The 115,343-nt window shown below is 50.3% G+C and carries 114 protein-coding genes, 5 tRNA genes and 4 pseudogenes (1 of these 123 only partly in view); 51 read left to right on the top strand and 72 right to left on the bottom strand.

Annotated elements, in window-relative coordinates:
* Window positions 1-542 precede the first annotated feature (542 nt).
* Entirely contained in the window at window positions 543-1,514 is a 972-nt protein-coding gene (locus SBG_RS12395; protein WP_000177796.1) for a VirK family antimicrobial peptide resistance protein, read from the top strand.
* Window positions 1,515-2,413: 899 nt separating this feature from the next.
* On the opposite strand, the gene SBG_RS12405 is transcribed toward SBG_RS12395, so the two are convergent.
* From SBG_RS12405 to tctD, 3 genes are all read right to left on the bottom strand, one after another.
* A complete protein-coding gene (locus SBG_RS12405) occupies window positions 2,414-3,427 on the bottom strand; it encodes a HoxN/HupN/NixA family nickel/cobalt transporter (RefSeq protein ID WP_001015468.1) in 1,014 nt (337 codons plus the stop codon).
* A gap of 132 nt (window positions 3,428-3,559) precedes the next feature.
* Window positions 3,560-4,978 carry a sensor histidine kinase gene (locus tag SBG_RS12410; protein WP_000872350.1) on the bottom strand — a complete coding sequence of 473 codons (1,419 nt, stop codon included), beginning with the start codon at window positions 4,976-4,978 and terminating at the stop codon, window positions 3,560-3,562.
* Entirely contained in the window at window positions 4,965-5,639 is a 675-nt protein-coding gene (gene tctD / locus SBG_RS12415; RefSeq protein ID WP_001237928.1) for a transcriptional regulator TctD, read from the bottom strand. Before tctD ends, SBG_RS12410 begins: the two co-directional genes overlap by 14 nt.
* Window positions 5,640-5,793: 154 nt before the next feature.
* Here tctD and SBG_RS12425 point away from each other — a divergent pair, with 154 nt between their 5' ends.
* The 9 genes from SBG_RS12425 (at window position 5,794) to csiR (ending at window position 16,362) form a co-directional block, all read left to right on the top strand.
* Window positions 5,794-6,771, top strand: coding sequence for a Bug family tripartite tricarboxylate transporter substrate binding protein (locus SBG_RS12425; protein ID WP_000744419.1), 978 nt, complete (start codon window positions 5,794-5,796; stop codon window positions 6,769-6,771).
* 14 nt (window positions 6,772-6,785) lie between these two features.
* Entirely contained in the window at window positions 6,786-7,217 is a 432-nt protein-coding gene (locus SBG_RS12430; RefSeq protein ID WP_001283753.1) for a tripartite tricarboxylate transporter TctB family protein, read from the top strand.
* Window positions 7,218-7,227: 10 nt separating this feature from the next.
* On the top strand, window positions 7,228-8,742 hold the full coding sequence (locus SBG_RS12435) for a tripartite tricarboxylate transporter permease (RefSeq protein ID WP_000382026.1): 1,515 nt from the start codon (window positions 7,228-7,230) through the stop codon (window positions 8,740-8,742).
* 331 nt (window positions 8,743-9,073) lie between these two features.
* Window positions 9,074-10,051, top strand: coding sequence for a glutarate dioxygenase GlaH (gene glaH / locus SBG_RS12440; RefSeq protein WP_000993088.1), 978 nt, complete (start codon window positions 9,074-9,076; stop codon window positions 10,049-10,051).
* 26 nt (window positions 10,052-10,077) lie between these two features.
* Window positions 10,078-11,346 (top strand): L-2-hydroxyglutarate oxidase, encoded by a 1,269-nt coding sequence (gene lhgO / locus SBG_RS12445; protein WP_000271911.1) that lies wholly within the window; start codon window positions 10,078-10,080, stop codon window positions 11,344-11,346.
* A gap of 21 nt (window positions 11,347-11,367) precedes the next feature.
* Window positions 11,368-12,816, top strand: coding sequence for an NADP-dependent succinate-semialdehyde dehydrogenase (gene gabD, locus SBG_RS12450; protein WP_001176539.1), 1,449 nt, complete (start codon window positions 11,368-11,370; stop codon window positions 12,814-12,816).
* A 14-nt stretch (window positions 12,817-12,830) separates the two neighbouring features.
* On the top strand, window positions 12,831-14,114 hold the full coding sequence (gene gabT, locus SBG_RS12455) for a 4-aminobutyrate--2-oxoglutarate transaminase (RefSeq protein WP_001095410.1): 1,284 nt from the start codon (window positions 12,831-12,833) through the stop codon (window positions 14,112-14,114).
* A 112-nt stretch (window positions 14,115-14,226) separates the two neighbouring features.
* Window positions 14,227-15,627: a GABA permease gene (gene gabP / locus SBG_RS12460; RefSeq protein ID WP_000531293.1), complete on the top strand. Its 1,401-nt coding sequence runs from the start codon at window positions 14,227-14,229 to the stop codon at window positions 15,625-15,627.
* 42 nt (window positions 15,628-15,669) lie between these two features.
* A complete protein-coding gene (csiR, locus tag SBG_RS12465) occupies window positions 15,670-16,362 on the top strand; it encodes a DNA-binding transcriptional regulator CsiR (RefSeq protein WP_000126158.1) in 693 nt (230 codons plus the stop codon).
* Window positions 16,363-16,368: 6 nt separating this feature from the next.
* Here csiR and lysM read toward each other — a convergent pair whose 3' ends face one another.
* Window positions 16,369-16,818: a peptidoglycan-binding protein LysM gene (gene lysM, locus SBG_RS12470; protein ID WP_015702978.1), complete on the bottom strand. Its 450-nt coding sequence runs from the start codon at window positions 16,816-16,818 to the stop codon at window positions 16,369-16,371.
* 95 nt (window positions 16,819-16,913) lie between these two features.
* Window positions 16,914-17,072, bottom strand: coding sequence for a YqaE/Pmp3 family membrane protein (locus SBG_RS12475; RefSeq protein ID WP_000508175.1), 159 nt, complete (start codon window positions 17,070-17,072; stop codon window positions 16,914-16,916).
* 182 nt (window positions 17,073-17,254) lie between these two features.
* Here SBG_RS12475 and SBG_RS12480 point away from each other — a divergent pair, with 182 nt between their 5' ends.
* The 3 genes from SBG_RS12480 to SBG_RS12490 all read left to right on the top strand — a co-directional run bounded on the left by SBG_RS12480 (window position 17,255) and on the right by SBG_RS12490 (window position 18,401).
* Complete coding sequence (locus SBG_RS12480) at window positions 17,255-17,554, top strand: ArsR/SmtB family transcription factor (RefSeq protein WP_000137435.1); 300 nt, start codon at window positions 17,255-17,257, stop codon at window positions 17,552-17,554.
* Between the two features lie 9 nt (window positions 17,555-17,563).
* Window positions 17,564-18,091: a rhodanese family protein gene (locus tag SBG_RS12485; protein ID WP_000022001.1), complete on the top strand. Its 528-nt coding sequence runs from the start codon at window positions 17,564-17,566 to the stop codon at window positions 18,089-18,091.
* Window positions 18,092-18,221: 130 nt separating this feature from the next.
* A complete protein-coding gene (locus SBG_RS12490) occupies window positions 18,222-18,401 on the top strand; it encodes a hypothetical protein (protein ID WP_000457914.1) in 180 nt (59 codons plus the stop codon).
* Between the two features lie 103 nt (window positions 18,402-18,504).
* On the opposite strand, the gene stpA is transcribed toward SBG_RS12490, so the two are convergent.
* On the bottom strand, window positions 18,505-18,906 hold the full coding sequence (stpA, locus tag SBG_RS12495; protein WP_001051102.1) for a DNA-binding protein StpA: 402 nt from the start codon (window positions 18,904-18,906) through the stop codon (window positions 18,505-18,507).
* Window positions 18,907-19,603: 697 nt separating this feature from the next.
* Between stpA and alaE the strand changes: the two genes are divergently transcribed.
* Complete coding sequence (gene alaE / locus SBG_RS12500; RefSeq protein WP_000492672.1) at window positions 19,604-20,053, top strand: L-alanine exporter AlaE; 450 nt, start codon at window positions 19,604-19,606, stop codon at window positions 20,051-20,053.
* Window positions 20,054-20,087: 34 nt separating this feature from the next.
* Here alaE and SBG_RS12505 read toward each other — a convergent pair whose 3' ends face one another.
* Window positions 20,088-20,438 (bottom strand): DUF2002 family protein, encoded by a 351-nt coding sequence (locus SBG_RS12505; protein ID WP_000281301.1) that lies wholly within the window; start codon window positions 20,436-20,438, stop codon window positions 20,088-20,090.
* A gap of 161 nt (window positions 20,439-20,599) precedes the next feature.
* Here SBG_RS12505 and SBG_RS12510 point away from each other — a divergent pair, with 161 nt between their 5' ends.
* On the top strand, window positions 20,600-20,926 hold the full coding sequence (locus tag SBG_RS12510) for a DUF883 domain-containing protein (RefSeq protein ID WP_015702979.1): 327 nt from the start codon (window positions 20,600-20,602) through the stop codon (window positions 20,924-20,926).
* 124 nt (window positions 20,927-21,050) lie between these two features.
* On the opposite strand, the pseudogene SBG_RS12515 reads toward SBG_RS12510, so the two are convergent.
* Window positions 21,051-21,371, bottom strand: a pseudogene (locus tag SBG_RS12515) (PLP-dependent aminotransferase family protein); the annotation flags it as partial.
* On the opposite strand from SBG_RS12515, the pseudogene SBG_RS12520 reads away from it, so the two are divergent.
* From SBG_RS12520 to emrB, 12 genes and pseudogenes are all read left to right on the top strand, one after another.
* Window positions 21,368-21,626, top strand: a pseudogene (locus tag SBG_RS12520) (carboxymuconolactone decarboxylase family protein); the annotation flags it as partial. The pseudogenes SBG_RS12515 and SBG_RS12520 sit on opposite strands and share 4 nt — an antisense overlap.
* Window positions 21,627-21,893: 267 nt before the next feature.
* Entirely contained in the window at window positions 21,894-22,139 is a 246-nt protein-coding gene (gene nrdH / locus SBG_RS12525; RefSeq protein ID WP_000028866.1) for a glutaredoxin-like protein NrdH, read from the top strand.
* A complete protein-coding gene (nrdI, locus tag SBG_RS12530; RefSeq protein WP_000993175.1) occupies window positions 22,136-22,546 on the top strand; it encodes a class Ib ribonucleoside-diphosphate reductase assembly flavoprotein NrdI in 411 nt (136 codons plus the stop codon). Before nrdH ends, nrdI begins: the two co-directional genes overlap by 4 nt.
* Window positions 22,519-24,663 carry a class 1b ribonucleoside-diphosphate reductase subunit alpha gene (gene nrdE, locus SBG_RS12535; protein WP_000246187.1) on the top strand — a complete coding sequence of 715 codons (2,145 nt, stop codon included), beginning with the start codon at window positions 22,519-22,521 and terminating at the stop codon, window positions 24,661-24,663. Before nrdI ends, nrdE begins: the two co-directional genes overlap by 28 nt.
* Before the next feature lie 10 nt (window positions 24,664-24,673).
* Window positions 24,674-25,633 carry a class 1b ribonucleoside-diphosphate reductase subunit beta gene (gene nrdF / locus SBG_RS12540; protein ID WP_000777988.1) on the top strand — a complete coding sequence of 320 codons (960 nt, stop codon included), beginning with the start codon at window positions 24,674-24,676 and terminating at the stop codon, window positions 25,631-25,633.
* 355 nt (window positions 25,634-25,988) lie between these two features.
* The gene (gene proV / locus SBG_RS12545; RefSeq protein WP_000985533.1) at window positions 25,989-27,191 is read left to right on the top strand and encodes a glycine betaine/L-proline ABC transporter ATP-binding protein ProV; all 1,203 of its coding nucleotides are present in this window, start codon (window positions 25,989-25,991) and stop codon (window positions 27,189-27,191) included.
* Entirely contained in the window at window positions 27,184-28,248 is a 1,065-nt protein-coding gene (gene proW, locus SBG_RS12550) for a glycine betaine/L-proline ABC transporter permease ProW (RefSeq protein WP_000132087.1), read from the top strand. Before proV ends, proW begins: the two co-directional genes overlap by 8 nt.
* A gap of 64 nt (window positions 28,249-28,312) precedes the next feature.
* Window positions 28,313-29,308: a glycine betaine/L-proline ABC transporter substrate-binding protein ProX gene (gene proX / locus SBG_RS12555; protein WP_001216623.1), complete on the top strand. Its 996-nt coding sequence runs from the start codon at window positions 28,313-28,315 to the stop codon at window positions 29,306-29,308.
* Window positions 29,309-29,465: 157 nt separating this feature from the next.
* The gene (locus SBG_RS12560) at window positions 29,466-30,650 is read left to right on the top strand and encodes an MFS transporter (protein WP_000165781.1); all 1,185 of its coding nucleotides are present in this window, start codon (window positions 29,466-29,468) and stop codon (window positions 30,648-30,650) included.
* 496 nt (window positions 30,651-31,146) lie between these two features.
* Window positions 31,147-31,677: a transcriptional repressor MprA gene (mprA, locus tag SBG_RS12565; protein ID WP_000378431.1), complete on the top strand. Its 531-nt coding sequence runs from the start codon at window positions 31,147-31,149 to the stop codon at window positions 31,675-31,677.
* Window positions 31,678-31,803: 126 nt separating this feature from the next.
* On the top strand, window positions 31,804-32,976 hold the full coding sequence (emrA, locus tag SBG_RS12570) for a multidrug efflux MFS transporter periplasmic adaptor subunit EmrA (protein ID WP_001275608.1): 1,173 nt from the start codon (window positions 31,804-31,806) through the stop codon (window positions 32,974-32,976).
* A gap of 16 nt (window positions 32,977-32,992) precedes the next feature.
* The gene (emrB, locus tag SBG_RS12575) at window positions 32,993-34,531 is read left to right on the top strand and encodes a multidrug efflux MFS transporter permease subunit EmrB (protein ID WP_001187293.1); all 1,539 of its coding nucleotides are present in this window, start codon (window positions 32,993-32,995) and stop codon (window positions 34,529-34,531) included.
* Window positions 34,532-34,680: 149 nt separating this feature from the next.
* On the opposite strand, the gene luxS is transcribed toward emrB, so the two are convergent.
* The 15 genes from luxS to mltB all read right to left on the bottom strand — a co-directional run bounded on the left by luxS (window position 34,681) and on the right by mltB (window position 46,061).
* Window positions 34,681-35,196, bottom strand: coding sequence for an S-ribosylhomocysteine lyase (luxS, locus tag SBG_RS12580; protein WP_001130200.1), 516 nt, complete (start codon window positions 35,194-35,196; stop codon window positions 34,681-34,683).
* A gap of 149 nt (window positions 35,197-35,345) precedes the next feature.
* The gene (gshA, locus tag SBG_RS12585) at window positions 35,346-36,902 is read right to left on the bottom strand and encodes a glutamate--cysteine ligase (protein ID WP_000611824.1); all 1,557 of its coding nucleotides are present in this window, start codon (window positions 36,900-36,902) and stop codon (window positions 35,346-35,348) included.
* Between the two features lie 76 nt (window positions 36,903-36,978).
* Window positions 36,979-37,404 carry a YqaA family protein gene (locus SBG_RS12590; RefSeq protein ID WP_001279497.1) on the bottom strand — a complete coding sequence of 142 codons (426 nt, stop codon included), beginning with the start codon at window positions 37,402-37,404 and terminating at the stop codon, window positions 36,979-36,981.
* The gene (yqaB, locus tag SBG_RS12595; protein ID WP_000271299.1) at window positions 37,401-37,967 is read right to left on the bottom strand and encodes a fructose-1-phosphate/6-phosphogluconate phosphatase; all 567 of its coding nucleotides are present in this window, start codon (window positions 37,965-37,967) and stop codon (window positions 37,401-37,403) included. The genes SBG_RS12590 and yqaB overlap by 4 nt, the downstream gene beginning before the upstream one ends.
* 235 nt (window positions 37,968-38,202) lie before the next feature.
* A tRNA-Arg gene (locus SBG_RS12600) sits at window positions 38,203-38,279 on the bottom strand.
* Between the two features lie 197 nt (window positions 38,280-38,476).
* Window positions 38,477-38,553 (bottom strand) — tRNA-Arg (locus SBG_RS12605).
* Between the two features lie 61 nt (window positions 38,554-38,614).
* Window positions 38,615-38,691 (bottom strand) — tRNA-Arg (locus SBG_RS12610).
* A 62-nt stretch (window positions 38,692-38,753) separates the two neighbouring features.
* Window positions 38,754-38,830, bottom strand: a tRNA-Arg gene (locus tag SBG_RS12615).
* A gap of 3 nt (window positions 38,831-38,833) precedes the next feature.
* Window positions 38,834-38,926 (bottom strand) — tRNA-Ser (locus SBG_RS12620).
* 316 nt (window positions 38,927-39,242) lie between these two features.
* Window positions 39,243-39,428 carry a carbon storage regulator CsrA gene (csrA, locus tag SBG_RS12625; RefSeq protein WP_000906486.1) on the bottom strand — a complete coding sequence of 62 codons (186 nt, stop codon included), beginning with the start codon at window positions 39,426-39,428 and terminating at the stop codon, window positions 39,243-39,245.
* A 233-nt stretch (window positions 39,429-39,661) separates the two neighbouring features.
* The gene (gene alaS / locus SBG_RS12630; RefSeq protein ID WP_000047239.1) at window positions 39,662-42,292 is read right to left on the bottom strand and encodes an alanine--tRNA ligase; all 2,631 of its coding nucleotides are present in this window, start codon (window positions 42,290-42,292) and stop codon (window positions 39,662-39,664) included.
* A 244-nt stretch (window positions 42,293-42,536) separates the two neighbouring features.
* A complete protein-coding gene (recX, locus tag SBG_RS12635; RefSeq protein ID WP_001283161.1) occupies window positions 42,537-43,037 on the bottom strand; it encodes a recombination regulator RecX in 501 nt (166 codons plus the stop codon).
* Window positions 43,038-43,152: 115 nt separating this feature from the next.
* The gene (recA, locus tag SBG_RS12640; protein ID WP_000963140.1) at window positions 43,153-44,214 is read right to left on the bottom strand and encodes a recombinase RecA; all 1,062 of its coding nucleotides are present in this window, start codon (window positions 44,212-44,214) and stop codon (window positions 43,153-43,155) included.
* Between the two features lie 88 nt (window positions 44,215-44,302).
* Window positions 44,303-44,800, bottom strand: a complete 498-nt coding sequence (gene pncC / locus SBG_RS12645; RefSeq protein WP_015702980.1) for a nicotinamide-nucleotide amidase — start codon at window positions 44,798-44,800, stop codon at window positions 44,303-44,305.
* A 184-nt stretch (window positions 44,801-44,984) separates the two neighbouring features.
* Window positions 44,985-46,061 (bottom strand): lytic murein transglycosylase B, encoded by a 1,077-nt coding sequence (gene mltB, locus SBG_RS12650; protein ID WP_015702981.1) that lies wholly within the window; start codon window positions 46,059-46,061, stop codon window positions 44,985-44,987.
* Between the two features lie 265 nt (window positions 46,062-46,326).
* Here mltB and srlA point away from each other — a divergent pair, with 265 nt between their 5' ends.
* The 7 genes from srlA (at window position 46,327) to gutQ (ending at window position 51,410) form a co-directional block, all read left to right on the top strand.
* The gene (gene srlA, locus SBG_RS12655) at window positions 46,327-46,890 is read left to right on the top strand and encodes a PTS glucitol/sorbitol transporter subunit IIC (RefSeq protein WP_000573340.1); all 564 of its coding nucleotides are present in this window, start codon (window positions 46,327-46,329) and stop codon (window positions 46,888-46,890) included.
* A complete protein-coding gene (gene srlE / locus SBG_RS12660; protein ID WP_000199046.1) occupies window positions 46,887-47,858 on the top strand; it encodes a PTS glucitol/sorbitol transporter subunit IIB in 972 nt (323 codons plus the stop codon). Before srlA ends, srlE begins: the two co-directional genes overlap by 4 nt.
* An 11-nt stretch (window positions 47,859-47,869) precedes the next feature.
* Window positions 47,870-48,232: a PTS glucitol/sorbitol transporter subunit IIA gene (gene srlB / locus SBG_RS12665; protein ID WP_000111558.1), complete on the top strand. Its 363-nt coding sequence runs from the start codon at window positions 47,870-47,872 to the stop codon at window positions 48,230-48,232.
* Between the two features lie 11 nt (window positions 48,233-48,243).
* On the top strand, window positions 48,244-49,023 hold the full coding sequence (gene srlD / locus SBG_RS12670; protein WP_001017014.1) for a sorbitol-6-phosphate dehydrogenase: 780 nt from the start codon (window positions 48,244-48,246) through the stop codon (window positions 49,021-49,023).
* A 97-nt stretch (window positions 49,024-49,120) separates the two neighbouring features.
* Window positions 49,121-49,480: a transcriptional regulator GutM gene (gene gutM, locus SBG_RS12675; protein WP_000258919.1), complete on the top strand. Its 360-nt coding sequence runs from the start codon at window positions 49,121-49,123 to the stop codon at window positions 49,478-49,480.
* 198 nt (window positions 49,481-49,678) lie between these two features.
* On the top strand, window positions 49,679-50,452 hold the full coding sequence (srlR, locus tag SBG_RS12685) for a glucitol operon DNA-binding transcriptional repressor SrlR (protein ID WP_000804539.1): 774 nt from the start codon (window positions 49,679-49,681) through the stop codon (window positions 50,450-50,452).
* Window positions 50,445-51,410 carry an arabinose-5-phosphate isomerase GutQ gene (gene gutQ / locus SBG_RS12690; protein ID WP_001287407.1) on the top strand — a complete coding sequence of 322 codons (966 nt, stop codon included), beginning with the start codon at window positions 50,445-50,447 and terminating at the stop codon, window positions 51,408-51,410. The genes srlR and gutQ overlap by 8 nt, the downstream gene beginning before the upstream one ends.
* On the opposite strand, the gene norR is transcribed toward gutQ, so the two are convergent.
* Window positions 51,407-52,927: a nitric oxide reductase transcriptional regulator NorR gene (gene norR / locus SBG_RS12695; RefSeq protein ID WP_000010823.1), complete on the bottom strand. Its 1,521-nt coding sequence runs from the start codon at window positions 52,925-52,927 to the stop codon at window positions 51,407-51,409. The genes gutQ and norR overlap by 4 nt on opposite strands.
* Window positions 52,928-53,114: 187 nt before the next feature.
* Here norR and norV point away from each other — a divergent pair, with 187 nt between their 5' ends.
* Together norV and norW are read left to right on the top strand one after the other, a co-directional pair.
* Window positions 53,115-54,563 (top strand): anaerobic nitric oxide reductase flavorubredoxin, encoded by a 1,449-nt coding sequence (gene norV / locus SBG_RS12700; RefSeq protein ID WP_000026020.1) that lies wholly within the window; start codon window positions 53,115-53,117, stop codon window positions 54,561-54,563.
* A complete protein-coding gene (gene norW, locus SBG_RS12705; protein WP_001079323.1) occupies window positions 54,560-55,693 on the top strand; it encodes an NADH:flavorubredoxin reductase NorW in 1,134 nt (377 codons plus the stop codon). The genes norV and norW overlap by 4 nt, the downstream gene beginning before the upstream one ends.
* 111 nt (window positions 55,694-55,804) lie before the next feature.
* On the opposite strand, the gene hypF is transcribed toward norW, so the two are convergent.
* The 13 genes and pseudogenes from hypF to hycA all read right to left on the bottom strand — a co-directional run bounded on the left by hypF (window position 55,805) and on the right by hycA (window position 66,909).
* Window positions 55,805-58,042, bottom strand: coding sequence for a carbamoyltransferase HypF (gene hypF / locus SBG_RS12710; RefSeq protein ID WP_000154578.1), 2,238 nt, complete (start codon window positions 58,040-58,042; stop codon window positions 55,805-55,807).
* Window positions 58,043-58,079: 37 nt separating this feature from the next.
* Window positions 58,080-58,157, bottom strand: a pseudogene (locus SBG_RS23490) (hypothetical protein); the annotation flags it as partial.
* A gap of 24 nt (window positions 58,158-58,181) precedes the next feature.
* The gene (gene hydN, locus SBG_RS12715) at window positions 58,182-58,727 is read right to left on the bottom strand and encodes an electron transport protein HydN (RefSeq protein WP_001078767.1); all 546 of its coding nucleotides are present in this window, start codon (window positions 58,725-58,727) and stop codon (window positions 58,182-58,184) included.
* Window positions 58,728-58,809: 82 nt separating this feature from the next.
* The gene (locus tag SBG_RS22655) at window positions 58,810-59,022 is read right to left on the bottom strand and encodes a hypothetical protein (RefSeq protein WP_020845054.1); all 213 of its coding nucleotides are present in this window, start codon (window positions 59,020-59,022) and stop codon (window positions 58,810-58,812) included.
* Between the two features lie 18 nt (window positions 59,023-59,040).
* A complete protein-coding gene (gene hycI, locus SBG_RS12720) occupies window positions 59,041-59,496 on the bottom strand; it encodes a hydrogenase maturation peptidase HycI (protein ID WP_000132977.1) in 456 nt (151 codons plus the stop codon).
* Window positions 59,489-59,899 (bottom strand): formate hydrogenlyase maturation HycH family protein, encoded by a 411-nt coding sequence (locus SBG_RS12725; RefSeq protein ID WP_000005491.1) that lies wholly within the window; start codon window positions 59,897-59,899, stop codon window positions 59,489-59,491. The genes hycI and SBG_RS12725 overlap by 8 nt, the downstream gene beginning before the upstream one ends.
* Complete coding sequence (gene hycG, locus SBG_RS12730; protein WP_000067416.1) at window positions 59,896-60,663, bottom strand: formate hydrogenlyase subunit HycG; 768 nt, start codon at window positions 60,661-60,663, stop codon at window positions 59,896-59,898. The genes SBG_RS12725 and hycG overlap by 4 nt, the downstream gene beginning before the upstream one ends.
* On the bottom strand, window positions 60,663-61,205 hold the full coding sequence (locus SBG_RS12735) for a formate hydrogenlyase complex iron-sulfur subunit (protein ID WP_000493760.1): 543 nt from the start codon (window positions 61,203-61,205) through the stop codon (window positions 60,663-60,665). Before SBG_RS12735 ends, hycG begins: the two co-directional genes overlap by 1 nt.
* Before the next feature lie 9 nt (window positions 61,206-61,214).
* On the bottom strand, window positions 61,215-62,924 hold the full coding sequence (gene hycE, locus SBG_RS12740; protein WP_001288107.1) for a formate hydrogenlyase subunit HycE: 1,710 nt from the start codon (window positions 62,922-62,924) through the stop codon (window positions 61,215-61,217).
* A 17-nt stretch (window positions 62,925-62,941) separates the two neighbouring features.
* Complete coding sequence (locus SBG_RS12745; protein ID WP_000110567.1) at window positions 62,942-63,865, bottom strand: respiratory chain complex I subunit 1 family protein; 924 nt, start codon at window positions 63,863-63,865, stop codon at window positions 62,942-62,944.
* Window positions 63,866-63,867: 2 nt separating this feature from the next.
* Window positions 63,868-65,694: a formate hydrogenlyase subunit 3 gene (hycC, locus tag SBG_RS12750; RefSeq protein ID WP_001274450.1), complete on the bottom strand. Its 1,827-nt coding sequence runs from the start codon at window positions 65,692-65,694 to the stop codon at window positions 63,868-63,870.
* Window positions 65,691-66,302: a formate hydrogenlyase subunit HycB gene (hycB, locus tag SBG_RS12755; protein ID WP_001079160.1), complete on the bottom strand. Its 612-nt coding sequence runs from the start codon at window positions 66,300-66,302 to the stop codon at window positions 65,691-65,693. Before hycB ends, hycC begins: the two co-directional genes overlap by 4 nt.
* Before the next feature lie 145 nt (window positions 66,303-66,447).
* A complete protein-coding gene (gene hycA, locus SBG_RS12760; RefSeq protein WP_000158069.1) occupies window positions 66,448-66,909 on the bottom strand; it encodes a formate hydrogenlyase regulator HycA in 462 nt (153 codons plus the stop codon).
* A 209-nt stretch (window positions 66,910-67,118) separates the two neighbouring features.
* On the opposite strand from hycA, the gene hypA reads away from it, so the two are divergent.
* The 6 genes from hypA (at window position 67,119) to flhA (ending at window position 73,097) form a co-directional block, all read left to right on the top strand.
* A complete protein-coding gene (hypA, locus tag SBG_RS12765) occupies window positions 67,119-67,475 on the top strand; it encodes a hydrogenase maturation nickel metallochaperone HypA (RefSeq protein ID WP_000544462.1) in 357 nt (118 codons plus the stop codon).
* Between the two features lie 122 nt (window positions 67,476-67,597).
* Window positions 67,598-68,470 (top strand): hydrogenase nickel incorporation protein HypB, encoded by an 873-nt coding sequence (gene hypB / locus SBG_RS12770; RefSeq protein WP_000337649.1) that lies wholly within the window; start codon window positions 67,598-67,600, stop codon window positions 68,468-68,470.
* A complete protein-coding gene (hypC, locus tag SBG_RS12775; protein ID WP_000334870.1) occupies window positions 68,461-68,733 on the top strand; it encodes a hydrogenase 3 maturation protein HypC in 273 nt (90 codons plus the stop codon). Before hypB ends, hypC begins: the two co-directional genes overlap by 10 nt.
* Entirely contained in the window at window positions 68,733-69,854 is a 1,122-nt protein-coding gene (gene hypD, locus SBG_RS12780; RefSeq protein ID WP_001212952.1) for a hydrogenase formation protein HypD, read from the top strand. The genes hypC and hypD overlap by 1 nt, the downstream gene beginning before the upstream one ends.
* Entirely contained in the window at window positions 69,851-70,861 is a 1,011-nt protein-coding gene (gene hypE, locus SBG_RS12785) for a hydrogenase maturation carbamoyl dehydratase HypE (protein ID WP_001059940.1), read from the top strand. Before hypD ends, hypE begins: the two co-directional genes overlap by 4 nt.
* 157 nt (window positions 70,862-71,018) lie before the next feature.
* A complete protein-coding gene (gene flhA, locus SBG_RS12790; protein WP_000122685.1) occupies window positions 71,019-73,097 on the top strand; it encodes a formate hydrogenlyase transcriptional activator FlhA in 2,079 nt (692 codons plus the stop codon).
* Between the two features lie 91 nt (window positions 73,098-73,188).
* On the opposite strand, the gene SBG_RS12795 is transcribed toward flhA, so the two are convergent.
* Window positions 73,189-73,533 carry a nitrous oxide-stimulated promoter family protein gene (locus tag SBG_RS12795; protein ID WP_000015476.1) on the bottom strand — a complete coding sequence of 115 codons (345 nt, stop codon included), beginning with the start codon at window positions 73,531-73,533 and terminating at the stop codon, window positions 73,189-73,191.
* 179 nt (window positions 73,534-73,712) lie between these two features.
* Here SBG_RS12795 and sitA point away from each other — a divergent pair, with 179 nt between their 5' ends.
* From sitA to sitD, 4 genes are read left to right on the top strand one after another with little or no spacing between them, the layout of a single operon-like run.
* On the top strand, window positions 73,713-74,630 hold the full coding sequence (gene sitA, locus SBG_RS12800; protein ID WP_000183427.1) for an iron/manganese ABC transporter substrate-binding protein SitA: 918 nt from the start codon (window positions 73,713-73,715) through the stop codon (window positions 74,628-74,630).
* A complete protein-coding gene (gene sitB / locus SBG_RS12805) occupies window positions 74,627-75,448 on the top strand; it encodes an iron/manganese ABC transporter ATP-binding protein SitB (protein WP_000083161.1) in 822 nt (273 codons plus the stop codon). The genes sitA and sitB overlap by 4 nt, the downstream gene beginning before the upstream one ends.
* A complete protein-coding gene (gene sitC / locus SBG_RS12810) occupies window positions 75,445-76,305 on the top strand; it encodes an iron/manganese ABC transporter permease subunit SitC (RefSeq protein WP_001104337.1) in 861 nt (286 codons plus the stop codon). Before sitB ends, sitC begins: the two co-directional genes overlap by 4 nt.
* Window positions 76,296-77,144 carry an iron/manganese ABC transporter permease subunit SitD gene (sitD, locus tag SBG_RS12815; RefSeq protein ID WP_000480203.1) on the top strand — a complete coding sequence of 283 codons (849 nt, stop codon included), beginning with the start codon at window positions 76,296-76,298 and terminating at the stop codon, window positions 77,142-77,144. The genes sitC and sitD overlap by 10 nt, the downstream gene beginning before the upstream one ends.
* A 100-nt stretch (window positions 77,145-77,244) precedes the next feature.
* Here sitD and SBG_RS12820 read toward each other — a convergent pair whose 3' ends face one another.
* The 10 genes from SBG_RS12820 to SBG_RS12865 all read right to left on the bottom strand — a co-directional run bounded on the left by SBG_RS12820 (window position 77,245) and on the right by SBG_RS12865 (window position 84,859).
* Window positions 77,245-78,117, bottom strand: coding sequence for a YopJ/AvrA family T3SS effector serine/threonine acetyltransferase (locus tag SBG_RS12820; protein ID WP_000951024.1), 873 nt, complete (start codon window positions 78,115-78,117; stop codon window positions 77,245-77,247).
* 206 nt (window positions 78,118-78,323) lie between these two features.
* Window positions 78,324-79,079: a transcriptional regulator gene (locus SBG_RS12825; RefSeq protein ID WP_000789460.1), complete on the bottom strand. Its 756-nt coding sequence runs from the start codon at window positions 79,077-79,079 to the stop codon at window positions 78,324-78,326.
* A 358-nt stretch (window positions 79,080-79,437) separates the two neighbouring features.
* A complete protein-coding gene (gene hilC, locus SBG_RS12830; protein WP_000243993.1) occupies window positions 79,438-80,325 on the bottom strand; it encodes an invasion transcriptional regulator HilC in 888 nt (295 codons plus the stop codon).
* A 343-nt stretch (window positions 80,326-80,668) separates the two neighbouring features.
* Entirely contained in the window at window positions 80,669-81,121 is a 453-nt protein-coding gene (locus tag SBG_RS12835; protein ID WP_000627001.1) for a type III secretion system effector protein OrgC, read from the bottom strand.
* A 14-nt stretch (window positions 81,122-81,135) separates the two neighbouring features.
* Complete coding sequence (gene orgB / locus SBG_RS12840; RefSeq protein ID WP_000916660.1) at window positions 81,136-81,807, bottom strand: type III secretion system linker protein OrgB; 672 nt, start codon at window positions 81,805-81,807, stop codon at window positions 81,136-81,138.
* Window positions 81,764-82,363, bottom strand: coding sequence for an oxygen-regulated invasion protein OrgA (orgA, locus tag SBG_RS12845; protein ID WP_015702984.1), 600 nt, complete (start codon window positions 82,361-82,363; stop codon window positions 81,764-81,766). The genes orgB and orgA overlap by 44 nt, the downstream gene beginning before the upstream one ends.
* Window positions 82,335-83,093, bottom strand: coding sequence for a type III secretion system inner membrane ring lipoprotein PrgK (gene prgK, locus SBG_RS12850; protein WP_000621242.1), 759 nt, complete (start codon window positions 83,091-83,093; stop codon window positions 82,335-82,337). Before prgK ends, orgA begins: the two co-directional genes overlap by 29 nt.
* Window positions 83,090-83,395, bottom strand: a complete 306-nt coding sequence (gene prgJ, locus SBG_RS12855; RefSeq protein ID WP_000020433.1) for a type III secretion system inner rod protein PrgJ — start codon at window positions 83,393-83,395, stop codon at window positions 83,090-83,092. The genes prgK and prgJ overlap by 4 nt, the downstream gene beginning before the upstream one ends.
* Window positions 83,396-83,413: 18 nt before the next feature.
* Entirely contained in the window at window positions 83,414-83,656 is a 243-nt protein-coding gene (locus tag SBG_RS12860) for a type III secretion system needle complex protein (protein WP_001143443.1), read from the bottom strand.
* A 24-nt stretch (window positions 83,657-83,680) separates the two neighbouring features.
* The gene (locus SBG_RS12865) at window positions 83,681-84,859 is read right to left on the bottom strand and encodes a PrgH/EprH family type III secretion inner membrane ring protein (protein ID WP_000450203.1); all 1,179 of its coding nucleotides are present in this window, start codon (window positions 84,857-84,859) and stop codon (window positions 83,681-83,683) included.
* Between the two features lie 316 nt (window positions 84,860-85,175).
* On the opposite strand from SBG_RS12865, the gene hilD reads away from it, so the two are divergent.
* From hilD to iagB, 3 genes are all read left to right on the top strand, one after another.
* Window positions 85,176-86,105 (top strand): transcriptional regulator HilD, encoded by a 930-nt coding sequence (gene hilD, locus SBG_RS12870; protein ID WP_000432692.1) that lies wholly within the window; start codon window positions 85,176-85,178, stop codon window positions 86,103-86,105.
* 1,113 nt (window positions 86,106-87,218) lie between these two features.
* Window positions 87,219-88,880, top strand: coding sequence for a transcriptional regulator HilA (gene hilA, locus SBG_RS12875; RefSeq protein WP_001135505.1), 1,662 nt, complete (start codon window positions 87,219-87,221; stop codon window positions 88,878-88,880).
* Window positions 88,881-88,897: 17 nt separating this feature from the next.
* Window positions 88,898-89,380 carry a type III secretion system invasion protein IagB gene (iagB, locus tag SBG_RS12880; protein ID WP_001268383.1) on the top strand — a complete coding sequence of 161 codons (483 nt, stop codon included), beginning with the start codon at window positions 88,898-88,900 and terminating at the stop codon, window positions 89,378-89,380.
* Between the two features lie 58 nt (window positions 89,381-89,438).
* On the opposite strand, the gene SBG_RS12885 is transcribed toward iagB, so the two are convergent.
* The 22 genes from SBG_RS12885 to invF all read right to left on the bottom strand — a co-directional run bounded on the left by SBG_RS12885 (window position 89,439) and on the right by invF (window position 110,635).
* Window positions 89,439-90,338, bottom strand: coding sequence for a type III secretion system effector BopA family protein (locus SBG_RS12885; RefSeq protein WP_024135099.1), 900 nt, complete (start codon window positions 90,336-90,338; stop codon window positions 89,439-89,441).
* 10 nt (window positions 90,339-90,348) lie between these two features.
* Window positions 90,349-90,741 (bottom strand): chaperone SicP, encoded by a 393-nt coding sequence (sicP, locus tag SBG_RS12890; RefSeq protein WP_001195994.1) that lies wholly within the window; start codon window positions 90,739-90,741, stop codon window positions 90,349-90,351.
* 34 nt (window positions 90,742-90,775) lie between these two features.
* Window positions 90,776-91,033: a hypothetical protein gene (locus tag SBG_RS12895; protein WP_000692256.1), complete on the bottom strand. Its 258-nt coding sequence runs from the start codon at window positions 91,031-91,033 to the stop codon at window positions 90,776-90,778.
* 40 nt (window positions 91,034-91,073) lie between these two features.
* Window positions 91,074-91,322, bottom strand: coding sequence for an acyl carrier protein (locus SBG_RS12900; RefSeq protein WP_001055583.1), 249 nt, complete (start codon window positions 91,320-91,322; stop codon window positions 91,074-91,076).
* 14 nt (window positions 91,323-91,336) lie between these two features.
* Entirely contained in the window at window positions 91,337-93,391 is a 2,055-nt protein-coding gene (locus tag SBG_RS12905; RefSeq protein WP_269453443.1) for a pathogenicity island 1 effector protein SipA, read from the bottom strand.
* Between the two features lie 81 nt (window positions 93,392-93,472).
* Window positions 93,473-94,495 (bottom strand): SPI-1 type III secretion system needle tip complex protein SipD, encoded by a 1,023-nt coding sequence (sipD, locus tag SBG_RS12910; protein ID WP_000932258.1) that lies wholly within the window; start codon window positions 94,493-94,495, stop codon window positions 93,473-93,475.
* Between the two features lie 70 nt (window positions 94,496-94,565).
* Window positions 94,566-95,795, bottom strand: coding sequence for an IpaC/SipC family type III secretion system needle tip complex protein (locus tag SBG_RS12915; protein ID WP_000961387.1), 1,230 nt, complete (start codon window positions 95,793-95,795; stop codon window positions 94,566-94,568).
* A gap of 27 nt (window positions 95,796-95,822) precedes the next feature.
* The gene (gene sipB, locus SBG_RS12920) at window positions 95,823-97,604 is read right to left on the bottom strand and encodes an SPI-1 type III secretion system needle tip complex protein SipB (protein WP_000245792.1); all 1,782 of its coding nucleotides are present in this window, start codon (window positions 97,602-97,604) and stop codon (window positions 95,823-95,825) included.
* A 2-nt stretch (window positions 97,605-97,606) separates the two neighbouring features.
* On the bottom strand, window positions 97,607-98,104 hold the full coding sequence (gene sicA / locus SBG_RS12925; RefSeq protein WP_000386309.1) for a SycD/LcrH family type III secretion system chaperone SicA: 498 nt from the start codon (window positions 98,102-98,104) through the stop codon (window positions 97,607-97,609).
* Window positions 98,105-98,241: 137 nt separating this feature from the next.
* Window positions 98,242-99,312: an SPI-1 type III secretion system export apparatus protein SpaS gene (gene spaS / locus SBG_RS12930; protein WP_000097726.1), complete on the bottom strand. Its 1,071-nt coding sequence runs from the start codon at window positions 99,310-99,312 to the stop codon at window positions 98,242-98,244.
* Window positions 99,299-100,090 carry an SPI-1 type III secretion system export apparatus protein SpaR gene (gene spaR, locus SBG_RS12935; RefSeq protein ID WP_000498970.1) on the bottom strand — a complete coding sequence of 264 codons (792 nt, stop codon included), beginning with the start codon at window positions 100,088-100,090 and terminating at the stop codon, window positions 99,299-99,301. The genes spaS and spaR overlap by 14 nt, the downstream gene beginning before the upstream one ends.
* Window positions 100,091-100,093: 3 nt before the next feature.
* Window positions 100,094-100,354 (bottom strand): SPI-1 type III secretion system export apparatus protein SpaQ, encoded by a 261-nt coding sequence (spaQ, locus tag SBG_RS12940; RefSeq protein ID WP_000342504.1) that lies wholly within the window; start codon window positions 100,352-100,354, stop codon window positions 100,094-100,096.
* Between the two features lie 25 nt (window positions 100,355-100,379).
* The gene (gene spaP, locus SBG_RS12945; RefSeq protein ID WP_000526018.1) at window positions 100,380-101,054 is read right to left on the bottom strand and encodes an SPI-1 type III secretion system export apparatus protein SpaP; all 675 of its coding nucleotides are present in this window, start codon (window positions 101,052-101,054) and stop codon (window positions 100,380-100,382) included.
* Window positions 101,044-101,955 carry a YscQ/HrcQ family type III secretion apparatus protein gene (locus SBG_RS12950; RefSeq protein ID WP_000058743.1) on the bottom strand — a complete coding sequence of 304 codons (912 nt, stop codon included), beginning with the start codon at window positions 101,953-101,955 and terminating at the stop codon, window positions 101,044-101,046. Before SBG_RS12950 ends, spaP begins: the two co-directional genes overlap by 11 nt.
* Window positions 101,955-102,956, bottom strand: a complete 1,002-nt coding sequence (locus tag SBG_RS12955) for a SpaN/EivJ family type III secretion system needle length determinant (protein ID WP_000503130.1) — start codon at window positions 102,954-102,956, stop codon at window positions 101,955-101,957. Before SBG_RS12955 ends, SBG_RS12950 begins: the two co-directional genes overlap by 1 nt.
* A complete protein-coding gene (spaM, locus tag SBG_RS12960) occupies window positions 102,956-103,399 on the bottom strand; it encodes an SPI-1 type III secretion system protein SpaM (protein WP_000555888.1) in 444 nt (147 codons plus the stop codon). Before spaM ends, SBG_RS12955 begins: the two co-directional genes overlap by 1 nt.
* A complete protein-coding gene (gene invC / locus SBG_RS12965) occupies window positions 103,377-104,672 on the bottom strand; it encodes a SctN family type III secretion system ATPase InvC (protein WP_000856768.1) in 1,296 nt (431 codons plus the stop codon). The genes spaM and invC overlap by 23 nt, the downstream gene beginning before the upstream one ends.
* Entirely contained in the window at window positions 104,669-105,076 is a 408-nt protein-coding gene (gene spaK, locus SBG_RS12970; protein ID WP_001164074.1) for an SPI-1 type III secretion system chaperone SpaK, read from the bottom strand. Before spaK ends, invC begins: the two co-directional genes overlap by 4 nt.
* Window positions 105,077-105,099: 23 nt before the next feature.
* Complete coding sequence (invA, locus tag SBG_RS12975) at window positions 105,100-107,157, bottom strand: type III secretion system export apparatus protein InvA (RefSeq protein WP_000927211.1); 2,058 nt, start codon at window positions 107,155-107,157, stop codon at window positions 105,100-105,102.
* Window positions 107,158-107,181: 24 nt separating this feature from the next.
* On the bottom strand, window positions 107,182-108,300 hold the full coding sequence (invE, locus tag SBG_RS12980) for a type III secretion system gatekeeper InvE (protein ID WP_000612165.1): 1,119 nt from the start codon (window positions 108,298-108,300) through the stop codon (window positions 107,182-107,184).
* Window positions 108,297-109,988 (bottom strand): type III secretion system outer membrane ring protein InvG, encoded by a 1,692-nt coding sequence (invG, locus tag SBG_RS12985; protein WP_000848096.1) that lies wholly within the window; start codon window positions 109,986-109,988, stop codon window positions 108,297-108,299. The genes invE and invG overlap by 4 nt, the downstream gene beginning before the upstream one ends.
* Window positions 109,985-110,635: an AraC family transcriptional regulator InvF gene (gene invF, locus SBG_RS12990; protein ID WP_015702985.1), complete on the bottom strand. Its 651-nt coding sequence runs from the start codon at window positions 110,633-110,635 to the stop codon at window positions 109,985-109,987. The genes invG and invF overlap by 4 nt, the downstream gene beginning before the upstream one ends.
* Window positions 110,636-111,091: 456 nt before the next feature.
* Here invF and SBG_RS12995 point away from each other — a divergent pair, with 456 nt between their 5' ends.
* On the top strand, window positions 111,092-111,535 hold the full coding sequence (locus tag SBG_RS12995) for an invasion protein (protein ID WP_000715087.1): 444 nt from the start codon (window positions 111,092-111,094) through the stop codon (window positions 111,533-111,535).
* A gap of 427 nt (window positions 111,536-111,962) precedes the next feature.
* On the opposite strand, the pseudogene SBG_RS13000 reads toward SBG_RS12995, so the two are convergent.
* Window positions 111,963-112,247: pseudogene (locus SBG_RS13000) on the bottom strand (integrase); the annotation flags it as partial.
* A 145-nt stretch (window positions 112,248-112,392) separates the two neighbouring features.
* Between SBG_RS13000 and mutS the strand changes: the two are divergent.
* Entirely contained in the window at window positions 112,393-114,960 is a 2,568-nt protein-coding gene (gene mutS / locus SBG_RS13005; protein ID WP_001158200.1) for a DNA mismatch repair protein MutS, read from the top strand.
* Window positions 114,961-115,025: 65 nt separating this feature from the next.
* Here the strand turns inward: mutS and SBG_RS13010 are convergent, their stop codons facing one another.
* Window positions 115,026-115,343: the 3' portion of a DUF4440 domain-containing protein gene (locus SBG_RS13010; protein WP_000061108.1), read on the bottom strand. The gene runs 63 nt beyond the window's last position; the window shows 318 of its 381 coding nt (coding positions 64-381); its start codon lies off the right edge, out of view — the gene reads right to left on this strand; it ends in the stop codon at window positions 115,026-115,028.

The raw sequence follows: 115,343 nt of genomic DNA on the forward strand, positions 1-115,343 counted from the left end.
CGCATTGCCTGAATGCGCAAACAGAATATAAGATCAGCGCGCCTTCAACACGGCACGCCAGATTATTACCATCCTGGGTTCTGATGCCTGTTTTTCATTCCCGGTAGAATTTTCATCCGCATCATAACCAGAACACATTTTCTTAAAACGACTCAGACTTCCATCATTACGAACAAGTTGCCCATTCAATCTGTGATACGAGACGCCACCTTTAGCGCCTGAGCAAAAGGCCTACTCCTCCGGGCATCGACATATGTCGATGCCCGTAATGTGTAGTTATTCTTTATATGGTTTTTTATTTTTAAATATCCTCAACTCTCAAAATTTCTCTTTCCGTTTTATGAACCTTTCCGTTGGAAATAAATAATTTTATGCATACCAGACGCCGCCATTTAGATACTTCCATCTTTAATCCGTTTTGTTACTTTTATTGAGGCACCGTTTAACAAAATCACCTGTACGGTTCTTCTCTGTTGCCTTTACGTTTAACCCAATCAGGATACCGTCTCAGCAATGAGTCTGTTGAGTAATAGGGCCGTAATATGACGATGCATCAAGGTGATATAGAAAGTTACAACCCATTATTAATGCTAAAGGAGGTTATGGCGCAGACGCCTTATCGGCATAAGCGCTGGGGAGAACGTAAGTTTCGTTATAAATTTGTATTACGTTGCCTTATTAATCCTATAACGACAATTAAATACTTCAATGAGCTATGCAATCTGCATCAGCCCAGGACGCTTATAACGCATCATCCACTGTTGCCTGCAAAAATCCAGCGGCCTTATTTGTATACCGGACTTAGCGTACGTTGCCGGGCAAGAGCGATTCTGGAACACTACCAGTTTGTTCAATCCTTTACGGAGAGTGAGATTAAAAAAATCCTGCTGTCGGACGAACAAACCTTGCTCGCTCATCTGGAGGTAAAAAATGGTGCTCTGGTTGATATCTACTGTGGTCCCTGCGGTTATGACCGGGAAGGCGAATTAACATTAACATTTTGCTTTAATAGCACCCCGCTGGCACGTTTATCGTTTTCCTTTATTCATCATAAAGGAAAGCAAATAGCACTGGTTGCCGGGTTACAGGGGCCCAGCAAAGATGTTGGCCCGCAAGTTATACGTAATGCCACTAAAGATTGCTATGGGCTATTTCCTAAAAGGATGCTGTATGAGGCATTTGCAACATTTATTCAGGCCTGTAATGTGGCGGAAATTTATGCGGTAAGTGAAAACAACCATGTTTACCGTCAACTCAGATACTTATTCCAGAAGAAAAAAACGTTTGTGGCCAGCTATAGCGAATTTTGGGAGTCATTAAATGGCGTGAAGGAAGGTGCCTTATACCATCTGCCATCGCAGGTAATACGTAAAACACCTGAATGTATCCCCAGCAAAAAACGCGCAGAGTACCGGAATCGGTATCATATTCTCGATACAATAGTGCGGGAGGTTAACGTACAGCTGTATAAAAACGCCGACACTATATCAGCATCCTTACCTGAAAACCTGTAATTAAACATTTTTACAGTCCGCGAAGGGGACTATAGCCAGATCTGTGAGTGGGAAGCATGACATTAAACGTCGCTTTCACTCATTTTTTACTATAAAGAATGTAACACGATTAAAGCCCCTTTCGCACAGGAGCAAAAAACCAGTTATCGCCTTCCTATTTTACCGAAAAACCCATTTGGTAAAAATACAAATCAGGGCATAAGTATATTTTTTATGTCCTGATTTTTCATAAAATCTAATGAAAAAATAAACCAAAAAGAAAATCACATCATAATTTAAAAAACACGTTAATCACCATATAATCATAATGACAACTACTCGAAATTCACTTACAATGCATTCGATTTTATGGAGTTGATTAACATAGTATGTTACAGATAACGTGCTAAAAAAGGTACAGCGGTTATACACTTTCATCTGGGTAGCATTAACCGGGTAATCCTTTAATCAACTGGCGGTGCGGCAGGCCAGTAAAGATAAAATGGTGGCTGTAACCATCTTCCGCGCCTATTAGTCTTACTTTATGGCATTACAAGAAATGCAGGTGAGGACTATGCCCGACACGTTATTTGTAAGTCGTTCTTGTGCATATCAATATTCTACCGTCAACAGGGCTAACGTTTTACCGCATTCTTGCTGACAGCAGACTAAAAACGCACTTTAACTCGGGATATCTGATAAGTGGATTATATTATGACACATGCAGACTGGCTGATTCTGGGGTACACTGCCATTATTATTCTATTTGGCATCGCATGTTATATCGGACTGGTTAAACTGATAATGAAAGGCAAACATGAAAAATAACAGGCTTACCGTGAGAAATACCTTCTCCGGGGATAAGATATTGCGGCAATGATGTTCCACCATTGCCGCAATATCATTCTTGTGGAGAGCAATTAGGTATTGAGCGTTATCTTATCGTAGCCGCGCCAGCGATAATTCAACAATGAGAGCAACCAGAATAGTACAAAAGCGCCCACCACCCAGAAGCCCACATACCCCATGTGATCGTTAAGCGTACTGACCATCTCCCAAAATTTTCCACTTAACTGTAACGCATCCTCAATCAGGCCCAGGGCCTCAAGCCCCCCAATCGCCAGCGCCACAATAACGGATGCAGCGGTAATCGTCATATTGTAATAAAGCTTACGTAAAGGATGCGAAAAAGCCCAACCATAAGCGCCAACCATAACAAAGTTATCCAGCGAATCCACCAGCGCCATCCCTGCGGTAAACAGGATCGGAAAAATCATCATCGCCCACAGAGATAGCCCCTGATTGGCTGCCGAGGCTGAAATTCCCAGCAATCCAACCTCGGTTGCGGTATCGAATCCAAGACCAAACAAAAAGCCGACAAAATACATATGCCAGCTGGAAGTGACCAAACGAAATGTACGCTGGAATATACGCGTCATCAGTCCGCCAGATAACGTCTCGCCATGTGCCCCCGCCGGTTCGCCACGTGTAACCGAACGAAATTGACGCCACACACTGAACAAAATAAACAGGTTAAGCAACGCCATCGCCAGCAGAAAAAAAGCGGAAACAGCCGTGCCGATCAATGATCCATACTGATGCAAAATATCAATGCGATCACGAAACGCCATTGACGTCATAACAATCGCCAGACATGCCAGAACGACAATGGTTGAATGCCCTAATGAAAAAAACGCCCCTACACCTAAAGGCGTTTTTCCCTGTTGCATCAACTTGCGGGTGACGGTATCGATGGCTGCGATATGATCGGCATCAACCGCATGACGCAACCCGAAACTATAGGCCAGTAAAGCTGCGCTCAGCATAACCGCATGGTGATGAAATACACAGAATGCCCAAATCCAGGCCAGGATGTTAACACCGACCAGAAAGACAGTTAACGCAATTCCCCGTCGTTTAATATGATGATTCATACTCCTGTACCCACTACCTTTTTATGGATTAACGCTATTATTTGTAGGGGGAATGTATGATCATTTGATAAAAACGTCACACCTCAAGTTGCGTCTTTTTGTAAACTCTCTTTACCGTTGACACATCTGTGGTCATTGTTGTGGCGCAATACTTAAAAAGCGTATCCTTACGTATAGCCCGCCCAACGCTTCGCTACGGGAAAAATGGGGATGAGTACGGTGCAGACGCGCAATATCATTGACCAATGCCAAACCAATGCCCGCCCCGGCAACATTTCCTACGTTATCCAGCCGATGGAATGGCTGCAGAGCCAGATGGATGAGCGCATCATGAATACCGGGACCGCTATCTTCGACAATCAGCGTCACGGCATCACCATCCCGCTCAAGCCGCGCGGTGACGATCCCCTGCTCGGGCGCGTATTTCAGCGCATTATCCAATAAGTTTCCACACAGCTCGCCAAGCAAGACCTCATCCCCGTCGATCCATATCGCTTCCTGTTCGCCTTCATAGCCCAGGTCGATATGTTTACTGCGCGCCTGCGCCAGGCGGGTAAAGCACCCGTTTTGTACGATATTGTACAAATTCACCGGCGAGAAACGCCGTTCGCCCTGTTCCTTATGTTTCACCGCCGAAAGGTGCAGCAATCTTTCCGTAAGCTGAATCGTACTATCCAGTGTGACGCTCATCGCCTCCAGACTTTCATACCAGTGACGGGGCTGCTGACTCGCTAACGCGACCGCTACCTGCGTTTTTAGCACTGCCAGCGGCGTTTTTAGCTGGTGAGAAGCATCGGCGCTAAACCGTTCCTGGCGGGAGAGGATGCCGCGCAGCCTGTCAATGTAGCGATTGAACGCCACAATCAACAGGCGGGTTTCCGACCACGGCAGCAGTTCCGGCAACGGGGTCAGCAGCCCCGGTTCACGCCGTACCATTAATGACGAAAGTTGACGCATAGGCCGCAGAATTCGGCGTAATAACCAGCCAACCAGAACCAGAGTCAGTAATACTAACAACCCCTGTGATATCCAGGAAGAAAACAGCAACTGTCCCGCCAGATAGCGACGGGACTGGAGCGTCTCCGCCACATAAATTTCCGCCATGCCGATAATGCCGCCTTCGTTGACCGGCTGCAGCAAACGCGCGACGCGGATCGCCTCACCGCGATACTCAGTATGATAAAACCATGCCAGCGCTGGATAAAGCCGGGTACGTGGCGTGGCGGGCGGCATGGCTGGCAGGTCGTCGTAACCAGAGATGACCTTTCCGGAAGGGTCCACAACTTTATAATAGAGCCGATCGTTCATATTGAGTTCGAAGCTATCCAGTACAACCCAGGGTACGTTAACTTCCAGATGGCTATTACGTACCACCAGCCGTTCCGATACCGTTCGCGCCGAAGAGAGCAGAGTGCGGTCATAAGCCTGTGTAGCAGCCTGCAACGCATTAACATAGCTGTTAAAGGCCGACAGCCCCCATAACAGAATCAGCGGCAGCCCCAAAAAAAGTAAGAGTTGTAGATATAGCGACTGCGGCTTAACCCACTTCATCGCCGCGCTCCAGCACATAACCCAGGCCCCGCAGCGTGGTGATGCGCACATCGCTTCCCTGTAGCTTTTTACGCAACCGATGAATATAGAGTTCAATACTGTCGGGACTGACCTCATCATTTAAGCTGAACATCTGTTCAAAAAGCTGCTGGCGCGAGACTGGCCGAGTTCGCCGGTACATCAATACAGTTAAGAGCGCCTGCTCGCGCGGCGTCAGCGCCAGCGGCTGTCCCTGCAACAGAAAATAACCTTCATCGTGAAAGCTCAGTTCGCCCAGTTGCTGAATTTCGTGGACCTGCCCTGCGCTGCGCCGGAGCAAAGCGCGTAAACGGGCATCCAGCTCTTCCAGTTCAAAAGGTTTCGGTAGATAGTCATCCGCGCCGACGTTGAGACCTTTCACGCGATCCGCCACTGCGCTTCGCGCCGTGAGCAGCAAAACGGGCAAAGTCTGGCCGCGTTTACGCAGTCGTTGTACCACCTCCAGTCCGTCCATTCCCGGCATATTAATATCCAGCACTGCCAGTACATACGTTTCACGGTGCAGAAGATGATCGGCAGCCAGTCCGTCAAATACGCAGTCCACGGCAAAGCCGTTTTGCACCAGCGCTTTCTCCAGCCAGTGAGCCAACTCACGGTTATCTTCTGCCAATAAGAGACGCATATCACATCCTGTAAAGTTTCTGCCGCATTGAAAGGGAATTGAAAGGTTATTGTTTTAACAATCATGCAACCGAACTGCTACATGTCGGCTCACATAATCACAAAAATCTTCTTCCGAACCTGAAAAATCCGGTCGTCCGGCGTGAGGATAAAAAATGAAAAAACAATTACTTCGTACCCTTACTGCAAGCATTTTATTAATGAGTACCTCTGTTCTGGCGCAACAGGCGCCATCGCGAACGGAATGTATTGCGCCAGCCAAACCCGGCGGCGGTTTCGACCTCACCTGTAAGCTGATTCAGGTCAGTCTGCTGGAAACTGGCGCAATCGAAAAACCCATGCGAGTAACCTATATGCCCGGCGGCGTCGGGGCCGTGGCGTATAACGCCATCGTCGCCCAGCGCCCAGGGGAACCCGGAACCGTGGTTGCCTTTTCCGGCGGTTCACTACTTAACCTGTCGCAGGGCAAATTTGGTCGCTACGGTGTGGATGATGTTCGCTGGCTGGCAAGCGTGGGAACCGATTACGGCATGATCGCCGTTCGTGCGGACTCCCCGTGGAAAACACTGAAAGATTTGATGACAGCGATGGAAAAAGATCCTAACAGCGTGGTCATTGGCGCAGGCGCTTCTATCGGCAGCCAGGACTGGATGAAGTCGGCGTTGCTGGCGCAAAAAGCGAGCGTCGATCCACACAAGATGCGCTATGTAGCCTTTGAAGGCGGCGGCGAGCCGGTGACGGCCTTGATGGGTAACCATGTTCAGGTGGTCTCCGGCGATCTCAGTGAAATGGTGCCTTATCTGAGCGGCGACAAAATCCGCGTCCTGGCCGTCTTTTCAGAAAACCGGCTGCCGGGCCAGCTTGCCGGTATCCCCACAGCTAAAGAACAAGGCTACGATCTTGTGTGGCCCATTATTCGCGGCTTCTACGTTGGGCCGAAAGTCAGTGATGCCGATTACCAGTGGTGGGTAGAAACCTTCAAAAAACTTCAGCAAACCGACGAGTTCAAAAAGCAGCGCGATCTGCGCGGTCTGTTTGAGTTCAACATGACCGGCCAGCAACTTGATGACTACGTCAAAAAACAGGTCACCGATTACCGTGAACAGGCGAAAGCCTTCGGACTGGCGAAATAAACAGGGAGGCAAAGATGAGCGATCGTATCTTTGCAGGTATCTGGCTATTGCTCTGTATCGCCGGGCTATTTATCGCCTGGCAGATCCAAAGCGAATACAGTTATGAACCTGTCGGCCCCCGCCCTTTTCCGTTGGGGATTATCGGCCTGATGGCGCTATGCGCTCTGGCGTTGTTATTGCGACATCCTGACACGGTTAGCTGGCCGCGCCGCCATGTTCTGCAAAAGCTAATCACCATGATAATCATTCTGTTGATGTATGCCTGGGGATTCGAATGGCTGGGTTTTCCCATTGCCACCGCGCTTCTCACCATGGTTATCGGGATGCTGTTCGGCGCCACGATTCCGGCAGCGGGCATTTCCGGCGCAATATTGGGCATCCTGCTATGGTATGCCTTTGATCGGCTGCTTGATGTCACCTTACCTCTCGGCGCCTGGCTGAGTTAACGGAGCAACGATGGATACCTGGATATATCTTTCTCAGGGTTTTGCGGTGGCAATGACGCCGGAAAACCTGGTAATCGCATTGATTGGCTGCTTCGTGGGCACTATTGTCGGCCTGTTGCCAGGACTTGGGCCAATCAACGGCGTGGCTATCTTACTGCCGCTGGCCTTTGCGTTGCATCTGCCTGCGGAGTCAGCGCTGATTCTGCTGGCGACAGTGTACATTGGGTGTGAATATGGCGGCAGGATCTCCTCCATACTACTCAACGTTCCTGGCGATGCGGCGGCGATTATGACCGCGCTGGACGGTTACCCAATGGCGCAGCAAGGGAAAGGCGGCGTGGCGCTGTCGATTTCCGCAGTCAGCTCATTCTTCGGTTCGTTAATCGCTATCGGCGGCATCATTCTGTTCGCGCCTGCACTGGCGCAATGGTCGCTGGCCTTTGGCCCGGCGGAATATTTCGCCTTAATGGTTTTTGCCATCGCCTGTCTTGGCAGCATGATGGCGCAAAACCCGCTTAAATCATTTCTGGCAGCGCTAATCGGTCTTGGCCTTGCGACCGTCGGCGTAGACGCCAACACCGGGGTTTATCGCTTTACCTTTGACAGCGTTCATCTTTCTGACGGTGTGCAGTTTATCGTTGTGGTGATCGGTCTGTTCTCAGTATCAGAAATACTGTTAATGCTGGAACATACCAGCAGCGGGCAAACACTGGTTCGCAAAACGGGTCGTATGTTGTTCAATCTAAAAGAAGGCGCGCAGTGTATCGGCACCACCCTGCGTTCTTCGGTGATCGGCTTTTTTGTCGGCGTATTGCCCGGCGCCGGGGCGACCATCGCCAGCGCCATCACCTATATGACCGAGAAAAAACTCAGCGGTAACAGCGATAGCTTCGGTAAAGGGGATATTCGCGGCGTCGCGGCGCCGGAGGCGGCAAACAACGCCTCTGCCTGCGGCTCCTTTATCCCGATGCTGACTCTGGGCGTCCCCGGTTCCGGTACAACGGCAGTGATGATGGGCGCGCTGACGCTATACAACATCACGCCAGGCCCGGCGATGTTCACTGAACAGCCGGATATTGTCTGGGGGCTCATCGCTGCGCTACTGATTGCAAACGTCATGCTGCTGATCATGAACATCCCGCTAATCGGTCTGTTTACCCGTATGCTTACCATTCCGCTGTGGTTCCTGGTACCCGCCATCGCCGCGGTATCGGCAGTCGGAGTGTATGCGGTACACAGCACCACCTTTGATCTGGTATTAATGGTCGCGCTCGGCGTATTGGGGTACATTTTGCGTAAAATGCACTTCCCGATGTCGCCGCTGATCCTGGGCTTCGTACTGGGTGAAATGCTGGAGCAGAACCTGCGCCGCGCGCTTTCCATCAGTAACGGCAATATGGCGATTTTGTGGGAAAGCGGCGTCGCCAAAGCGCTGCTACTCATGGCAATCATGGTCATTATCGTGCCGCCAGTGCTACGTCTGATCCGTAAACGCAGCCGTAAACCGCAGGTTAACGCAGGTTAATGTACTACTGAAAAACGTCTTTGTCCGGCCTGAACATTCATATGTCAGGCCGGACAAACGCGCCAGTAGCGCCACCCAATACCATTCTTATCGCATTTGCCTGTTTGTCCTGTAACCTCCTGATTTTAATAACACGTCTTACGCTATCCGCCTATTCTTGCGCTTAACCCTTATCGCCATAATGTTAAATATTTGTTGTTTTTGATCACAATAATTAAACAAAATCGATTATTTCATAGGCGTTCATGAAAAATGTCGATATTTTTAATTTATGGCTACGAAATGAGCATCGCCATGTCTCCCTGCCCATTTACCGAGAGGAACGATTCTGATGAATGCACTGACTGCCGTAAAAGCTAACGCGGATGATGTAGTCCAACGCTACCCCGGTTTTACCTTTGTCCCTTCGGCGCAATCGCCGCGCCTGCTGGCGTTGACATTTACGGCGGATACCACAACGCAGTTTCTCCAACAGGTTGCGCAATGGCCGGTACAGGCGCTGGAATACAAATCTTTCTTACGTTTTAAAATCGGCAAGATCCTCGACGATCTGTGCGGTAACCAGCTACAACCGCTGTTGATCAAAACGCTGCTTAACCGTGCGGAAGGCGCGCTGTTGATCAACGCCGAAGGGATCGATGACGTTGCGCAGGCAGACGAAATGGTGAAACTGGCGACGGCGGTGGCGCATCTTATTGGCCGCTCCAACTACGATGCAATGAGCGGCCAGTACTATGCGCGCTTTGTGGTTAAAAATATCGATAATTCAGACAGTTACCTTAGACAACCCCACCGCGTGATGGAGCTGCACAACGACGGTACCTATGTTGAAGAAGTGACCGACTACGTACTGATGATGAAAATCGACGAACAAAATATGGAAGGCGGTAATTCGCTGCTGCTGCACCTCGATGACTGGGAACATCTGGAGTCGTTTTTTACCCATCCACTGGCGCGCCGCGTCATGCGCTGGGCAGCGCCGCCGAGCAAGAACGTTAGCCATGACGCCTGGCATTCGGTATTTGATGTCGACCAGCAAGGCCGTCCGGTCATGCGCTATATCGACCAGTTCGTCCAGCCAAAAGACTTTGAAGAAGGCGTCTGGCTCAGCGAACTTTCAGATGCGCTGGAAACCAGTAAAAACATTCTCTCGGTTCCGGTACCGGTGGGCAAATTCCTGCTGATTAATAATCTGTTCTGGTTGCATGGACGCGATCGTTTTACGCCACATCCTGACCTGCGCCGCGAACTGATGCGTCAGCGAGGTTACTTCGCTTACGCTGCCAGCCACTATCAAACTCATCAATAAGCGCCCACGGCGAAGGAATTACGCGGATGTATGACTTTGTAATTATTGGCGGCGGTATTATCGGCATGTCGACCGCCATGCAACTTATTGATGTCTATCCTGATGCGCGTATCGCGTTGCTGGAAAAAGAGTCCGCGCCAGCCTGTCACCAGACGGGCCACAACAGCGGCGTGATCCATGCGGGGGTTTACTATACGCCCGGCAGCCTCAAAGCACGGTTTTGTCTGGCGGGCAATCAGGCAACCAAAACCTTTTGCGATCAAAACGGCCTCCACTATGACATCTGCGGCAAAATGCTGGTCGCCACTTCTGATCTGGAAATGGCGCGGATGCGCGCGCTGTGGGAGCGAACGGCGGCCAATGGCCTGGAGCGCGAATGGCTAAGCGCGGCGGAGCTGCGCGAACGTGAACCGAACATCAGGGGCCTGGGGGCTGTCTTTGTCCCTTCCAGCGGGATTGTTAGCTACCGTGATGTCGCGACGGCCATGGCGCACCGCTTTCAGGCCAAAGGCGGCGAGATTATCTACCATGCCGACGTCTGCGCGCTCAAAGAACATGCCACTGGTATTGTTATTCGTACTTCACAAGGCCGGGAAATCGACGCCGCGACGCTTATCAGTTGCGCGGGACTGATGGCGGATCGGCTGGTCAAAATGCTGGGGGTGGAGCCCGGTTTTATTATCTGTCCTTTCCGCGGCGAATATTTTCGTCTGGCACCGAAACATAACCGCATCGTTAACCACTTAATCTACCCGATCCCCGATCCAGCGATGCCGTTTCTCGGCGTCCATCTTACCCGTATGATCGACGGCAGCGTCACGGTCGGGCCGAACGCGGTACTGGCGCTTAAACGCGAAGGTTACCGTAAGCGCGACATCTCCTTCACCGATACGCTGGAAATCCTCCTCTCCTCCGGCATTCGTCGCGTACTGCAAAACCATCTGCTTTCAGGACTGGGCGAGATGAAAAATTCGCTATGCAAAAGCGGCTATTTACGACAGGTACAAAAATACTGCCCCAGCCTGACCGTCAACGATCTTCAGCCCTGGCCGGCGGGGGTGCGGGCGCAGGCGGTTTCGCCGGACGGCAAACTGATTGATGATTTTCTGTTTGTTACGACGCCACGTTCGATTCATACCTGTAATGCCCCTTCCCCGGCGGCGACATCGGCGATACCTATCGGCGCGCATATCGTCAGCAAAGTGCAGACATTGCGCGAAGGCCAGGTTAACCCCGGACGTACACTGCGTGCGGCACGCCGTGTAGACGCATTACACGCCGCATTTACCCGTTAACCCTTCAGACAGGAAGCAATTATGCAACTTAATGACTCTACCCTGTTCCGCCAGCAGGCGTTTATCGACGGCAACTGGCGCGACGCACACGGCGGCGACGTCATCACCGTGAGCAACCCCGCCAACGGCAAAACGCTCGGTACGGTACCTAAAATGGGCGCGAAAGAGACCCGTGATGCCATCGACGCCGCTAATCGCGCCCTACCCGCCTGGCGCGCACTCACCGCTAAAGAGCGAGCCACGGCTCTGCGTCGCTGGTTCAATCTGATGATGGAACATCAGGACGATCTGGCGCGTCTGATGACGTTGGAACAGGGCAAACCACTGGCGGAAGCGAAAGGCGAAATCAGCTATGCTGCCTCGTTTATTGAGTGGTTCGCCGAAGAGGGTAAGCGCATCTACGGTGACACCATTCCAGGCCATCAGGCCGATAAGCGGCTGATTGTGATTAAACAGCCCATCGGTGTCACCGCCGCAATTACCCCGTGGAACTTCCCTTCAGCAATGATTACCCGCAAAGCCGGTCCTGCACTGGCCGCGGGTTGCACGATGGTGCTCAAACCCGCCAGCCAGACGCCGTTTTCCGCACTGGCGCTGGCGGAATTGGCCCATCGCGCTGGGATACCGGCAGGCGTCTTTAACGTTGTTACCGGTTCAGCAGGCGATGTCGGCGGCGAACTCACCAGCAACCCGCTGGTGCGTAAACTGTCGTTTACCGGCTCAACGGAAATTGGCCGTCAGTTGATGGAACAGTGCGCCAAAGACATTAAAAAAGTATCGCTGGAATTAGGCGGTAATGCGCCATTTATTGTCTTTGACGACGCCGACCTGGACAAAGCCGTAGAGGGCGCGCTGGCCTCAAAGTTTCGTAACGCCGGACAAACCTGCGTCTGCGCCAATAGGTTGTATGTTCAGGATGGCGTTTACGAGCGTTTTGCCGACAAACTCCGCCAGGCGGTAAGCAAACTTACGGTCGGTGACGGCCTGCAAGCCGACGTCACCATCGGACCACTGATTGATGAAAAGGCCGTAGCGAAAGTCCAGGAGCATATTGCCGACGCGCTGGAAAAAGGCGCCCGCGTCATCACAGGCGGTGATGCACACAAATCAGGCGGCAATTTCTTTCAACCGACTATTCTGGCCGACGTCCCCTCTAATGCGAAAGTTGCTAAAGAGGAGACGTTCGGTCCGCTCGCCCCCTTGTTCCGTTTTAGCGACGAGGCGGACGTCATCAGGCAGGCCAACGACACAGAATTCGGCCTGGCGGCCTATTTTTACGCACGTGATTTAAGCCGCGTTTTTCGCGTTGGCGAAGCACTGGAATACGGCATCGTGGGTATTAATACCGGCATTATCTCTAACGAAGTCGCGCCTTTCGGCGGGATCAAAGCTTCCGGTTTAGGCCGTGAAGGTTCTAAATACGGTATCGAAGATTATTTAGAAATCAAATACATGTGTATCGGCCTTTAACCGGGGAGTCGCTAATGAATACCAATAAAGCATTAATGCAGCGCCGTGATGACGCCGTCCCTCGCGGCGTGGGTCAGATTCACCCTATATTCGCCGAACGGGCAGAAAATTGTCGCGTCTGGGATGTGGAAGGCCACGAATATCTTGATTTCGCGGGTGGCATTGCCGTCCTCAATACCGGTCATTTACATCCGGGCATTGTTTCAGCGGTCGAAGCGCAGTTGAAGAAATTGTCGCATACCTGTTTTCAGGTGCTGGCCTATGAGCCCTATCTGGCGTTGTGCGAACGCATGAATCAAAAGGTACCAGGTGATTTCGCCAAAAAAACATTGCTGGTAACAACCGGTTCTGAAGCAGTTGAAAACGCGGTGAAAATCGCCCGCGCAGCAACCAAACGTAGCGGCGCTATCGCCTTTAGCGGCGCTTACCACGGACGCACCCACTACACGCTCTCGCTAACCGGGAAAGTAAACCCTTACTCCGCTGGCATGGGGTTGATGCCAGGCCATGTCTACCGCGCGCTTTATCCCTGCCCATTACACGGCATCAGCGATGACGACGCGATCGCCAGCATTGAACGCATTTTTAAAAATGATGCCGCGCCGGAAGATATCGCCACCATAATTATTGAACCGGTCCAGGGCGAAGGCGGATTTTACGCCGCCTCTCCCGCGTTTATGCAGCGACTTCGTGCGCTATGCGACCAACACGGCATTATGCTGATCGCCGATGAGGTGCAAAGTGGCGCAGGTCGTACCGGTACACTGTTCGCTATGGAGCAGATGGGTGTTGCAGCGGATATCACCACTTTTGCAAAATCGATTGCCGGTGGTTTCCCGCTGGCAGGCGTCACTGGCCGGGCGGAGGTGATGGACGCCATCGCACCGGGTGGCCTGGGCGGTACCTATGCCGGAAACCCGATTGCCTGCGCCGCCGCGCTGGCGGTACTGGACATTTTCGAGCACGAAAATCTGCTGCAAAAAGCGAATACGCTTGGCAAAACGCTACGCGATGGCCTGATGGAGATAGCGGAAACTCACCATGAAATTGGCGACGTCCGCGGGCTGGGCGCCATGATCGCTATCGAGTTGTTCGAAAAAGGCGCCCCCGGTAAACCGAACGCAGCGCTGGCCGCCGATATTGTTGCCCGCGCCCGCGACAAAGGGCTGATTCTGCTGTCATGCGGTCCTTACCACAATATCCTGCGCATCCTCGTCCCACTGACAATTGAAGCGCCCCAGATTCGGCAAGGTCTGGAGATTATCGCTCAGTGTTTTGATGAGGCGAAACAACGCTAACCCCGCTGTGTCGCCAGCCGGTATAGACGTTTAATAACAATAATACGCGTGCCCCGACGCGGGAATGTCGGAGTGCTCTCCCAAGTGACAGACTTTCGAGAGGTTAAAAAAGATGGGGCAATTGTCAGAATCACAGGCGTTAGGGGGCGGGCTGAAATCACGCCACGTTACCATGCTATCGATCGCTGGCGTGATCGGCGCCAGCCTGTTTGTCGGCTCCAGCGTGGCGATTGCGGAGGCCGGGCCTGCGGTACTACTGGCCTATCTGTTCGCAGGCCTGCTGGTGGTCATGATTATGCGAATGCTGGCTGAAATGGCCGTTGCTACACCAGATACCGGTTCTTTTTCCACCTATGCGGATAAAGCGATTGGTCCCTGGGCTGGGTATACTATCGGCTGGTTATACTGGTGGTTTTGGGTACTGGTTATTCCGCTGGAAGCCAATATCGCCGCTATTATTCTGCATTCATGGATACCGGGTATTCCTGTCTGGCTATTTTCATTAGTGATTACGCTCGCCTTAACCGGAAGTAATTTATTGAGCGTCAAGAATTACGGTGAATTCGAATTCTGGCTGGCGCTGTGTAAAGTGATTGCTATCCTGATGTTTATTGCGCTGGGCGCGGCGGCGATTAGCGGTTTTTATCCTTATGCCGAGGTAAGCGGTATCTCCCGACTGTGGGATCACGGCGGTTTTATGCCTAACGGTTTCGGCGCGGTGTTGAGCGCTATGTTGATCACTATGTTCTCTTTTATGGGCGCCGAGATCGTCACTATTGCCGCCGCAGAATCCGACACGCCAGATAAACATATCGTACGCGCCACCAATTCCGTTATCTGGCGAATCTCCCTTTTTTACCTGTGTTCCATTTTTGTGGTCGTCGCATTAATCCCGTGGAATATGCCGGGCCTGAAAAACGTAGGTTCGTACCGTTCGGTACTGGAGCTACTGCATATTCCACACGCGAAGTTTATTATGGATTGCGTGATTTTGTTGTCGGTGACGAGTTGTCTGAATTCAGCGTTGTATACCGCATCCCGAATGCTCTATTCTCTTAGCCGCCGCGGCGATGCGCCCACGATAATGGGAAAAACTAACCGTAGCAAAACGCCCTGGGTCGCAGTTCTGCTCTCTACCGGCGCGGCGTTTTTAACCGTTATTGTTAACTATTACGCCCCGGCAAAAGTGTTTAAATTTCTCATCGACAGTTCAGGCGCCATCGCTTTGCTGGTCTATCTGGTGATTGCGATTTCACAATTGCGGATGCGTAAAATCCTGCTGGCGCAGGGCGGAGAAATTAAGTTGAAAATGTGGCTCTATCCGTGGCTTACCTGGCTGGTTATCGGCTTTATCTGTTTTGTGCTGGTAGTCATGCTATTTCGACCAGCGCAACAATTAGAAGTCATTTCAACAGGCCTGCTGGGGATGGGAATTATTTGTACCGTACCGATTATGTCACGGTGGAAAAAACTGTCAGGTTGGCAAAAATTCCCTATACAAAATCTACGTTAGCGTTATTCCCGGCATCAGCCGGGAAGTTTCTCAGGAGAAACAATGACCGCCCTTTCCCAACCAACAGCCATAGATGGATATCGTTGGCTTAAAAATGACATTATTCGCGGGACGTATCAGCCGGATGAAAAACTACGGATGAGCTTATTAACCTCCCGCTATGCGCTCGGCGTGGGGCCGCTGCGTGAGGCGCTGTCACAACTGGTAGCGGAACGGCTGGTCACCGTGGTGAATCAAAAAGGCTATCGCGTGGCGTCTATGTCAGAGGCGGAACTCCTGGATATCTTTGATGCCCGCGCCAATATGGAGGCGATGCTGGTACGCCTGGCGATTGAGCGCGGCGATGATGCGTGGGAGGCGGAGATTCTGGCGCGAGCGCACATGCTCAGTAAACTGGAAGCCAGCGATGCCAGTGAACGTATGCTTGATGAATGGGATCTGCGACATCAGGCGTTCCATTCCGCGATTGTCGCCGGTTGCGGCTCGCGGTATTTGCTCCAGATGCGCGAACGGTTATTTGATCTCGCGGCGCGCTACCGCTTTATTTGGTTACGTGAAACCGTTCTGTCGGTTGAGATGCTGGAAGATAAACATATTCAGCACCACACGCTGACAGAAGCGATTCTGGCGCGCGAAGCGACACGCGCCAGTGAATTAATGCGTCAGCATTTGCTGACGCCGATTCCCATTATTCGGCAGGCAATGTCAGGAAAAATAAAGCCAAAATCTGCCTAATCACTCTTATTCTTCGGGAATACGCAGCACTTGCCCTGGATATATTTTTTCCGGGCTTTTCAGCATCGGCTTATTCGCCTCGAAAATTTTATTGTACAGATTGGCATTACCATACACTTGCTTTGATATTGCGCTCAGAGTATCGCCTGATTTGACGGTATAAAATTGACTTTCAGCCGCAGGCGTTGCGGTTTTAACCTGATCGTCCACACTGCTAATTCCGGCGATATTCCCTACCGCAACCAGAATTTTTTCTTTTGCCTCCTGACTCAATCCATCGCCCGTCACCGTCGCTTTTCCATCCGCAATTTGCACATTCACTTTGTCCGCGTCTGGTATCCCCGTTTTATTTAAATGCTCCTGAACTTTTTTCGCCTGCTCGTCTTTATCATGATTGGCAGTCACCGCGTCCCAAAGTTTTTCGCCCGCATCTTTTACAAAATTAAAGAGACCCATATTCACCTCACTGGTTAAACACACAGAGAAAAGTGTAGCAGAGAGAATGAGGTTATCCTGATAAACGGCGCTGATGCGCCGCCCGGGAGAGATCATTAATGACGCATCTGAACCCAAAACGCGTGGATGAGACCCGGAATATATCCGAGCAATGTCAGCAAGATATTAAGGATAAATGCCCAGCCGAACCCTTTTCCTAATAGCACACCAAGCGGAGGCAAAATAATCGTAAAAACAATTCTCCAGAAACCCATATACACTCCATACAAGCAAAATTAGTCATTGTTTAAAAAGAGATTTTATCTCTAAGCATAGTCAGTTTACCTGAGCTCGCCAGTTGCGCCTCATGCTTTTACCCTCCTTTACGCTCTTTACGCTGGCATCAGGTTGACGTTTATTTTAGAATTAACTAAATTTAGAAAACACTTAAATACATATGACCGAGCTTGAACAACTCCAGGCCAGCGCTGAACAGGCGGCGGCCCTACTTAAAGCGATGAGCCACCCAAAAAGGTTGCTAATTTTATGTATGCTTTGCGGTTCGCCCAAAACCAGCGCAGGCGAACTGGCGCGTATTACGGGGCTAAGTCCCTCGGCGACATCGCAGCATCTAACCAGGATGCGGGAAGAAGGGTTAATTGACAGTCAGCGCGATGCCCAGCGTATTCACTATTTCATTAAAAACGAGGCAGTTAACGCGCTTATCGCTACGTTAAAGCATCTCTATTGTCCATAAGGAGCCACTATGTCCATTGGGATAATCTCCCCCCGTGAGGCGCAAGCGCTGATGACGCAAGGCGCGAAATTGATTGATGTGCGCGATGCCGATGAATATCTGCGCGAACATATTCCTGGCGCACAACTGGCACCGCTTTCCCGGCTTGAACAGGGCACGCTGCCCACCAACCTGCGAGCGGAACAGATCATTTTTCACTGTCAGTCAGGTAAGCGAACCAGCCACAATGCAGAGAAACTACAGGCCATTGCCGCCCCTGCCCAGGTCAGTTTACTGGAAGGTGGCATTGATGGATGGAAAGCGGCAGGATTTCCCGTCGCTGAAGATAAATCACAGCCACTGCCGCTGATGCGTCAGGTACAAATTGCTGCAGGCGGACTCAGTTTACTCGGCGTTATTCTGGGCTATACCGTTCACAGCGTTTTTTTCCTCGTCAGCGGTTTTGTCGGGGCCGGGTTAATGCTGGCAGGCATGACAGGCTTCTGCGGAATGGCGAGACTGCTGGAAAAAATGCCGTGGAATGCACGTTCCCATTAAGCGGTACATTCATCGCACAGTGGTGGTGTGTAGTCGTGTAAATCGAAGCTTATGGCATTCGTTTAATGGCGCTTTAGCCTGACTGCAATAGAATAAACTTGTGTATAACAGCCTTCAACAGGAGGACGCTATGTTCGCTCCCGGTGATATAGTACAGCCCCGGACGGGGGGGCCAAAGCTGAAAATCATTGAAGTAAATGAGGATAAAATTGTTGCCCTACAGGTCAACAATGAGCAGGGCGAAAAATTGATACTCAAAGCGGCAGATGTCACCCTTTATTCTGAAGACGGTGATTTTGGTCTGTGCTGATTTATCAATATGATAATGGCGCAACGTTTACCTGATCTCTATGCCGGGCTGACCGTTAATAGAGACAGGAAACGAAGCGCCATCTGTTTAGTATTCCCGGCGATTAGATTAAGAAATCATCCAGCGATTTACCTGCAGCCAGCGCCTGGGCAATGGGTTTAGGTGTACGGCCCTGCCCTGTCCAGGTTTTTTCTTCACCATTGAAATCAGTAAAACGATATTTCGCCGGACGCGGTTGCCGCTTTTTAACAGAACGCGGCATGGTTGACTCCATTGCAAATAACTCTTCCGGGTTAATACCGTCTGCTTTCATCAGCTCCAGAAAAGTATTAATTTTCTCTTGTTTCTCGGCAAGCTGGCGCTGCTGCAATTCTTCTTCTTCGCGTCTTTCTTTAGTGACAACCCTGAATTTTTCAAGCATTTCTTCAAGAACGTCAATGGAGAATTCGCGAGCCATAGCGCGCAGTGTGCGGATATTATTTAAGTTCTGTAACATCAAATTCATATCAATAAAAACCTTTTAACGCTGAAAACAAAAAACTATTACAGGCGGTATTGTATTCGATTGCTGATTATATTTCCAGATCCCGAAATTCATTCAGATATACGTGAGAGGAAACAACGGATTATATTAACCCATTATCCGGATTATTATATTCATTACCCCTTTACATTTCAGGTTATTCTGCAGGCAGTATATCCACATCTTATCGACGTGTTACTTATCACTCTGCTCCTCATCAAGAGGAAAGCAGCGGCGGCAGATAACCATTTCCACCGATAAAAATGAATATATTCTCAAAATAAATGATTAGTTAATCAAATAGCAAAGAAAGAGTTTTATGCCAGACAATATGTATAAGCAACGTTAATTATGCTAACAAGAAGAAAAGAAAGTGCCATTATTCCTTGCCCGCTGAATCTGGCAATATTGAGAAAATTGTTCAAAAATGCCAGAAAAACAATAAATTATAACTATATGATTTAAAAAGAGTTAATAACCATCAGCAACAAAAATCCCGCTGCGAGCAAAAAACTAACAACAACAGAGTATTTTATAGACAAACAGCTTAAAAATAAAAATTTTACACTAGTTGATAGTTAGTATGTAGGGATATAACCTATGCAAAAGCAAAAGTGCTTCATGATCTCACTACTCCAACCACCACATGCAGATTTATTCGCCATAAGGAGCAATTAACATGTTCTCTCCACAGTCACGCTTACGTCATGCCGTTGCAGACACGTTTGCGATGGTTGTTTACTGCTCTGTCGTGAACATGTTGATCGAAATATTCCTCTCCGGAATGAGCTTTGAACAATCGCTTTCCTCCAGACTGGTAGCGATACCTGTCAACATTTTGATTGCATGGCCATACGGCGTTTACCGCGATGTCATAATGCGCGCTGCGCGTAAGGCCAGCCCGACAGGGTGGGCCAAAAACCTGGCGGATGTATTGGCTTATGTCACCTTCCAGTCGCCCGTTTATATTATCATCTTGCTGACCGTCGGCGCTGGCTGGCATCAGATAGTGGCCGCCGTGAGTTCAAACATTGTTGTTTCAATGTTAATGGGCGCGGTTTATGGCTACTTCCTGGATTATTGTCGTCGCCTGTTCAAAGTGAGCAGCTACTATCAAGCCAAAGCGTAAGCCTGTTTCGCGACTGGCAACGCCAGCCGCGCCGTTAATCCGGTTTTACATCGCCGAACAGCCCGGTCAAATAACGTTCTAACGCCATTCGTGAACTAAAACCGTGGGGGATACCATAATGTTCGTGGGTCTCACCGCCTAAATAGAGCGGAAAATTCTGGTAGTGATCGCAGGTTTTCATATCCGAAGCCGGTTCAGCCAGTGAGGAGCTGCGGTCTTTCAACCTGGGGTGAATAATCAACGCGGTGCGCCCCATACGCGCCTCACGATTAACATAAACATAATTTTCGCCGCGTCGATAACCATACGTTTTATTCGTCACCACATCGACGATAAATCCTGCCTTTTCCAGTACGCGCGCCACCTCATCAGGTCGTAAATACATATTTTATCCTCATTCTCTTTTACTGCGGACTTACCTTACCTGATAGCGCGTTATCAACGCTTTCAGAAAAGTCCAGAAACGCATGATATCGGCGTAGCGGGCCTCAATCGGTAAAAATATGAACTACACTGAAAGCTACATCGAAATCAATGGAGGATCATATGCTTAATAAACCGAACCGAAACGACGTCGATGAAGGTGTTCAGGATATTCAGAACGATGTCAATCGATTAGCCGATACTCTGGAAGATGTTCTTAAATCCTGGGGAAGCGATGCGAAAGACGAGGCGGAAACCGCACGACGTAAAGCACAGGCGCTCCTGAAAGAGACGCGGGCACGTATGCATGGTCGTACCCGCGTAAAACAAGCCGCCTGTGATGCAATGGGGTGCGCGGATACATTTGTGCGTGAAAAACCCTGGTGTAGTGTGGGAACTGCCGCCGCAGTAGGTATTTTTATCGGGGCGCTGCTCAGTCTGCGTCGCTAACAGTGTCTACTGGCGGATGACGGTATACTTTCTTTATTCGGCCTGCTTAATTGCCGCGGGCCAAAGTAACACCATTCGGCAAAATAGCGATGGCCTCAATCGCCTGTCGAAGCTGCCAGGCGACTTATTCTGCCATTTCGGCAGAAGTAATGTTGGTAAACGACAGTAAAATACCGCCCTTACCTGTCGATGCAATGCGCCAGCGGCTTAACGCCTGAACCGCCAGTCCTGCCTGATTCGCTTTCGCTACCTGCGCTTTATCATCGCCTTCAATCTCAATAACTAATTGAATACCGCCTTTTTGTAAAGTCACAACAAATCCCTGTTCTTTCAGCGCCTTTTCTATCCATAACCGTCGCTGAGTATAATGTTGCCGCATCTTTTTCAGATGCCGCCAGAAATGCCCATCATGTATAAAATCAGCCAGTGTGTGCTGCCACAGCAACGCGTAAAGCTGGCGTAAATCAAGCCAAACTGGATTCGCTGTCAGGCTGGGCGGGTAAGCCACCATTTCAGCGAGCAAGAGTGGGCGGCATTAGCCTGGGCGGAATCGGTGACCCACATTGCCGAAACTCACGCTGAAGATAATGTTTACCTGCCACTGCTCAATCATTTTAGCGCGCGCGAAATCAGCGATCTGACCTTCGCCATCGGTTTGATGAACTGCTTTAACCGGCTGGCGGTCAGTATGCGTATGTGACGCATTTTTGCCGGATGTCACGAAGGTGACCCACTCTGGTATGCGTGAATCGACAGGGCGGCCCGGGCTTTCACGCCGTCCTCCGGAAAAAATTAATCAAGGCTCCTCCCTGCTACGTTCATCAGCGACGTTAACATCAATCGGAAATTCCCATATCTTGTATGGTTGAATCTTAATTCAACTACATCTAGTATTCCCTTTATCAGCACACGACAACCCGACGCGTTTCATCGCGCCGCTTTCTCACCCCAAACGGAAATACGAATCATGAGCATTACTATTTACACTCGCAATAACTGTGTTCAGTGCCACGCCACGAAACGGGCGATGGAAAGCCGTGGATTTGAATTTGAGATGGTGAACGTCGACCTGGTACCGGATGCAGCAGATACACTCCGGGCGCAAGGGTTTCGTCAATTACCAGTGGTCATAGCGGGCGATTTACGCTGGTCAGGTTTCCGCCCGGACATGATTAACCGCATTCATCCAACGCCCCATGCGGCAAGCGCATGAACGCGCTCGTCTACTTCTCCAGCCGCTCTGAGAATACACACCGCTTTATACAGCGTCTGGGGCTGCCCGCCACACGTATTCCGCTCAATGATCAGGAACGTATTCGGGTTGATGAACCGTACATTTTGGTGGTGCCCTCCTATGGCGGGGGCGGGATAGCCGGCGCCGTGCCGCGGCAGGTGATTCGCTTTTTGAATGATGAACACAACCGGGCGCGCATTCGCGGCGTTATCGCCTCCGGTAATCGCAATTTCGGTGATGCCTGGGGTCGTGCTGGCGACGTGATTGCACATAAATGCGGCGTGCCCTGGCTGTACCGCTTTGAGCTCATGGGCACGCCACACGACATCGACAACGTCCGAAAAGGAGTAAATGAATTTTGGCAACAACTATCCCGGAGCGCGTAATGCAGGAAACCATGGATTACCACGCCCTGAACGCGATGCTGAATCTTTATGATAAAGCAGGCCATATTCAGTTCGACAAGGACCAGCAGGCGGTCGACGCCTTCTTCGCCGCCCACGTTCACCCGCATTCCGTGACGTTTGCCAGCCAGGATGAACGTCTGGATACGCTGGTTCGTGACGGCTATTACGATGAGGCTGTTTTGGCACGTTACGATCGCGCTTTTGTCGTCAACCTGTTCGCCCACGCCCATGCCAGCGGCTTTCGCTTCCGGACATTTCTTGGTGCCTGGAAGTTCTATACCAGCTACACGCTGAAAACCTTCGACGGCAAACGCTATCTGGAACACTTTGAAGATCGGGTGACAATGGTAGCGTTGACACTGGCGCAGGGTGACGAGACTCTGGCCACCCGGCTGACCGATGAAATGCTTTCTGGTCGTTTCCAGCCTGCCACCCCGACTTTTTTAAATGGCGGTAAACAACAGCGCGGGGAGCTGGTCTCCTGCTTCCTGCTTCGTATTGAAGACAATATGGAGTCGATCGGACGAGCGGTGAACTCGGCGTTACAACTCTCCAAACGCGGTGGCGGCGTCGCGTTTTTGCTCTCTAATCTGCGCGAGGCGGGTGCGCCGATCAAACGTATTGAGAATCAATCTTCCGGCGTGATCCCGGTGATGAAAATGCTGGAAGATGCGTTTTCGTATGCCAACCAGCTTGGTGCGCGCCAGGGCGCAGGCGCGGTTTATCTCCATGCGCACCATCCGGATATCCTGCGTTTTCTGGATACCAAACGGGAAAATGCCGACGAAAAAATCCGTATCAAAACACTTTCACTCGGCGTGGTGATCCCGGACATCACCTTCCAGCTGGCGAAAGCAAACGCGCAGATGGCGCTCTTTTCGCCCTATGATGTGGAACGACGCTATGGCAAACCGTTCGGCGATATTGCTATTAGCGAACGGTACGATGAATTAATTGCCAATCCGCACGTGCGTAAAACCTATATTAATGCCCGGGACTTTTTTCAGACGCTGGCGGAGATTCAGTTCGAATCCGGGTATCCCTACATCATGTTTGAAGATACGGTAAACCGTGCTAATCCGATTGCTGGCCGCATTAATATGAGCAATCTGTGCTCGGAAATTTTACAGGTTAATAGCGCTTCCCGTTATGATGATAATCTTGACTATACCCACACCGGGCATGACATCTCCTGTAATCTCGGCTCGTTGAATATCGCTCACGTCATGGACTCACCGGACATTGGCCGTACCGTAGAAACCGCGATTCGCGGCCTGACAGCGGTGTCAGACATGAGTCATATACGCAGCGTGCCCTCAATAGCCGCCGGTAATGCCGCCTCTCATGCCATCGGGCTGGGCCAGATGAACCTGCACGGTTATCTGGCGCGGGAAGGCATTGCTTATGGTTCGCCGGAGGCGCTGGATTTCACCAATTTCTATTTTTACACCATTACCTGGCATGCCTTGCATACCTCAATGCAACTGGCCCGTGAGCGCGGCAAAACCTTCGCCGGATTTGCGCAGTCGCGCTATGCCAGCGGCGACTATTTTACGCAATATTTACAGGATGACTGGCAACCGAAAACGGCGAAAGTCAGGGCGCTATTTGCCCGCAGCGGTATTACGCTTCCCACAAGGGAAATGTGGATACAGTTGCGCGACGATGTGATGCGCTACGGCATCTATAACCAGAATTTGCAGGCGGTACCGCCGACCGGTTCGATTTCTTATATTAATCATGCGACCTCCAGCATCCACCCAATTGTGGCAAAAATTGAGATTCGCAAAGAGGGTAAAACCGGACGCGTGTACTACCCTGCGCCATTTATGACCAATGAAAATCTGGACATGTATCAGGATGCTTACGATATCGGTCCGGAAAAAATCATTGATACCTATGCCGAGGCCACGCGCCACGTTGATCAGGGGCTATCGCTCACCCTGTTTTTCCCGGATACCGCCACGACCCGCGATATTAACAAAGCACAGATCTATGCCTGGCGAAAAGGCATTAAATCACTGTATTACATCCGGCTTCGCCAGTTAGCGCTGGAAGGCACTGAAATTGAAGGCTGCGTATCCTGCGCACTGTAAGGAAAGCAACATGAAATTATCTCGTATTAGCGCAATCAACTGGAACACTCTCCAGGACGACAAAGATCTGGAGGTATGGAACCGTCTGACCAGCAACTTCTGGCTCCCGGAAAAAGTACCCTTATCGAATGATATTCCAGCCTGGCAGACGCTGAACGCCACCGAACAGCAGCTTACCATACGCGTGTTTACCGGTCTCACGTTGCTCGACACCATCCAAAACATCGCTGGCGCGCCGTCGCTGATGGTGGATGCTATCACGCCGCATGAAGAGGCTGTGCTGTCAAATATCAGCTTTATGGAGGCGGTACATGCACGCTCTTACAGCGCTATTTTTTCCACGCTTTGCCAGACCAAAGATGTCGACGCCGCCTACGCCTGGAGCGAAGAAAATCCGCCATTACAGCATAAGGCGCAAATTATTCTGAAACATTACGCCGGCGATGCTCCCTTAAAGAAGAAGATTGCCAGCGTCTTTCTGGAATCTTTTCTGTTCTATTCCGGCTTCTGGCTGCCAATGTATTTCTCCAGCCGCGGTAAGCTAACGAATACTGCCGATCTGATTCGTTTAATTATCCGTGATGAAGCGGTTCATGGTTATTATATTGGCTATAAGTATCAGATAGCGCTACAAAAACTATCTACAATCGAGCGTGAAGAATTAAAGCTTTTCACGCTGGATTTACTGATGGAACTGTATGACAACGAAGTCCGTTATACCGAAGACTTATATGCGCAAACTGGTTGGGTTGACGACGTCAAAAACTTCCTGTGTTACAACGCCAACAAGGCCTTAATGAACCTGGGTTACGAGGCGTTATTTCCGCCGGAAATGGCAAACGTGAATCCCGCGATCCTCGCTGCACTCTCTCCGAATGCCGACGAAAACCACGATTTCTTTTCCGGATCGGGATCGTCTTATGTAATGGGAAAAGCAGTTGAAACCGAAGACGAAGACTGGAATTTTTAACCTTACTGGCATGGGAAATAACATCACGCTTCTCGCGCCATTATTTCAATAAATGTCGGGTTAAATCACGCAAATATTACTGTGTGTTCTATACTCAATAGTAATGAGATTATTCGCCTGAATTCCTCCTAATTCAGGCGGGTTTTTGATGGTTATCACAAAAAAATATCTTCCCCTCTCATTCGCGCTCAGCCCTTATATCATGGGAAATTCCGGCGAATAGCGTCCCGTAATACTCATACCATAAGCAAATTCAGGGTTGTCTCAGATTCTGAGTATGTTAGGGTAGAAAAAGGTAACTATTTCTTTCAGGTAACATATCGACATAAGTAAATAACGGGAATCATTCTATTGCATGGCAATTAAATTAGAAGTGAAGAATCTATATAAAATATTTGGGGAGCATCCACAGCGAGCTTTCAAATATATTGAAAAGGGATTATCGAAAGAGCAAATACTGGAAAAGACTGGGCTATCGCTTGGCGTTAAAGACGCCAGTCTGGCCATTGAAGAAGGCGAGATATTTGTCATCATGGGATTATCCGGTTCGGGTAAATCCACAATGGTACGCCTTCTCAATCGCCTGATTGAACCCACCCGCGGTCAGGTACTGATCGACGGCGTTGATATCGCAAAAATATCCGACGCTGAGCTTCGCGAGGTGCGCAGGAAAAAGATTGCGATGGTCTTTCAGTCATTTGCGCTAATGCCGCATATGACAGTGCAGGATAATACGGCATTCGGTATGGAGTTAGCAGGCATCCCGGCACAAGAGCGTCGCGAAAAAGCGTTGGACGCCTTGCGCCAGGTTGGTCTGGAAAATTATGCGCAGGCCTATCCGGATGAACTATCCGGCGGGATGCGTCAGCGTGTTGGACTTGCCCGCGCACTGGCAATCAACCCTGATATATTATTAATGGATGAGGCTTTCTCCGCACTCGACCCATTAATTCGTACCGAAATGCAGGATGAGTTGGTGAAATTGCAGGCAAAACATCAGCGCACCATTGTCTTTATTTCCCACGATCTTGATGAGGCAATGCGTATTGGCGACAGGATTGCCATTATGCAAAATGGCGAAGTGGTACAAGTCGGTACGCCGGATGAAATCCTGAATAATCCGGCAAATGATTATGTTCGCACGTTCTTCCGGGGTGTGGATATTAGTCAAGTCTTTAGCGCCAAAGATATTGCCCGTCGCAGCCCTGTGGGACTAATTCGTAAAACCCCTGGTTTCGGTCCGCGTTCAGCGCTGAAATTATTACAGGATGAAGACCGGGAATATGGCTACGTCATTGAACGTGGTAATAAATTCGTAGGCGTTGTGTCTATCGATTCCTTAAAAGCGGCATTAAGTCAGGCACAAGGCATTGAAGCAGCGCTTATCGACGCCCCCCTGGTCGTTGACGCGCAAACCCCACTTAGCGAGTTGCTCTCCCACGTCGGTCAGGCACCCTGTGCGGTGCCAGTTGTCGATGAGGAACACCAGTATGTTGGCATTATTTCAAAACGTATGTTGCTACAGGCATTAGATCGCGAGGGAGGAAACAATGACTGATCAAACCAATCCGTGGGATACTGCACAGGTGGCTGATAACACGGCGCAAACGGCTGATGCCTGGGGAACACCGGCAGGCGTGGCAACAGATGGCGGCAGCACCGACTGGCTGAACAGCGCACCAGCGTCGGCACCTGAACACTTTTCTCTTCTGGACCCGTTCCATAAAACGCTGATCCCGCTGGATAGCTGGGTCACCGAAGGGATCGACTGGGTAGTGACTCATTTCCGCCCCCTTTTTCAGGGCATTCGTGTGCCGGTGGATTACATCCTTAACGGTTTTCAGCAACTGCTGCTGGGAATGCCCGCTCCCGTGGCGATGATTGTCTTTGCGCTGATCGCCTGGCAGATTTCCGGCGTAGGCATGGGCATCGCAACGCTGGTATCGCTGATCCTGATCGGCGCGATCGGCGCCTGGTCGCAGGCAATGATTACCCTGGCACTGGTGCTGACCGCCCTGTTGTTCTGCGTCGTGATCGGATTACCGATGGGAATCTGGCTGGCACGCAGCCCACGCGCGGCAAAAATAGTCCGTCCGCTGCTGGATGCGATGCAGACCACACCCGCGTTCGTCTATCTGGTGCCGATTGTCATGTTATTCGGCATCGGTAACGTACCGGGCGTTGTCGTCACGATTATTTTTGCCCTGCCACCGATCGTACGTCTGACGATCCTGGGCATTAACCAGGTACCAGCCGACTTAATCGAAGCGTCGCGCTCGTTTGGTGCCAGTCCACGCCAAATGCTGTTCAAAGTGCAATTGCCGCTGGCGATGCCCACCATTATGGCCGGCGTCAACCAGACTCTGATGCTTGCACTCTCTATGGTCGTCATCGCCTCAATGATTGCGGTCGGCGGTCTTGGCCAGATGGTACTACGTGGCATCGGCCGCCTTGATATGGGGCTGGCAACTGTGGGCGGCGTCGGCATTGTGATCCTCGCCATTATTCTGGACCGTCTGACGCAGGCGGTCGGACGCGACTCGCGCAGCCGTGGCAACCGTCGCTGGTATACCACCGGTCCTGTTGGGCTAATCACCCGCCCTTTCATTAAATAATTACCCCGTCGCCCGGTGACGCTACGTTTACCGGGCTTCCCCTACTATGATTAAAGGAACAACGATGCGACATACCGTGATATTTGCCTCAGCGTTTGCCACCCTTGTCACCGCCAGCGCTTTCGCTGCCGACCTGCCTGGCAAAGGCATTACCGTCCAGCCTGTTCAAAGTACCATCTCTGAAGAGTCTTTCCAGACGTTACTGGTCAGCCGGGCGCTGGAAAAGCTTGGCTATACCGTGAATAAGCCCAGTGAAGTCGATTACAACGTAGGCTATACCTCCATCGCCTCAGGCGATGCGACGTTTACCGCCGTGAACTGGCAGCCACTGCATGATGATATGTATGCCGCGGCAGGCGGAGATAAAAAGTTTTACCGCGAGGGGGTCTTCGTCTCAGGCGCGGCACAGGGTTATCTGATCGATAAAAAAACGGCAGATCAGTACAACATCACTAATATCGCACAGCTAAAAGATCCGAAAATCGCTAAAATCTTCGATACCAACGGCGACGGGAAGGCGGACATGATGGGCTGCTCGCCGGGCTGGGGCTGCGAAGCGGTTATCAATCACCAGAATAAAGCGTTTGATCTGGAAAAAACCGTCGAGGTCAGCCACGGTAACTATGCGGCGATGATGGCCGACACTATTACCCGCTTTAAAGAAGGCAAGCCAGTGCTGTATTACACCTGGACACCATACTGGGTGAGCGACGTCATGAAGCCGGGTAAAGATGTTGTCTGGCTACAGGTGCCGTTCTCCTCCCTACCGGGCGAACAGAAAAATATTGATACTAAATTGCCGAACGGCGCAAACTACGGTTTCCCGGTCAACACGATGCATATTGTCGCCAATAAAGCCTGGGCGGAGAAAAATCCGGCGGCAGCGAAACTGTTTGCCATCATGAAGCTACCGTTGGCGGATATTAACGCGCAGAACGCCATGATGCATGCCGGGAAATCGTCTGAAGCCGATGTCCAGAACCACGTCGACGGCTGGATCAACGCCCACCAGCAACAGTTCGACGGCTGGGTAAAAGCAGCGCTGGACGCGCAAAAATAACGCCTTTTTAGGCCGGATAAGACGCATTGCGCCGTATCCGGTCCATTTCATCTCTCCGCAAATCGCACGAACCATCACCTGACAACTCCCCTTTATTTATAAACATCCGCTATGATTGTTTTCCCAAGTAATTATCACCTGAAACACGATTACCATAATGACGAAACCCACTCAGGGGCTTAGCCCGGCGCTGATCGTTTTAATGTCTGTTGCTACCGGCCTGGCCGTCGCCAGCAACTACTACGTACAGCCGCTACTCGATACTATTGCGCATCAATTTTCACTTTCCGCCAGCGCCGCAGGGTTTATCGTTACCGCCGCGCAACTGGGCTATGCCGCTGGCCTGCTATTTCTGGTGCCGCTCGGCGACATGTTTGAACGCCGAACGCTTATCGTCTCCATGACGTTGCTGGCCGCAGGCGGAATGCTGATCACCGCCAGTAGTCAATCGCTCAGCATGATGATCCTCGGCACGGCATTAACCGGATTGTTCTCTGTTGTGGCGCAGATTCTGGTTCCGCTGGCGGCCACACTTGCGACGCCCGACAAACGCGGCAAAGTAGTCGGCACTATTATGAGCGGCCTGCTACTGGGGATTCTGCTGGCGAGAACGGTCGCCGGACTACTGGCAAACCTTGGCGGGTGGCGCACTGTATTTTGGGTAGCATCGGTATTAATGACGCTAATGGCCGTCGCATTGTGGCGAGGACTGCCTAAAATCAATGTCGAAACCCATCTTAATTATCCGCAATTATTGGGTTCCGTATTCAGCCTGTTTATTCATGATAAATTGCTGCGAACCCGCGCGTTGCTGGGCTGTCTGACCTTTGCTAATTTCAGCATTCTTTGGACGTCGATGGCCTTTTTACTCGCCGCGCCGCCGTTTCACTATTCCGAAGGGATGATTGGCCTGTTCGGCCTGGCGGGAGCGGCTGGCGCTCTGGGCGCACGTCCAGCCGGCGGATTGGCCGATAAAGGCAAATCACACCTTACTACCACGGTCGGATTACTGCTGCTGCTATTTTCCTGGCTGGCTATCTGGTTTGGGCACATCTCAGTCCTGGCGCTGATTATTGGCATTCTGATTCTGGATCTCACGGTCCAGGGTGTGCATATCACTAATCAGACGGTCATCTATCGCCTGCATCCGGACGCGCGTAATCGGCTCACCGCCGGCTATATGACCAGCTACTTTATCGGCGGTGCCGCCGGCTCGCTGATTTCCGCCTCGGCCTGGCAACATGCCGGATGGGCTGGCGTTTGCCTGGCGGGTATGACAGTAGCCATACTTAATCTGCTGGTCTGGTGGCGAGGTTTTCACCGCCAGGAAGCCGTAAATTAAGCGGATAGTGAGCGTTTACCTTAGTTTAAGCTCCTTAGGGTGTTAAGGAGCCCCCCAGTCTGTTAAGGTTATGCTATTCATTTATCATGGTTATTTTTATACCGGTGAAGAATAATATAATTCTATGGAAAGCCCTGCCCCCTTATCTGCTTATGGGCCAATAGTGCCTGCTCAAGGATCCGAAGGTTGTTCACCGATAGCCATCCGTGATGTTCCGGTGGCTTTTGCATTGGGGTTTAATGCCGCTTATCTGGCTGACGCCCCGCCCACTTATCGTTCTCTCCTGACGTTTTCTTGCAAGCGTCCGCCTTTTTCTCATCATTCATGGATTCATCGCAGGCGGCGCTTTACCAGGTCAAATCTTCCCGCTGACGTCCCGGTCTGCGTGATACTGCCTGTTTTATAGCCTGTAAGAATAATTTTGGATTAATAATACATTTACTTTATTTGTCACTGTCGTTACTATATCGGCTGAAATTAATGAGGTCATACCCAAATGGATAGTTCGTTTACGCCCATTGAACAAATGCTAAAATTTCGCGCCAGCCGTCACGAAGATTTTCCGTACCAGGAAATTCTTTTGACCCGCCTTTGTATGCATATGCAAGGCAAACTCCTGGAAAACCGCAATAAAATGCTGAAGGCTCAAGGGATTAACGAGACGTTGTTTATGGCGTTGATTACGCTGGAGTCTCAGGAAAACCACAGTATTCAGCCGTCTGAATTAAGCTGCGCGCTGGGTTCATCCCGCACCAATGCAACACGCATTGCCGATGAACTGGAAAAACGCGGCTGGATTGAGCGTCGTGAGAGTGATAACGATCGCCGTTGTTTGCATCTGCAATTAACGGAGAAAGGTCAGGCTTTTTTGCAAGAAGTGCTTCCGCCTCAGCATCATTGTCTGCATCAGCTCTGGTCATCACTTAGCACTGCCGAAAAAGATCAACTCGAGCATATCACCCGTAAGCTCCTGACGCGTCTTGATCAGATGGAGCAGGAAGGCACCGTTCTTGAGGCGCTTCGCTAACGCGTCGACCCGCTCAAAAATCCAGATTAATAACCGGTAAGCGGACAGGCCAGCATGCGTTATTGCTGGCCTTTCTGACAACAGGTCGGCTCAGCCGATGTGAATAATAAGATCGTGGAGAACAACATGAGCGCAAATGCGGAGATTCAAACCCCGCAGCAATCGGCTAAGAAGAAAGGCAAACGCAAAACGGCGCTGCTACTTCTTACCTTGCTCTTTATTATTATTGCCGTGGCATATGGAATTTATTGGTTTTTAGTATTGCGTCATATTGAAGAGACAGATGATGCTTACGTGGCAGGGAACCAGGTTCAAATCATGGCGCAGGTGTCAGGCAGCGTGACGAAAGTCTGGGCTGATAACACTGACTTTGTTAAAGAGGGCGATGTTCTGGTCACGCTCGATCAGACCGATGCCAGACAGGCATTTGAAAAAGCCAAAACGGCGCTGGCCTCCAGCGTGCGTCAGACACACCAGCTGATGATTAACAGCAAGCAGCTACAGGCGAATATCGATGTGCAAAAAACTGCACTGGCGCAAGCGCAAAGCGATTTTAACCGCCGTGTACCGCTGGGTAATGCCAATCTTATTGGCCGCGAAGAGCTGCAGCACGCCCGTGATGCTGTTGCCAGCGCACAGGCCAAACTGGATGTCGCTATTCAACAGTACAATGCCAATCAGGCGATGATACTCAACAGTAAGCTGGAAGATCAGCCGGCGGTTCAACAAGCCGCAACCGAGGTACGCAACGCCTGGCTGGCGCTGGAACGTACCCGCATCGTCAGCCCTATGACCGGTTATGTCTCTCGCCGCGCCGTTCAGCCTGGCGCGCAGATTAGCCCCACCACGCCGTTGATGGCCGTCGTGCCTGCTACAGACCTGTGGGTAGACGCCAACTTTAAAGAGACGCAGCTAGCCAATATGCGCATTGGGCAGCCGGTCACGATTATCACCGATATTTATGGCGACGACGTCAAATACACCGGTAAAGTCGTTGGTCTGGATATGGGGACAGGCAGCGCCTTTTCGCTGTTGCCCGCGCAAAACGCGACGGGTAACTGGATTAAAGTCGTTCAGCGTCTGCCGGTACGCGTCGAACTGGATGCCCGGCAGTTAGAGCAACATCCGCTGCGTATAGGTTTATCGACGCTGGTAACGGTAGATACTGCTAACCGCGACGGTCAGGTACTGGCCAGCCAGGTACGAACGACGCCAGTGGCCGAAAGTAACGCACGCGAAATTAATCTCGCGCCGGTCAATAAACTGATCGACGACATTGTGCAGGCTAACGCGGGTTAATCCTGAGGTGCGTGTGATGCAACAGCAAAAACCGCTGGAAGGCGCGCAGCTCGTCATCATGACGATCGCGCTGTCGCTGGCGACATTCATGCAGGTGCTGGACTCCACCATTGCCAATGTGGCTATTCCTACCATCGCCGGGAACCTGGGGTCTTCCCTAAGCCAGGGGACATGGGTTATCACCTCTTTCGGGGTAGCGAACGCTATCTCGATTCCCTTAACCGGCTGGCTGGCGAAACGCTTTGGCGAAGTCAAACTGTTCATGTGGTCGACGGTAGCCTTTGCCGCTGCCTCCTGGGCCTGCGGCGTGTCGAACAGCCTGAATATGCTGATCTTCTTCCGCGTGGTTCAGGGTGTGGTGGCCGGGCCGCTGATTCCGCTCTCGCAAAGTCTGCTGCTGAATAACTATCCGCCTGCGAAACGTTCCATTGCGCTGGCGCTCTGGTCAATGACCGTCATTGTCGCGCCGATTTGCGGCCCGATTCTGGGGGGCTATATCAGCGATAACTACCACTGGGGATGGATTTTCTTCATCAACGTACCGATTGGCGTTGCCGTCGTTTTGATGACGTTGCAAACGCTGCGCGGGCGCGAAACCCGTACCGAACAGCGGCGTATTGATGCTATCGGCCTGGCATTATTGGTGATAGGCATCGGCAGTCTGCAAATCATGCTCGATCGCGGTAAAGAGCTGGACTGGTTCTCTTCGCAGGAAATTATCATCCTGACCGTGGTGGCCGTCATCGCCATCAGTTTTCTGATTGTCTGGGAGCTGACTGACGATAACCCTATTGTCGATCTCTCTCTCTTTAAATCACGTAATTTCACTATCGGTTGTTTGTGTATCAGCCTTGCCTACATGCTCTATTTCGGCGCCATTGTTCTGCTGCCGCAGCTTTTGCAGGAGGTTTACGGCTATACCGCGACGTGGGCAGGTCTGGCGTCAGCGCCGGTCGGCATTATCCCGGTGATTCTGTCGCCGATTATCGGACGCTTCGCCCATAAACTGGATATGCGCAGGCTGGTCACGTTCAGCTTCATTATGTACGCCGTTTGTTTCTACTGGCGCGCCTGGACGTTCGAACCCGGTATGGATTTTGGCGCTTCTGCGTGGCCACAGTTTATTCAGGGGTTTGCCGTTGCCTGCTTCTTTATGCCGCTGACTACCATTACGCTCTCCGGGCTACCGCCCGAACGACTGGCGGCGGCATCAAGTCTGTCGAACTTCACGCGAACGCTGGCAGGGTCAATCGGCACCTCGATTACCACCACCATGTGGACGGATCGTGAGTCGCTACACCATGCTCAGCTAACGGAGTCGGTCACGGCGTATAATCCAAACGCTCAGGCCATGTACGATAAACTGGAAGGCTTAGGAATGACGCACCAACAAGCATCAGGCTGGATAGCCCAACAGATCACTAATCAGGGGCTGATTATTTCCGCCAATGAGATTTTCTGGATGTCAGCCGGGATATTCCTGGTACTGCTCGGCCTGGTCTGGTTTGCGAAACCGCCGTTCGGCGCGGGCGGCGGCGGGGGTGGCGCGCACTAATAAAAAAGCCAGTTCACATGAACTGGCTTTTTTGCGCTGGAGAGTTATGCCGGATATCGGCGTTGCCTTATCCGGCTTACGCAGCCCCTGTCCAACATGAAGGCCCGGTAAGCGTTAGCGCCACCGGGTCACAAGGGGATAGCTAATAGCTAAATGTGCAATTCCTGCAGCTTCTCTTTCGGCAGCGCCAGCTCTTTATTGTTATTCACGCGAATATCGCGCTCCAGTATGTGGCGGGCGATCTCCTGCGCTTCGTTCAGGGAGTGCATCTGATATGTACCACACTGGTAGACATTTAATTCCGGGATCTGGTTTTGATCCTGCACTTTCAATACATCGGCCATCGCCGCTTTCCATGCGTCAGCAACACGCTGCTCGTCCGGTGTACCAATCAGGCTCATATAGAAACCGGTACGACAGCCCATCGGTGAGATATCAATAATCTCTACTCCGTTACCATTGAGATGATCGCGCATAAAGCCAGCAAACAGATGCTCAAGCGTATGGATACCTTTTTCTGGCATCACTTCCTTATTCGGGACGCAAAAACGTAGATCAAAAACGGTGATGGTATCACCATGTGGGGTATTCATCGTTTTTGCCACGCGGACTGCCGGCGCTTGCATCCGGGTATGATCGACTGCGAAGCTATCTAACAATGGCATTTAGTCACCTCCGATAATTTTTTTAAAATAAACTGAACTCTTTGTTCCGGGGCGGGTCTGAGTATATGAAAGACGCGCATTTGTTATCATCATCCCTGTTTTCAGAGATGAAATTTTGGCCACTCCGTGAGTGGCCTTTTTCTTTTGGGTCAGGCGTGTTTTGCAAGCCACGCGGCAAACGGCTCGGTATCCGCCGCTTCAAGTTCCTGCTGGCGACGAACTGAGGCGTCACGTTCAGCAATAAACTCTTCTTCCTGCAAAATCTCTAACGGCTCTTCACGCAGCAGATTACGGTAAGCCTCGCCAAGCGCTTTCCCTGTGCCGCCAATGCCTGTATCAATCATCGAGCGAAGGATACGCGCGGAGAACGTCAGCTCAGGGTTATCAAAACAGGCAACCAACTCGTCGCATACTTTCTGATAATCCTCTCCCCCGTGGATACTGTCCAGAGTTTGCGCTACACGTTTTAGATCGCGGAAGAGATCTTTCCCTACTTCAGGTAACGGGAATTGCGCGGTTTCACAGCCAATTCCCAGCGTAAGCCCCGGCTTACGACCTTCCAGAATAACGCGATTCCAGTTGGTGCGCGTACACAATAGCTCACTACTGCTCATCTCAGGCGCATCAGCCAGCACGCACCAGACCATAAACAGATCGAGGAAACGTACCTGTTGCTCATCTACGCCAATCGGCGAAAAGGGATTGATATCCAGAGAACGTACTTCAATATATTCAATACCGCCGCGTAACAGCGCATCTGAAGGCGATTCGCCGCTGCGCGTCACACGCTTGGGACGAATAGGCGCATACAGTTCATTTTCAATTTGCAGAACGTTACTGTTAATCTGTAATCGCTTACCGTCTTTCTCCAGACCAATCTGCGCATACTCTTCTGATGGCGTTTTAATCGCCCGCTTCAGACCTGCGACATATTCATGCAAATCGTTAAATGTAATACCCAGATTACTTTGCGACTTATTGGTATACCCCAAATCGCTCAAACGCAGCGACGTCGCATACGGCAGGTAATACATACCGCAGTCCGTTTTTTCAAACGGTAATGTGGTCGGCTTTCCTTGCAGGAAGGATGAACAAATGGCCGGAGAAGCGCCAAACAGATACGGGATGACCCAGCCAAAACGGTAATAGTTGCGAATCAGGCGGAAGTAACCAGCAGAGATTTTTTCTTTTGCCGCTTCGCCTTCCGTCACGCCGCATTTCGCCTGCCAGAACGTCATCGGTAATGAAAAATTGTAATGTACGCCGGAGATGGTTTGCATCAAAGCGCCATAACGATTTTTCAGCCCTTCCCGATAGAGCGTTTTAAAGCGCCCCGTATTTGATGTACCGTACTGCGCCAGCTCAATATCCTGCCCCTTTGCAATATAGCAAGGCATACTTAATGGCCACATCCGCTCATCGCCCAGCTTCCTGGCCGTGTAACGATGGAGATCGCGCATAAAGGTCAGCATATGCTGGATATCACCATCGACTGGCGTAATAAACTCCAGCAATGCTTCCGCAAAATCTGTCGTAATCCATTTATGGGTCAACGCCGAGCCTAACGCTTCAGGATGACCCGTTGTCGCCAGCGTGCCATCAGCATTTACACGCAGCGTTTCGCGCTCTAACCCGCGCTGTATCCCCTTTAACGCCTGAGGATGTTTTTCCAGCCAGGCCAGAGCCTGTGATACGTCCGGGATCAAATTGACCTCCCGCCTGTCAAAATCGTTTTAATAAGCATAACTGTAATGGCGACCATGCTTGCCAAACCTACAATTATTACCACCACATCATGCCCTGAATCGTCGCCACTGCGAGCGCAACATAGCGCAGCGCTTTGCCAAGACACAAAAAAAAGATCGTCCGTCCCCACGGAATGCGCATCCATCCCGCTAACAGGCACAACAAATCACCGATTACCGGCATCCAGCTTAATAATAGTGTGGCTGCACCATAACGCTTTAGCCAGCCAGTCGCTTTTTCTTGCCAGCGCGATGTTTTGCGCAGCGGAAACAAACGCCCAAGAATAACGTTAGTTACCCCTCCAAGGCTATTACCCATTGTTGCGGTTAAGACCAGGGCCCAGGGATGACTGACGCCTGAAACCAGCATAGCAACCAAAACAATTTCAGAATTACCGGGTAACAGCGTCGCGCTGAGAAAACTACTGGCAAACAGAGACAGGAGCGACAGTCCGTCACTCACAATAGTCGAACATCCACAGCATCCATTCCTGCCGCCCGCGCCGCCTGTAAACCAAAATCGGCATCTTCAAACACGACGCACTGCTCTGGCATAACGCCCATCCGCTGCGCGCAAAGTAAGAAGGTGTCGGGTGCTGGTTTGTGATGCTGTACGTGGTCTGCCGCAACAACTGCATCAAAATAACGACGCAGTCCCAGATGCGCCAGCAATGCTTCCGCAATGGCGCTTTCACTGCCAGTACCGACCGCCATAGGACGCCGGCCATGCCATGTTCGGACCACCTCAACCAACGGCAGCGGTTCTACGCAATCCAACAGGATAGTTTTTACCGTGTCGGTTTTTTCACGCGCCAGTGACCGGGGATCGAGATCGGCATGGTTAAGCTCAATAATTGACTGAGCGATACGCCAGGTTGGCGAACCGTTAAGCGCGACCATCGCCTGTTCATCAAAACGAAGACCATATCGCCCCAAAACCTCACGCCACGCTTTGCGATGCGTTGGTTCGGTATCCAGGAGGGTACCGTCCATATCAAAAATCAAACCAGCATAACGTGCGTACATGGTGTTCTCGCAAGCCAAATAACCAGGCTGTACTTTATCGCAATTGGTTGATTTTGTCGCGGATAGAGATGAAGAGAAACGTTCAGGATAAGGGAAAAGATGGTACATCCGGGAGGATTACTCGCCTTACAGGCTCGCCCTGCGGGCCGTTGCTGAAGCAACGTTATCCTTCCTGGTGCCAGCGGTGATTACCGCTATCTTATCCGCATCTTCATCGCTGAAAGTACGGAGAATATGGTGCATCCGGGAGGATTCGAACCTCCGACCGCTCGGTTCGTAGCCGAGTACTCTATCCAGCTGAGCTACGGATGCATCGGGAAACTTGCTTTACTGCTGATGTTGATACCGCTGAAAAAGCCATATCAGATAAGAGATGGTGCATCCGGGAGGATTACTCGCCTTACAGGCTCGCCCTGCGGGCCGTTGCTGACGCAACGTTATCCTTCCTGGTGCCAGCGGTAATTACCGCTATCTTATCCGCATCTTCATCGCTGAAAGTACGGAGAATATGGTGCATCCGGGAGGATTCGAACCTCCGACCGCTCGGTTCGTAGCCGAGTACTCTATCCAGCTGAGCTACGGATGCATCGGGAAACTTGCTTTACTGCCGATATTGATACCACTGAAAAGCCGTATCAAGTAAGAGATGGTGCATCCGGGAGGATTCGAACCTCCGACCGCTCGGTTCGTAGCCGAGTACTCTATCCAGCTGAGCTACGGATGCATCGGGAAACTTACTTTACTGCAGATTTTGATACCGCTGAAAAAGCTGTATCAGGTAAGAGATGGTGCATCCGGGAGGATTCGAACCTCCGACCGCTCGGTTCGTAGCCGAGTACTCTATCCAGCTGAGCTACGGATGCAAATGGCGGTGAGGCGGGGATTCGAACCCCGGATGCAGCTTTTGACCGCATACTCCCTTAGCAGGGGAGCGCCTTCAGCCTCTCGGCCACCTCACCACACGCCTCTTACGAGTGCTTCGAAGAACTTGTTTCTGCTCATCGTCGCTGCGTGGCGCACATATTACTTTCTGGGACTTATAAGTCAAACAATTTTTCCAGAGCTTTTATCGTTTGCACACTTCACGCTCAATTAGTCTGTAAAAAAACCAAAAAGAGTGTTTTATCAACAGATAAATTGACGAAATGTTGGCACCGTTCATGACGTGACACGCACAGCATCGCAGAAAAGAAGTTGAAAAAGGTAATGAAGAGACTATAAGGACAAACGAAAAAAGAGGCTGCGTCTCACCCGTAAAAGTGAGACGCGAAAACCTTAGTAGCTGGACTGCTGGGATTTTTCAGCCTGGATACGCTGGTAGATCTCTTCACGATGGACAGATACTTCTTTCGGGGCATTCACGCCAATACGCACCTGGTTGCCCTTCACCCCTAAAACTGTCACGGTGACCTCATCGCCAATCATGAGGGTCTCACCAACTCGACGAGTCAGAATCAGCATTCTTTGCTCCTTGAAAGATTAAAAGAGTCGGGTCTCTCTGTATCCCGGCATTATCCATCATATAACGCCAAAAAGTAAGCGATGACAAACACCTTAGGCGTAAGCAGTCACGGCATTACATTCTGTTAAACCTAAGTTTAGCCGATATACAAAACTTCAACCTGACTTTATCATTGTCGATAGCGTTGCCATACACACCGCAGCGTGGGCTGCGGTGTGTTTAACGCTTATAATTATTGCAATTTTGCGCTGACCCAGCCTTGCACACTGGCTAACGCTGCAGGCAGAGCTGCCGCATCCGTACCACCGGCTTGCGCCATGTCCGGACGACCGCCACCCTTACCGCCCACCTGCTGAGCGACCATACCAATCAGTTCCCCTGCTTTTACCCGGTCGGTCACATCCTTCGACACGCCCGCAATCAGAGAAACCTTACCTTCAGACACCGTTGCCAGTACGATAACGGCAGACCCTAGTTGATTTTTCAGATCATCAACCATCGTTCGCAGCATTTTAGGCTCAACGCCAGCAAGCTCGCTGACCAGGAGCTTCACGCCATTGAGATCGACCGCTTTACTGGAGAGATTCGCACTCTCCTGTGCCGCTGCCTGCTCCTTCAACTGCTGCAACTCTTTTTCCAGCTGACGCGTGCGCTCCAGCACAGCACGCACTTTGTCACCCAAATTCTGGCTGTCACCCTTCAGCAAATGCGCAATATCGTTTAAGCGATCGCTTTGCGCATGAACGGTGGCCATTGCGCCTTCGCCGGTTACCGCCTCAATACGACGAACGCCCGCCGCGGTACCTGATTCAGAGAGAATCCTGAACAGGCCGATATCGCCAGTGCGCGTTGCGTGAGTACCACCACACAGCTCGGTGGAGAAGTCGCCCATGCTCAATACGCGTACGCGTTCGTCATATTTCTCGCCAAACAGCGCCATTGCACCTTTCGCCTTCGCAGCCTCAAGATCCATAATATGCGTTTCGATCGGCAGGTTGCGACGGATTTGCGCATTCACCAGATCTTCAACCTCACGGATCTCCGACGGCTTCATCGCTTCATTGTGCGAAAAGTCGAAGCGCAGCACTTTATCGCTTACCAGAGAACCTTTCTGCGCAACGTGTGCCCCGAGCACCTGGCGCAGCGCCGCGTGCATCAGGTGCGTGGCGGAGTGGTTCAGCCGGATACGTGCGCGACGCGCCTCGTCCACGTCCGCCTGTACCGCATCACCCACCTTCAGCGCGCCCGCGGCCAGTTTACCGAGGTGGCCAATCGCCTGACCATATTTTTGCGTATCATTCACGGCGAAGGTAAACCCAGTGCCCTTCAGTTCCCCTTTATCGCCGACCTGACCGCCTGATTCCGCATAGAATGGAGTCTGATCCAGTACGACAACGGCTTCCTGCCCTGCACTAATCTCCTCAACCGCTTTACCGTCGACAAACAGAGCGGTCACTTTACCGTTCAGTTCCAGATGGTCGTAACCTTTAAATTCAGAGGCGCTATCAACGCGGATCATCGCATTATAGTCCGCGCCAAAACCGCTGGCTTCGCGCGCGCGGCAGCGTTGCTCTTCCATGGCGGCTTCAAAACCGGCTTCGTCGACTTTAATGTTGCGCTCACGACAAACGTCTGCCGTCAGGTCAACCGGGAAGCCGTAAGTGTCATACAAACGGAAAGCGGTTTCGCCATCCAGAGTGTCGCCCTGCAATTTTGCCAGTTCTTCATCCAGCAGAGCCAGACCGCGTTCCAGCGTGCGGGCAAACTGCTCTTCTTCAGTCTTCAGAACCTGCTCAACCTGCGCTTGCTGACGTTTGAGTTCTTCGCCTGCGGAACCCATCACCTCAATCAGCGGCCCGACCAGCTTGTAGAAGAAGGTCTCTTTTGCCCCCAGCATGTTGCCATGACGGACTGCGCGACGAATGATGCGGCGCAACACATAGCCACGGTTTTCATTCGACGGCAAAACACCATCGGCCACCAGGAATGCGCAAGAACGGATATGGTCTGCAATGACGCGCAGCGACTTATTGCTGAGATCGCTGGCGCCGGTCACTTTTGCTACCGCTTCTATCAACGTACGGAACAAATCGATTTCATAGTTAGAGTTGACGTGTTGCAATACTGCAGCAATACGTTCCAGCCCCATACCGGTATCCACAGACGGTTTCGGCAACGGTTCCATCGTGCCGTCAGCCTGACGGTTGAACTGCATGAAGACGATGTTCCAGATCTCAATATAGCGATCGCCGTCTTCTTCCGGACTTCCCGGAGGGCCGCCCCAGATATGGTCGCCATGATCGTAGAAGATTTCGGTACACGGACCACACGGACCGGTGTCGCCCATCTGCCAGAAGTTATCCGATGCGTACGGCGCACCTTTGTTGTCGCCGATGCGGATAATTCGCTCGCGCGGGATCCCGACTTCTTTTTCCCAGATTTCATAGGCTTCGTCGTCGGTTTCATAGACGGTAACCCACAAACGCTCTTTCGGCAGGGCAAACCAGTTTTCACCGGTCAGCAATTCCCATGCGAACTGAATGGCATCATGTTTGAAGTAATCGCCGAAGCTGAAGTTACCCAGCATTTCGAAGAAAGTATGGTGACGTGCAGTGTATCCGACGTTTTCCAGATCGTTGTGTTTACCCCCCGCGCGTACACAACGCTGGGAAGTGGTTGCACGGGAATAATTACGCTTATCGAGCCCAAGGAAAACATCCTTGAACTGGTTCATCCCGGCGTTGGTAAACAACAGAGTGGGGTCATTGTTAGGCACCAGGGAACTGCTGGCAACTACCTGGTGTCCTTTGCTATGGAAAAAGTCGAGAAACGCCTGACGGATCTCAGCGGTGCTCTTGCTCATAATTATCCTGAAATCAAGCTACACTTCATCCTTCAAACCGCCTCGGCGTTAACGGTGAGTTATCCGGTCACTGACTTTAGTAAGCTCCGGGACTCACTTGCCGCCTTGATGCGGCTTGAATGATTTTGTGTATTTAAGGAATATTCGTCGCAAACGCGGTTCGCCGTTAAGCAACCCGCGTCCAGACGGAAAAAGTGGGAATAAGATAAGTTTTCTTTACCGGGAAGTAAAATCCCGTATGCGCTCAATCTGCAAAATTTCGCCATATCTCCTGGATATCCTCCATCAGATACCCGCGATAGAGCAAAAAGCGCTGTACCTTAACCTTTTCTGAAAATGCAGAGGGGAGAGGCTCACCATATTTGCGAACGGCCTGTTCACGAGCCATTTCACTCCAGTCAATCTCACATTCACGCATCGCTTTCTCCGTCGATTCGCGGGCGATGCCTTTCTGGTTCAGTTCCTGACGAATACGCGCCGGGCCATAACCTTTGCGGCTACGACTGGCGATAAAGCGCATCACAAAACGATTGTCATCAAGGTAGTGATGTTCGTAGCACCAGGCGATCACGCGATCGTAATCGTCTGCCGTTGCATCGATCGCTTCCGGCCCATTTTTTCCCATCACCGGCGCGGAGAGTTTACGCCGCAATTCCTGTTCACTGTGATCGCGAACAGCAAGAATGCGTACCGCGCGATCGAGAAGACGGGCATAAGCGGGACGGCGAGGTATGGGGTCACTCATAAAACACCTTTACCAGAGTAAATGCAAAAGGGCCGCATAAATGCAGCCCTTGATGGTAATTTAACGTATTGCCAGATGACAGCTTCGCTTTATCCGGCCTACGGTTACCTGATGATTAAAAATCTTCGTTGGTTTCTGCAACGCCTTCGCTGTCGTCCACTGAGAAATCAGGAGTAGAATCCTGATTGCTTAGCAGCAATTCGCGTACTTTTTTCTCGATCTCTTTTGCTGTCGCTGGGTTCTCTTTCAGCCAGGTGGTCGCGTTTGCTTTACCCTGTCCAATCTTCTCGCCGTTGTAGCTGTACCATGCGCCTGCTTTTTCGATCAGCTTCTCTTTCACGCCGAGATCAACCAGCTCGCCATAGAAGTTGATGCCTTCACCGTAGAGAATCTGAAACTCGGCCTGCTTAAACGGCGCGGCGATTTTGTTTTTCACCACCTTAACACGCGTTTCGCTACCTACGACGTTGTCGCCCTCTTTCACCGCGCCAATACGACGGATATCAAGACGAACAGAAGCGTAGAATTTCAGCGCGTTACCGCCAGTCGTGGTTTCAGGGTTGCCAAACATCACGCCAATCTTCATACGGATCTGGTTGATAAAAATCAGCAGCGTGTTGGACTGTTTCAGGTTACCTGCCAACTTACGCATCGCCTGGCTCATCATACGCGCCGCGAGGCCCATATGAGAGTCGCCAATCTCGCCTTCGATTTCCGCTTTCGGCGTTAACGCCGCGACGGAGTCGACGACAATAACGTCCACCGCGCCTGAGCGCGCCAGTGCGTCACAGATTTCCAACGCCTGCTCACCGGTATCCGGTTGAGAACAGAGCAGGTTATCAATATCGACGCCCAGCTTACGTGCGTAGATAGGATCGAGCGCGTGTTCAGCATCGATAAATGCACAGGTTTTACCTTCACGCTGCGCTGCGGCAATCACCTGCAGGGTCAGCGTGGTTTTACCGGAAGATTCCGGCCCATAAATTTCGACGATACGGCCCATCGGCAGACCGCCCGCACCGAGTGCGATGTCCAGTGAAAGCGAACCGGTGGAGATAGTTTCTACATCCATAGAACGGTCTTCACCCAGACGCATGATGGAGCCTTTACCAAATTGCTTTTCAATTTGGCCCAGTGCTGCCGCCAACGCTTTCTGTTTGTTTTCGTCGATAGCCATTATTACTCCTGTCATGCAACTTGGTATTGAACCGGATAGATAGTGAATTCGTACTGTTGAAGCAATTATACTGTATGCTCATACAGTATCAAGTGTTTTGTAGAAATTGTTGCCACAGCGTGTGTAGCGCGTATATCGTCGCCTGCCGGCGCACTGATTCACGATCGCCTCTGAAGCATTCCCGACGCGTAATCCCCTCGCCGCTGACGCTGGCGAAAGCAAACCACACCGTGCCAACCGGCTTTTCTTCACTACCGCCATCAGGCCCGGCAATCCCGCTAATAGAGATAGCAAAATCGGCGCGAGCGGCCTTCAGCGCCCCAATCGCCATTTCTACCACTACAGCCTCGCTGACCGCGCCATGTTGCGCCAGGGTCTCTTCACGCACGCCAATCATCTGCGCTTTGGCTTCATTACTATAGGTGACAAACCCGCGTTCAAACCAGGCGGAACTTCCGGCGATATCGGTAATGGCTTTCGCCAGCCAGCCGCCGGTACAAGACTCTGCTGTCGTTACAGTCGCGCCGCGCGCTTTTAATGCCTGTCCGACCAGCTCGCTAAGCTGCATCAGTTCACTGTCAGTCATCATGACCTCTGTCAGTTAGAAATCCTGCCGGACAAGATAGCATTTTCCAGCCCGGGATGGGGATGAGCTGTCGGTTTTACGAGAAAGGTTCCGAAAAATGTGTGGACCGGCGGAAAACAGTACCGGGTGACAACGCGCGGACAACCTATCCGGCTTAGAAGGAAAGCCGGATAAGATAAAAAAATTAGCGCACCCGCGCCAGCGCTACTGCCTGTCCCAATTGCCAAACCGCCATTGCATAATGTGTACTGTGGTTATAGCGGGTAATAGTGTAAAAGTTCGGCAGGCCGTACCAGTACTGGTAACCAGTACCGATATCCAGACGAAGCAGACTGGCTTCCCGATGATTGCCCAACGATTGCTGCGGTGTTAGGCCTGCGGCGGCAAGCTGGGAGATGCTGTATTTGGTTTTGAAGCCATTCGCCAGCCCCGGCGCCTGGCCATTAGCCGGTATCGCGACCATATCGCCTTTCACCCAACCATGCGCTTTGAAATAGTTTGCCACGCTGCCGATGGCATCAACCGGGTCCCACAGGTTGATGTGATTGTCGCCATTGAAATCAACCGCATATTCTTTATAAGAGGACGGCATAAACTGACCATAGCCCATTGCGCCGGCAAAAGAACCTTTCAGATTGAGCGGATCGTCTCGTTCATCGCGCGCCATCAGCAGGAAGGTCTCCAGCTCGCCGGAAAAGTATTCCGCCCGGCGCGGATAATTAAATGATAACGTCGCCAGCGCATCCAGAATTCGCGTTTTTCCCATGATACGCCCCCAGCGGGTTTCCACGCCGATGATGCCCACAATGATCTCCGGCGGTACGCCATAGACCTGCCAGGCGCGGTTCAGCGCGTCTTCATACTGATTCCAGAACACGACGCCGTTTTGCACGTTATCGGGCGTAATAAATTGTTTGCGGTAGCGCAGCCATGCGCCATTTGGTCCGGCGGGCGGCTGAGTGGTCGGCGCCTGTCTGTCCATCAAACGCAAGACGTAGTCCAGGCGCTTCGCCTGCGACAAAATTTCCTGCAACTGCTGACGATCGAAGCCGTGCTTGCTGACCATTTTATCGATGAACTGCTGAGCGTTGGGATTGTTAGCGAAATCGCCCCCCATCAACATGACATTATGCTGAGGCTCCAGTAGAAAGCCGCCGGACGGTACGCCTGCGGTCTGAGTTTCCTGAGGTTTAGGCTTGCTGCTACAGGCGGCAAGCAACACAAAAAGGGGGAGTAACGCTACATAACGACGCTTGAACATGAGACATCCATTAAACAGATTCAGCCAGGGAGAAGTATGGTAAAGCATCCCCCATCACACAAGGAAGCGGTAGCCGCGCTCCTTCACAGAATTTACACCGCGCTTTCATTCCTTCCCCCACATTTGCGAACCTCCACGCAATAAACTTTCAAAACAAAATATTTATCTTTCATTTTGCGATCAAAATAACACTTTTAAAACTTTCAATCTGATTAAAATAAAAAGGAGGTTAGCAAGAAAACTAAAAACCCTACAGGAGAGAACAATGATCGAGACCATTACACAGGGTGCGGAGTGGTTCATCGGGTTATTCCAGAAAGGCGGAGAAGTGTTTACTGGTATGGTTACCGGCATTCTGCCGCTGCTGATTAGCCTGCTGGTCATCATGAATGCACTGATCAACTTTATCGGCCAGCAGCGTATTGAGCGTTTTGCCCAACGCTGTGCCGGAAACCCGTTATCCCGCTATCTGTTGCTGCCATGCATCGGTACGTTTGTTTTTTGTAATCCGATGACGCTCAGCCTGGGACGCTTTATGCCGGAGAAGTACAAGCCGAGCTATTACGCAGCGGCCTCCTACAGTTGCCACTCCATGAACGGCCTGTTTCCGCATATCAATCCCGGCGAGCTGTTTGTTTATCTGGGCGTTGCCAGCGGACTGACCACGTCAGGCCTGCCTCTCGGTCCGCTCGCGGTGAGCTATCTGTTGGTGGGGCTGGTAACAAACTTTTTCCGCGGTTGGGTCACCGATCTCACTACCGCGATTTTCGAGAAAAAAATGGGAATTCAACTGGATCAGAAAGTCCATCTGACGGGAGCGACGTCATGACCCGGGTACGTATTGAGAAAGGCGCCGGCGGCTGGGGCGGCCCGCTTGAACTGGATGTCACGCCAGGCAAAAAAATCGTCTATATCACCGCCGGGACGCGCCCGGCAATTGTCGACAAGCTGGCAAGTCTGACCGGCTGGCAGGCGGTGGACGGCTTTAAAGAAGGCGAACCTGCAGAATCAGAAATCGGCGCAGCCATTATCGACTGCGGCGGCACGCTGCGCTGCGGCATCTACCCAAAACGCCGGATTCCAACCGTGAATATTCACGCCACCGGAAAATCTGGCCCGCTGGCTCAATATATTGTTGAAGATATCTACGTCTCTGGCGTGAAAGAAGAGAACATAACCGTGGCTGGCGAGGCCCCCGCTTCGCCACAGACAGAAAACTCTGTAGCGGGCCGCGATTATGATACCAGCAAAAAGATCACCGAGCAGAGCGACGGCCTACTGGCGAAAGTCGGCATGGGAATGGGTTCCGCTGTGGCGGTACTGTTTCAGTCCGGTCGCGACACCATTGATACGGTGCTGAAAACCATTTTGCCGTTTATGGCGTTCGTTTCGGCGCTGATCGGCATCATTATGGCGTCGGGTCTTGGCGACTGGATCGCCCACGGCCTGGCACCATTAGCCAGCCATCCATTGGGGCTGGTCACACTGGCGTTAATCTGCTCTTTCCCATTGTTATCGCCCTTCCTCGGCCCTGGCGCGGTAATCGCTCAGGTGATTGGCGTTCTGATCGGCGTTCAAATTGGGCTGGGCAATATTCCCCCGCATCTGGCGCTTCCCGCCCTGTTCGCGATTAACGCGCAGGCGGCCTGTGACTTTATCCCGGTCGGCTTATCACTGGCGGAAGCGAAACAAGACACCGTTCGCGTCGGCGTACCTTCCGTGCTGGTCGGACGCTTCCTGACCGGTGCGCCCACTGTTCTTATCGCCTGGTTTGTTTCCGGCTTTATTTATCAATAAGAGGTTCAGAGATGAGCGTGATTTATCAGACCACCATCACCCGTATCGGCCAAAGCGCGACGGAGGCGCTCGGCGAACAAATGTTGATTACGTTTCGGGAAGGCGCGCCCGCGGATATCGAAGAATTTTGCTTCATCCATTGTCATGGCGAGCTGAACGGCACGCTGCAGCCTGGTGCGCGGTTTGAGCTGGGCCAGCATTGCTATTCGGTTACGGCGGTCGGCAGCGTAGCCGAGCAAAACCTGCGTGAACTGGGACATATCACTCTGCGCTTCGACGGTCTGCACGAAGCGGAATTTCCCGGCACCGTACATGTTACGGGGCCAGTACCGGACAATATCGCGCCGGGCTGTATTTTAAAGTTTGTCGCTTAAGGAGAAAAAACATGAATCACGTTGCCGTTGTCATTGGTGGAGGACAGACCCTGGGGGCGTTCCTTTGCCGTGGGCTTGCAGAAGAAGGATACCGCGTGGCGGTCGTTGATATTCAAAGCGATAAAGCCGCGAATGTCGCCCAGGAAATTAACGCCGATTTTGGCGAAGGGATGGCGTACGGCTTTGGCGCCGACGCGACCAGCGAGCAGAGCGTGCTGGCGCTCTCCCGCGGTGTCGATGAGATTTTCGGACGCGTCGATCTGCTGGTGTACAGCGCGGGTATCGCCAAAGCGGCGTTTATCAGCGACTTCCAGTTAGGCGATTTTGACCGTTCGCTACAGGTAAATCTGGTGGGCTATTTCCTCTGCGCCCGCGAATTCTCGCGCCTGATGATCCGCGACGGTATTCAGGGGCGCATTATTCAGATCAACTCTAAATCCGGCAAAGTGGGCAGTAAACACAACTCCGGCTACAGCGCGGCCAAATTTGGCGGCGTGGGCTTAACCCAGTCGCTGGCGCTCGATCTGGCGGAATACGGCATTACCGTTCATTCGCTGATGCTCGGCAACCTGTTGAAATCGCCGATGTTCCAGTCATTGCTGCCGCAATACGCCACTAAACTGGGCATTAAGCCCGACGAGGTGGAACAATATTACATTGATAAGGTGCCGCTCAGGCGCGGCTGCGATTATCAGGATGTACTGAACATGCTGCTGTTTTATGCCAGCCCGAAAGCCTCTTACTGCACCGGACAGTCGATCAACGTGACCGGCGGCCAGGTGATGTTCTAAGAGATATGATTGCCCGGTGGCGCTGCGCTTACCGGTCCTGCACGCAGCAGGCCGGATAAGACGCAGCCGCCATCCGGCAAAATCAAAGGAGCACAGTATGGTTACCACACTGATTACCGTCGCCGTTATCGCCTGGTGCGTGCAGCTGGCGCTGGGCGGCTGGCAAATATCCCGCTTTAACCGGGCATTCGATAAGTTAAGCCAACAAGGGCGGGTTGGCATCGGGCGTTCTGGCGGTCGATTACAGCCCCGCGTGGTGGTCGCCGTGGCGCTGGACGAACAGCAGCGCGTAACAGACACGTTATTTATGAAAGGGCTCACGGTATTTGCCAGACCGGTTAAAATTGCAGCAATGCAGGGAAAACATTTGCATGAATTACAGCCTGATGTGATCTTTCCCCATGATTCGCTCGCGCAGAATGCACTATCATTGGCGCTTAAACTGAAACATGGATAATTTCGTTATGAATGCGAATAGCTTGCGAAATTATCATTTTGCAACCTATACCCTAAATAATTCGAGTTGCAGGAAGGCGGCGACGCTGCGAATTCCCAGGAGCGTACATCAGTACGTGACCGGGGTGAGCGAGGAAAGCCAACGCACATGCAGCGTGAAGTATGACGGGTAAATACATAAGTCAGGGTAATCACGCCTATGAAACCTCGTCAGCGTCAGGCCGCGATTCTGGAGCACCTGCAAAAACAGGGAAAATGCTCAGTGGAAGAACTGGCCCGGTACTTTGACACCACGGGCACCACTATCCGCAAAGATTTGGTTGTTCTGGAAAATGCCGGAACCGTCATCCGCACCTATGGCGGCGTAGTATTGAATAAAGATGAGTCCGATCCGCCTATCGACCACAAAACGCTTATCAACACCCATAAAAAAGCGCAAATCGCCGAAGCTGCTGTGCACTATATCCACGATGGCGATTCCATCATCCTCGATGCGGGCAGTACCGTTTTGCAAATGGTGCCAATGCTCGCCCGCTTCAGCAATATCACCGTTATGACCAACAGCCTGCATATTGTTAACGCCTTGTCGGAGCTGGATAACGAGCAAACCATCCTGATGCCTGGCGGAACGTTTCGTAAAAAATCGGCGTCGTTTCACGGTCAGTTAGCGGAAAACGCCTTTGAGCAATTCAGCTTTGATAAACTTTTTATGGGTACCGATGGTATCGATCTGAATGCTGGCGTGACCACCTTTAATGAGGTGTATACCGTCAGTAAAGCAATGTGCAATGCCGCACGCGAGGTGATTCTGATGGCCGACTCCTCAAAATTTGGCCGTAAAAGCCCTAATGTCGTATGCAGCCTGGAAAGCGTCGACAAACTGATTACTGATGCGGGTATCGACCCCGCTTTTCGTCAGGCACTGGAAGCAAAAGGGATTACCGTTATCATAACCGGAGAAAGCAATGAGTGAAGCACTACTGAATGCGGGCCGCCAGACCTTAATGCTGGAGCTACAGGAAGCCAGCCGCCTGCCAGAGCGTCTGGGCGATGATTTTGTCCGCGCCGCGAATATCATTATTCAGTGCAAAGGCAAAGTGATCGTTTCCGGCATTGGCAAATCAGGGCATATCGGTAAAAAAATCGCCGCGACGCTTGCCAGTACTGGCACTCCCGCTTTTTTTGTTCATCCGGCGGAAGCGCTGCATGGCGATCTGGGGATGATTGAAAGCCGCGACGTCATGCTGTTTATCTCGTATTCCGGCGGCGCAAAAGAGCTCGACCTCATCATCCCGCGTCTGGAAGATAAATCCGTCGCGCTGCTGGCGATGACCGGTAAACCTCACTCTCCGCTGGGGCGAGCGGCAAAAGCCGTTCTGGATATTTCCGTCGAACGTGAAGCCTGCCCGATGCATCTGGCGCCAACGTCCAGCACCGTAAATACCTTGATGATGGGCGATGCGCTGGCGATGGCGGTCATGCAGGCACGCGGCTTCAACGAGGAAGATTTTGCCCGCTCCCATCCGGCGGGCGCTCTTGGTGCTCGCCTGTTAAATAACGTACATCATTTAATGCGCCAGGGCGATGCGGTACCGCAGGTCATGCTGAATGCCAGCGTGATGGACGCCATGTTAGAACTCAGCCGCACCGGACTGGGGCTGGTTGCCGTTTGCGATGAGCAACGTCAGGTGAAGGGCGTGTTTACCGACGGCGACCTGCGCCGCTGGCTGGTGGGCGGCGGCGCGCTCACGACGCCAGTAAGCGAAGCCATGACGCCCAATGGTATTACGCTCCAGGCGCAAAGTCGCGCTATTGACGCTAAAGAGATCCTGATGAAACGTAAAATTACCGCCGCGCCGGTGGTCGATGAAAACGGTAAACTCACCGGCGCCATTAACCTGCAGGATTTTTATCAGGCAGGCATTCTCTAATCCTTCAGTCCCAGACGCTTCGCCAGCCGATGCAGGTTGGCGACGTCGGTCTCCAGCATCCGCGCGCTGGCCGCCCAGTTATGATTATTTTGCGCCAGCGCTCGACGAATCATCTCCCGCTGGAAGGTTTCGGTCGCGTCACGCAGGTTATGGCTGACTGGCATTTCCGGCACAGGTTCCGCCGTCTGACCGACTAACGCCGCTTCCTGCAAAGCAAAATGCTGCGCTTCCAGAACCACTTCATCCCCCGCCCGGGTAGCCCGCGCCAGCACTACCGCCCGATGAATGGCATGTTCCAGCTCACGCACGTTACCCGGCCAGCCATAGCTGAGCAAATGGCGATGCGCCCCCGGGCTTAACACGACGCGGGCAAGGCCCAGCCGTAGCCGACACTGTTCACAAAAATAGCCCGCCAGTAACACCACATCGTCACCGCGTTCGCGTAGCGGTGGTACAAAAAGGGGGAAGACGCTCAGGCGATGGAAGAGATCGGCACGGAAGCGTCCAGCGATGACCTCTTCACGCAGATCGCGGTTGGTTGCCGCCAGTACCCGCACATCAACACGTAAGCTGCGATCGTCGCCCACTCGCTGAATATCACCGTACTGCAACACGCGCAATAACTTGGCCTGTAGCGCCAGCGACAGTTCCCCGATTTCATCGAGAAACAGCGTACCGTTGTCGGCCATCTCGAATTTACCGCTGCGATTGCTGATAGCCCCGGTAAATGCCCCCTTAACATGACCAAACAGTTCACTTTCCGCGACGCTTTCCGGCAGCGCGGCACAGTTAAGGTAGACCAGTGGGTTAACCGCACGCGGAGAACCTTCATGGATAGCCTTTGCCACCAGCTCTTTACCAGTGCCGGTTTCTCCACTGATCAGTACGTTAAGATCGGAGCCCGCCACTATCTCGATCTCTTTTTTCAACTGTATCATGTTGGGTGACAGACCAATCATCTGCGTCTCTTTGACTTGCTCAAACGCAGGCGGGGTGCCGGGCAACATATTCTGACTTTCCAGCTGTTCAATCAGCAGCGCATTACTTAGCGCGCCGGCCGCCAGCGCGGCAATAAGCCGCAGTTCTTCATCGCTGAAAATGTCAAATTGATTTGGCTCCATGGCATCCAGCGTCAGCGCACCAATCAGATTCTGTCCGGCGAACAGGGGCAGTCCAACGCAGGCGTGGACTTTCAGGCTTTCCTGGCCAGGGATTAAACCGTCATAGGGATCGGCAAGCGAGCTGTCAGCGGGGAAACGCACCACGTCACCGGCGCGGGCAATAGCCTCCAGACGTGGATGCCCTTCCAGCGTAAAGCGCCTGCCGAGTACATCCTGCGCCAGGCCATCAATGGCCAAAGGAATAAACTGGCGTGATTCATAGCGTAATAGCGCCGAAGCGTCGCACTCCAGCACCTGGCGCAGCGTTGAGATCAGTCGCTGGAAACGATCCTGATGACCAATTCCGCGTTGTAATTCAATGGCGATACTCGCCAATACTTCAACAGAGAAGCTCATCCCCACCTCGCAGTCATTTTGACAATACATATTGTCATATTGACAATAAAAATAACAGTCATTTTGACTATTAAAATAATCAGAAAAGAAAATAAATCTTTATATATCAATAAAATAAAAAGTTGGCACACAATCTGCAATTAGCAATACATCTTTCTTAGAACACGCTAAATACATTGAGGTTGCTATGTCTATTCTGGTTAAAAATAACATTCATTGGGTTGGCCAACGTGACTGGGAAGTACGTGATTTTCACGGTACTGAATACAAAACCCTGCGCGGCAGCAGCTATAACAGCTACCTTATCCGTGAAGAAAAAAACGTCCTGATCGATACCGTCGACCATAAATTTAGCCGTGAATTCGTGCAAAACCTGCGCAGTGAAATCGACCTCGCGGATATCGACTACATCATCATTAACCATGCTGAAGAAGACCATGCGGGCGCGCTGACCGAACTGATGGCGCAGCTCCCGGACACGCCTATCTACTGTACCGCCAACGCCATTGATTCTATCAACGGCCATCACCATCACCCGGAATGGAATTTTAAGGTGGTGAAAACCGGCGATACGCTGGATATCGGCAACGGCAAGCAGTTGATCTTCGTGGAAACGCCGATGCTGCACTGGCCGGACAGCATGATGACCTATATGACCGGCGACGCGGTGTTATTCAGCAACGACGCCTTTGGCCAGCACTACTGCGACGAGCGTCTGTTCAATGATGAAGTGGACCAAACCGAACTGTTTGAACAATGCCAGCGCTACTACGCCAATATCCTGACGCCGTTCAGCCGTCTGGTTACGCCCAAAATTACCGAAATCCTTGGTTTCAATCTGCCGGTAGACATGATCGCCACCTCTCACGGCGTGGTCTGGCGCGAAAATCCGACGCAAATCGTTGAACTGTATCTGAAATGGGCGGCTGATTATCAGGAAGATCGCATCACTATCTTCTACGATACCATGTCCAACAATACCCGCATGATGGCGGATGCGATTGCGCAGGGCATCAACGAAGCCGATCCTAACGTGGCGGTAAAAATCTTTAACGTCGCCCGCAGCGACAAAAATGAAATTCTGACCAATGTTTTCCGCTCAAAAGGCGTGCTGGTCGGCACCTCTACGATGAATAACGTGATGATGCCAAAAATCGCCGGTCTGGTGGAAGAGATGACCGGCCTGCGTTTTCGCAATAAACGCGCCAGCGCCTTTGGTTCTCACGGCTGGAGCGGCGGTGCGGTCGATCGTCTGTCAACCCGCCTGCAGGACGCTGGTTTTGAAATGTCACTGAGCCTGAAGGCGAAATGGCGTCCGGATAGGGATGCGCTGGCGCTGTGTCGCCAGCATGGTCGTGAAATCGCACGTCAGTGGGCGCTTGCTCCGCTGCCGGAAAATAACGTAAAAGCGGCAGCTAAAGAAGAGGAATGCGCCTGTGCCACAGCCGCAGCCGCCGACCTCGGCCCTTGTATGCAATGCAGCGTTTGCCAGTGGATTTACGATCCGACCAAAGGCGAGCCGCTGCAGGATGTCGCGCCGGGTACCCCGTGGAGCGACGTGCCGGATAACTTCCTGTGCCCGGAATGTTCGCTGGGTAAAGATGTCTTCGACGTACTGGCAACGGAGGCAAAATGAACCGTGGAATTGTCATTATTGGTTCGGGCTTTGCAGCCCGCCAGTTAGTCAAAAATATTCGTAAACAGAATACGGCGGTACCGCTGACTCTGATCGCCGCTGACAGTATGGATGAGTACAACAAGCCCGACCTGAGCCACGTTATCAGCCAGTCACAGCGTGCAGACGATCTCACCCGCCAGACGGCGGGGGAGTTTGCTGAGCAGTTCAATCTGCGTCTGTTCCCCTATAGCTGGGTGACCGACATTGATGCCGATGCCCATGTCGTCAAAAGCCAGGATAAGCAGTGGCAGTACGATAAGCTGGTGCTGGCGACCGGGGCTTCAGCCTTTGTGCCACCGGTAGCAGGACGTGAGTTAATGCTCACTTTGAATAGCCAGCAGGAGTATCGGGCCTGTGAAAGCCAACTACGCGACGCGCAACGGGTGCTGATTGTCGGTGGCGGGTTGATTGGTAGTGAGCTGGCGATGGATTTCTGCCGCGCCGGTAAGGCGGTAACGCTCATCGATAACGCCGCCAGCATTCTCGCTTCGCTGATGCCGCCGGAAGTGAGCAGTCGCTTACAGCATCGCCTGACCGATATGGGCGTGCATCTGCTGCTGAAGTCACAGTTACAGGGGCTGGAGCAGACCAAATCCGGCATTCTCGCTACCCTGGATCGCCAACGCAGTGTTGAAGTCGATGCGGTGATTGCCGCAACCGGTCTGCGCTCAGAAACCGCGCTGGCGCGTCGCGCCGGGTTGACCGTGAACCGGGGCATCTGCGTGGACAGCTGCCTGCAAACCAGCCATCCGGATATTTACGCGATTGGCGACTGTGCCGAAATTAACGGTCAGGTGCTGCCATTCCTGCAACCGATTCAACTAAGCGCCATGTATCTGGCAAAAAACTTACTCGGCGGCAATGCGCCGTTAAAACTGCCCGCTATGCTGGTAAAAGTAAAAACGCCCGCGCTGCCGTTACATCTGGCTGGCGAAACCCAACGCCGCGATCTGAGCTGGAGTATTACGACCGAAGCGCAGGGGATGGTTGCCAGAGGTATGAATGAGGCAGGCCAGCTGTGCGCCTTCGTGGTCAGTGAAGATCGGATGAAAGAGGCGTTTGCCCTGTTGAAAACACTGCCCGTATAAAACGCCCTGTGTGCCAGTGTCTTATTAACCTCACGCACACGGAAGTGCGTTGCTGCTTGTCGGTATGCCCCGACTTTTGGCCCCGACAGTCCCGGGGCTTTTTTTATTTTACTACACAGCCAACCTTCGCGCCGCCGCTATAACTCCCTGCCCCAACGACAATCCCCCATCGCCAGCCGGTAACTGCTGCGGGAACAACAGGGTAAAATCAGCAAGATAAAAGGACAAACGTGCACGTAATAAACGGTTGTGCATCACTCCACCGCCGAACGCCAGCGTGGTTATCCCACGCGATAACGCCTGTTCACGCATCAACGTCGCACAGCCCTGCGCCAGCGCGTCGTGAAAAGCCCATGCCCGCTGCGCTGGCGTCGCCTGCCAGTTCAGCCATTGTTGCCAGAATACCGCCAGATTGAGATAACGACCGTTCAGCGGCATCGTTACCGGATGCTCGACGCCCGCACATTGCGAAGCCAACGCCTCCAGCGCACAGGCGGCTTCGCCTTCATAGCTAAGCGTTGCAGGCGCACAGCCTGACGCGGCGGCAACCGCATCGAACAACCGTCCACACGAAGATGCCTGCGGCGCGTTAAGCCCGCGCTCAATGGCTCGCGCCAGTACGGGCCAGTTTTGTTGTTGCACGCCAGCGGTTTGGGTGTACTTCTGCCAGTCAGGCACAAACCGCAGACACTGCGCGAGCAGATTACGCCACGGCTGCTTCGCCGAGAGATCGCCGCCCGGCAACGCCACGGCAGGTAACCCCCCTAAATGTTCACATTCGCGATAATTGACCCGCAGACATTCGCCGCCCCATAGCGCGCCATTCTCCCCCATGCCGATGCCATCCAGCGTCAGGGCAATTACATCGCCGCCCGCCAGTGGCCAGCCGTGCTCTGCCAGACAAGCGGCGGCATGTGCATGATGATGTAAAACGGTTTCTGTCGGTAGGTGCATTTCCTGCGCCCACTGACTGGAGACATAACCCGGATGAGCATCGCAGATAACGCGATCTGGCGTAAAGTCATACACTGACTGAATCAGACGTAACGCGTCTTGCCACTGCGCCTGGATGCCTTCATCACTGAGATCGCCTAAATGTTGGCTGATAACCGCCTGCTCGCCGCGTACCAGACAGAAGGTATTTTTCAGGTCAGATCCCAGGCAAAGCAGCGGCGGAATCGCCTTAAAGCCCGGTGGTAGCGCAATGGCATCCGGAACGTAGCCGCGCGAACGGCGCAGCATTTCCCCGCTTTCGCGCACCACAGAATCATCCATTCGCTGAACGATATCACGGTTATGCAGCAGAAAGCCGTCGGCAATGCCCTGCAAATCCTCCTGCGCCTGCGCATTGGTAATGGCTGGCGGCCTGCCGCTCAGGTTACCTGACGTCATCACAATCGGGCGCGCCAGCGCCTGTAATAGCAAATGCTGAAGTGGATTAGCTGGCAGCATCACGCCGACCTCCGTCAGGCCCGGCGCGATACCCTCGCACAGCGAAGCGACATACTGCTTTTCCACCAGCACAATCGGCGCGGCAGGCGTCACGAGCAAACGGCGCGCCGTCTCCGGCAACGTCTCTGCGTCCGGTAACATAACGGCCAGCGGTTTAGCCGGGCGGCGTTTGCGCGTCCGCAGCTTCGCCACCGCCTCATCATTACGCGCATCGCAGGCAAGATGAAAACCGCCAATTCCCTTCACCGCCACGATACCGCCAGCCTTAAGCATTGCTACCGCCGCCTGTAATGCCGCCTCTTTCTCTGCATACTGTCCGTCACTTCGCCATTCAAGATGCGGTCCACAGGCAGGACAGGCGACGGGCTGGGCATGGAAACGACGATCGCAAGGGTCGCGATACTCCCGCTCGCATTGCGGACAAAGAGGGAAAGCAGCCATCACGGTGAACGGACGGTCATACGGCATCGCACGAATAATAGTGAAACGCGGGCCACAGTGGGTACAGTTGATAAAAGGATAACGGTAACGGCGTTCACCCGGCGTGTTCATCTCCGCCAGGCAGGCCGGGCAAGTCGCCGCGTCCGGGACAATTTGCGTATTCATTGTCCCGCCTGCGCTCTGGCGAATGGAAAAATCAGCGGGAATGTGCGCCCAGACGTAGGGCTCTTGATCGACGCTATCAATGCGCGCCAGCGGCGGGCAGTGCTGATGTAGCGCGGCAATAAACTGCGAGGGGGCCTCCAGCAGCCGCACCTCAACGCCGTCGCCATCGTTGCAGACGTCACCATGTAGCCCAAGCTGCTGCGCCAACTGCCAGACAAAGGGACGAAAACCGACGCCCTGTACTTTACCGCGAATGCGTAGCTGTACGCCGGAGTGGTTGTTTATTGTCATGACGAGTTCCCGCAGTGTTGTATCTCTGAAATGTTCGTTTGCCGGATGGTGGCTTCGCCTTATCCGGCAAACGCTACTCCCATGTAGGCCTGATAAGCGCAGCGCCATCAGGCACGTATTTTACGCGGATTTTCAGAGATCAGAACAACAAAGACGCGGTGGAATCGAGCGCCGCGCGACGGCGTTTTTCCGCACTGATCTGTTCGAGCTTGTTACGATCGACGCAAATCAGCGCGTGGGTTGGGCAAGCCTCCATACAGGCCGGCCCCGCTTCACGGTGATGGCACAGGTCGCACTTATTCGCTTCCGCTTTCTCTGCACGCACGTTGAGACCCGCGCCACTGTTGCGAACCACCGGACGTACCACCACTTTCATTGCGCCATAAGGACATGCGACCACGCAGGTTTTACAACCTATGCAGCGTTCCTGCATCACATGAACAAAGCCTTTATCGCGGCTGATAGCGCCATTCGGACAAACGTTGGCGCACGGCGCGTCTTCACACTGGCGGCACAACGTCGCTGTAGAGACGTTCACGCCTTTAATGACGTGGATACGCGGTAAAAAAGATTCAGGGGTCAGCGATGCGCAATCCTGATTTTCCTGATGGGATACCACGCAAGCCACTTCACAGGTACGACAACCAATACATTTACTCGCGTCTGCAATGATGAAACGGTTCATCAAATTCTCCAGCAATAACAGATGATGTGCCGATGTATACACGAATCATGCCAACATTTAACGTACTGTTATTTAAGAATATTTAATCCAGACAGATGAAATTTGCCATGTCATCGACACCAGTGACGATGACGGATGACGATTTGTTGGTATTAACCGGTTGCGTTTTCGCACGAAAGCAATGAAAGGTAAGCCGGAAAGTTAACGAAGAAATCAGGGTCAGGCTCAACGGGCCGGATGGCGACGTTGCCTTATTCGGCCCGTTGAGAATGCAAGAGGCAGACCCGGTAAGCATAATGCTTCCGGGCGACACTTACAGTTCGGCAAATCCGCCGTGACCTTCCCAGCCTTCCAGCCGCTGATAGAGGCTTTCGACCGCCTCTTTAATCGGCTGGGTCATCGGATAATAAAACCCGACGATATCCGGCTGGATGCCAACAAAAATCACCTCGCCCACGTCTTCTTTAAGCTGATCGACCAGATAGTTGAGCGGCATGTTGTGGGTGGTCATCATAAACATTTCGGCAATGTCATCCGGATCAATGATGCGGATTTCGCCCGGATTAAGCCCCATATCGGTCGCGTCGACAATCAGCAGACGAGAGGGACGCAGCTCGCGAATCGCAACAATGTCATTTTCCGGCGCGCTGCCGCCGTCAATCACCACCCAGTCGCCTTTCGGTTGCGCGGCGCACATTTCTGCCAGCAGCGGCCCCGCGCCATCGTCACCCATCATGCTATTGCCGACACAGAGTAAAACGTCAGTCACGGTGTCTCCTCACCATCAAATAGATAGCGCTTTCCTGGTGAATATCATGCAGCATACTGAGCATCAGTTTGCTCCACTCCTGCTGCTGCGGCGTTTGTAACGCACGCGCTTTATCAAAGGCATTCGCCAGCATCGACACATGGTTGCTGTCGATGACGATTTCGCCGTACTTCGGCACGCCCTCCATTTTACGACGCGCTTCGCTCCCCGTTTCAAGAGTCGCAATCCATGCCAGATAGTCGTCCCATGGACAGGTGAGCGCGGCTTCCAGACAATCGATGACCCCCAGGTGGTGACCAATCGCCAGGCTGTAATAGACAACCTGCTGCGCCTCGGCGGGCGTGGCATCGTTCTCATCAATAAACTTACGGCTCAGTTGACTGAACACCACCGTTTCACTCATCGGATACGCGCCTCTTCAACGACATGGTTAAGATGATTGACGATCTCGGTCAGACGCGGATCGTTTTCCGCTTCCAGCCAACGCGCCACCTGCTGCTCCCCCTGCCCTAACTGCGTCATATAATCATCAGCAATCTGGCGACCATAACGATAACCGGCCAGGCGGCGGGCTTCACGATCGACCTTCACGCGCAGCGGCTGTACCATATCCGGATGCAGGATCTCTGCCGCCTGATCGTCAAGCTCGCCGGGCGCACGGGCGTGGATTTTTTGTTCCAGTAATCCCAGCGCCATCGCAAAGCCATACAGCGTTGCCGCAGGCGTTGGCGGGCAACCAGGAATATACACATCTACCGGCACGATTTTATCGGTGCCGCCCCAGACGCAGTACAGATCGTGGAAGATACCGCCACTGTTGCCACAGGCACCATACGAGATACAAATTTTTGGGTCCGGTGCCGATTGCCAGGCGCGCAGCGCCGGAGAACGCATCGCCCGGGTCACCGCGCCGGTGAACAGCAGAATATCCGCGTGGCGCGGGGACGGTACAACTTTAATACCGAAACGCTCGGCGTCAAACAACGGCGACAGCGTGGCGAAGATTTCAATTTCGCAGCCGTTACAGCCGCCGCAGTCCACACGATAGACATACGCCGAACGCTTAATATTTTTCAGTAAAGACGCTTTCATGCTGGCGATGGACTCATCCACCGTCATCGGAACGGGGATACCATTAGCGTCACGCGGGCCTAATAAATTGCTCATCAGATGGCCTCATTCATATGGCGAGTCAGTTCAATACGGTCAGACGGCACCAGGCATTTCTGACGCTTACAGTCCGGGCAGGTTTCAAAGCTTTCACGGTGATTTTCCGCACGGCTATCGCCGTTGTGCCTGAGCAGCGCAATAGCGTAATCAATCTCTTTTTGCACCGCGAAAGGCCGCTCGCAAACGCGACAGTGACACAGCGTAAAGCGGGACTGCTGTAGAAAATCTTCTTTTTTCCATACCGCCAGCTCGTACTCCTGAGACAGCTTAATTGCCGCCGTCGGGCAGACTTCCTCACAGCGGGCACAGAAGATGCAACGCCCGAGGTTAAACTGCCAGGCCAGCTCGCCCGTTGCCAAATCGGTTTCCACCGTCAGGGCGTTCGACGGGCAGGCATTGACACAGGCGGCACAGCCAATGCACTGCTGCGGATTATGCTCCGGCTTGCCGCGAAAGTTTTTATCAACCGCAATCGGCTCCAGCGGGTAAGACGACGTCGCCGCGCCGGTTTTGATGACTTTTTTGATAAAGGTAAACATGGCGATTCCTTATTTCAGCGGCGAGTTTTTACGCTCAATGCTGTAGCGCTCAAGCTCTTTATACGGCACAACTTTGCTTTTCTTCTTACGCACATCAACCACGGTCATGCGGTCAGTACAGGAGTAGCAAGGGTCAAGGCTACCGATGATCAGCGGCGCATCGGAAACGGTGTTGCCACGCAGCATATAACGCAGGGTCGGCCAGTTGGCGTAGGTTGCTGCGCGGCAGCGCCAGCGGTACAGCTTCTGGTTGTCGCCGGTCATACTCCAGTGGATATCATCACCGCGCGGCGCTTCGGCAAAGCCCAACGCAAAGCGATGCGGAATATAGGTGAAGCCTTCCACCATCAGCGGACCGCCCGGCAGGTTATCAAGGCCAAAGTCGATCATGTTCAGCGAGGTGTACACCTCATTGATACGCACTTTTAGACGTGAAATCACATCGCAGCCCTGCTCGCTATGGACCTCCATCGGCAGCAGCCCATAGCCCACAAACGGGTGATCGGCACGGGTGTCGCGCGCATGGCCGCTGGCGCGAACCATTGGGCCGACGTTACTGAAATCACGCGCAATTTCCGGATCCAGACGACCGATACCAACGGTACGCTGCTCCATGTTCGGCGTGCTGAGCAGCATGTCCACCAGCTCCTGCACGTCACGACGCATCTGCTGCGCCAGTTGACGGGTCTGGATCATGTCCTCTTTCAGCAGATCGCGGCGAATCCCGCCGATCAGGTTAAGACCGTAGGTTTTACGCGCCCCGGTGAGGATTTCCGCCATCTTCATGGAGGTTTCGCGCACGCGGAAGAACTGCATGAAGCCGGAGTCAAACCCTGTGAAGTGACAGGCCAGGCCGAGGTTCAGCAGATGCGAGTGCAGACGTTCCACTTCCAGCAAAATAGCGCGAATCATCTGCGCGCGCTCTGGCACCTGAATACCCATCGCGTTCTCCACGGAGGTGGTGTAAGCAGTACTGTGGGCAAAACCACAGATGCCGCACACGCGGTCCGACAGGAAGGTCACTTCGTTGTAACCCATCCGGGTTTCCGCCAGCTTTTCCATCCCACGGTGGACGTAGAACAGACGATAGTCGGCATCAATAATGTTTTCGCCATCAACGAACAGACGGAAATGGCCCGGTTCATCAGAAGTGACATGCAGCGGACCAATCGGCACCACATTGTTCTTCTTATCGCCCAGTTCGTTGATGAACTCATAGGTTTCAGCATCGGTTGTCGGCGCCGGGCGCTGACGATAATCCATGCTGTCTTTACGCAGCGGATAGAGCTCATCCGGCCAGTCGTCCGGCAGCACCAGACGACGTTCATCCGGCAGGCCTACGGGTCGCAGACCGTACATATCGCGGACTTCACGCTCCCCCCAGACAGCAGCCGGCACGCGCGGCGTCACCGACGGAAACTCCAGGGTATTAGCATCCACTTCTACGCGTACCGTTACCCAGCACTTCTGGCCCTGTTCCATCGACATCACGTAGTAAACCGCATAATGGCCACAGAGCTGACGTTCATCGTTGCCAAACAGTACCGACAGCCAGCCGCCCTGTTTGTAATACAGAAACTCAACCACCTCCGGCAGATAGTTCACCTTCACGGTGATGGTCAGTTGATCTTTGGTCTGCCAGGCTTCGTCCACTACAACGCCAGGAAACGCCTGGTGCAACGCGGCCAGATAATGTTGACCTAATTTTTCTTCAGACATGTTCAAACTCTCTTCAATCACGCCGCCAGCAAGGAGACGAAGGCTAAAAACGCAAACCCAAATCCGGCCCAGGTCACGCGTGAAGTGGCGCAAAAGCGCAGACGCGCCATGCTGTTTTCGAACAGGGCGATGACCAACACACCGAGAACCAGCTTAACGATGGCAATGACCAGCGCCAGCAACAGACCGCCAGCGCTAAAGACTTCCATCTGCCCCCACGGCAGAAAGACACCGACGAACATTTGCAGCACCACCAGTTGTTTCAGGCTGATGCCCCATTTCAGCACCGCAAAGCCGCTGCCGCTGTATTCGGTTAGCGGACCTTCCTGCAACTCCTGCTCGGCTTCTGCAAGGTCAAACGGCAGTTTGCCCATCTCGATAAAGGTGGCGAACGCACAGGCGCACAGTGCTAACACCAGCGGAATACTGCGCGCGAAAGGCCAGTGATAAAGGGTATCGGTAATGTTACTGATATGGGTCGAACCGGCGACCTGCGCCGCCACCCACAGGCCGAGCAACAAGATAGGCTCAACCAGCACGCCCAGCATTGCTTCACGGCTCGCGCCAATCGCGGTAAACGGGCTTCCCGTATCCAGCCCGGCAATCGAGAAGAAAAAGCGGGCAATCGCAAAAAGATAAATCAGGGTGATCAAATCGCCCAACTGCGGCAGCGGTGACCCGACGGTCACTACCGGCAGCGCGGTGGCGATGGTCAGCATAACGCCCACCATCACGAACGGCGTCAGGCGGAAAACCCAGCCAGAATCAGCAGGCGCAATGCTTTGACGACCAAGCAATTTGATAATGTCGCGATATTCCTGCAACACGCCAGGTCCACGACGGTTATGCAGACGGGCACGCGCCACACGGGTAATACCGGACAACAGCGGCGCAACGGCGAAGAGCACCAGCGCCTGAATTAACGGATAAAAGACACTCATTTTCAGGCTCCTCGGGAAACCACAATCACCACCAGCACCGCCAGCTCAATCAGCGCCAGGCGACGGAACAGCACTGGCGCTGCGGCGTTTTGCCAGCCCGGCACCAGTGAGACCGGATTCAGCCATTTGCGCAGTTTAAGAACTGGGGCAAAGGCTTCTTTAACCGGCATCGCAAAACCGTGCGCGGTAATCACCATCGACTGTTCATGATCGTAGCCACACACCCACGCCGCACCGCGTGAACGCGATGGCAGACGGTTGCCTTTAAAAATGGCCATGATGATGAATGGCAGCAGCGGACAGGCTACCAGCAGCAGCGTGATCATCGGCTGAGAGACGGTGGTATGCGCAGTTTCCAGCGGCAGCGGCACCGCCGCGGTAAGCATCGGCAACAGCCACGGCGCGGCAACCCCGCCCACCACACAGCAAATCGCCAGCGCCACGACGCTGACGCCCATCAGGATCGGTGCGCAGCAGGCATTTTCCGCTTCCCTCGTGCGCGGCGCGCCGAGGAAGGTTACGCCATAGACTTTCGCCATACACATTACCGCCAGCGCACCGGTAATCGCCAGACCGACTGCCAGTAGCGGTCCTAACAGGCGACCAACAAACGCGCCGCTGTTGCCCAGCCTGAAGAAGGACTGATAAATCACCCACTCACCGGCAAAGCCGTTCAGCGGCGGCAACGCTGCCATGGCCATCAGCCCCACCAGCATGGCGATAGAAATGACCGGCATCCGCTTGCCGATACCGCCCAGCTTTTCAATATCGCGATGACCGGTACGGAACCAGATGCTCCCTGCGCCCAAAAACAGTACGCTTTTGAACAGGCTATGGTTCAGCAGATGATAAAGACCACCGGTCAGGCCCAATGCGATCAGCACCGGTTGATCAAGGGCAATACCGGTGACACCCGCGCCCAGACCGAGCAGGATGATGCCGATATTTTCCAGCGTGTGATACGCCAGCAGACGTTGAATATTGTGTTCCATTAGCGCATACAGTCCGCCAACGAAAGCGGTAATCATCCCAAGTACCAGTAGCGCAACACCCCACCACAGCGGTGCGTTACCACCAATCAACGACAGGGACAAAATGCCGAGCAGACCGATTTTCATCACCACAGTGGAGAACAGCGCCGCTGCCGGCGCGCTGGCATTCGCATGTGCCTGCGGCACCCAGCCGTGCAACGGGATAATCCCGGCCAGCAGACCAAAGCCGATGACGCCAAGTAGCCAGATATCAGACCCCAACGGTAGCTGCTGCGCACGCTGATCGAGCAGCGCCAGATCCAGCGTGCCGTAACGTTGCCACACCAGCCAGCAGGCCATCGCCAGTAGCAGCGTGCCGAGGCGGCCCAGCGCAAACCACAGTTTGCCCTCTTTACTGCTACCGGTCAGGAACACGGCAGCCAGCGCCATAATTTCCGCCATGACCACCAGCGTGCCGAGATTGCTGGCAATCACCGCGCAGACCGCAGCCGCCATCAGCAGGTTGATCAGCAGACCGTTGGCCTTCACCTGCGGATGACGATGCCAGTCAATGTTAAACAGGCTGACGAACAGACCGCACAGCCCCAGCGTAATCAGCCAGACTGAATTCAACGGGCTGATTTGCAGCGTATAGCCAATAAACGGCATCACACCGCTGACCGCCGTCGCGCTGGTCAATACGGTAAAACCCGCCGCGGCGGTATACAGACTCCCGACTGCGCCGCCAACACCCGCAACCCAGCCGCTCAGCGCTTTATGAAAAGAAAACAGAAAAGCCAGTACGGCGGCAGCGGCAAACCAGGACACGCCGCTATTGATCAGTGAAATCGCGCTCATTTTGCATCCCCACTCTGAGCCTGCTGAAACAAGGTGAGATCGCCAAAGTCAGTATTGAATGTCAGCTCACGCTTACGTTTGCTGGCGCGGGCGATATCCATATTGTTCACCAGATGCAGGGCTTTGGTTGGGCACATCCGCACGCAGGCCGGGCCTTGTTCATCAAAGTGGCACAGGTCGCATTTCACTGCGATAGCGCGTACGCCGGGCACCCAGTCGAGCAGCGTACTGACGCGGGCCGGCGCTGGTGGCGCTGGCGGCGCTTTCGGCGTATTGGCGTTAGCCGGAATATGCAGCGGACGGCTGCCGGAGAATTCAATCGCGCCAAACGGGCAGGCAATACCGCACAGTTTGCAGCTTACGCACAGGCTCTCATTAAGCTGTACGGCGCCATCAACGCGGTTAATTGCGTTAACCGGGCAGACGGTAGCACACGGCGCATCTTCGCAATGGTGGCAAAGCTGCGGTGCGGATTCTTTTTCATTAAGCATCACTTTCAGGCGCGGCATAGACTGCAAGCCGTGCTGGCGATGCGTCTCTGAACAGGCGGCCTCACAAGTGTGGCAGCCGATACAGAGAGTGGAGTCAGCAATTACAAAACGATTCACCAGGCTTTCCTCAGGTGATTGTCATTTTTGACGAAAACATGCCGTTGAAATGTCATTTTCGACACTTATCGACACGCCCATCCCCAAAACATTCATGATATGGCGTCGCGCCACATCGCGAATCAAAGCGGGCAACGCCTCAGGCTTATACCGCCGGGCGCTGTCCCTTGACCAGTTGGCTCAGATTGACCGGCGAATTGGTTTCTACCGCGGCATACAGGCTGTCATAAACCGTGGCGATTTTTTCCAGATAGTGCTCCAGCACCTGCTCGCGATCGCGGTTATTCACCTTCTCGTCAACCTTGCCGTCGATATCAAGCTGTGCTTGTGCAATCAATTGCTTATCTTCGCCATCTTTGGTTTCAACGTAGTACTCAATGGTGTGGCTGTTAAAACCATCTGCCAACGCGACGTAAATACGAAAGTGCTCAAAAAGGACAAAGCAGAGATCTTTTTCCGGCGCGCAGCTCATCGCATGATGCAGGCGTGCTTTCGAGAGGGTGATCCCCTGGACCAGCGAGTTGCAGTAAATATGCCACTGGTCCTGTAGGCGACGATGCCGTTGCGCGATGTAATCGGCCTTTTCGCTTATTTCCCAAATAGTCATGTCAGGTTACCCGTTTAACAGAGATTCCTGCGTTAAGCATTTTTCATGCCAATATTTAACTTGTTGTTTTTATTAGAATATAAAAGTGAGCCCTACGGTTTCGACGCGATGACGACATGTCATTTCGTCATTGTCGACATGACCCGTCAGGTGCATCTACAAACTGGCATAATTATTGCTTTAAAGGGCCAGCAACTACGGGAGGCGATATGCACGAAATCACCCTATGCCAGAGGGCACTGGAATTGATTGAACAACAGGCTTCAGCATACGGTGCAAAACGTGTGACGGGCGTTTGGATCAAAATAGGCGCCTTTTCTTGCGTAGAAACCAGCGCTCTTTCCTTTTGTTTTGATCTGGTATGCCGCGGTACGGTAGCAGAAGGTTGTAAACTGCACCTCGAAGAACAGGAAGCCGAATGCTGGTGTGAGCATTGTCAACAATATGTCACGTTGTTGACACATCGTGTACGTCGTTGTCCGCAATGTCATAGCGATACGCTGCGTATTGTGGCCGACGATGGCTTACAAATTCGGCGCATAGAAATTGATGAAGCAGAAGGTTAATGCCGGATGATGGCTTCGCCTTATCCAGCCTACAACGACGATAACAACCTGTAGGCCGGATAAGACGCTCTCGTCGCCATCCGGCAAAAAGCCTGTAACACGAAAAAGATCAGGAGTAAGCGATGTGTACGACTTGCGGTTGCGCTGAAGGCAACCTTTATATAGAAGGCGATGAGCATAATCCGCATTCAGCGTTTCGTAGCGCGCCCTTTGCCCCGGCGTCGCGTCCGGCGCTGAATATTACCGGAATTAAAACCGCCGGCTTCGCCCCCAGTCAGACCGCAGAAGGCGATCTGCATTATGGCCATGGTGAAGCCGGAACCCATGCGCCAGGTATGAGCCAACGGCGAATGCTGGAAGTTGAAATCGACGTGCTGGACAAAAACAACCGTCTGGCTGAGCGCAACCGTGCCCGTTTCGCCACTCGCCAGCATTTGGTACTCAACCTGGTCTCCAGCCCCGGCTCAGGTAAAACCACCCTGTTAACCGAAACACTCATGAGACTGAAAGACCGTGTACCCTGTGCAGTAATTGAAGGCGATCAGCAAACCGTCAATGACGCCGCGCGCATTCGTGCCACCGGTACACCGGCGATTCAGGTTAATACCGGCAAAGGCTGCCATCTTGATGCACAAATGATTGCCGATGCCGCGCCGCGTCTGCCGCTTGATGACAACGGTATTCTGTTTATTGAAAACGTCGGCAACCTTGTTTGCCCGGCCAGCTTCGACCTCGGCGAAAAACATAAAGTGGCGGTGCTCTCTGTCACCGAAGGCGAAGATAAGCCACTGAAATATCCGCATATGTTTGCCGCTGCCTCGCTGATGCTGCTCAACAAAGTGGATCTGCTGCCTTACCTTAATTTTGACGTTGAAAAATGTATTGCCAGCGCCCGCGAAGTGAACCCGGACATTGACATTATCCTGATTTCCGCCACCAGCGGCGAAGGGATGGATCAGTGGCTGGCCTGGCTGGAGGCACAGCGATGTGCATAGGCGTTCCGGGTCAGATCCGCGCCATTGACGGTAATCAGGCAAAGGTCGATGTTTGCGGCATTCAGCGCGACGTCGATCTCACGTTAGTCGGCAACTGTGATGAAAACGGCGAGCCACGTATCGGTCAGTGGGTGCTGGTTCATGTCGGCTTCGCCATGAGCGTAATTAATGAAGCGGAAGCGCGCGATACCCTCGACGCGCTACAAAACATGTTTGACGTTGAGCCGGATGTCGGCGCACTGCTGTATGGTGAGGAGAAATAATGCGTTTTGTTGATGAATATCGCGCGCCGGAACAGGTGATGCAGCTCATTGAGCATTTGCGTGAACGCGCTGCGCTTCTCCCTTACACCGCCGAACGTCCGCTGCGTATTATGGAAGTTTGCGGCGGCCATACGCACGCCATTTTCAAATTTGGCCTCGACCAGTTGCTACCGGAAAACGTCGAATTTATCCACGGCCCCGGTTGCCCGGTCTGTGTTCTGCCGATGGGCAGAATCGATAGCTGTGTTGAGATCGCCAGTCATCCGGACGTCATTTTCTGTACCTTTGGCGATGCGATGCGCGTGCCAGGCAAACAGGGGTCGCTATTACAGGCTAAAGCGCGTGGCGCAGATGTCCGTATTGTTTATTCGCCGATGGATGCGCTGAAGCTGGCGCAGGAGAACCCAACGCGTAAAGTGGTGTTCTTCGGCCTGGGGTTTGAAACCACGATGCCAACTACCGCCATCACACTGCAGCAGGCAAAACAGCGTGATGTACGGAACTTCTACTTTTTCTGCCAGCACATCACCCTGATTCCCACCTTGCGTAGCCTGCTGGAGCAACCGGATAACGGCATTGACGCCTTCCTTGCACCGGGTCACGTTAGCATGGTAATCGGTACCGACGCTTACAGCTTCATCGCGTCTGACTTTAATCGCCCGCTGGTGGTGGCTGGTTTCGAACCGCTTGATCTACTGCAAGGCGTGGTGATGCTGGTTGAGCAGAAAATAGCGGCCCTAAGCCAGGTCGAAAATCAGTACCGTCGCGTAGTGCCGGATGCCGGAAACTTACTGGCGCAGCAAGCCATCGCCGATGTGTTCTGCGTTAATGGCGACAGCGAGTGGCGAGGTCTGGGCGTGATTGAATCCTCCGGCGTTCATTTAACACCTGACTACCAGCGGTTTGACGCCGAGGCGCATTTCCGACCTGCGCCGCAGCAGGTCTGTGACGATCCGCGCGCCCGTTGCGGCGAAGTATTGACCGGCAGATGCAAGCCGCATCAGTGCCCGTTGTTTGGTAAAACCTGTAATCCGGAGACCGCGTTCGGCGCGCTGATGGTCTCCTCCGAAGGCGCATGTGCCGCCTGGTATCAGTATCGTCAGCAGGAGTGTGAATTTTGAACAATATACAACTCGCCCACGGCAGCGGCGGCCAGGCGATGCAACAGTTGATTAATAGTCTGTTTATGGAGGCTTTTGCCAACCCGTGGCTGGCGGAACAAGAAGATCAGGCGCGTCTGGATCTGGCGCAACTGGTCGCAGAAGGCGATCGTCTGGCCTTTTCTACCGACAGTTACGTTATCGATCCGCTGTTCTTCCCTGGCGGTAATATCGGCAAGCTGGCGATTTGCGGAACGGCGAACGATGTCGCGGTCAGCGGCGCACTCCCTCGCTATCTCTCCTGTGGTTTTATCCTTGAAGAAGGGTTGCCGATGGAGACGCTGAAGAGCGTGGTGAACAGCATGGCGGCTACTGCGCGAGAAGCGGGTATCGCGATTGTAACCGGCGATACCAAAGTCGTGCAGCGCGGCGCGGCGGACAAGCTGTTTATCAACACCGCTGGCATGGGGGCGATCCCCGCTGATATTCACTGGGGCGCACAAACGCTTACCGCCGGTGACGTACTGTTGGTCAGCGGTACGCTGGGTGATCATGGCGCGACGATCCTCAATTTACGCGAACAGCTGGGGCTGGACGGCGAACTGGTTAGCGACTGTGCAGTACTGACGCCGCTCATTCAGACGCTACGTCAGATTACCGGTGTGAAGGCGTTGCGCGACGCCACACGCGGCGGTGTGAATGCTGTTGCCCATGAGTTTGCGGCGACCTGCGGTTACGGTATTGAATTATCCGAATCCGCACTTCCGCTTAAACCTGCCGTACGCGGCGTTTGCGAACTGCTGGGCCTGGATGCGCTGAACTTTGCGAATGAAGGTAAACTGGTGATAGCCGTTGAACGCCATGCCGCAGATCAGGCGCTGGCGGCGTTACGCGCGCACCCGCTGGGACGCGACGCGGCGCTAATTGGTGAAGTGGTAGAACGCAAAGGCGTTCGTTTAGCCGGACTCTATGGCGTCAAACGTACCCTTGATTTGCCACACGCCGAACCGCTGCCTCGTATATGCTAATACACTGCCCGGTAGCGCTACGCTTACCGGGCCTACAGATAAGACATTACCCGTAGGCCGGATAAACGTCAGCGTCGTCCGGCAAAAATGTAAAACGAATACCTATAATTCATAGATCTTTTCGCACCGCGCCGCGGTATTTTCCTGGAAAAGCAACATGTCGTATACACCCATGAGCGATCTTGGACAGCAAGGTTTGTTCGATATCACTCGTACCTTATTGCAGCAGCCCGATTTGGCGTCGCTCAGTGAAGCACTTTCGCAACTGGTAAAGCGTTCAGCGCTCGCCGACAGCGCCGGCATAGTGCTATGGCAGGCGCAGTCGCAACGCGCACAATATTATGCGACGCGAGATAATGGCCGTCCTGTTGAATATGAAGATGAAACCGTACTGGCTCACGGCCCGGTACGTCGCATCCTTTCTCGCCCCGATGCGTTGCACTGTAATTTCCATGAGTTTACCGAAACCTGGCCGCAGCTCGCCACAAGTGGCCTCTACCCGGAGTTTGGTCACTACTGCCTGCTTCCTTTAGCTGCTGAAGGCCGTATTTTCGGCGGCTGCGAGTTTATCCGTCAGGAAGATCGTTCCTGGAGCGACAAGGAATATGACCGCCTGCACACATTTACCCAAATTGTCGGCGTGGTCGCCGAGCAAATCCAGAACCGGGTAAACCATAATGTCGATTACGAGCTCTTATGCCGCGAGCGCGATAATTTCCGTATTCTGGTGGCGATCACCAATGCCGTCTTGTCGCGTCTGGATATTGATGAGCTGGTCAGTGAAGTCGCTAAAGAGATCCACCATTATTTCAACATCGACGCGATCAGCATTGTGTTGCGCAGTCATCGCAAAAATAAGCTGAATATCTACTCTACCCACTACCTTGATGAGCATAATCCGGCGCATGAGCAGAGCGAAGTTGACGAAACCGGCACGCTCACGGAACGCGTTTTTAAAAGTAAAGAGATGCTGCTTATCAATCTCAACGAACGCGATCCGCTTGCCCCCTACGAGCGAATGCTGTTCGATACCTGGGGCAATCAAATCCAGACGCTATGCCTGCTGCCGCTGATGTCCGGTAATACGATGCTGGGCGTACTCAAACTGGCGCAGTGCGATGAAAAAGTGTTTACCACCGCCAATCTCAAGCTACTCCGTCAGATTGCCGAACGGGTGGCGATTGCGGTGGATAATGCGCTGGCCTATCAGGAAATCCACCGTCTGAAAGAACGGCTGGTTGATGAAAATCTGGCGCTTACGGAACAGCTTAATAACGTCGACAGCGAATTTGGCGAGATCATCGGGCGCAGCGACGCGATGTACAACGTGCTCAAGCAGGTTGAAATGGTAGCGCAGAGTGATAGTACCGTACTGATTCTGGGCGAAACGGGAACCGGTAAGGAACTGATTGCCCGCGCTATTCATAACCTGAGCGGACGTAGCGGACGCAGAATGGTAAAGATGAACTGCGCCGCGATGCCTGCGGGTCTGCTGGAAAGCGATCTGTTTGGTCATGAACGAGGCGCGTTTACCGGCGCCAGCGCGCAACGGATTGGCCGTTTTGAGTTGGCGGATAAAAGCTCACTATTTCTGGATGAAGTGGGCGACATGCCGCTGGAGCTACAGCCTAAATTGTTGCGTGTTCTACAGGAGCAGGAGTTTGAACGGCTCGGCAGCAATAAATTGATCCAGACAGACGTGCGGCTGATCGCCGCCACTAATCGCGATCTGAAAAAAATGGTCGCCGATCGTGAATTCCGTAATGATCTCTACTATCGACTGAACGTTTTTCCCATTCAGCTTCCTCCATTACGCGAACGCCCGGAAGATATTCCGCTACTGGTTAAAGCCTTCACCTTTAAAATCGCCCGCCGGATGGGCCGTAATATCGACAGCATCCCTGCCGAAACGTTGCGTACACTCAGCAGCATGGAATGGCCGGGCAATGTTCGCGAACTGGAAAATGTCATTGAGCGCGCTGTCCTGTTAACGCGCGGCAATGTGCTACAACTGTCGCTGCCGGATATCAGCGCCCTGGCGCCCGATACCGCGCCCGTTGCCACGGAAATCGCCAAAGAGGGCGAAGATGAATACCAGCTTATTATACGCGTCCTGAAAGAGACTAACGGCGTAGTGGCCGGTCCGAAGGGCGCCGCGCAACGCCTGGGGCTTAAACGCACCACTCTCCTGTCACGCATGAAAAGACTCGGCATTGATAAGGATGCGTTAGTTTAAAAGGAGGACGGCGCATACGTCTTATCAGGCCTCCAGCCAGGCGCTTGCCCGTAGGCCTGATAAGTACTGGCACTATCAAGGCCATTCTTTTTTACTTCTTACGCTGGTACTTGTCCGGTAATTCCGGGACGGGACGTTTATCGTCAATCAGATGACGAACGGTCAGGATTGGATGCCGCCAGAGCATTCGCGGCCCCGCCCAACGCATAATCTGCTTCATCTCTTCGCGTTTGGCCGGCTGATAGCAGTGAACCGGACACTGCTTACAAGCGGGCTTAGCCTCGCCAAATACACACTTATCAAGGCGTTTTTGCGCGTAGGAAAATAGGGCATCATAATGTCCCTGCTCATCTGAAGCCTGCGGACAGTGGCTCGCATACAGCGCAATCATTTTTTTGATCGTCAGTTTTTCACGAGCGATACGTTTACCAGACATGGCGCCCTCTTAATTATTAAGGTGTATATATTTTACACCTTATCCATCTTCAGTACTATCCTCCGCATCGTCGCTATTTCGCAAATAAGAATTATTTTCATTTATTCATACCGTGTGCTATATAACATAGCAAAGGCTATATTCGCTGATTAATTAACCATATTATTGCGAGGGATACTATGACGAATCTGCGCCGTCTGAAAACGCTCCTGATTGCCGGTACTGTAGCGATACTTGCGCTATCGCCGGCCTATGCAAAAGAGAAATTTAAAGTGATCACCACGTTCACTGTTATCGCCGACATGGCGAAAAACGTGGCGGGCGACGCAGCGGACGTCAGCTCGATTACCAAGCCCGGCGCTGAAATCCATGAGTATCAGCCAACCCCTGGCGATATTAAACGGGCACAGGGAGCACAACTTATTCTTGCAAACGGTCTGAACCTGGAGCGGTGGTTCGCTCGCTTTTATCAGCATCTTTCCGGCGTACCGGAAGTGGTCGTCTCTACTGGTGTTAAACCGATGGGGATTACCGAAGGTCCTTATAACGGTAAGCCGAACCCACATGCCTGGATGTCGGCTGAAAATGCGCTGATTTATGTCGATAACATTCGCGACGCACTGGTGAAGTACGATCCGGATAATGCGGCAACCTATAAGCAAAACGCTGAGCATTATAAAGCGCAAATTCGCCAGATGGCCGATCCATTGCGCGCTGAACTGGAAAAAATCCCTGCCGACCAGCGCTGGCTGGTCACCAGCGAAGGCGCTTTCTCGTATCTGGCGCGCGATAACGATATGAAAGAACTCTATCTGTGGCCGATTAACGCCGATCAACAAGGTACGCCGAAACAAGTGCGTAAAGTGATCGATACCATTAAAAAGCACCATATCCCCGCCATCTTTAGCGAGAGTACGGTTTCCGATAAACCTGCCCGTCAGGTCGCGCGTGAATCCGGTGCGCATTATGGCGGTGTGCTGTATGTCGATTCGCTGAGCGCCGCCGATGGCCCGGTGCCGACCTATCTGGATCTGCTCCGTGTCACTACTGAAACTATCGTCAATGGCATCAACGACGGTCTGAGGAGTCAACAATGAGTCAATCTGCGATTACCGTTGATCAAGTCACGGTGACGTATCGCAACGGTCATACCGCCCTGCGGGATGCCACTTTTCAGGTGCCAGGAGGTTCAATCGCCGCACTGGTTGGCGTAAACGGTTCCGGTAAGTCTACGTTATTTAAAGCATTAATGGGTTTTGTGCATCTTGCCCGGGGGGATATTACTATCCTGCAACAGCCGGTCAACAAGGCGCTGAAAAAAAACCTCATTGCTTATGTTCCACAATCGGAAGAGGTGGACTGGTCATTTCCGGTGCTGGTAGAAGATGTGGTGATGATGGGGCGCTATGGCCATATGGGCTGGCTGCGCCGTCCCACAGCACATGATCACGCCTGTGTTGACGCCGCGCTGGCGCGGGTGGATATGCAGGAATATCGCCACCGGCAGATTGGCGAATTATCCGGCGGGCAGAAAAAACGTGTCTTTCTCGCCAGGGCTATCGCTCAGGATGGGCAAGTTATTCTGCTGGATGAACCTTTTACCGGCGTGGATGTAAAAACCGAAGCCCGAATCATTGATCTGCTGCGGGAACTGCGAAATGAGGGCCGCACCATGCTGGTATCAACACATAATCTCGGTTCCGTCACCGAGTTTTGCGACTATACGGTCATGATTAAAGGAACCGTACTGGCCAGCGGTCCTACGGAAACCACTTTTACCGCCGCGAATCTGGAACTGGCGTTTAGCGGTGTCCTACGTCATATCGCGCTAAGCGGCAGCGAAGAGCATATTATCACCGATGACGAACGCCCCTTTATTTCCCGGCGCGTGGCCAGCGGAGGAAAATCGTCATGAACTGGCTTGTCGAGCCGTTTGGCTATCAGTATATGCTCAACGCGATGTGGGTCTCCGCGATGGTGGGGGGACTGTGCGCCTTTCTCTCCTGCTATTTAATGCTCAAAGGCTGGTCACTGATTGGCGATGCGTTATCCCACTCTATTGTGCCAGGGGTTGCGGGTGCCTGGATGTTAGGGCTGCCCTTCTCACTCGGGGCGTTTCTTTCCGGCGGTCTGGCGGCAGGCAGTATGCTTTTTCTTAACCAACGCTCGCGCCTGAAAGAAGACGCCATTATTGGGCTTATCTTCTCCTCTTTTTTTGGCGTCGGTCTTTTTATGGTTTCGCTCAATCCGATGTCGGTGAATATCCAGACCATTATTCTCGGCAACGTACTGGCGATCGCGCCAGCGGACATTTTGCAACTGGCGATTATCGGCGTAGTCTCGCTGACGATTCTGCTATTCAAGTGGAAAGATCTGATGGTCGTCTTTTTCGACGAAACCCATGCACGTTCCATCGGCCTTCATCCGGGCCGCCTGAAGCTATTGTTTTTTACCCTCTTGTCTGTCTCCACCGTGGCAGCCCTGCAAACCGTCGGGGCATTTCTGGTGATCTGTCTCGTCGTCACGCCGGGCGCAACGGCCTGGTTATTAACCGACCGTTTCCCACGCCTGCTTGCTATTGCCTTCGCCATTGGCAGCCTGACCAGTTTTTTAGGCGCCTGGCTTAGTTACTGGCTGGATGGTGCCACTGGTGGGATTATCGTCGTCATGCAAACGTTGCTGTTTCTCACGGCCTTTATTTTTGCCCCAAAACAGGGTTTGTTAGCCAACCGCCGGCGCGCCCGCCTGCATAAGGAGGCGTCATGTTCTTAACTACGCTACTGGAGCCGTTCCAGTTTGATTTTATGGTGAACGCCCTTATGGTTTCGGTCATTGTAGCGATTCCCTGCGCCCTGCTATCCGTATTTTTAGTATTAAAAGGCTGGGCATTAATGGGCGACGCTATGAGCCATGCCGTATTTCCCGGGGTCGTGCTGGCGTATATCATCGGTATTCCCCTGGCGATTGGCGCTTTTATTGCCGGGCTATTTTGCGCGATCGCGACCGGTTATCTGGACGACAACAGCCGTATCAAACGTGATACGGTAATGGGTATCGTCTTTTCAGGCATGTTTGGCGCAGGCCTGGTGCTCTACGTCTCTATTGAATCGGAAGTGCATCTGGATCATATTCTGTTTGGCGATATGCTGGGCGTATCGCTGGGGGATATTGTACAAACGGCGATAATTGCGCTGGGTATTGCGCTCATCATCGGACTGAAATGGAAAGATCTTCTGTTACACGCTTTTGACCCACACCAGGCAAAAGCCAGCGGTCTGAATATTCCTCTACTGCATTATGGCCTGCTGTGTATGATTGCGCTGACTATCGTTGCCACGCTGAAATCGGTGGGGATTATTCTGTCGATCTCTTTGCTCATCGCCCCTGGCGCGATAGCCATTTTGCTGACGCGACGCTTTGCGCACGCGCTGGGAATAGCGGTCAGCCTGTCAATAATTACCGCCTTTTTGGGCGTGTATCTGTCATTTTATCTTGATAGCGCACCTGCGCCGACTATTGTTGTCTTATTTGCCATCGTATTTATTGTCGCGTTTACTTACTCAACATGGCGCGACAGACGTGGCGAAACCGTACCCGCGGTACACGGTTAATGCTTGCCTGCCTGCCATTCGGGGTATATTGCCGTCATGATGAATAGCAATCCTACTGCACCGGAGAGGTGTTCCCTGGCAGGCAACCTTCTTATTTGGTTTACGATTTAAGTGACTTAAGTAAAGTCTGATATTCAGCTATCCTTTTTTTATGGGAGGAAATAGAGAGCTTTTTATCGTTTAGCATAACGGCATTGTTATCAAATCGCTCATAAATCGTTTCGTTCTTTTTATTTACAACGCTGCTCTGTGCCTCCGGATTGGCTTTTACATATTCATTTAATCGACGGATACTTTGAGTATGCTTGTAAAAACTCGCCGGCAGATAACGGTCTGCTTTGTCATAAGAGAGAAAAGACTCTTCGCCACACAGGCGATCAAAAATATTATCCTCATGAATCCTCGCTAAATTCGCAGATTCAAGATAACATTTTTTAGCGAGCGCCAGGCTAAAAATTCCGCATTCTGAAGCGCTTCTTTGAATATCCAGTTCGACCATAGCAAAATAACAATCCGACATCTGCTCACGTTCAATAGCGGCTTTGGTGCTCAACGCCAGTAACGCGGGTCCAAAAGCATCGCATTCTGCTGGCTCGAACAGAATCACGGAGGTCTTTCCGGCTACCGCTCTAAAATCGACTACTGAAAAATGGATCCCCCCACTCCCTAAATTGACGATAAATCTGGCTGACTCACTCCCTCCCATTCTCGCCTCTTTTATAGCGGAAACAAGCTCAGGGGTTGACATAACAAATTCAAGATTTAACGCTGGATACTTTTTATTGGCTTGCGCAACAAGAAGAGGCATCACCCTGAGATCGGTCTCCTCATAGCTGGCATTCATCCAGCTCCCATCTATAATGTCATTTTCCAGACGTTCAATAATACATGTTAATGTTTCGACATCGATCTCTGCGCTTACTGCTTGCTGAGGCGAGGGATGACTCCCCAAATCACGGACAGGACTTAGCATACCTCTCCCTCCATAAATATTCTCCACTCTGCAAGAGCGTATTCAAATTTGAAGTCTCCATGTATTACGCCCAAAAGTACACATTGGCGGTTAAGCCGGGCTGCACATTATCGCTAAAGATTATCTATAGCCGAGCAGCCCCCATAAAAAAGACTTTTTTTTATCATAAAAAGCGCAAGTTTCTCTAATAAATCCAGGGCAAAAGGTTAATTCATGCCTACAGCAATGGGTAACTGGCAATTATCGTTTGATACATCCGGGTTATGTGCAAAAGCAGTGCGCTGTAAATGCGCGTCTAATTTTAGCCCGCGAAACAGTGCCAGTGGTGAAGAATCCATCCCTAAACGATACATAACTTTCTTACGATAAATACTGACGGTTTTCGTTCCCAGACCAAATTTTTTCGCCAGATCCATGGCGGGATATCCGGAAGATAATAATATCAATAAGGCATACTTCGCCTGTGTAACACCGGGCGGCAGGTTCCACCAAGCATATTGATTAATATTAGATAACACCTCTTCCGGCGTCTCACCGGCATTAAAAGCATATGTCGCAACCACGGCTTTCCTGTGTGGCCGGTGGCAGAAACGCAGCCACGCTTCCGGAAGACGGACCTTCTCCCGTTCCGGATGAATGATAGTGGATAACTCGTCTTTTAAAACATAATCCATAACGCCAAAATACTGCAAAACGCACCGATCGATATAATACAAACGATCTGCTATCACCAGAACTCTACGGTTCTGCAACCGCGCCTGCAGCGCGTGAAACAAATAAACATGTTCATGAGGATTCAAAGATAAGATCAGCCCGGCATCAGGCATTTCAGTAATAGAACGCAAGAGTCCTGTTAACGAGTTACACGTTTTAACACGCTTCTCAGGATATTTTTGCTTAAATATGGACTCAAGAGCATAACAATTAGTCCAGTTAATGCCGTATATAATTATATTTTTCATTCGATTATCCTTTTCTGAAAACTGACTATAGCCTCGGTAATGTTTTTTCTTCCTGGGCGGCAACTGCGCAGGCGGATAACGCCGACTTTCAACTGTATGTGTTAAAGTCTTGCTACGTTATTACATACGCAATGCCGTTACCGAAATGAATTCCTTTTGCAAATCTGATAGTAATTTACTTTTGTTTTTTACTTTATTGCGATCTCTCGTCGTGTAACACTGCCTGCAATGGAGAAGTTCGATTCTCTTTTTTAATTGCACATCAAAGGCATAGAGATACGTGATAGTTTACCAAAGTAAGAAAATGTTTTTTATCTATAAAATGAGTAGACTATAATACTAAAAGTAATATCACTGCTTAATGATTTACTGTACGCATAAAGCTAAGCGGTGTAATTTTAAAATGCCGCTTAAAAATAGCGATAAAATAAGAAGGCGTATCATACCCACACATTGTCGCAACTTGTGAAATATTTCCCGCGCCCATGCGTAAAAGCTTAATTGCCTGATTCATACGGGCATCTAAATATATTTTACTAAAACTCACATCTTCAGCGGCCAGTTTTCTCTTCAGACTTGATACACTCATAAACAGTTTTCCCGCCACCTCAGCCTGCGACCATTTACGGGTAATATCACTGATAATAACGTTATAAACTTTCTCTTTCGTGGTAATTTTTATTGCTCGCTCAAGGAAATCAAATCCACCGGGTTTACGTACAAATGCCGATATGAGATACATCAATGAATAATAGGAATAATCATGGTCATCAATACTCACATTACTGCAAACCCGAGGGCATTCCACACCATGTAAAATAGAGTCAAACGTGTCACTCATCCCAGGTAAAAGTTCAGCATGGAAAAAGTGCCTGGGCTTGGTTTTTAACGATAACTCTCTTTCATTATAATTTCTTGTGCTGTAAAAGACTTTGTAAAACTTTTGCATTAAATCATAGGAAACTTCCAGTGAAGAAAAATTAATATGACCTTCAATTTCGCTCATGCTCAACGTTATCGTTTGATCTTTTTCCAATAAAAATAAACATGGCGCAGATTGCTCAATAAACTCTCCAAATTCATTTTCAATTCGCAAACAGCCTTTATTAAGTTTTATTAACAGACAATTTGCGACATAATAATCTCTTACATCAGCTAATCCATTTATTAATGAAACTTTATTTGATTGTTGAAGGTGATTATTGCTAATAGCCTCAACTGATTGATTAATTGAAGGCAATACCATATTTTATCCTGTGTGCTTTAAGGAACTTAAAATCGTTATATTCTTATAAAGCAATAATTAAAACTCACTAAGATGATTTAAATCCAATTATTTCATCATTGTAGCCAATAATTACATTACACATCATCTTGATTCATTTACAAAAAGACACCTTTACAAACCAAATGTTTTTATTTGTCATCAAAATTTACAATATTAATATGGTTTTTCAGGATAACACGGCTTACATAAACCGTATTATCCATAATTATCAGTAACCTACCTAAGGTGGCATGATGCTTCAACGAGTGAAATTCGCTAATGAACACATCACACCCTCTCACACCTCATCAAAACAGGAGTTTTACCAGTCAGTTGACTCTTCGCTTTCCCCTCCAGACAAAATAATCTCCTGCATCCAGGAAGTCATTTGTGACTGCGCATTCATCGTACCGACTAACACTCCGTTTAATGCCTCATATAAATCTGTGCCTGGCTCAACTTTGCCAATCATATTTTGTAGCATAGCCGTTTGCTGCTCAAAGGAGACAAATGCTGGATCGCCACTTTGCGGATCTTTAAATGCAGTCATCTTTTGATAAATAGTATCTTTAAGCGTTTCAGTAGAGCCTGACTCAGGAAGCGACAAAAGCGCCTGGTAAAATGCCTCATAGAGCGCAACATCACCGTCACTGTTCAAACGTATGCTATTTTCGTTATTCAACGTAGCTGCCCTGGCGCTTAACGGAATAACACTGTTATTTGTTGTTTCAGCGTTCGCTGGCGGAACCAAATAAGACGTCGTGGCTGTTATCATGTTATAGCTTCCATTTACGAGGCTTGCGTTTTTGTCTTCCAGTCATCAATAAGTGCGTTGATGGCGCTATCAGAAATCGTCCGGCAATCTTGCGGAAGTTCATCGAGATGATGCTTAATGACACTCACCGCTGTTTCAACAAATTGTTCGGGTGAGAATTCTGCGATCTGATCGCCACAACTCATGATAAAGCGTGGTTCCTGATGATATTTCAGATGAAAAGTGCCGGGCCAGTTCTCCATCAGCAAGACCATCAGTTTTTGGTGCTCTTTTTTCGCATTGACTGGTAGTGTTAAAAAAAGTTGCCCCTCCGGTTTATTAAAATCTCTCAACCACTCATCCAGTACGGTTAAAAGCGTTTCGGGGTGGTCGACTGCTGCTGAAAATAGCTCCCGGGCATAAATCTGTATTTTTTCCATCCATTTCCAGGCCATCGTCTGACTATCGGTAAGATAAGCGGCGACCTGCTGTAACGCATCTATCATCCCTTGCTCATAACCTTCCTGATAGGCATACATCCGCAAGGTCTTTGCCTCTTCTTCCGCCTCTCGTAAAATACGCTTAGCCCGTTGATGCGCCTGCTGTTCCAGCCTTTCCAGAGAGAAATAACGTTCCAGCGTTTTGCGCTTTATCAGTATCCCCTCAACAGGCGAAAGCGGGGACTGAATTGGGATATTTTTGAGCATATTGTAAGGCCAGTAGCAAAATTGACATTTCTACAGCATCCTGCTTCGCTGCCTCCTCAATAAAAGGAGGAAAAAGCAAAGGAAAACGCTGTGCTAAAGATTCAGGTAAACATTCATTCAGGGCGTTTAGCTGCCCATACCCGACGCTGAGTAAAAAACGGTGATTCGGCGCCTTATCGCAGACAGATAAACTCGTCCCCTGATGCATTGCCAAAAATGCTTGCGCCCAATCCGGCAGTTTAAGTAAGGCTCCCTGTCTTGCCAGATCGGCCCTTAATTTATGGCAACCCAGTAAATACGCGATTTGCGGCAGTCGGTGCCACTGACGCAGCCACAGCTGCGTCAGTGAATTTTGAATATTCTCCTTTTCTTCGATTTTAAGCTGCAAGGCCGCCAGTATTAACTCATTTGCCGCCGCCCTGGCGGCTGGTCTGACAATCATTTCCGAAGCTATCTGCAACCGCTGAGGATGAATATACGACAACGGATCAAAAATGACTTTTTGCCAGATAATAGATAATGACTGCCTATTCATTCGACGATTTCGCCTTCTCATCAGTCGTTATGCCTTTCTTATTGGCGGCATAATGATTTTTGTAATACCAGACGCCCAATCCTGCCGACATCACGGATAACAAGATAATCAGTACAATCCAGCTGGTTTCAAAAGAATTACGTTTTACTGGCGTACCGGGAGCCTGCAACTGGGCGTCCGTACGTTCTGACAACACCACAGAAATGTTGTCATAATCCACATCGGCAAAACTATTCTTTAAAAACCGCTTGATATCGCTGATCTGATGCGCCAGCGGCGAACCTCGTTCATATACCGCTAATGCCGATAAATGAACCGGTTTTGACGGACGTCCATTTTCACCAGCATCAATATCATAACTAATATGGACCCTGGCGGAGAGCACGCCCTCCATCGTCTGTAATGACTGTTCCAGTCGCTGCTCAATAGCCGAATATAACCGGGCCTTTTCAGCTCGCGGAGATGAGACCAGCGAATCCGCCGGGAACATCTGCGCTATTTCTACCCGTGGCCGGGGAGGCAGCTGATAAGTTTTAATCCAGTACACCGCGGCGGTAAAATCGGGCTCAGCAACGGTAATGCTATAGCCCAATTTTCCGCTATCAATTTTATTCGCCTCTATATTATGCATTTGCAGAACGGCAATGACCTCATTAGCCTGTTCCTGGTCCAGTCCTTTTAATAAATCCTTATCCTTACAGCCGGCAAGGGTCATTACCAGCAGAAAGGTATATAGATATCGACGAATCATGAGCGTAATAGTGTTTCAACCGCCCCAACTCCTTTACGAGTAAGGGTACTGACCATAGACACATACAGGTTATAGTCTGAAATCATCTCTTGCGAAATGGCCAACTCTTTAGGATCCGTCACCAGATTAGGATCCTCAATTCTGTTGGTAATCGTCTGCTTATCCACAGCAGCAGCAATTGCCGAACCAGAAAAAGCCTGCAGTAGCCTGTCGTCCAGCGAAACAATATCTGTTTCCATTGATCTGATATTAACCGCCTGCCCTATAACGGCATTACCAGGGACAATCGTTGCAATAGACATAATTCACCTTATTACTGATTAACGGAAGTTCTGAATAATAGCGGCATCAATATCCTTAAAGACTTTTACCGTGTTCGACTGCGCGTTACGGTATAAGTTATATTCTGACAGCTTACTCTGATACGCCGCCAGCAATGCTGGATCGGAGGGTTTTTTTGCTAAATCCTCTAGTGCTTTTGTTACGTCTTGTTGCAGATTATTAACTCCAGTATCAAAAGTTGCGGAGACGTCGTCCAGATAACCTGACCAAGTTGTTGGCATAATGACTTCCTTATTTACGTTAATTTAAAGTGGGCTTGGGAAATACCAATGGCCTGGGCTCATTTTGATATAACCTTCCGCCCCGTACTGAAATGAGCGCCCCTTGAGCCAGTCATCTTTTAATTCGATAGCAAATTGTACATAGCGTCCTCCCCATGTCCGGTAATAGCTATCGACAAATTGACGAGCCCTGAGTATTTCTACATCATCGAGCGATCCCTGAATAACAAATGTTACGCCGCCTTTATGATTCCTGCGGGAATAAGGTAGCGCCAACTGTTTTAACCCGGCCTCCGCCTGACTGGCAGCGGTAGCATCATCCATCAACGTGATGCTGACTGAATCGGCGTATGGCATTAGCGTTCTCAGCTTTTGACCTAAAACATCGATCTCTTTTTTGCTCATCGTGTTTCGCTGGCGGCTTAACCAAAAAACAGGTTTACGCGGTTCATCGAAATGAAGCCGATAATAAGCCAACTGTGGATAATAGGTATCCAGCCAGGTGGAGATACGCTTATTCTCTTCGTTTTCGTTAATCACCAGCGCATTTTTATCATAATCGCCTCTGGCCAAAACCTGACGAGCCCAAAGCGTATCTCTTTCATTTTGCGCCGCAACATAGAGAATTTTGTCGCGTCCCGGCAATACCTGAAAACGCTCCTTCTCCTGGCCCAACAATGAATCGAGCTCTGCCGCCTGCCGCTGCGGTGAGTTAAGTATCCATAGCGTACCTACCGTCCCAATCCCCAATATAAAGAAACAAGCCAGCGCCGCCACAACGCCATTTTTATAACGTGGCTCACTCTTCTTTTCAGTCTTTTCCAGCATCCCTGGCTGCTCTGGCGTCCACGGCTCATTTTCCGGGCGAATCAGGATAAGTAATTCACCGATCTGGACCGGCGTATTTAATTGCACCGGGCGGGACTCAGCATTTCCTTCTTTCAGCTCATGGAGTATAATTTCGGCCGCGTCCGGATTGACCTGGATTTCAAAATTTATTCCCCCTTGTTCCAGGGGAATAAAAAAGCTATCAGCAGGCATATCGGGAAGCTGGCCTGAAGCAGTGAGCGTATCACTCTGACCTACCACAAACAGTGTACGGCCAGTCAGTAACGGAAACTCACAGCCGTTCAGTGAGCTGTTAAGTAAGCGGACTATGTATGGCCCTGGGCTTGTTATCGTCTTCTCTTTTGATGTTTCCATATATACTGTTAGTGATGTATGTCGTTCTCGATAGCAGCAGATTACCGTGCCCTGCGCAGGGATTCCTGATGAAAATAGAATGAAAAGTGAGAAATAAAATCAATTTATTCTGTATAACGCGTCTCAACACATATTAAAAAGATCCATCTTCCCCGAGACGGCTTAAACGACTGTAGATAAATTACGCAAATTTGAGTTCTTTTGGTGTAACAATCAGACCATTGCCAACGCAGCCTAATAAAGAGCATTTACAACTCAGATTTTTTCAGTAGGATACAAGTGAGGAACATTAAAATAACGTCAACAAAGGGATAATATGGAAAATGTAACCTTTGTAAGTAATAGTCATCTGCGTCCTGCCGCGGATAACTTACAGAAATTAAAATCACTTTTGACGAACACCCAGCAGCAAATTAAAAGTCAGACTCAGCAGCTCACCATAAAAAATCTTTATGTAAGCAGTTTCACTTTAGTTTGCTTCCGTAGCGGTAAACTGACGATTAGCAACAATCACGATACCATTTACTGTGAAGAGCCTGGGATGTTGGTACTCAAAAAGGAGCAAGTTGTTAGCGTAACGCTTGAAGAAGTCAATGGTCATATGGATTTCGATGTCCTTGAGATACCCACACAACGCCTTGGTGATCTCTATTCACTCATTCCAAATGACCAGCAAACTAAAATGACAATCCCCACAGAGAAAGCGCAGACGATTTTCTATACGCCTGACTTTCCTGCCAGAAAGGAGGTGTTTGAACATCTGAAAACAGCGTTTTCCTGTACAAAGGATACCAGCAAAGGTTGCAGTAACTGTAACAACCAAAGTTGCATTGAAAATGAAGAATTAATTCCTTATTTTCTACTGTTCCTGCTTACCGCTTTCCTCCGCCTTCCGGAGAGTTATGAGATCATCCTTAGCTCAGCGCAGATAACGTTAAAGGAGCGCGTTTACAACATTATTTCTTCCTCACCGGGTAGGCAGTGGAAGCTTACCGATGTCGCTGCACATATATTTATGAGCACATCAACGCTTAAACGCAAACTGGCAGAAGAAGGCACCAGCTTTAGTGACATCTATTTGTCCGCCAGGATGAATCAGGCAGCAAAACTTTTGCGCATAGGTAATCATAATGTCAATGCGGTAGCATTAAAATGCGGTTATGACAGTACATCTTACTTCATTCAGTGTTTTAAGAAATACTTTAAAACTACACCATCGACATTCATTAAAATGGCAAATCACTAACATTTTTCGTATTTATTACTCAAGAAAATATTTTTATTAAAACTTTTTTTCATTTAACATTATAAACGCTTATTAATACGCTATAGTAGGATGGGAGGCTATTTAACATTGTTGTTCTGTCCAAAAGACAGCCTGCATTGATATCTCTGGCAATTTACTGTAAGGCTGATTATGCAACGCGATTTTTGTGAACTTGTCATCGCTATGATGACGGGTAAACCAATATTACCTTATTCACAGCGTGAGAATCTGTCCAGATGAAACTATCTTCTTCCGGCTTTAGCCCTGTGGACTAAGCCGGCATTTTATTCATCTCTATACACTATTTATTCTCGCGAGTAATCACCTGCCTTGAGAAGGTAAACCGAAACCGTCACGTCTGCCAGCAGCGGTGATATCTTTTTACCTGTCCTGTCTCCTCTCTTCATCCTGATGTCCATATCTTACCTGGGCGGGCTAGCCTGGGGATGACACTGTTCATAATTTCATTGCCTTTTTGACGCTATACCTGAGACGGAGTAAAAAAAGAAGATGTCATTATTCTTTTAAAAAACATAAAAATAAGCGCACCCTCAAAGAATAGCTTTACATTTATACTTTCACGCCTAAGCCAAATAATATCTTTAAACTTTCAACGAATAGTCATTTAGTAATGAGCACCCGGCAGAATTGGTTCTGATGGTGTAATTATTGGACCATAAGATGTGAAGATATAATAGACAGCATTTACACCACAAAAAAATACAGTAAGATAGCTACAAAACGCATCCTCATTGCAATGAGGCCGAGTTAAATATGCAAATATTCAGATGCTGCATGGATTTTTTCTGCAATAAGACATATGGCAGCACCCATTCAATAATCACAGTCAGATATAAAAATTGTTATTACTAACATGTCATTTTTGAGATCACAGACATAAGCTAAATTATCAATGTTAAAAACAGAGCAAAACATACAAACCCGAGACCATACAATGTGACATTAAGCTCATAATAAAAGCTCAGCCTGACCGTTATCAATACCAGCAGAATTATTGGAGCTATAGATTCCGCTCTAACGGTTTGTATTAACTATTATAAATTTCACCCTGTAAGAGAATACGCAACTATCATGCCACAGTTTAATCCTGTTCCTGTATCTAATAAAAAATTCGTCTTTGATGATTTTATACTCAACATGGACGGTTCCCTGCTACGGGCAGATAAAAAAGTAAATATTCCGCCAAAAGAATATGCCGTTCTGGTCATCCTGCTCGAAGCCGCCGGCGAGATTGTGAGTAAAAACACGTTACTGGACCAGGTGTGGGGTGACGCGGAAGTTAACGAAGAATCGCTTACCCGCTGCATTTATGCCTTACGCCGTATCCTGTCGGAAGATAAGGAACATCGTTACATTGAAACGCTGTACGGCCAGGGCTATCGTTTTAACCGACCGGTCGTGGTGGTGTCTCCGCCAGCACCGCAACCAATCACTCATACGCTGGCGATTCTTCCTTTTCAGATGCAGGATCAGATTCAATCCGAGAGTTTGCATTACTCAATTGTGAAAGGGCTATCGCAATATGCTCCCTTTGGCCTGAGCGTGTTGCCAGTGACTATCACTAAAAACTGTCGCAGCGTTAAAGACATTCTGGAGCTTATGGATCAATTGCGCCCCGATTATTATATCTCCGGGCAGCTGATCCCTGATGGCAACGATAATGTTGTACAGATCGAAATCGTTCGGGTTAAAGGCTATCACCTGCTGCATCAGGAAAGTATTAAGTTGGTGGAAAACCAGCCCGCGTCGCTCTTGCAAAACAAAATCGCCAATCTCTTACTCAGATGTATCCCGGGACTTCGTTGGGACACGAAGCAGGTTAGCGAGCTAAATTCGCTTGACAGTACTATGGTCTATTTACGCGGTAAGCATGAGCTAAACCAGTATACGCCCTACAGCCTACAGCAAGCGCTTAAATTGCTTACCCAATGCATAAATATGTCGCCAAACAGCATTGCCCCTTACTGTGCGCTGGCGGAATGCTATCTTAGCATGGCGCAAATGGGGATATTTGACAAACAAAACGCCATGCTTAAGGCCAAAGAATATGCCATCAAGGCGACAGAGTTGGATCATAATAACCCACAAGCGTTAGGATTACTGGGGTTAATTAATACGCTTCATTCAGAATATATCGTCGGGAGTTTGCTATTTAAACAAGCTAACTTACTTTCGCCCGTTTCTGCAGACATAAAATATTATTATGGCTGGAATCTCTTCATGGCCGGTCAGCTAGCAGAAGCCTTACAAATGATTAACGAGTGTCTGAAGTTAGACCCAACGCGCGCCGCTGCAGGTATCACCAAACTGTGGATAACCTACTATCATACAGGCCTTGATGATGCTATACGTTTAGGCGATGAATTACGTACACAACATTTGCAAGATAATCCTATATTATTAAGTATGCAAGTTATGTTTCTTTCGCTTAAAGGTAAACATGAACTGGCACGGCTATTAGCTAAAGAAATATCCTCACATGAAATAACAGGGCTTATTGCTATTAATCTTCTTTATGCTGAATATTGTCAGAATAGTGAGCGCGCCTTACCGGCGATAAAAGAATTTCTGGAAAGTGAACAAAATATTGACAATAACCCTGGGCTATTACCCTTAGTACTGGTTGCTCATGGCGAAGTTATTGCTGAAAAAATGTGGAAGCAATTTAAAAATGAAGACAATATTTGGTTTAAAAGATGGATACAGGATCCACGCCTGGTGAAATTAAGGTAAAATCTGAGAGAGGAGATATGCGTTATTTTTTTGCCATCATCATCTGGTTGCTTAGTATGAGCCCGGCATGGGCCGATTGCTGGCTCCAGGCTGAAAAAATGTTTAATATTGAGTCAGAACTGCTTTATGCTATTGCTCAGCAGGAATCGGCAATGAAACCTGGTGCCATTGGTCGCAACCGGGATGGCTCTACCGATATTGGCTTGATGCAAATTAATAGCTCCCATATGAAAAGGTTGAAAAAGATGGGAGTCAGTGAAAAGCAGTTATTACAGGACCCCTGTATTTCAGTCATTGTGGGTGCATCCATTTTATCAGATATGATGAAAATTTATGGTTATAGTTGGGAGGCCGTTGGCGCTTATAATGCCGGAACGTCGCCAAAAAGGGCGGAGATAAGAAAACGCTATGCCAAGAAAGTTTGGGAGAATTACAAAAAATTAAAAGAGATGCCCGCAGAAGAAAAAAACAAAAAGCTTACTATTGCGTTACAAAAATAATAATATAACGATAGCTTACTTTCAGATTACCTCTAAAAGTAAGCTATTTTTTATCAGGTTACGCCATACTCGTATTCAGATGGCTTTCCATGGCTATTGGTTGCGTTCCCGACTCGCCGATGATGACATGCCCAAGGGCATTTTTAATATTTTTCAGTTCCTTAGTAATCGCGTGTATCCTGTTTACCGCCTGGCTTAATTCTTGCTCGGATGCCCCACCAATCCATTTTGCAACCTCTCCCCCGTTGGTCCCCCATTGTGAGAATGGGGCTACACCTACCTGCATATTTTTTAACTTTATAGCATAAACATTAAGTCTATTGGCCTCTGGAATTAAATTCAAATTCTGTAAATTCGTCATTAATTTACGTAGTGGGCCGTTACCCGAAGCCATGTCCAGGAAATTTTCCCGCAGACTAGTTGCGTCTACATTTTCCAGTTCAGGAATCACTTTATTAAGCCCGTTTATGGTGATAGTGAGCAATTGTTGCTTCACTTCAGTATGAGGATCGCTGTGTTGTGCCACTACTTTTGTATCGCCACCTTTTATTATTATATCCCCAACATTTTTTTTAGTTTTAATAAGGTTAAAAAGCCCAACGTTAGCCCTTTCTGCACAGTCCGTGAGCTGCTGTGCTAAACGTTGGGTCAGGGGCTTTTCCAAATTTATTCCGGACATAAACACTACATCTTTGACTGTTTTTTCACCATATTTGTCTGCTAATGCCTGAAGAAACTGTTGTAATTTTTGTTGCTCCTGCACTTTGGTATTTTCTGCGTGCTTCCGCACTGCATCCATATTTTTAAATGCTGGAACCTTTCCAAGCCAGGTTAATATTCTTGATGAAAATTTTTCAGGTGCAACATGCTCCTGATGAGAGTGTTCTTTAGGGCTATATGGCTGGCCACCATATATTGCACTGGGTTTTTCCATTGCTGCTAACGTTAAAATACTCAATTTTCCCTCCTTAAATTTTAGCGTATTCTTGCAGTCTGTTTTTAAGTTCTTCCTGCTGATTTACAAATAACTCAAGTTGTAAAAGGATACGATGTATATTGGTCAGATCAGTAATTACATCGATAAACAGTAATATTTCGGCGGTATCCACATAGGCTAGCGTACCTTTGTTATTCGCAGCCAGCTCACCGTTAATCACCATAATCTCTCGCCAAATAGCATCACCACAAACCGGTGATAACGGTATAATCATACCGTTCAATAACCAGATATCATCTTTAGCTTCAATAGACATAAAAATATCGGTGTCGAGAAGTAATACACACTGATTGTTGTCATCAAAAGTAAGTGGCAAACCTAATCTTTCACCAATATCAGCGATAATATCCTGGTGTACTTGCAATTTACTTTCCTCGCTAATTATCTATTTTAGAAGGTTATTTCTTTAAGTTTACGCTGGTAAGATAGTGTTTGATATTCTTGCGCGCCCGACGCCGGGCGCAATGCTTCTCTCCTTTGATCCAGTAAAATAGCCACTCACTACGCGGGGGGACATATATGAGTAGCTCTTTCGGATGATTTTCAACATGACGTAACTCACCTTTAATGATAAGACGTGAGCCATCAGCGATATCATCAGATATTTCAGTGTCAGCCCTGTCTGAACCCGATACTACATGTGTAATGATTTTCATAACAATTAATCATATGCAATTGTCGAGCGACAGAAAAAGACTATCCCCTGGACAGAAGACTCTTTTCGACAACCTGGCAAATATCCGCCACGGTCGTCATATCCGGGAGATCGTTTTCATTACAACTAATATCAAATTCCTCGCTGAGGCCGAACACAATATCAATTAAATCCAGCGAGTCCGCGTACAGGTCCTCAACCAGATGGGTCTGACCATTGATGCTATGAACATCAACGGCAATACAGGAGGTAATCACTTTTTTAACTCTTGCTTCAATATCCATATTCATAGCATCTTTTCCAGTTAATAAAACTGCGTGTGCAGGCCATCAACAGTAGTAATAACCCGATCCGCACCAGGTTTATTCAGGTATGACTCAAAAGTCGTGCCATTACGCCAGCCGGGATCGCCGAGAACACCATCCAGTACGCTACTTAATAAATAGTCGGTCTCCCCTTTTAGTTTTGTCAAACCCGCTTCTCTGGCAAACAGCTGCGCAACCTCAGCCAGTTTCCCTTTTTGTGGATGCTGACTAATGACCTCTTTAAGAGTATCAATTTTCACTTTTAATTCCGGGTGGTTGTCAATGTTGCCACATTGCGCTTTCAGCGCAGTACTCTTTACAGAGTCATTGGACAATAGTTCCGAACGTAACCCGTCAAACGCTCTGCGTACAGGAAATGACGTGCCAGCATCTGGTTCCAGGGCTTTACGTATAACATCCAGAAATCCGTCCCGGCCATTGAAATGCGTGGAACGCATATTCGTAACGCTCGGAATTGTTGAAAGGAAAGCATTTTGCTTAAATTTCAAACCAGAAAATTGGCCAGTCGTATCCGTCTGATTTTTATCTTTATCAACCGTATCGGCTTTATTACCGGTAACTACCGTCGTTTCTGACTGCTGAAGCTGGACTTTCTCACTATTGACGCCAACCTGCTGGCCTGCAAGCGGCTTTAAATTCACAACTTCTGCCTTCTGGCTTTGTACTTTATGATCATCAACGCGATGTACGGTGGCCTGCACTGGCTTGCCGATAGTCGTCTTGTTGCCTCCGCCATCGACCTCATCAAACACAACCGTCTTAGGCGTATTTCCCTTGTCAGACGTTATCTCCTTGCTGCCAGTACTTTCCGCTGAGGTGTTAGTGGTCACCTCTGCTTTGGCATTCGCCGTGACGTCAATTTTACCTGCCACGCCATGCTCAAGCGCCCCCGTACTGGCGTGATGTGTCGTCTCGGCGTGATGCGTATTCGACTCCATACGCGAATGGTTATGAGTTACGGTACTGCCGGTACTCGTATGGCGTTGACTGTTATCAATCATTGTCCGGCTATTATCGATTGTCTTCCGGCTATTATCACGCACGCTGTTATCAATCATTGTCCGGCTATTATCGATTGTCTTCCGGCTATTATCATGCACACTATTATCATGCACACTGCTATCGGTATGCCGTTGGCTATTATCGACATGGCTACGGCTATTATTAATATGCTGGCTGTTATCCACATGATGTTGGCTGCTATCAATAGTAATATTGATGTTGATAGGAGCGGGTTCGGGCTTTTTGCCGGCATCAGGTGTCGGCCCTGCCACAGGCTCCGGGGTTTTAGCCTCGGGCAGTTTGTCCACCGGAATTTTCGTAAAAATATCACGTAACAATACGGGGATTAATGCTTTCAGCTCAAGGTGCCTTGCTTCCCTACCCAGGTTAACACCCTGTTCTTGCGTTAATTTTCCATGGCACATATCCAGAGCATCAACGGTTTTCGCCGCCGCTCTGTCAATAAGCGCTGTAAGATTACTGCGCGTTTGCGGATCTAACGTACAACCAAATTGATGTTCAATGCAGTCGGCAACATACGGCATCACTTCATTTGTGACAAAGCTCGTCGATAATGTCCCTAAATTACCGCCAGTATTCTCTGTGATGATGCTTAACAATTTCTGGTGCAGGGCTTCAAGCTTTGCTTCCGCTTTCTTTGTTGCCGGCAGCCATGGTCCAAAAGCCGATTTCTCCTTCAGGCCATCTTTCATGATCTGCGCAGTGTACTCTTCCCCCACCTTGATCAACAGCTCTGTTGCCGCCGCCGACTGACTGGTGGCGCTTAGCGCTGAGCGAAAAAGCGTCGCAAACTCCGTTACCGCTTTCTTGGCAGCAACGTTATCTGAACCAGCGAAAATCGCCTTTAGCGCTTCAGTGTCATTCCCACATTTAAATAACGTCTCCAGGCTCGCATGTCTGGCCAGCGCCGGAAAATCTTCCAGTTTAGGGCCTTTAATGTCCCCTAAAGGAGAAGTAGTCGCACTTTCTCTGATTGCCGAGATATTCGCTGCAAGCTTCGTCGCTTGCATTTTTACCTCATTTTGTATACCCGCCATCCTGACCGGAGACTGAAGGCTTACACTTGATACCATTATTAATGTCCTCTTCTGTTATCCCTGCAGGAAGCTTTTGGCGGTTTCCAGACTGCTACTTATCGTACTGCTCAGCACTTTGACCAGGTTGTCGTACAATGAATTGGCATTGCTGTATTTCTGCGTCAGCGTCTGTAGCGTTGTTTTTAAATTTTCTTCCTGCGCTTTAAAACCAGACTGCCAGGCCTGATATTTGGCGTTATCCATTTCGAGGGCAGTACCAGATCCTATTCCACCAAGATCGCTTACCATTTTGTTCAGTGGCCCCAAATCCACCAGTACAACATAACCGCCACCTGACGACTTTAGGCAGCTGTCTGGTAAATTCAGTTCTTTAATCCACTGTTCGGCCTCCGCTCTCGACGCAGTTGTTACGCCACTACCGTTCTGCGTGGGAAATAAAATCGTATTTTGATTTACCTGGTTGTATTTATTAACCAGACTACTTATTTCACTTTTAAGCGAATTAACGTTTAGCTTAACGGTATTTCCATCTTTACCCGGTGATAACCAGCCTCCCATTTTGGAAAGAATATCACTGAAAGCCTGATAAAAATCGGTATAGACTGCGACAACGTTTTCATAAACGCCCAGATAGCTGTCACCTATCGCAGAGATATTTTGGGAAACCATCTCCCAAATCTCGGCATCGGAAATAGTTGTTTTTGGCTGCGCCATAGGCGAAGCGCTAAATGAGGCCGAGGTCGGCGCAGAAAACGCGCTTCGCAGGTTCTCATTTTGTTCTGCGGATAATGACACGCCGGACTTCGCCAGAGCATTCAGGCTGCTGGTCAACTGTTGGCGCGCCAGCGTGCGCTCGTCATTATTCTCTTCAGAGATCGGTGGCGTTGACTGCAACGTCTGTTGTGCCTGCTGGGCTTTAGTCGCCGCCTGCGATAATGAGATGATATCTGTGCCGCGATGTTCTGTGGTAGACGGTACCGCGGCAATCTCGACATGCTCGCTCGCCGAAGGAGTCTGCGACCGTTCAGCAACGAGCCCCGGATGAGGAGAAGCGGAATAATTTTGAATATTAAGCATAATATCCCCAATTCGCCATCAGGAGAGCGATTACATCACTCCCCTGATGGCGTATAGATGACCTGTCAGATTAAGCGCGAATATTGCCTGCGATTGCAGCGAGTGCGGATGCTTTCGACTGGTTAATGCTTTCCATTGTTTTCAGCATTTCCTGAATCAGGCTGGTCGATTTACGTGAACTCTCACGGGCTTCGTCCGATGCGGTGCTGGCAACGCGGTTATTCACCTGGCTAATCTGCTGCTCGGAACGTTCCTGAGTAGCAGCGTACTGGCCGGACGCCCCTGCAATACCGCCGACCGTGACCGAGTTCTTCACAATCAGATCGCCCGTCATCTGCATTTTGCGCGCATCGACTCGTGTCATATCCATGGTATTCTGTTCAAGACGAATATCGGATTCGACAGACTCAAGACGTTTCGACAGAATCGCCTGATGTTCAGGCGAAATTTGTTTATTACTGTCTTTAATGTCCAGACTTTCCGTCGCACTGGTGCTGGCGTTAGGTTTAAGCGTTACGTCATTCAGATTTTTCGTTGCATCAGCGCCGGTTTTCTTCATATTTAGCGTTTTCAGAGAATCGACGCCATCAGCGCCGAGTTTGACGCTATTCTGCCCGTTCAGCACATTTTTAATACTCTGGCTTTCAGTGGTCAGTTTATCGATCTTCGAGGCATTATGTTTAAGCGCGCCCCTCTCATTTTGCAGCCCTTTATATTCCAGTTTCGCGCCTACGCCAGTGATCCCCAACTGCAGCGCGCTCTGTGAAATACTGCCGGATAACGCATTCATCCCTTCACGCAGCATGGCGCTTGCCGTCGTTTTGGCTGCATCAAAACTCACTAATGACAATTTACCAGACAGTTTGCTATCCGCCTGGTTCAGCGTCAACATTAACGTATTTGCGGCAGCCAACAGCGCAACGGCATTAGAAGACATCCCGCTAATATCAAAAAATGTTCCGACTTCCGCCTTCTGCTCACGTAACTGGGTCTGCACCATCTCGTTCGCTTTCGTCGTGACATTATTTGTCAGGGCATTCAGATTCTGATTCATGTCAGTATTCTGAATAGCGGTTTTCAAAAATGAGGTGATCGTTCCGGTGGTTTGCGTTAATACCCCTGGTGCTGGCGCGCTCAGTGTAGGGCTCAATCCCAGATCACCAATTTTGCCGCTGCTAATGCCAATATGGTTCAAAATATCTTTAACGTTAACGGATTGCGAACCTGGCTGTGAAGTATTCTCAACAGAATGATTATTTAAATAATTTGCGGGGTTAATTCCCACATTGCTAACTAACATATTTTTCTCCCTTTATTTTGGCAGTTTTTATGCGCGACTCTGGCGCAGAATAAAACGCGACGCATCCGCATTTTGCTGTACCGCAGAAGACATGACTTTTTGTAGTTCCGCAGTCACCTTCTGGTTTTCACCAAATATTTCTACGGATTGTTTAAGCCACTGCTGAATCTGGTCCATGGCAAAACGGGCGAGCATAAAATCAGAAAGTGCCTCGCTGGCATTTTTGATAAATACGCCTTCGGCAACACCACCGGCTGACTGGGCTGCGGTATTCGTCACTTCCATGCCCAGCGTCACTTTATTTAAAGTATTCCCTATCAGTTCCTTACTTAACGTATTCGTTTGCAGGCCCATCTTGCTGCCCACATTACCCAGGCTGGTCGTAATACGCTGCATTCCCTGGGTCAGGAATTTGCTGCTGTTTTGCGCCATCTGTTTCAGCACATTAGGCACCAGCTTCTTAATCGTTTCGCCCATCATTTTGCTCAGCGCGCTACCCAGTTTCGCCGCGGCACCTTTCCCGACGACGGCGACCACCACAATGACTGCGACCATCGCAATGGCTGCGACAATCGCCCCGACAATACTGCCGGCCATTTCTGCGGTTTTCTTATCGACGCCTAATCCTTCCAGCGCTTTGGTAATCGCCTTGCCAATCAGCTCCATTAACGGCTTCAGCACATGCTCCATAATTGGATTCAGCGCTTGTTGGATAAACGACACTCCCGTCGTCGCCTTCACAATCTCGTCGGCTACCATTACTGCAAGCCCTACTGCGGCCAGCGCCAGACTCGCCCCGCCGGTAAAAATAGCGCCCACTACGCTGACAATGGTCAACAGCGCGCCGAGCACTTTCCCGATACACCCCATAATACGGTTTGTTTCTTCGGCTTTACGCGTTTCCTCCTGGAATTCAGCCGATTTCTTTTCCATCTCTGCCTGACGCCCTTCCTGCAAGGCGCTGAAAAGCGCAAGATCGTTTTGCAGGCTTTCTTCCGTATTTTTGCCCACAATCTCAATAAACATGGCCATGAGCATGGTGAGGCGGGCGACATTTGACAGATTATCCTGCTCGCCCTGGGAAACCTGCTGCTGAGAGGAGGCATTCGCCGTTCCCTGGAATTTGGTCAGAATGCTATCCGCTTTTTCGGCTTTCGCTTTTGCGTCTGTGCCTGCTTTAACCGTCGCATCCGCGGCCTTATCTAAGGCCTCTTTCGCCTCCGTCGCTTCTTTACCGGCCTGCTCTACCGCGGCTTCAGCTTGTGCATAGCTGGGGTCAGCCGGGTCCAGCGATTGCAGTTTATTTTGCGCCTGCGTCAGTTTTTTGGCCGCCGCGTCATAAACACTCTTGGCGGTATCCGTTTTTTTGATACTGGCTTCATAGAGATCCGTCGCCTCCTGAGCCTCTCCCAGAGCCGACTGGAATTCTTTCGATACCTGAATACCCATCTCTTTTTGTGACTCAATCATCGCCTGCCATACCGCCAGACGAGACTCCAGTTGAGACAGCGAAACATCGCCCAGTAGCGTCATGAGTTTGCCAAGCAGCAGCGTCAATTGACCTTCGCTGGAGAGCTTTTCTTTGGCGGCGTCCGTAGGCGGCGTCAGGCTGATCGTATTTATCGAGGTCTCTCCGGACCTTGTACCCGCTTTAAGATCGCCTGCTTTCGTGGCCACCACATCTTTAAACGCTTTATCCGCCGCTTTTAAAAAGTCCGTGTTCTTACGAACGCCCTCAAAAGCCGCCTCTGCGAGGCGCGGATTTTGGGTATATCCGCTGCGGCTAATGCTACTTGCGTCATTTACCATAATTATTCCTTTTCTTGTTCACTATGCTGCTCTGTCTCCGCGGTTTTTAGCGCCTCCAGATAGACCAACGCTTTTGCCCGAAGAGACTCATCTTCAGTACGTTCATTGACAAGTTCAAAACACTGTCTGGCTTTTGCTGCTTTACGCATAAGCAATTGACACTGCCCGGTAAAAAAAACGGGGCGATAGTCATTTTTAAGTAACGTAAAAGCCACTGCATAAAGATCACAGGCTTTCTGAAATTGTTTTTTCAGTTGGCATACCGCCGCCAGTCCCATGGTGTAATCGGGATTGTAAAAATCATAAATGCATAAGAAACGAAAGAATGTCTCTGCTTCATCAAGACGTCCCTGGTTATAAAACTCATAAGCATGAGCATATAAACCATCCATCATATCCTGAGGTATTCCATGAACGTCTTTCAGAGTGGCGCCTTCGCTAACGGCATCCCAAATCATTTCCGCAACACGTTCTTCGCTGACATTATTTTGATAATCCATTACTTACTCCTATTATCTGTCACCGATTTTGCAGAATTTAACGACTGCGATTATCTGATGCAGGTATTAAATCCTGACGGTGGTTAGTAAACATTCAAAAAACGCCCAATGAATAAATCACTACTGCTTCACGCGGGTCAGTGCCGGACCTCGTTTTCCTGAGGCTGAATAACGTCCTTGCCCGCGTTTTCCACCTCTTCCAGCCACACCAGAAGACGTAAAACTTCATCAATTTCTTCCAGACTCACCAAATCATAACGACGATGAGTTTTAAAAAGCGCACGCGCCAGTTTGATATCGACGATAACGGGTACGCCAACTTTCTCCGCATAGGCACGAACGGCCAGCGCGCGCTGATTAGTTTCATACACCGAGATCATCGGAATCGGCATCAGTTCAGGTTTAAAATAAATACCGATAGTAATATGTGTTGGGTTAGCCACAATCAGACGCGAGTTTTCAATATCAGATTTCACCTGTTCAGACAAAATCTCCATATGAATTTCACGCCGTTTGGATTTAACCTCCGGATTGCCTTCCTGCTCTTTCATCTCACGCTTTACTTCTTCCTTATCCATTTTCATGTCTTTCATGGTCAGGAAATATTCAGCGATGGCATCCAATAATAGAACAATTAATGCACAAACAAGACAGGTTAATACTAACGCGAGAAGAAGTTCACGCCAGATAACGGCCATTCCCGCAACATTGCCATTTAACTGCGAAAAGATTTCAATCTTATATTTTTTCCAGCAGATTATTGCGGCTACCACAAAGGAGGAGAGATACAGTAAGGTTTTAACCGTATCTTTTACCGTACGCATACTGAAAATCTTTTTCGCCCCCTCGACAGGGTTTAGCGCTGACAAATTGGGTTTTAATGCCTCTGTCGCCAGCACAAATCCAGCCTGTAATAAGGCCGGTAATGCGGAGCACACTAAGCAGAGCAGCATAAATGGGATCAGGTATTTTAGTCCTAACCAAAAAACGGCCAGACTGTAATCAGCCATGCTCTGATTAAAATTATCCGCAATGATGAGCTTAACAATCCCCATAAACTCATTAAATGAGCCATACGACACCAGATAGGCAATTCCCCCTACGGTGAGACAGGCGATAATAAGATCTTTACTTTTAAATGACTGGCCTTTCTTAGCGGAGTCTTCCAGCCTTTTTTTAGTCGGTTTTTCTGTTTTATTCGACGACATGCGTTGCTCCCCGCTCGTAGAACCAGCTACTTAATCCCGTGGCCTGGAAAGACAGTCGCAGCACATTGTCCGGGAGTACTGGAGAGAAATAAAACAGCATGATTAATACCGCGATACCGCTTTTCACCGTCAGTGAAATAGCAAACGCGTTCATCTGGGGAGCAAAACGCGACAATAATCCCAGAAAGACCTCTGACAGCAACAAAACCAATACGACCGGACTGGCCAGAACTAACGCATTTTGCGCCACCTGATTAATAAACGTTAATAAAGGCGGTAATGAAGGCGTACACTCATTCATTGGATCGCATAGCTGATAGCTTTTATTTAAGACGTCAACCATGGTAACCAGCCCGCCATTTTGTAAATACACGACCGCGGCAAACATGTTCAGGAAATTAGCCATTTCCGAGGTATCAATGCCATTTGCCGGATCGATACTGCTACTGAGCGTTGCGCCTCTCTGGTTATCGATGATACAGCCCAACGCATGTAACACCCAAAAAGGCCACGACAGCAGGCAGCCCAGCATAACGCCTACCGCAGCTTCTTGCAGAATTAACGGGATCATCGCCACCGATAAAAACGGCGGCGCCTCACTCAGTTCATGCGGCCATACTCCCAGCGCCACCAGTACGATAATGGCATTTCTCGGCGCGCCGCTTAATACCCCGCTATTTAAAAAGGGCAGAAAGAAAAAAATCGGCGCCACACGAGCAAATCCCATTGCCGCAGCGGCAACCAGGTTATGAATTTCAAAGTACAACGCATAAAACATTTTTTACCCCTTCGCCAACGCCAGAAATATCACCTGACGCCCGTAAGAGAGTAAAACTTCGCCATACCAGCCAGACAGTAAGAACAGACATAAACACACGCCAAGTAACTTAATACCAAAAGGCAGCGTTTGTTCCTGTAATTGCGTTACCGTCTGGAATAATCCAACCAGCAGGCCGATAACCGTTGCGACAATCGTCGGCCATCCTGAAAGGATCAGAACAAGATAGAGCGCCTTATTACCTGCAAACACTAAATCATCCATTTAACTTTCCCGTCTCGTAATGATGTCATGTTGCAATGTCCATATACTGTAATATCAATCCCTTAGACAGTAAGGTCCAGCCATCAAGCGCGACAAAAAGCACCAGCTTAATGGGTGTAGATATCGTCACCGGACTCATCATCATCATCCCCAACGCCAGCAACACGCTGGATACCACAAGGTCGACGACGACAAAGGGCAAATAGAGATAAAAACCAATTTTAAACGCGCTTTTTATTTCGCTCAGCGCATAGGCAGGTAATAACGCAAAGATTGAAGGTTTTTCAATTTCTTCTTTATCACGTTTTACCGTTTCAGTCTCTTCTCCATATTGACGCTTCAGTTGCGCGCTTTCAAAAAACTGGACTAACTCCCGATCTGAATACTTGATCAGATAATCACGGTAGCCGTCCAGCCCTTCATCAACATGTTTACTTAATGACGAAATATCATTAAATGAAACCCCTTCGTCCTCAAAATAGACGTAGGCATCGTGCATTATTGGCCACATAACAAACATTGAAAGCAGCAAGGCGACGCCGTTAAGCGTCATATTTGACGGTATCTGCTGCAGTCCCAGGGCGTTACGCACCATGACAAATACAATCGAAAACTTAACAAAACAGGTTCCTGAAGCAATAATAAAGGGCAACAGGGTGGAAAATGCCAGTAAGGCAATTAATGAGATATCATTTCCCATTACCAGACTCGCTCAACCATTCATGAATCTCAACACCTAAGGTGTCATTCATCTGTACCAGCTCGCCATTTCCAAGCAAAACGCCATTCGCCATAATCTCAACATTCAATTCAGCATTTGTCGGCAGCGATAATAGCTGTTGCTGTCCTATCGCTTCGAGATCGGCCAGAGTCACGTTCTTACGATGCAAAACAAATTCCAGTTTGACGGGTAATTGATTCAGGCCAGGCAGAATTCCTGCAGTTTCTGTTTCATTTTTTTCTTCTTCGATATGCTGAATATCTAACGTTTCCACAATAATTCCCCCTTCAACACGGTTGAAATGACCTAACTTTTTCGAATAACAATAAACTTCCGCACTGGAATGGCGAATCAGGAGCACATCGCCAATCCCGATACGGCCCAGTAGCGCTCGCTGCGTGTCGCTACTACCGATAACAAAACGTAACGGCCAACGCAGATTTTTCGGTCTGCCTCCTCCGGCGGCGGGCAGTTCAGGAAGATGCTCAAACCACAGGCCCCCCCGCTCGGTCATAACATGCAGCAGTTTCCCTTCTGGCAGTGCGCTTCCCGGCACCGGATCCTCCACATATAAACGCCGGCAGGACAAATGCGGTACGGGTAATTCAAATGGCCGCTCTGTCGACGCAAGCCAGGGAACAACCAGATGCTCAGCGCCGGCAGAAACCGCCGCCCCCGCCAGAGCAGGAGAAACATGTTCAAGCCAGTCACGGGGTTTAATCCAGGCCGACCATCTTTTTTCTGCATCGCTCACCCGAACCCACATTCCCTGTCGCGTCGGATACTCCAGCGTGGCGTCCTGGCCGTTGCGCAGGCATGCTGCCGCGGTTTGAGCCAACCGCCATTCGCGGCGCTCGATCTGTCTCACACGCAAAGACATCAGGCGTCATCCTCCTCGCCAGAATGCTGTCCGTGCTGTTGCTGCTGCGGGTTTTGCTGATCGTCTCGCATCAGGTGCCAGCGCTGAGGGTTACCGTTCTGCCATTGATCATGCAAACGATGCTCAACCTGCGTATTTGACGGTATTAACGAAAACTCCCCTGCCTGCCGCGCCTGAATATTGACGGAGTAGTCATTTCCCCAGCGCTGAAAACGGTAAGTCAGCGAGTTATCATCTCCCTTCACCCCATCGGTGATCGGGAAAGTCGTCATCGCCTGTTTTGAGTGCGCCGCTAAAGGCATATTTTCATCACCACCGGATAATTGGCTGAGATCGGCAATCGTTGTGGGTTGCAGGGAAAGCTGAGAAGCCTCTTTGATCTTCTTATGATCTTTATCATCAGACTTACTGGTATTGGTTGCCGCCATACGGGAAGAGGCGACATCCCCCGCCAGCGGCGTTCCGTCTTTACGAACGCCTTCGCCCGCGATAACTTTATGATCTCCATGGATCGCCTTGACATTATCGTCCGTGACACCCATGGCGTTATCCGCTAATTCACTGACGGCTTTTAAGTCAGTGGATAATTTTTTACTGCCGACTTCAGCTACCTGCATATTCCTGGACGATAATAACGCCGCGGTTTTATCTGCTTTCTTCACGTCTGATACCAGCGTGACTGATTTTTCAGATGTGACCTTCAACAATTTCTCTGCAATCCGAAAATCGCCTTTCACATTATGCTGCAGACCCGAAGCATGACCACTGTGCTGTTCTGATTTCGCTGGCGCGCCCTGTCGCAGTGCCGCCAGTAAAACGGGTAATGCTGTTTCCTTATGCATAACGAAAGTATCGCCATATTCGCGATCTTTTTTGTCATCGATATATTCTGTCTTATGTTTTTCCAACGCTTTCTTTAATGCTTCTGATAAACCGCTGACCTCATCCTGCTGCGGCAGTAAAAAATTTCTGGATGAACTGACAGATGACACATCGCCCATTAAATTATCTCCTCTGACTCGGCCTCTTCCTGCTGTATCTCCCGCTGAATATAGAGTCTTTTCTGACGGATTATCCAACGTTGATAGTTGCCTTCTTTACGCAACCAGTACTTACTTTTTTCCTGATACTCTTGTCTTTTCTTTTCCAGTTCGTCCCGTTTTTCCTGAATTTGGGTAATTTGAAGTTCTAAATCTTTTATCTGCCGACGAACAATAGACTGCTTACGTAATAACGAATAAATTTCTTCACGGCTCAGTTGTCTGTTTTCTGCACGCAGCGTATCTAATAGCAATTTCAGACCCGCGATCTGTTCAACAATCGCCGCCTCCTCAGCCTGCAATCTACGGTCCTCATCCTGATAGCGAAGTAATATCGACTCACACTGGGAATGAAATACCGTACAGCGCCGCTGCAGCACTTTAATTCTGGTCAGCGAATGCATTCATACCGCTCAACGTGTCATCAAAAGATGAATATTGCGCCACCGGCTGGCATAACCAGGCTTTCAGGCTATCCCGCATTTGCATCGCCCGATCGTTATCAATATTCTCACCGGGACGATATTCTCCTAAATCAATGAAGAGCTGGAGCTCTTCCAGGCGCGTCATTAATTTACGTACAGCAGAAGCCTGCTCAGCATGTGTCGCCGTCGTAACTTGTCCAAAAACGCGGCTGACACTTTTAAGAATATCAATTGCCGGGTAATGTCCCTGCCCGGCCAGCTTTCTGCTCAGATACAGGTGTCCGTCAAGAATAGAGCGAATTTCATCTGCCATCGGATCAGCCTCATCCTCACTTTCCAGCAGCACCGTATAAAAGGCAGTAATGCTTCCCTTCCCCGTCGCCCCAGGACGTTCCAGTAAACGGGGCAAATTATCGAATACGGAGGCCGGATAACCGCGACGGGCCGGACGCTCGCCTGACGCCAGGGCCACGTCTCGCAAAGCACGCGCATAACGGGTCATAGAATCGATAAAGAGCACAACCCGTTTGCCCTGGTCGCGGAAATATTCCGCTACGGTTGTCGCCAGTTGCGCCGCATTGCAGCGGTCCACCGAGGGAAAATCGGAGGTGGCAAAAACCAGAACACATTTTTCTTTCTTATGTGAGGCGCGCAGCATATCCACGAACTCAGTGACTTCACGGCCTCGTTCGCCGATAAGGCCAATAACAAAGACATCCGCCTCCGTTTGTTCGATTAGCATATGCATCAGCATGGTCTTACCACATCCTGCAGAAGCAAAAATCCCCATTCGCTGACCTACGCCACAGGTCAAAAGCCCGTCAATCGCCCGAACGCCGGTAATCAGCGGTTCATGGACACCCACGCGCGACGCATAAGAAGGCGGCGCGACATCAATGACGCGTTCCTCGCTAATCGGTGCCACTTCAGAGGTAAAACGCTCAACGATTTTCCCCGTCGGGTCTAACACCGCGCCCAATACCGAATATCCTACCCACGCTGATAACGCGCGCCCTGTAGGATAAAGCACCACATCGCGGGTCAATCCCTGGGCATTGCCGATAAGGCTGAGCACAGTGCGCTCCCGTTGTAAGCCAACGACCTGCGCGCGTGCGACGACCTGTTTTTGATGCCAGCCACGGCGTATTTCACACAGTTCGCCGATGGCCACATCACGCAATTCCGCTTCAATGATTGGGCCCGTTATTTTTTGTGGATAGGCCAGATACTGAAGTAAACGAGGTGTTTTCATCTCATTAGCGACCGACTAAAAACTTCCAGATAGTTGTAAAATCCATTCAATGCATTAGAGAATTTCTCACCGTCTGATAAGAAATCAGGATGAACTAAAGCTTTAAGCGTTAATTCCCCATTCTGTTCCCCTAATAACAATTGTCCGCCGCGGACAAATTGGCATCCTTCCATTATGGTCATTAAGATTTCATAGGCTCGCTGTTTTAATACTGCCATACTGTCAGCACCTAATTGTGACCAGATCCATACATCATCATCCTGAACGCTGATACAGATACTGGGTAATGCAAATAAATCCAGAACAATTGTCGAGTGACTATCTATTCCTCCAATTAATGCTGGATCGCAACCACTCACTTCCAGTGCGGAACGAACTAATTCAGAGATATCCAAATGTTGCATAGGTCTTTTCCTTAATTAAGTCCTTATATCGTTTTTATTACATTCACTGACTTGCTATCTGCTATCTCGCCGAAAGATAAAACCTCCAAATCCGGAAAACGACCTTCAATCATTTTCTTAATAAAACGACGGACATCAACAGACGTAAGGAGGACAAGATCTTTATGTGCAATCAACAAATCATCCAGCTTAAGCGTAATGAGATCCATCAAATTAGCGGAGGCATCCGGTTCAAGACTGAGGAAGGTGCTGCCAGAAGTCTGGCGAATACCTTTACGAATAATATCCTCAGCTTCGGCAGACACCATTACTGCTCGTAATTCACCGCCATTGGCGAATTTATGGCAGATATAACGTGCCATGGCTCCACGAATATGTTCCACCAGGTTAATGACATCTTTTTCTCTTGGCGCCCACAATGCGAGCGCTTCCATAATTAATTTCATATTACGCACGGAAACACGTTCGCTTAACAAGCGCTGTAAAACTTCAGAGATACGTTGTACCGTGGCATGCCTGAGAACTTCTTTAAGTAAGTCAGGAAATTTTGCCTCCAGCTGATCCAGCATATGTTTTGTTTCCTGAATACCAAAATACTCATTAACGTTGCGCGCCAGAGTTACCGCCAGACAGTGATAAAGCTCGTCAAGCGCATTCCGCAATACATATCCAAGTTCCCGAAGTTTTTCCCCTTCTTCGTACGTTACCCAAAAATACTGGCTGCTACCTTGCTGGTGAGTCGTTGGATTAATGCCAAAGGTAACAACTTCATCGGAATAATTTACCACTCGCATTAAATCAAAATAGACCGTAAATTGTTCAACGCGGATCTCATTAATCAACAATACGATGCTGTTATCGTCCAGTCCCTCACCATCTCGTAATAATACTTCTGGCAGTCGTACGCCATAGTCAATAAAGAACTGACTCCGCAGGCGCTCCGCAAGCTGCGCTTTTTCCAGATCCTCGCGTCGACTCTTCGGCACAAGCAATATCAATGGAACAGTCTCAGTGGAAACTTTATCGAGATCGCCAATCAGTCCTAACGATGTCCCCTCTTTTTCCTCAATACTAAGCGGCTGCTCGCCTTTGCTGGTTTTGGGCGCGCCTGCGCTACGTTTCGCTTCACGGAACTTAAAATAGAAAAGTACGCCTAAAACTACCGACAAAATGACAAATACCGGCAGCGGGAATCCCGGCAGAGTACCCATTGAAATGGTCAGAATAGCCGTGACAACCAATACAAATGGGTTGTTCAACAGCTGCATCATAATGTTACGCCCCATATTATCGCTATCGCCATTTACGCGAGTCACGATAAAACCAGCACTAATCGCAATCAGCAGTGCAGGGATCTGGGCGACAAGACCATCACCGATGGTCAACATGGTATAAGTAGATAGTGCGGTAGATAAATCCATGCCATGGCGGGTCATCCCCACCGAAATACCACCAATAAAGTTCACAAAGATGATAATAATGCCTGCGATGGCATCACCTTTGATAAACTTCATCGCACCGTCAAAAGAACCGTAAAGCTGACTTTCTCTTTCCAGTACGCTTCGCCGTTCACGCGCGGCATCCGCATCAATAATACCGGCTTTCAGATCGGCATCAATACTCATCTGTTTACCGGGCATACCATCCAGAGAAAAACGGGCCGCAACTTCAGCGACACGCTCTGAACCTTTTGTAATAACGATAAACTGAACGACAGTAACAATAGAAAAGACAACAAACCCCACCGCCAGGCTATCGCCAATAACGAATTGCCCGAATGTGGCGATAATTTCCCCGGCATCAGCTTCAATCAAAATAAGACGGCTGGTACTGATCGATAATGCCAGACGAAAGAGCGTTGTAATTAACAGTACCGCAGGAAATGTTGAAAAGCTAAGGATTCTGTCAATGTAGAACGACCCCATAAACACTAATATCGCCAGCACGATATTCAGTGCGATCAGGAAATCAACCAGAAAGGTAGGTAATGGGATGACGAACATAGAAATGATCATCACCATTAGTACCAGAATCAGTAATTCAGGTCGTAAACGAGCACTGTTAAGTAGAGAAAGCAGCACTATAGGTATCCTGTTAATATTAAATTAAGATGGCGTTTCAATGGTACGACGCTGCTCTACCATTTCATGCTTGTAGGCAATATCAGTCATACTACGTAACGCCATTAACAATTCTTCCTGCCAGTACTCTTCATAAAAAAGTGAAGTGGGTATGGCTTTACATACTTGATAAAATATTTGCAAAAAAGACGCATGTTCTTTATGGCTTAGCAGTAGCGCATTCACCCCGATAATATCGGCTAACAACGCATCGACTTCATGTGGCTGTTGCAATAGCGAAAGCATTAAGAGTAACCACGATGATTCCTCCGCATTAAACGCTTTCGTAAATGAATACGACAACAGCGTACTCACAAACAGCAGGTCAGCGGAGCGCAACATTTTAAGTTGCGTCAGGCGCCTTAAAAGCTGACCAAATTCCAGCCGCGAACAGCTGGCATCATTTGCGTCGATATCGGTTAACAGCGAACCTTCAATAAAATCCAGCACCACCAGTCGTCGTTGGTAGCCATAACTGGCTATCCAGTCAGAGTAAATCTCCACTTCATGAGACTCACTCTGGAGAAATTGCCGATAGCTGGCGCGTAACAACCCCGGTTTTAGCGATAATGTTTTTCCAAAAAGCCGGGCTTTCAATGCGCAATTAATCCCTGCCTTGAGGGTCTTAGGATCGGTTTGCTCTTCAACATGCTTAAGTAACGACTCCAGTTTTTTACGCACGATCTCTTCCAGATCTTTACGCCGAAGGAGTTCACGTAAAACAAGCACTAAATCACTGGGGTCTGGAAACAAACTACGCGCCTGGCGCAAAAAATCTTCTAACGCGCCGCCATGTACGCTAACTAGCTTTAATATTTGTTTCGCCTTCGGTAACGCCTCATCTTCCAGCACTCGTTCAAAACTGTTAGACAAATTACTGGATTTTTTTTCGTAGTCGCGACGGTTACGAAATTGCGCCAGCGCCGCTGACATTTCATCTGTTGACTGGACAAATTTCTGTACTTCAGCCCCAGGTGATGAGTCCTCTGCAGCCTGTTGTATTTCAGCCTGTTGAGCATCAGTATGCTGCGTGGCATCCTGATGTGATGTCTGTTTAGACAAAATCCTGGAAAATGAAATACCGGCGGTTGAACCTGGAATCATTTTATGGTCTCCTGATTTCTATCCAGATAAACACGAACCCATTTTTGTAACTTATCGTCCCCACTCCAGGTACCGCTTTGTTTCAGAATATTATTTACCGATTCACTGGCATCCGGCGTTAACGGGTCGACAATCTCTTTCGGTTCAATCAGGAATACACGGACAACATTACTTTTATTTTTACTGGAATAACGGAACAGACCACCAATAAACGGTATTTTGCCTAAAAACGGGACACTCTGAACGGTATCTGTATTAGCATCTCGCGTGTAACCACCAACCAGTAAGCTTTTTCCATGTGGTACTCTTGCAATAGTACTAATTAACGTTCGCCCGACTTCTGGTAATGCATCTACGGAGGCGGTGATATCGGTTTTTGGTATTGTCTCGTTACCATCTTCAATATCCAGTGACATTTCTATCTGACCATCTGCGGAAAAACGGGGCAGCACTCTGACCATCGTTCCGTACGTAACATGCTCAAGCGCAACATTTCGTTCCCCAATCAGTTTGGTATAAAACGTTCTGTTGTTATCGAAAATAGCGGGAACATTTTCCTGAGTCAGTAATACCGGGCGAGAAACTACCGTCGCCTGTTTCTTCTCTTCTAACGCATTTACCGCGGCGATAAACCGGCTGCCGTCCAGAGTACTGATTGAAGACTGGTTTAATGACACCCCCAGTTTGTCCCCGATAGTGATGCTGCCGCTCCAGGATGCGCCCAGGCGTTCCAGATCGCTTTTATTAAGATCGACAATCCACAGGGATAACTCGACGTGCCGTTTGGCAACGTCCAGCGCTTTAACCAGCATTTCGATAAAATGCACCTGTTCCGCGGTTCCCTTTACTAGCAGGCTATTCGTATCCGGATAGGCCACAATTTTAATATCGCCCGCCGCCGCATTTTGCTTCAGCGCTTCCTGAAGGCTCATGCCCCCCGCATAATTTGCAGGTTTACCTTTCTCTCCATTCGCTGAAAATGCAGGCATCGTGGGCACAGGTTCGCTACTGGCAACATTCCCTAAGGGTTTTTCTTCCCCCTGCAATAGCCTTTCAATGGCCGTGGCAATCCCGGGAATAACTATTTTCTGGTCGCGGAGATTATAGGTACGATCGCCCACGAAAGTATTATTCAGGCGCATCACCCCTATTTTCTGGCGTCCCAGCTCAATACCATCGTTTTGCTTATCCATCATGGTAGCGGCGTTAACCACCATATCAACGTAAACGGGTGGCCCAGAAACATAGAATGTACCTTTACGGTTATCGCCACGTAACGGATAATTCTTATTATATAAACCAGACCGTTTCAGAAAGTTGTTAAATTCATTGAGCGAAACGTTCCGTAAAGAGACGACGGCATTACGCATTTCACTGGCGTCATAAATATAGATGGCCTGCCCATCGAAATACCAAATCAGTCCCAGTTGCAGGGAAAGCTTTTCCAGCAATGCGTTAGGATCGTTGAACTCAAAGTTGCCGGTTATTTTTTTTCGTGCCGCCATTTTACTAACAATCACAGGCTCCTTCAGCTGTAGTGCCATGGCGTCGAAAAATGTCCGCAGGCTATCGTCTTTCGCGACAAACCCACTTCCTGTTACAGGTATTTTTTCACTTGAATAACCCGGTGCTACCAGAATAAGCGCGGCACATGCCAGCACTCTGGCCAAAAGAATATGCGTCTTCATTTGTCTGCCAATTGAATAATATTTGATAATTTCCGCGGCGAAACGCCGATCAGCTCTTTGATCTCATTAGAGAAATGTGAAGGCGATGAGTAGCCGTTATTGACGGCTAATTTCGTGATATTCTCGTGTCCTTCTACGCTTTCCAGCAGCGATTGCGCCATACGCCAGTTTCGTAATTCACTCTTCGCTTTACCGCCTAATGCCCTGCTGCACAAACGACGAAAGTGGGTATAAGAAACGCCATAGTCTTCTCCCAGCATTCTCATTGTACTGCCGCTGGTGGACTGAGCGAGTAAATAGCCGACTAACCAGTAACTCTCGCTTTTTCGCAAAAGCGATAATATTTTATTGAAAGCCGGAGAAGGTGTAATAATTTGCTGCAAAAACCAATACTCACAGCGTTTACGATCCTGCCAGATAGCACGATACTCGGGGCTCAGCAAAACCCATTTATCATGTTCAGCGTATGCCGTATCCATCAACCCGGCACCATCAATAAACGCCAGCAATTTGCTGAGTATTTCAATTTTTAACGGTCGAAACAGCAGGTCTCCTGATACTGGTGCGACAACAGCCTGCTCGATAAAAAGCAGGGCGCCTTCCTGAACCGGACAAAACTCATCATGCCGGCCCTCAGAAAATGACATATGCAGCTTCTGTGAAGAACCAGCCTGCATAAACCATGCTTCCGGGCTACGGATTCTTCGTTTCTCTCCTTCCTTAAGTACTTCCTGTGTATTTAGCATAGTTGTCAGCACCAGTTAAAAATTATTTTAGTATGTAAACAATACCGGGGTAGAGTGACAAAATCCTGATGCAATCATTATGAATCCGATGTCGTCCGCAAATTAAATTGTTCAACCAGCATAGTGCCAGGTTATTTAAAATAGAAAATTAGCCCTTAATATATAAATCCTGGCTTATTATTCTGTTGCAACAAAAACGAGGTAAACGCCATCGCGATGAAGAATTAACTATTTATATCAGGATTTTTTTTTGCTAGCATTCCTGAAACACATCTCTCTTTTATAACCTGTGCCAGGCGATGCTCTGACGCAGTTATAAAGACATCGAGCCTCATTCTTCTGTAACAGGAGTGTATAGTGAAAAAATTTTATAGTTGTCTTCCCGTCTTTTTCCTGATCGGCTGTGCCCAGGTACCATCCCTTTCCTCCATAAGTACACCAGCCCAACAGTCTGAGACGCAGAAAGAACAGCAGGCTAACGCGGATAGTATTGACGAATGTATGTCTCTGCCATATGTTCCGTCAGAACTTGCGAAGAATAAAACATTATCAAATCAGAACACTGATAATTCTGCATCAAAAAACGACAAAATCAGCTCAAGCATTTTTTGCGAAAAATATAAAAAAACCAAAGAGCAAGCTTTCACCTTCTTCCAGGAGCATCCGGAATATATGCGCTCGAAAGAGAACGAAGAGCAGCTAATGACTGAATTTAAAAACGTCTTACTCGATCCCCGCAACAAAAATTTAAGCATATATCAAACATTGCTTGCTGCTCATGAAAGACTACAAGCCTTATAACGCAGCGCCCCTCCTGAACCAATCAGGATATAATTAAGACCAGATCTGGCATTGTCATCTAATAATAATATAATTACTATAACTGTGGTCACTTTTACGATTGGCCACCTGTCTCTTACGTTGCATTTATCAATCTGCTTTTTGATACAGCAGCGCCTCGCTGCTGCTTTTTTTATTTGCAATAAAGAGCTATTCTCCTGCAAAAAAAATAACTGTAAATCATAATGTCAATCTGTTGGCTGGTATATCGCGGTAAACGTACATCCCCCCCTTTTGCTGACATAGTCTTTTGAAGAACCGTTTCCAATAAAAAAGTTCACAGTGTCTATTGCTGTCGCCAGATAGGTCTGATACTCATTCCTCCATGCCGGGAATAACACCGGAGGTTTACCACCACACATTTTTCAAGAAGAGAGGCATTTCGTCAGGTCAGCTTCATGGTTTCAACGAGTTTGCGAGCGGCCTCGCGCGCCTGATCAAGACTGGCAAAATCTGAAACATGACTCATCAGAGATCTGATACTCTCTTGCAGTGCTTTGCCATTGGCCTTCTGGCAACACTGATTTTGACACCACTCATGGCTGTCAGTGATAAGATATGCCTTCCATTCAGGGCTGGGTAAGTCGTCAACTCGTTCTTGCTGGCCAGGGTTTGGTTTCACGTCGAGAGATAACTTATTGATTATAATCGACTGAGTAAGCGTCATTTTCATAAATGTATACCTGCAACTAGCGCGTATACCCGATACTATCCGGTATACTTCTGGTACACAGATTTATCGATTTACATGGGCTAAAAGCGGCACCATATGTGGCCACTTGAGTACCTGAAAGACTTAAAAAACGAGTAAAATCACCATGCAAGAGTCTATCGACAAGGACCTTACCGCACACACCCCAATGATGCAGCAGTATCTCAAGCTGAAAGCCCAGCACCCGGAGATCCTGCTATTTTATCGTATGGGCGATTTTTACGAGCTTTTTTATGACGACGCAAAACGTGCGTCGCAGTTGCTCGATATTTCGTTGACCAAACGCGGCGCGTCAGCGGGTGAGCCTATTCCGATGGCGGGTATCCCGCATCATGCCGTAGAAAACTACCTCGCCAAACTGGTTAATCAGGGCGAATCCGTGGCCATTTGCGAGCAGATTGGCGACCCGGCCACCAGCAAAGGCCCTGTGGAACGTAAAGTTGTACGTATTGTTACGCCTGGCACCATCAGTGACGAAGCTCTGTTGCAAGAGCGTCAGGATAACCTGTTGGCAGCTATCTGGCAGGAGGGTAAAGGTTACGGTTACGCCACGCTGGATATCAGTTCTGGTCGCTTTCGCCTGAGCGAACCCGCTGACCGTGAAACGATGGCCGCTGAGCTGCAACGCACGAATCCTGCCGAACTATTGTATGCCGAAGATTTTGCCGAAATGGCGTTAATAGAAGGACGCCGGGGCTTACGCCGCCGTCCGTTATGGGAGTTTGAGATTGATACCGCCCGCCAGCAGTTAAATCTCCAGTTTGGTACACGGGATCTGGTGGGTTTCGGCGTCGAAAATGCCCCGCGTGGATTATGTGCGGCAGGCTGCCTGTTGCAGTACGTAAAAGACACCCAGCGCACTACCCTGCCGCATATTCGCTCCATTACGATGGAACGCCAGCAGGACAGCATTATTATGGATGCCGCAACCCGCCGTAATCTGGAAATTACTCAGAACCTGTCTGGCGGTGTAGAAAACACGCTGGCTGCGGTACTTGACTGCACGGTGACGCCAATGGGCAGCCGTATGCTTAAACGCTGGCTGCATATGCCGGTACGGAATACCGACATATTACGCGAACGCCAGCAGACCATCGGCGCCTTGCAGGACACCGTCAGCGAGTTGCAACCGGTACTGCGTCAGGTCGGCGATCTGGAGCGTATTCTTGCTCGTCTGGCGCTACGTACCGCCCGCCCGCGCGACCTTGCCCGGATGCGGCACGCCTTCCAGCAACTGCCGGAGTTACATGCTCAGCTTGAGACCATTGACAGCACGCCAGTGCAAACGCTGCGTAAAAAAATGGGGGAATTTTCTGAACTGCGCGATTTGCTGGAACGCGCCATTATTGATTCCCCGCCAGTACTGGTTCGTGACGGTGGGGTCATTGCGCCCGGCTATCACGCCGAGCTGGATGAATGGCGGGCACTGGCCGATGGCGCGACCGACTACCTTGACCGCCTTGAAATTCGCGAGCGCGAGCGTACCGGGCTGGATACGTTGAAAGTCGGCTACAACGCTGTGCATGGCTATTACATACAGATTAGCCGCGGTCAAAGCCACCTGGCACCCATCAATTATGTACGTCGTCAGACGCTGAAAAATGCTGAACGCTATATTATTCCGGAGCTAAAAGAGTACGAAGATAAGGTACTGACCTCCAAAGGCAAAGCGCTGGCGCTGGAAAAACAGTTGTATGACGAATTATTTGATCTGCTGCTACCGCATCTGGCGGATTTACAGCAGAGCGCGAATGCGCTGGCGGAACTGGATGTGCTGGTTAACCTGGCCGAACGCGCGTATACGCTGAACTACACCTGCCCGGTATTTACCGATAAGCCCGGCATTCGTATCACTGAAGGCCGCCACCCGGTGGTGGAACAGGTGCTCAACGAGCCATTTATCGCTAACCCGCTTAATCTATCGCCACAACGCCGTATGTTGATCATTACTGGCCCCAATATGGGCGGTAAAAGTACCTATATGCGGCAAACGGCACTGATCGCGCTACTGGCGTATATCGGCAGTTACGTACCGGCGCAGAGCGTGGAGATTGGCCCAATTGACCGTATTTTTACCCGTGTCGGGGCAGCGGATGATTTGGCCTCCGGGCGTTCAACCTTCATGGTTGAGATGACCGAAACGGCGAACATTCTGCATAACGCCACGGAAAATAGCCTGGTCCTGATGGATGAAATCGGGCGTGGCACCTCTACGTATGACGGGTTGTCGTTGGCCTGGGCCTGCGCGGAGAACCTTGCCAATAAGATCAAAGCGTTAACGCTTTTCGCTACCCACTACTTTGAGCTGACTCAGTTGCCAGAGAAAATGGAAGGCGTGGCTAACGTCCATCTTGATGCGCTGGAACACGGCGATACCATCGCTTTCATGCATAGCGTGCAGGACGGCGCAGCGAGTAAAAGCTACGGTCTGGCGGTCGCAGCGCTTGCAGGCGTTCCTAAAGAAGTGATCAAACGCGCGCGCCAAAAACTACGCGAGCTGGAAAGCATCTCGCCCAATGCGGCGGCAACGCAAGTGGACGGCACGCAGATGTCGTTGCTTACCGTCCCGGAAGAGACATCGCCTGCCGTAGAAGCACTGGAAAATCTCGATCCGGACTCCCTGACGCCACGTCAGGCGCTGGAGTGGATCTATCGACTGAAGAGTCTGGTGTAAACGTGTCAGGCCCGATAACGCAACGTTATCGGGCCTGCACCAGCGAAACACGGCTGAGAAATTTTTCAGGCTGCGACCATTGTTTCATGTAAATGGCGCCAGACTATCCGTTCTTTTTCTTTTTGTAGGATGACTGTCGACCAGCGTACCGTCTCTGCCTGGTCTGGTAGTTGCTGTCTCTCACAATAACGAAGCGCGGCGCCGTCTGGCCACTCCGCTACCACGTCAATATGTTCAACCACGATATTCAGCCCCGGCACGCACGCACGCTGCATCTGGAAAAAAGCGCACAGCGCCGGGTAATCCAGACAGGCTCCGCCTGGCGTTATCATGGTAAACGTAGTATCGAAATGCCGTATCAACTCCCCCAGATCGCCCGTTCC

It is taken from the genome of Salmonella bongori NCTC 12419, from assembly GCF_000252995.1.
In the GTDB taxonomy this organism is placed as follows: Bacteria; Pseudomonadota; Gammaproteobacteria; order Enterobacterales; family Enterobacteriaceae; genus Salmonella; species Salmonella bongori.

Coding starts and splice junctions, on each gene's coding strand:
- SBG_RS12395 (WP_000177796.1), top strand. CDS start 543: ATGACGATGCATCAAGGTGATATAGAAAGTTACAACCCATTATTAATG.
- SBG_RS12405 (WP_001015468.1), bottom strand. CDS start 3,427: ATGAATCATCATATTAAACGACGGGGAATTGCGTTAACTGTCTTTCTG.
- SBG_RS12410 (WP_000872350.1), bottom strand. CDS start 4,978: ATGAAGTGGGTTAAGCCGCAGTCGCTATATCTACAACTCTTACTTTTT.
- tctD (WP_001237928.1), bottom strand. CDS start 5,639: ATGCGTCTCTTATTGGCAGAAGATAACCGTGAGTTGGCTCACTGGCTG.
- SBG_RS12425 (WP_000744419.1), top strand. CDS start 5,794: ATGAAAAAACAATTACTTCGTACCCTTACTGCAAGCATTTTATTAATG.
- SBG_RS12430 (WP_001283753.1), top strand. CDS start 6,786: ATGAGCGATCGTATCTTTGCAGGTATCTGGCTATTGCTCTGTATCGCC.
- SBG_RS12435 (WP_000382026.1), top strand. CDS start 7,228: ATGGATACCTGGATATATCTTTCTCAGGGTTTTGCGGTGGCAATGACG.
- glaH (WP_000993088.1), top strand. CDS start 9,074: ATGAATGCACTGACTGCCGTAAAAGCTAACGCGGATGATGTAGTCCAA.
- lhgO (WP_000271911.1), top strand. CDS start 10,078: ATGTATGACTTTGTAATTATTGGCGGCGGTATTATCGGCATGTCGACC.
- gabD (WP_001176539.1), top strand. CDS start 11,368: ATGCAACTTAATGACTCTACCCTGTTCCGCCAGCAGGCGTTTATCGAC.
- gabT (WP_001095410.1), top strand. CDS start 12,831: ATGAATACCAATAAAGCATTAATGCAGCGCCGTGATGACGCCGTCCCT.
- gabP (WP_000531293.1), top strand. CDS start 14,227: ATGGGGCAATTGTCAGAATCACAGGCGTTAGGGGGCGGGCTGAAATCA.
- csiR (WP_000126158.1), top strand. CDS start 15,670: ATGACCGCCCTTTCCCAACCAACAGCCATAGATGGATATCGTTGGCTT.
- lysM (WP_015702978.1), bottom strand. CDS start 16,818: ATGGGTCTCTTTAATTTTGTAAAAGATGCGGGCGAAAAACTTTGGGAC.
- SBG_RS12475 (WP_000508175.1), bottom strand. CDS start 17,072: ATGGGTTTCTGGAGAATTGTTTTTACGATTATTTTGCCTCCGCTTGGT.
- SBG_RS12480 (WP_000137435.1), top strand. CDS start 17,255: ATGACCGAGCTTGAACAACTCCAGGCCAGCGCTGAACAGGCGGCGGCC.
- SBG_RS12485 (WP_000022001.1), top strand. CDS start 17,564: ATGTCCATTGGGATAATCTCCCCCCGTGAGGCGCAAGCGCTGATGACG.
- SBG_RS12490 (WP_000457914.1), top strand. CDS start 18,222: ATGTTCGCTCCCGGTGATATAGTACAGCCCCGGACGGGGGGGCCAAAG.
- stpA (WP_001051102.1), bottom strand. CDS start 18,906: ATGAATTTGATGTTACAGAACTTAAATAATATCCGCACACTGCGCGCT.
- alaE (WP_000492672.1), top strand. CDS start 19,604: ATGTTCTCTCCACAGTCACGCTTACGTCATGCCGTTGCAGACACGTTT.
- SBG_RS12505 (WP_000281301.1), bottom strand. CDS start 20,438: ATGTATTTACGACCTGATGAGGTGGCGCGCGTACTGGAAAAGGCAGGA.
- SBG_RS12510 (WP_015702979.1), top strand. CDS start 20,600: ATGCTTAATAAACCGAACCGAAACGACGTCGATGAAGGTGTTCAGGAT.
- nrdH (WP_000028866.1), top strand. CDS start 21,894: ATGAGCATTACTATTTACACTCGCAATAACTGTGTTCAGTGCCACGCC.
- nrdI (WP_000993175.1), top strand. CDS start 22,136: ATGAACGCGCTCGTCTACTTCTCCAGCCGCTCTGAGAATACACACCGC.
- nrdF (WP_000777988.1), top strand. CDS start 24,674: ATGAAATTATCTCGTATTAGCGCAATCAACTGGAACACTCTCCAGGAC.
- proV (WP_000985533.1), top strand. CDS start 25,989: ATGGCAATTAAATTAGAAGTGAAGAATCTATATAAAATATTTGGGGAG.
- proW (WP_000132087.1), top strand. CDS start 27,184: ATGACTGATCAAACCAATCCGTGGGATACTGCACAGGTGGCTGATAAC.
- proX (WP_001216623.1), top strand. CDS start 28,313: ATGCGACATACCGTGATATTTGCCTCAGCGTTTGCCACCCTTGTCACC.
- SBG_RS12560 (WP_000165781.1), top strand. CDS start 29,466: ATGACGAAACCCACTCAGGGGCTTAGCCCGGCGCTGATCGTTTTAATG.
- mprA (WP_000378431.1), top strand. CDS start 31,147: ATGGATAGTTCGTTTACGCCCATTGAACAAATGCTAAAATTTCGCGCC.
- emrA (WP_001275608.1), top strand. CDS start 31,804: ATGAGCGCAAATGCGGAGATTCAAACCCCGCAGCAATCGGCTAAGAAG.
- emrB (WP_001187293.1), top strand. CDS start 32,993: ATGCAACAGCAAAAACCGCTGGAAGGCGCGCAGCTCGTCATCATGACG.
- luxS (WP_001130200.1), bottom strand. CDS start 35,196: ATGCCATTGTTAGATAGCTTCGCAGTCGATCATACCCGGATGCAAGCG.
- yqaB (WP_000271299.1), bottom strand. CDS start 37,967: ATGTACGCACGTTATGCTGGTTTGATTTTTGATATGGACGGTACCCTC.
- csrA (WP_000906486.1), bottom strand. CDS start 39,428: ATGCTGATTCTGACTCGTCGAGTTGGTGAGACCCTCATGATTGGCGAT.
- alaS (WP_000047239.1), bottom strand. CDS start 42,292: ATGAGCAAGAGCACCGCTGAGATCCGTCAGGCGTTTCTCGACTTTTTC.
- recX (WP_001283161.1), bottom strand. CDS start 43,037: ATGAGTGACCCCATACCTCGCCGTCCCGCTTATGCCCGTCTTCTCGAT.
- recA (WP_000963140.1), bottom strand. CDS start 44,214: ATGGCTATCGACGAAAACAAACAGAAAGCGTTGGCGGCAGCACTGGGC.
- pncC (WP_015702980.1), bottom strand. CDS start 44,800: ATGACTGACAGTGAACTGATGCAGCTTAGCGAGCTGGTCGGACAGGCA.
- mltB (WP_015702981.1), bottom strand. CDS start 46,061: ATGTTCAAGCGTCGTTATGTAGCGTTACTCCCCCTTTTTGTGTTGCTT.
- srlA (WP_000573340.1), top strand. CDS start 46,327: ATGATCGAGACCATTACACAGGGTGCGGAGTGGTTCATCGGGTTATTC.
- srlE (WP_000199046.1), top strand. CDS start 46,887: ATGACCCGGGTACGTATTGAGAAAGGCGCCGGCGGCTGGGGCGGCCCG.
- srlB (WP_000111558.1), top strand. CDS start 47,870: ATGAGCGTGATTTATCAGACCACCATCACCCGTATCGGCCAAAGCGCG.
- srlD (WP_001017014.1), top strand. CDS start 48,244: ATGAATCACGTTGCCGTTGTCATTGGTGGAGGACAGACCCTGGGGGCG.
- gutM (WP_000258919.1), top strand. CDS start 49,121: ATGGTTACCACACTGATTACCGTCGCCGTTATCGCCTGGTGCGTGCAG.
- srlR (WP_000804539.1), top strand. CDS start 49,679: ATGAAACCTCGTCAGCGTCAGGCCGCGATTCTGGAGCACCTGCAAAAA.
- gutQ (WP_001287407.1), top strand. CDS start 50,445: ATGAGTGAAGCACTACTGAATGCGGGCCGCCAGACCTTAATGCTGGAG.
- norR (WP_000010823.1), bottom strand. CDS start 52,927: ATGAGCTTCTCTGTTGAAGTATTGGCGAGTATCGCCATTGAATTACAA.
- norV (WP_000026020.1), top strand. CDS start 53,115: ATGTCTATTCTGGTTAAAAATAACATTCATTGGGTTGGCCAACGTGAC.
- norW (WP_001079323.1), top strand. CDS start 54,560: ATGAACCGTGGAATTGTCATTATTGGTTCGGGCTTTGCAGCCCGCCAG.
- hypF (WP_000154578.1), bottom strand. CDS start 58,042: ATGACAATAAACAACCACTCCGGCGTACAGCTACGCATTCGCGGTAAA.
- hydN (WP_001078767.1), bottom strand. CDS start 58,727: ATGAACCGTTTCATCATTGCAGACGCGAGTAAATGTATTGGTTGTCGT.
- SBG_RS22655 (WP_020845054.1), bottom strand. CDS start 59,022: ATGCTTACCGGGTCTGCCTCTTGCATTCTCAACGGGCCGAATAAGGCA.
- SBG_RS12725 (WP_000005491.1), bottom strand. CDS start 59,899: ATGAGTGAAACGGTGGTGTTCAGTCAACTGAGCCGTAAGTTTATTGAT.
- hycG (WP_000067416.1), bottom strand. CDS start 60,663: ATGAGCAATTTATTAGGCCCGCGTGACGCTAATGGTATCCCCGTTCCG.
- SBG_RS12735 (WP_000493760.1), bottom strand. CDS start 61,205: ATGTTTACCTTTATCAAAAAAGTCATCAAAACCGGCGCGGCGACGTCG.
- hycE (WP_001288107.1), bottom strand. CDS start 62,924: ATGTCTGAAGAAAAATTAGGTCAACATTATCTGGCCGCGTTGCACCAG.
- SBG_RS12745 (WP_000110567.1), bottom strand. CDS start 63,865: ATGAGTGTCTTTTATCCGTTAATTCAGGCGCTGGTGCTCTTCGCCGTT.
- hycC (WP_001274450.1), bottom strand. CDS start 65,694: ATGAGCGCGATTTCACTGATCAATAGCGGCGTGTCCTGGTTTGCCGCT.
- hycA (WP_000158069.1), bottom strand. CDS start 66,909: ATGACTATTTGGGAAATAAGCGAAAAGGCCGATTACATCGCGCAACGG.
- hypA (WP_000544462.1), top strand. CDS start 67,119: ATGCACGAAATCACCCTATGCCAGAGGGCACTGGAATTGATTGAACAA.
- hypB (WP_000337649.1), top strand. CDS start 67,598: ATGTGTACGACTTGCGGTTGCGCTGAAGGCAACCTTTATATAGAAGGC.
- hypC (WP_000334870.1), top strand. CDS start 68,461: ATGTGCATAGGCGTTCCGGGTCAGATCCGCGCCATTGACGGTAATCAG.
- hypD (WP_001212952.1), top strand. CDS start 68,733: ATGCGTTTTGTTGATGAATATCGCGCGCCGGAACAGGTGATGCAGCTC.
- flhA (WP_000122685.1), top strand. CDS start 71,019: ATGTCGTATACACCCATGAGCGATCTTGGACAGCAAGGTTTGTTCGAT.
- SBG_RS12795 (WP_000015476.1), bottom strand. CDS start 73,533: ATGTCTGGTAAACGTATCGCTCGTGAAAAACTGACGATCAAAAAAATG.
- sitA (WP_000183427.1), top strand. CDS start 73,713: ATGACGAATCTGCGCCGTCTGAAAACGCTCCTGATTGCCGGTACTGTA.
- sitB (WP_000083161.1), top strand. CDS start 74,627: ATGAGTCAATCTGCGATTACCGTTGATCAAGTCACGGTGACGTATCGC.
- sitC (WP_001104337.1), top strand. CDS start 75,445: ATGAACTGGCTTGTCGAGCCGTTTGGCTATCAGTATATGCTCAACGCG.
- sitD (WP_000480203.1), top strand. CDS start 76,296: ATGTTCTTAACTACGCTACTGGAGCCGTTCCAGTTTGATTTTATGGTG.
- SBG_RS12820 (WP_000951024.1), bottom strand. CDS start 78,117: ATGCTAAGTCCTGTCCGTGATTTGGGGAGTCATCCCTCGCCTCAGCAA.
- SBG_RS12825 (WP_000789460.1), bottom strand. CDS start 79,079: ATGAAAAATATAATTATATACGGCATTAACTGGACTAATTGTTATGCT.
- hilC (WP_000243993.1), bottom strand. CDS start 80,325: ATGGTATTGCCTTCAATTAATCAATCAGTTGAGGCTATTAGCAATAAT.
- SBG_RS12835 (WP_000627001.1), bottom strand. CDS start 81,121: ATGATAACAGCCACGACGTCTTATTTGGTTCCGCCAGCGAACGCTGAA.
- orgB (WP_000916660.1), bottom strand. CDS start 81,807: ATGCTCAAAAATATCCCAATTCAGTCCCCGCTTTCGCCTGTTGAGGGG.
- orgA (WP_015702984.1), bottom strand. CDS start 82,363: ATGAGAAGGCGAAATCGTCGAATGAATAGGCAGTCATTATCTATTATC.
- prgK (WP_000621242.1), bottom strand. CDS start 83,093: ATGATTCGTCGATATCTATATACCTTTCTGCTGGTAATGACCCTTGCC.
- prgJ (WP_000020433.1), bottom strand. CDS start 83,395: ATGTCTATTGCAACGATTGTCCCTGGTAATGCCGTTATAGGGCAGGCG.
- SBG_RS12860 (WP_001143443.1), bottom strand. CDS start 83,656: ATGCCAACAACTTGGTCAGGTTATCTGGACGACGTCTCCGCAACTTTT.
- SBG_RS12865 (WP_000450203.1), bottom strand. CDS start 84,859: ATGGAAACATCAAAAGAGAAGACGATAACAAGCCCAGGGCCATACATA.
- hilD (WP_000432692.1), top strand. CDS start 85,176: ATGGAAAATGTAACCTTTGTAAGTAATAGTCATCTGCGTCCTGCCGCG.
- hilA (WP_001135505.1), top strand. CDS start 87,219: ATGCCACAGTTTAATCCTGTTCCTGTATCTAATAAAAAATTCGTCTTT.
- iagB (WP_001268383.1), top strand. CDS start 88,898: ATGCGTTATTTTTTTGCCATCATCATCTGGTTGCTTAGTATGAGCCCG.
- SBG_RS12895 (WP_000692256.1), bottom strand. CDS start 91,033: ATGAAAATCATTACACATGTAGTATCGGGTTCAGACAGGGCTGACACT.
- SBG_RS12900 (WP_001055583.1), bottom strand. CDS start 91,322: ATGAATATGGATATTGAAGCAAGAGTTAAAAAAGTGATTACCTCCTGT.
- SBG_RS12905 (WP_269453443.1), bottom strand. CDS start 93,391: ATGCAAGCGACGAAGCTTGCAGCGAATATCTCGGCAATCAGAGAAAGT.
- sipD (WP_000932258.1), bottom strand. CDS start 94,495: ATGCTTAATATTCAAAATTATTCCGCTTCTCCTCATCCGGGGCTCGTT.
- SBG_RS12915 (WP_000961387.1), bottom strand. CDS start 95,795: ATGTTAGTTAGCAATGTGGGAATTAACCCCGCAAATTATTTAAATAAT.
- sipB (WP_000245792.1), bottom strand. CDS start 97,604: ATGGTAAATGACGCAAGTAGCATTAGCCGCAGCGGATATACCCAAAAT.
- sicA (WP_000386309.1), bottom strand. CDS start 98,104: ATGGATTATCAAAATAATGTCAGCGAAGAACGTGTTGCGGAAATGATT.
- spaS (WP_000097726.1), bottom strand. CDS start 99,312: ATGTCGTCGAATAAAACAGAAAAACCGACTAAAAAAAGGCTGGAAGAC.
- spaR (WP_000498970.1), bottom strand. CDS start 100,090: ATGTTTTATGCGTTGTACTTTGAAATTCATAACCTGGTTGCCGCTGCG.
- spaQ (WP_000342504.1), bottom strand. CDS start 100,354: ATGGATGATTTAGTGTTTGCAGGTAATAAGGCGCTCTATCTTGTTCTG.
- spaP (WP_000526018.1), bottom strand. CDS start 101,054: ATGGGAAATGATATCTCATTAATTGCCTTACTGGCATTTTCCACCCTG.
- SBG_RS12950 (WP_000058743.1), bottom strand. CDS start 101,955: ATGTCTTTGCGTGTGAGACAGATCGAGCGCCGCGAATGGCGGTTGGCT.
- SBG_RS12955 (WP_000503130.1), bottom strand. CDS start 102,956: ATGGGCGATGTGTCATCTGTCAGTTCATCCAGAAATTTTTTACTGCCG.
- spaM (WP_000555888.1), bottom strand. CDS start 103,399: ATGCATTCGCTGACCAGAATTAAAGTGCTGCAGCGGCGCTGTACGGTA.
- invC (WP_000856768.1), bottom strand. CDS start 104,672: ATGAAAACACCTCGTTTACTTCAGTATCTGGCCTATCCACAAAAAATA.
- spaK (WP_001164074.1), bottom strand. CDS start 105,076: ATGCAACATTTGGATATCTCTGAATTAGTTCGTTCCGCACTGGAAGTG.
- invE (WP_000612165.1), bottom strand. CDS start 108,300: ATGATTCCAGGTTCAACCGCCGGTATTTCATTTTCCAGGATTTTGTCT.
- invG (WP_000848096.1), bottom strand. CDS start 109,988: ATGAAGACGCATATTCTTTTGGCCAGAGTGCTGGCATGTGCCGCGCTT.
- invF (WP_015702985.1), bottom strand. CDS start 110,635: ATGTCATTTTCTGAGGGCCGGCATGATGAGTTTTGTCCGGTTCAGGAA.
- mutS (WP_001158200.1), top strand. CDS start 112,393: ATGCAAGAGTCTATCGACAAGGACCTTACCGCACACACCCCAATGATG.